The sequence below is a fragment of the Amycolatopsis sp. WAC 04197 genome, assembly GCF_003947475.1.
GTDB classification, from domain to species: Bacteria; Actinomycetota; Actinomycetes; order Mycobacteriales; family Pseudonocardiaceae; genus Amycolatopsis; species Amycolatopsis japonica.
The window spans coordinates 280,957-392,863 of record NZ_QHJK01000002.1 but is presented as its reverse complement, the minus strand read 5'-3'; the positions used below and the strand labels follow the sequence as shown (position 1 = coordinate 392,863).

Annotated in this window: 113 protein-coding genes, 1 tRNA gene and 1 other RNA gene (2 of these 115 running past the window's edge); 44 read left to right on the top strand and 71 right to left on the bottom strand. The window is 69.0% G+C overall.

From position 1 onward, the window contains the following. The 4 genes from DMC64_RS09045 to DMC64_RS09030 form a co-directional block, all read right to left on the bottom strand. Positions 1-668, bottom strand: partial view of an MFS transporter gene (locus tag DMC64_RS09045; protein WP_125733172.1) — the 5' portion only. The gene continues 649 nt to the left of window position 1, outside the view; the window shows 668 of its 1,317 coding nt (coding positions 1-668); it begins with the start codon at positions 666-668; its stop codon lies off the left edge, out of view. A gap of 26 nt (positions 669-694) precedes the next feature. After that, positions 695-1,453 (bottom strand): 3-hydroxybutyrate dehydrogenase, encoded by a 759-nt coding sequence (locus DMC64_RS09040; RefSeq protein ID WP_125733171.1) that lies wholly within the window; start codon positions 1,451-1,453, stop codon positions 695-697. Positions 1,454-1,614: 161 nt separating this feature from the next. Continuing rightward, the gene (locus DMC64_RS09035) at positions 1,615-2,346 is read right to left on the bottom strand and encodes a hypothetical protein (protein WP_037335083.1); all 732 of its coding nucleotides are present in this window, start codon (positions 2,344-2,346) and stop codon (positions 1,615-1,617) included. Next, a complete protein-coding gene (locus DMC64_RS09030) occupies positions 2,343-2,840 on the bottom strand; it encodes a phosphoribosyltransferase (protein WP_007028464.1) in 498 nt (165 codons plus the stop codon). Before DMC64_RS09030 ends, DMC64_RS09035 begins: the two co-directional genes overlap by 4 nt. A 115-nt stretch (positions 2,841-2,955) precedes the next feature. Between DMC64_RS09030 and DMC64_RS09025 the strand changes: the two genes are divergently transcribed. Then, complete coding sequence (locus DMC64_RS09025; RefSeq protein WP_125733170.1) at positions 2,956-3,534, top strand: GNAT family N-acetyltransferase; 579 nt, start codon at positions 2,956-2,958, stop codon at positions 3,532-3,534. 100 nt (positions 3,535-3,634) lie between these two features. Beyond that, the gene (gene acs / locus DMC64_RS09020) at positions 3,635-5,605 is read left to right on the top strand and encodes an acetate--CoA ligase (RefSeq protein ID WP_125733169.1); all 1,971 of its coding nucleotides are present in this window, start codon (positions 3,635-3,637) and stop codon (positions 5,603-5,605) included. 69 nt (positions 5,606-5,674) lie between these two features. Here acs and DMC64_RS09015 read toward each other — a convergent pair whose 3' ends face one another. After that, positions 5,675-6,529: an AraC family transcriptional regulator gene (locus tag DMC64_RS09015; RefSeq protein WP_125733168.1), complete on the bottom strand. Its 855-nt coding sequence runs from the start codon at positions 6,527-6,529 to the stop codon at positions 5,675-5,677. 173 nt (positions 6,530-6,702) lie between these two features. On the opposite strand from DMC64_RS09015, the gene DMC64_RS09010 reads away from it, so the two are divergent. After that, the gene (locus DMC64_RS09010; RefSeq protein WP_037335074.1) at positions 6,703-7,209 is read left to right on the top strand and encodes a DUF6319 family protein; all 507 of its coding nucleotides are present in this window, start codon (positions 6,703-6,705) and stop codon (positions 7,207-7,209) included. A 55-nt stretch (positions 7,210-7,264) separates the two neighbouring features. On the opposite strand, the gene DMC64_RS09005 is transcribed toward DMC64_RS09010, so the two are convergent. Beyond that, positions 7,265-7,603 carry a cupin domain-containing protein gene (locus tag DMC64_RS09005; protein ID WP_125733167.1) on the bottom strand — a complete coding sequence of 113 codons (339 nt, stop codon included), beginning with the start codon at positions 7,601-7,603 and terminating at the stop codon, positions 7,265-7,267. Continuing rightward, entirely contained in the window at positions 7,600-8,904 is a 1,305-nt protein-coding gene (locus tag DMC64_RS09000; RefSeq protein ID WP_125733166.1) for an MFS transporter, read from the bottom strand. Before DMC64_RS09000 ends, DMC64_RS09005 begins: the two co-directional genes overlap by 4 nt. Before the next feature lie 107 nt (positions 8,905-9,011). Between DMC64_RS09000 and DMC64_RS08995 the strand changes: the two genes are divergently transcribed. Beyond that, a complete protein-coding gene (locus DMC64_RS08995; protein WP_037335066.1) occupies positions 9,012-9,692 on the top strand; it encodes a DUF2848 domain-containing protein in 681 nt (226 codons plus the stop codon). Here DMC64_RS08995 and DMC64_RS08990 read toward each other — a convergent pair. Both DMC64_RS08990 and DMC64_RS08985 read right to left on the bottom strand, forming a co-directional pair. Beyond that, positions 9,656-10,432: a tRNA(His) guanylyltransferase Thg1 family protein gene (locus tag DMC64_RS08990; RefSeq protein WP_125733165.1), complete on the bottom strand. Its 777-nt coding sequence runs from the start codon at positions 10,430-10,432 to the stop codon at positions 9,656-9,658. The two genes, DMC64_RS08995 and DMC64_RS08990, sit on opposite strands and share 37 nt — an antisense overlap. 3 nt (positions 10,433-10,435) lie before the next feature. Further along, the gene (locus DMC64_RS08985) at positions 10,436-10,888 is read right to left on the bottom strand and encodes an ATP-binding protein (RefSeq protein WP_125733164.1); all 453 of its coding nucleotides are present in this window, start codon (positions 10,886-10,888) and stop codon (positions 10,436-10,438) included. A 112-nt stretch (positions 10,889-11,000) separates the two neighbouring features. On the opposite strand from DMC64_RS08985, the gene DMC64_RS08980 reads away from it, so the two are divergent. Then, positions 11,001-11,720, top strand: a complete 720-nt coding sequence (locus DMC64_RS08980; protein ID WP_037335059.1) for a VIT family protein — start codon at positions 11,001-11,003, stop codon at positions 11,718-11,720. Between the two features lie 159 nt (positions 11,721-11,879). Here DMC64_RS08980 and DMC64_RS08975 read toward each other — a convergent pair whose 3' ends face one another. Then, a complete protein-coding gene (locus DMC64_RS08975; protein ID WP_199754938.1) occupies positions 11,880-13,340 on the bottom strand; it encodes a peptide MFS transporter in 1,461 nt (486 codons plus the stop codon). Positions 13,341-13,547: 207 nt separating this feature from the next. On the opposite strand from DMC64_RS08975, the gene nhaA reads away from it, so the two are divergent. The 4 genes from nhaA to DMC64_RS08955 are packed head-to-tail and all read left to right on the top strand — an operon-like array spanning position 13,548 to position 16,644. Continuing rightward, positions 13,548-14,747 carry a Na+/H+ antiporter NhaA gene (nhaA, locus tag DMC64_RS08970; protein ID WP_073845676.1) on the top strand — a complete coding sequence of 400 codons (1,200 nt, stop codon included), beginning with the start codon at positions 13,548-13,550 and terminating at the stop codon, positions 14,745-14,747. Between the two features lie 51 nt (positions 14,748-14,798). Then, the gene (locus tag DMC64_RS08965; protein WP_125733162.1) at positions 14,799-15,293 is read left to right on the top strand and encodes a phage holin family protein; all 495 of its coding nucleotides are present in this window, start codon (positions 14,799-14,801) and stop codon (positions 15,291-15,293) included. A 14-nt stretch (positions 15,294-15,307) separates the two neighbouring features. Next, positions 15,308-16,231 carry an alpha/beta fold hydrolase gene (locus DMC64_RS08960; RefSeq protein WP_125733161.1) on the top strand — a complete coding sequence of 308 codons (924 nt, stop codon included), beginning with the start codon at positions 15,308-15,310 and terminating at the stop codon, positions 16,229-16,231. Then, positions 16,228-16,644 (top strand): DUF1992 domain-containing protein, encoded by a 417-nt coding sequence (locus tag DMC64_RS08955; protein ID WP_125733160.1) that lies wholly within the window; start codon positions 16,228-16,230, stop codon positions 16,642-16,644. Before DMC64_RS08960 ends, DMC64_RS08955 begins: the two co-directional genes overlap by 4 nt. An 87-nt stretch (positions 16,645-16,731) precedes the next feature. On the opposite strand, the gene DMC64_RS08950 is transcribed toward DMC64_RS08955, so the two are convergent. Genes DMC64_RS08950 through nth form a run of 4 tightly spaced genes read right to left on the bottom strand, consistent with a single transcriptional unit; the run spans position 16,732 to position 19,903 of the window. After that, a complete protein-coding gene (locus DMC64_RS08950; RefSeq protein WP_037335050.1) occupies positions 16,732-17,916 on the bottom strand; it encodes a MarP family serine protease in 1,185 nt (394 codons plus the stop codon). 6 nt (positions 17,917-17,922) lie between these two features. Next, positions 17,923-18,630 (bottom strand): CoA pyrophosphatase, encoded by a 708-nt coding sequence (locus DMC64_RS08945; RefSeq protein ID WP_016337878.1) that lies wholly within the window; start codon positions 18,628-18,630, stop codon positions 17,923-17,925. Continuing rightward, entirely contained in the window at positions 18,627-19,223 is a 597-nt protein-coding gene (locus DMC64_RS08940; protein WP_125733159.1) for a TlpA disulfide reductase family protein, read from the bottom strand. Before DMC64_RS08940 ends, DMC64_RS08945 begins: the two co-directional genes overlap by 4 nt. Continuing rightward, positions 19,220-19,903, bottom strand: coding sequence for an endonuclease III (nth, locus tag DMC64_RS08935; protein WP_125733667.1), 684 nt, complete (start codon positions 19,901-19,903; stop codon positions 19,220-19,222). Before nth ends, DMC64_RS08940 begins: the two co-directional genes overlap by 4 nt. A gap of 238 nt (positions 19,904-20,141) precedes the next feature. On the opposite strand from nth, the gene DMC64_RS08930 reads away from it, so the two are divergent. The 4 genes from DMC64_RS08930 to dnaN all read left to right on the top strand — a co-directional run bounded on the left by DMC64_RS08930 (position 20,142) and on the right by dnaN (position 24,037). Continuing rightward, the gene (locus DMC64_RS08930) at positions 20,142-20,393 is read left to right on the top strand and encodes a hypothetical protein (protein ID WP_005166943.1); all 252 of its coding nucleotides are present in this window, start codon (positions 20,142-20,144) and stop codon (positions 20,391-20,393) included. Between the two features lie 158 nt (positions 20,394-20,551). After that, positions 20,552-21,226, top strand: a complete 675-nt coding sequence (locus DMC64_RS08925; RefSeq protein WP_003081747.1) for a Crp/Fnr family transcriptional regulator — start codon at positions 20,552-20,554, stop codon at positions 21,224-21,226. Positions 21,227-21,700: 474 nt separating this feature from the next. Continuing rightward, positions 21,701-22,963, top strand: coding sequence for an MFS transporter (locus DMC64_RS08920; protein ID WP_125733666.1), 1,263 nt, complete (start codon positions 21,701-21,703; stop codon positions 22,961-22,963). A gap of 9 nt (positions 22,964-22,972) precedes the next feature. Further along, positions 22,973-24,037: a DNA polymerase III subunit beta gene (gene dnaN, locus DMC64_RS08915; RefSeq protein WP_125733158.1), complete on the top strand. Its 1,065-nt coding sequence runs from the start codon at positions 22,973-22,975 to the stop codon at positions 24,035-24,037. Between the two features lie 298 nt (positions 24,038-24,335). Here the strand turns inward: dnaN and DMC64_RS08910 are convergent, their stop codons facing one another. From DMC64_RS08910 to DMC64_RS08880, 7 genes are all read right to left on the bottom strand, one after another. After that, a complete protein-coding gene (locus tag DMC64_RS08910; RefSeq protein ID WP_034314716.1) occupies positions 24,336-24,587 on the bottom strand; it encodes a glutaredoxin domain-containing protein in 252 nt (83 codons plus the stop codon). Continuing rightward, a complete protein-coding gene (locus DMC64_RS08905; RefSeq protein ID WP_037335035.1) occupies positions 24,584-25,354 on the bottom strand; it encodes an MBL fold metallo-hydrolase in 771 nt (256 codons plus the stop codon). Before DMC64_RS08905 ends, DMC64_RS08910 begins: the two co-directional genes overlap by 4 nt. Then, positions 25,351-26,163, bottom strand: coding sequence for an NUDIX domain-containing protein (locus tag DMC64_RS08900; RefSeq protein WP_038521071.1), 813 nt, complete (start codon positions 26,161-26,163; stop codon positions 25,351-25,353). The genes DMC64_RS08905 and DMC64_RS08900 overlap by 4 nt, the downstream gene beginning before the upstream one ends. An 89-nt stretch (positions 26,164-26,252) precedes the next feature. After that, positions 26,253-27,404: a hypothetical protein gene (locus tag DMC64_RS08895; RefSeq protein ID WP_125733157.1), complete on the bottom strand. Its 1,152-nt coding sequence runs from the start codon at positions 27,402-27,404 to the stop codon at positions 26,253-26,255. A gap of 38 nt (positions 27,405-27,442) precedes the next feature. Continuing rightward, positions 27,443-28,072: a hypothetical protein gene (locus tag DMC64_RS08890; protein ID WP_125733156.1), complete on the bottom strand. Its 630-nt coding sequence runs from the start codon at positions 28,070-28,072 to the stop codon at positions 27,443-27,445. Then, on the bottom strand, positions 28,072-28,527 hold the full coding sequence (locus tag DMC64_RS08885) for a RidA family protein (protein WP_016337888.1): 456 nt from the start codon (positions 28,525-28,527) through the stop codon (positions 28,072-28,074). Before DMC64_RS08885 ends, DMC64_RS08890 begins: the two co-directional genes overlap by 1 nt. A 12-nt stretch (positions 28,528-28,539) precedes the next feature. After that, positions 28,540-28,701, bottom strand: a complete 162-nt coding sequence (locus DMC64_RS08880; RefSeq protein ID WP_005166970.1) for a DUF4177 domain-containing protein — start codon at positions 28,699-28,701, stop codon at positions 28,540-28,542. Between the two features lie 129 nt (positions 28,702-28,830). Between DMC64_RS08880 and DMC64_RS08875 the strand changes: the two genes are divergently transcribed. Genes DMC64_RS08875 through DMC64_RS08860 form a run of 4 tightly spaced genes read left to right on the top strand, consistent with a single transcriptional unit; the run spans position 28,831 to position 32,214 of the window. Then, the gene (locus tag DMC64_RS08875; RefSeq protein WP_125733155.1) at positions 28,831-29,775 is read left to right on the top strand and encodes a triacylglycerol lipase; all 945 of its coding nucleotides are present in this window, start codon (positions 28,831-28,833) and stop codon (positions 29,773-29,775) included. 33 nt (positions 29,776-29,808) lie between these two features. Next, the gene (locus DMC64_RS08870) at positions 29,809-30,057 is read left to right on the top strand and encodes a hypothetical protein (protein ID WP_037335026.1); all 249 of its coding nucleotides are present in this window, start codon (positions 29,809-29,811) and stop codon (positions 30,055-30,057) included. A gap of 22 nt (positions 30,058-30,079) precedes the next feature. Further along, complete coding sequence (locus DMC64_RS08865; RefSeq protein WP_016337892.1) at positions 30,080-31,084, top strand: ArsA-related P-loop ATPase; 1,005 nt, start codon at positions 30,080-30,082, stop codon at positions 31,082-31,084. Next, a complete protein-coding gene (locus tag DMC64_RS08860) occupies positions 31,084-32,214 on the top strand; it encodes an ArsA family ATPase (RefSeq protein ID WP_125733154.1) in 1,131 nt (376 codons plus the stop codon). The genes DMC64_RS08865 and DMC64_RS08860 overlap by 1 nt, the downstream gene beginning before the upstream one ends. 65 nt (positions 32,215-32,279) lie before the next feature. Here DMC64_RS08860 and DMC64_RS08855 read toward each other — a convergent pair whose 3' ends face one another. Then, a complete protein-coding gene (locus DMC64_RS08855) occupies positions 32,280-32,597 on the bottom strand; it encodes a WhiB family transcriptional regulator (RefSeq protein WP_005166974.1) in 318 nt (105 codons plus the stop codon). A 350-nt stretch (positions 32,598-32,947) separates the two neighbouring features. Between DMC64_RS08855 and DMC64_RS08850 the strand changes: the two genes are divergently transcribed. From DMC64_RS08850 to DMC64_RS08840, 3 genes are all read left to right on the top strand, one after another. Further along, positions 32,948-35,113: a transglycosylase domain-containing protein gene (locus DMC64_RS08850; protein ID WP_125733153.1), complete on the top strand. Its 2,166-nt coding sequence runs from the start codon at positions 32,948-32,950 to the stop codon at positions 35,111-35,113. A 285-nt stretch (positions 35,114-35,398) separates the two neighbouring features. After that, the gene (locus DMC64_RS08845) at positions 35,399-36,325 is read left to right on the top strand and encodes a metallophosphoesterase (RefSeq protein ID WP_198941694.1); all 927 of its coding nucleotides are present in this window, start codon (positions 35,399-35,401) and stop codon (positions 36,323-36,325) included. A gap of 28 nt (positions 36,326-36,353) precedes the next feature. Continuing rightward, positions 36,354-36,427, top strand: a tRNA-Pro gene (locus DMC64_RS08840). A gap of 397 nt (positions 36,428-36,824) precedes the next feature. Here the strand turns inward: DMC64_RS08840 and DMC64_RS08835 are convergent. Continuing rightward, positions 36,825-37,505: a methyltransferase domain-containing protein gene (locus tag DMC64_RS08835; protein WP_125733152.1), complete on the bottom strand. Its 681-nt coding sequence runs from the start codon at positions 37,503-37,505 to the stop codon at positions 36,825-36,827. Between the two features lie 39 nt (positions 37,506-37,544). Between DMC64_RS08835 and DMC64_RS08830 the strand changes: the two genes are divergently transcribed. After that, positions 37,545-39,389, top strand: coding sequence for a prolyl oligopeptidase family serine peptidase (locus tag DMC64_RS08830; protein ID WP_125733151.1), 1,845 nt, complete (start codon positions 37,545-37,547; stop codon positions 39,387-39,389). Between the two features lie 14 nt (positions 39,390-39,403). Here the strand turns inward: DMC64_RS08830 and DMC64_RS08825 are convergent, their stop codons facing one another. The 6 genes from DMC64_RS08825 to DMC64_RS08800 all read right to left on the bottom strand — a co-directional run bounded on the left by DMC64_RS08825 (position 39,404) and on the right by DMC64_RS08800 (position 43,460). Beyond that, positions 39,404-39,589, bottom strand: coding sequence for a 2-hydroxymuconate tautomerase (locus tag DMC64_RS08825; RefSeq protein WP_125733150.1), 186 nt, complete (start codon positions 39,587-39,589; stop codon positions 39,404-39,406). A 10-nt stretch (positions 39,590-39,599) separates the two neighbouring features. Next, entirely contained in the window at positions 39,600-40,226 is a 627-nt protein-coding gene (locus tag DMC64_RS08820; protein WP_037335009.1) for a TIGR03085 family metal-binding protein, read from the bottom strand. Positions 40,227-40,288: 62 nt separating this feature from the next. Next, complete coding sequence (locus DMC64_RS08815) at positions 40,289-41,662, bottom strand: glutamate decarboxylase (protein WP_125733149.1); 1,374 nt, start codon at positions 41,660-41,662, stop codon at positions 40,289-40,291. Between the two features lie 126 nt (positions 41,663-41,788). After that, entirely contained in the window at positions 41,789-42,265 is a 477-nt protein-coding gene (locus DMC64_RS08810; RefSeq protein WP_037335006.1) for a Dps family protein, read from the bottom strand. 58 nt (positions 42,266-42,323) lie between these two features. Continuing rightward, on the bottom strand, positions 42,324-42,746 hold the full coding sequence (locus DMC64_RS08805) for an organic hydroperoxide resistance protein (RefSeq protein WP_037335004.1): 423 nt from the start codon (positions 42,744-42,746) through the stop codon (positions 42,324-42,326). Between the two features lie 138 nt (positions 42,747-42,884). Then, positions 42,885-43,460, bottom strand: a complete 576-nt coding sequence (locus DMC64_RS08800; RefSeq protein WP_037335002.1) for an NADPH-dependent FMN reductase — start codon at positions 43,458-43,460, stop codon at positions 42,885-42,887. A gap of 147 nt (positions 43,461-43,607) precedes the next feature. Between DMC64_RS08800 and DMC64_RS08795 the strand changes: the two genes are divergently transcribed. Continuing rightward, entirely contained in the window at positions 43,608-44,654 is a 1,047-nt protein-coding gene (locus tag DMC64_RS08795) for an alpha/beta hydrolase (protein ID WP_037335000.1), read from the top strand. A gap of 102 nt (positions 44,655-44,756) precedes the next feature. Here the strand turns inward: DMC64_RS08795 and DMC64_RS08790 are convergent, their stop codons facing one another. Next, entirely contained in the window at positions 44,757-45,287 is a 531-nt protein-coding gene (locus DMC64_RS08790; RefSeq protein WP_037334998.1) for a hypothetical protein, read from the bottom strand. A 433-nt stretch (positions 45,288-45,720) separates the two neighbouring features. Beyond that, the gene (locus DMC64_RS08785; RefSeq protein ID WP_037334996.1) at positions 45,721-47,163 is read right to left on the bottom strand and encodes a catalase; all 1,443 of its coding nucleotides are present in this window, start codon (positions 47,161-47,163) and stop codon (positions 45,721-45,723) included. Between the two features lie 208 nt (positions 47,164-47,371). Here DMC64_RS08785 and DMC64_RS08780 point away from each other — a divergent pair, with 208 nt between their 5' ends. Continuing rightward, positions 47,372-48,514 (top strand): MFS transporter, encoded by a 1,143-nt coding sequence (locus DMC64_RS08780; protein ID WP_125733665.1) that lies wholly within the window; start codon positions 47,372-47,374, stop codon positions 48,512-48,514. 73 nt (positions 48,515-48,587) lie between these two features. On the opposite strand, the gene DMC64_RS08775 is transcribed toward DMC64_RS08780, so the two are convergent. Both DMC64_RS08775 and DMC64_RS08770 read right to left on the bottom strand, forming a co-directional pair. Beyond that, positions 48,588-48,959, bottom strand: coding sequence for a hypothetical protein (locus DMC64_RS08775; protein WP_037336230.1), 372 nt, complete (start codon positions 48,957-48,959; stop codon positions 48,588-48,590). A gap of 62 nt (positions 48,960-49,021) precedes the next feature. Beyond that, positions 49,022-50,212 (bottom strand): RtcB family protein, encoded by a 1,191-nt coding sequence (locus DMC64_RS08770; RefSeq protein WP_037334992.1) that lies wholly within the window; start codon positions 50,210-50,212, stop codon positions 49,022-49,024. A 238-nt stretch (positions 50,213-50,450) separates the two neighbouring features. Between DMC64_RS08770 and DMC64_RS08765 the strand changes: the two genes are divergently transcribed. Both DMC64_RS08765 and DMC64_RS08760 read left to right on the top strand, forming a co-directional pair. After that, positions 50,451-51,950: a M48 family metallopeptidase gene (locus DMC64_RS08765; RefSeq protein ID WP_125733148.1), complete on the top strand. Its 1,500-nt coding sequence runs from the start codon at positions 50,451-50,453 to the stop codon at positions 51,948-51,950. Between the two features lie 9 nt (positions 51,951-51,959). Then, complete coding sequence (locus DMC64_RS08760) at positions 51,960-53,060, top strand: DUF4034 domain-containing protein (protein WP_125733147.1); 1,101 nt, start codon at positions 51,960-51,962, stop codon at positions 53,058-53,060. 249 nt (positions 53,061-53,309) lie between these two features. Here the strand turns inward: DMC64_RS08760 and DMC64_RS08755 are convergent, their stop codons facing one another. Both DMC64_RS08755 and DMC64_RS08750 read right to left on the bottom strand, forming a co-directional pair. After that, positions 53,310-54,350, bottom strand: coding sequence for an aspartate-semialdehyde dehydrogenase (locus DMC64_RS08755; RefSeq protein WP_037334986.1), 1,041 nt, complete (start codon positions 54,348-54,350; stop codon positions 53,310-53,312). Continuing rightward, entirely contained in the window at positions 54,350-55,615 is a 1,266-nt protein-coding gene (locus DMC64_RS08750) for an aspartate kinase (protein WP_037334984.1), read from the bottom strand. The genes DMC64_RS08755 and DMC64_RS08750 overlap by 1 nt, the downstream gene beginning before the upstream one ends. 228 nt (positions 55,616-55,843) lie before the next feature. Between DMC64_RS08750 and DMC64_RS08745 the strand changes: the two genes are divergently transcribed. Further along, complete coding sequence (locus DMC64_RS08745; protein WP_125733146.1) at positions 55,844-56,440, top strand: nitroreductase family protein; 597 nt, start codon at positions 55,844-55,846, stop codon at positions 56,438-56,440. Here the strand turns inward: DMC64_RS08745 and DMC64_RS08740 are convergent. Beyond that, a complete protein-coding gene (locus DMC64_RS08740) occupies positions 56,401-57,861 on the bottom strand; it encodes an MFS transporter (protein ID WP_125733145.1) in 1,461 nt (486 codons plus the stop codon). The genes DMC64_RS08745 and DMC64_RS08740 overlap by 40 nt on opposite strands. A gap of 103 nt (positions 57,862-57,964) precedes the next feature. On the opposite strand from DMC64_RS08740, the gene DMC64_RS08735 reads away from it, so the two are divergent. Both DMC64_RS08735 and DMC64_RS08730 read left to right on the top strand, forming a co-directional pair. Then, the gene (locus DMC64_RS08735) at positions 57,965-58,804 is read left to right on the top strand and encodes a helix-turn-helix transcriptional regulator (protein WP_125733144.1); all 840 of its coding nucleotides are present in this window, start codon (positions 57,965-57,967) and stop codon (positions 58,802-58,804) included. Positions 58,805-58,813: 9 nt separating this feature from the next. Next, a complete protein-coding gene (locus DMC64_RS08730) occupies positions 58,814-59,407 on the top strand; it encodes a hypothetical protein (RefSeq protein ID WP_233629602.1) in 594 nt (197 codons plus the stop codon). Here DMC64_RS08730 and DMC64_RS08725 read toward each other — a convergent pair. Next, positions 59,400-60,272 carry an ANTAR domain-containing protein gene (locus DMC64_RS08725; RefSeq protein WP_125733143.1) on the bottom strand — a complete coding sequence of 291 codons (873 nt, stop codon included), beginning with the start codon at positions 60,270-60,272 and terminating at the stop codon, positions 59,400-59,402. The two genes, DMC64_RS08730 and DMC64_RS08725, sit on opposite strands and share 8 nt — an antisense overlap. A 118-nt stretch (positions 60,273-60,390) precedes the next feature. Between DMC64_RS08725 and DMC64_RS08720 the strand changes: the two genes are divergently transcribed. Continuing rightward, positions 60,391-61,182, top strand: coding sequence for an ANTAR domain-containing protein (locus tag DMC64_RS08720; protein ID WP_125733142.1), 792 nt, complete (start codon positions 60,391-60,393; stop codon positions 61,180-61,182). Here DMC64_RS08720 and DMC64_RS08715 read toward each other — a convergent pair. From DMC64_RS08715 to DMC64_RS08705, 3 genes are read right to left on the bottom strand one after another with little or no spacing between them, the layout of a single operon-like run. Then, positions 61,115-62,959: a CheR family methyltransferase gene (locus DMC64_RS08715; RefSeq protein ID WP_125733141.1), complete on the bottom strand. Its 1,845-nt coding sequence runs from the start codon at positions 62,957-62,959 to the stop codon at positions 61,115-61,117. The genes DMC64_RS08720 and DMC64_RS08715 overlap by 68 nt on opposite strands. Next, positions 62,956-63,561, bottom strand: a complete 606-nt coding sequence (locus tag DMC64_RS08710) for a chemotaxis protein CheB (RefSeq protein ID WP_125733140.1) — start codon at positions 63,559-63,561, stop codon at positions 62,956-62,958. Before DMC64_RS08710 ends, DMC64_RS08715 begins: the two co-directional genes overlap by 4 nt. Positions 63,562-63,584: 23 nt before the next feature. Further along, the gene (locus tag DMC64_RS08705; protein ID WP_038521146.1) at positions 63,585-63,950 is read right to left on the bottom strand and encodes a hypothetical protein; all 366 of its coding nucleotides are present in this window, start codon (positions 63,948-63,950) and stop codon (positions 63,585-63,587) included. Between the two features lie 244 nt (positions 63,951-64,194). Here DMC64_RS08705 and leuA point away from each other — a divergent pair, with 244 nt between their 5' ends. Then, complete coding sequence (gene leuA / locus DMC64_RS08700) at positions 64,195-65,952, top strand: 2-isopropylmalate synthase (RefSeq protein WP_199754937.1); 1,758 nt, start codon at positions 64,195-64,197, stop codon at positions 65,950-65,952. 64 nt (positions 65,953-66,016) lie between these two features. Here leuA and DMC64_RS08695 read toward each other — a convergent pair whose 3' ends face one another. After that, positions 66,017-66,646: a peroxiredoxin-like family protein gene (locus tag DMC64_RS08695; RefSeq protein ID WP_125733139.1), complete on the bottom strand. Its 630-nt coding sequence runs from the start codon at positions 66,644-66,646 to the stop codon at positions 66,017-66,019. A gap of 58 nt (positions 66,647-66,704) precedes the next feature. Between DMC64_RS08695 and DMC64_RS08690 the strand changes: the two genes are divergently transcribed. Next, positions 66,705-67,310, top strand: coding sequence for a TetR/AcrR family transcriptional regulator (locus DMC64_RS08690; RefSeq protein ID WP_370323673.1), 606 nt, complete (start codon positions 66,705-66,707; stop codon positions 67,308-67,310). Here the strand turns inward: DMC64_RS08690 and DMC64_RS08685 are convergent. Continuing rightward, complete coding sequence (locus DMC64_RS08685; protein ID WP_037334963.1) at positions 67,267-68,205, bottom strand: LysR family transcriptional regulator; 939 nt, start codon at positions 68,203-68,205, stop codon at positions 67,267-67,269. The two genes, DMC64_RS08690 and DMC64_RS08685, sit on opposite strands and share 44 nt — an antisense overlap. An 87-nt stretch (positions 68,206-68,292) precedes the next feature. Between DMC64_RS08685 and DMC64_RS08680 the strand changes: the two genes are divergently transcribed. Continuing rightward, positions 68,293-69,216: an EamA family transporter gene (locus DMC64_RS08680; RefSeq protein ID WP_037334961.1), complete on the top strand. Its 924-nt coding sequence runs from the start codon at positions 68,293-68,295 to the stop codon at positions 69,214-69,216. Here DMC64_RS08680 and erm read toward each other — a convergent pair. Both erm and DMC64_RS08670 read right to left on the bottom strand, forming a co-directional pair. Continuing rightward, positions 69,119-69,853, bottom strand: a complete 735-nt coding sequence (gene erm, locus DMC64_RS08675) for a 23S ribosomal RNA methyltransferase Erm (protein ID WP_125733138.1) — start codon at positions 69,851-69,853, stop codon at positions 69,119-69,121. The two genes, DMC64_RS08680 and erm, sit on opposite strands and share 98 nt — an antisense overlap. A 183-nt stretch (positions 69,854-70,036) precedes the next feature. Then, complete coding sequence (locus tag DMC64_RS08670) at positions 70,037-70,735, bottom strand: SDR family oxidoreductase (protein ID WP_125733137.1); 699 nt, start codon at positions 70,733-70,735, stop codon at positions 70,037-70,039. 87 nt (positions 70,736-70,822) lie between these two features. Between DMC64_RS08670 and DMC64_RS08665 the strand changes: the two genes are divergently transcribed. Next, a complete protein-coding gene (locus tag DMC64_RS08665) occupies positions 70,823-71,410 on the top strand; it encodes a CGNR zinc finger domain-containing protein (RefSeq protein ID WP_125733136.1) in 588 nt (195 codons plus the stop codon). On the opposite strand, the gene DMC64_RS08660 is transcribed toward DMC64_RS08665, so the two are convergent. The 12 genes from DMC64_RS08660 to DMC64_RS08605 all read right to left on the bottom strand — a co-directional run bounded on the left by DMC64_RS08660 (position 71,379) and on the right by DMC64_RS08605 (position 84,527). Next, the gene (locus tag DMC64_RS08660; protein WP_125733135.1) at positions 71,379-72,020 is read right to left on the bottom strand and encodes an SDR family oxidoreductase; all 642 of its coding nucleotides are present in this window, start codon (positions 72,018-72,020) and stop codon (positions 71,379-71,381) included. The genes DMC64_RS08665 and DMC64_RS08660 overlap by 32 nt on opposite strands. A 170-nt stretch (positions 72,021-72,190) precedes the next feature. Beyond that, positions 72,191-73,309, bottom strand: coding sequence for an ABC transporter ATP-binding protein (locus tag DMC64_RS08655; protein WP_037334948.1), 1,119 nt, complete (start codon positions 73,307-73,309; stop codon positions 72,191-72,193). Further along, a complete protein-coding gene (locus DMC64_RS08650; protein WP_125733134.1) occupies positions 73,306-74,301 on the bottom strand; it encodes an ABC transporter ATP-binding protein in 996 nt (331 codons plus the stop codon). Before DMC64_RS08650 ends, DMC64_RS08655 begins: the two co-directional genes overlap by 4 nt. A 6-nt stretch (positions 74,302-74,307) precedes the next feature. Beyond that, on the bottom strand, positions 74,308-75,243 hold the full coding sequence (locus DMC64_RS08645; RefSeq protein WP_037334943.1) for an ABC transporter permease: 936 nt from the start codon (positions 75,241-75,243) through the stop codon (positions 74,308-74,310). Next, positions 75,240-76,241, bottom strand: a complete 1,002-nt coding sequence (locus DMC64_RS08640; RefSeq protein ID WP_037334940.1) for an ABC transporter permease — start codon at positions 76,239-76,241, stop codon at positions 75,240-75,242. The genes DMC64_RS08645 and DMC64_RS08640 overlap by 4 nt, the downstream gene beginning before the upstream one ends. Positions 76,242-76,326: 85 nt before the next feature. After that, positions 76,327-77,868 carry an ABC transporter substrate-binding protein gene (locus DMC64_RS08635; RefSeq protein ID WP_081975726.1) on the bottom strand — a complete coding sequence of 514 codons (1,542 nt, stop codon included), beginning with the start codon at positions 77,866-77,868 and terminating at the stop codon, positions 76,327-76,329. A gap of 541 nt (positions 77,869-78,409) precedes the next feature. Next, positions 78,410-78,958, bottom strand: a complete 549-nt coding sequence (locus DMC64_RS08630; RefSeq protein WP_125733133.1) for a uridine kinase — start codon at positions 78,956-78,958, stop codon at positions 78,410-78,412. Further along, a complete protein-coding gene (locus DMC64_RS08625) occupies positions 78,955-79,392 on the bottom strand; it encodes a DUF2304 domain-containing protein (protein ID WP_016337936.1) in 438 nt (145 codons plus the stop codon). The genes DMC64_RS08630 and DMC64_RS08625 overlap by 4 nt, the downstream gene beginning before the upstream one ends. Positions 79,393-79,404: 12 nt before the next feature. Beyond that, positions 79,405-80,148, bottom strand: a complete 744-nt coding sequence (locus tag DMC64_RS08620; protein WP_016337937.1) for a glycosyltransferase family 2 protein — start codon at positions 80,146-80,148, stop codon at positions 79,405-79,407. Between the two features lie 17 nt (positions 80,149-80,165). Beyond that, positions 80,166-82,145, bottom strand: coding sequence for a DUF6541 family protein (locus DMC64_RS08615; RefSeq protein ID WP_125733132.1), 1,980 nt, complete (start codon positions 82,143-82,145; stop codon positions 80,166-80,168). A gap of 70 nt (positions 82,146-82,215) precedes the next feature. After that, complete coding sequence (locus DMC64_RS08610; protein ID WP_125733131.1) at positions 82,216-83,514, bottom strand: hypothetical protein; 1,299 nt, start codon at positions 83,512-83,514, stop codon at positions 82,216-82,218. Further along, entirely contained in the window at positions 83,511-84,527 is a 1,017-nt protein-coding gene (locus DMC64_RS08605) for a glycosyltransferase family 2 protein (RefSeq protein WP_037334926.1), read from the bottom strand. The genes DMC64_RS08610 and DMC64_RS08605 overlap by 4 nt, the downstream gene beginning before the upstream one ends. 61 nt (positions 84,528-84,588) lie before the next feature. Here DMC64_RS08605 and DMC64_RS08600 point away from each other — a divergent pair, with 61 nt between their 5' ends. Further along, complete coding sequence (locus DMC64_RS08600) at positions 84,589-85,701, top strand: UDP-N-acetylglucosamine 2-epimerase (protein WP_125733130.1); 1,113 nt, start codon at positions 84,589-84,591, stop codon at positions 85,699-85,701. Between the two features lie 90 nt (positions 85,702-85,791). Here DMC64_RS08600 and recR read toward each other — a convergent pair whose 3' ends face one another. Together recR and DMC64_RS08590 are read right to left on the bottom strand one after the other, a co-directional pair. Then, positions 85,792-86,388: a recombination mediator RecR gene (recR, locus tag DMC64_RS08595; protein WP_005166260.1), complete on the bottom strand. Its 597-nt coding sequence runs from the start codon at positions 86,386-86,388 to the stop codon at positions 85,792-85,794. Position 86,389: 1 nt separating this feature from the next. Next, entirely contained in the window at positions 86,390-86,746 is a 357-nt protein-coding gene (locus DMC64_RS08590) for a YbaB/EbfC family nucleoid-associated protein (protein ID WP_007035126.1), read from the bottom strand. A gap of 89 nt (positions 86,747-86,835) precedes the next feature. Here DMC64_RS08590 and DMC64_RS08585 point away from each other — a divergent pair, with 89 nt between their 5' ends. Then, a complete protein-coding gene (locus DMC64_RS08585) occupies positions 86,836-87,684 on the top strand; it encodes an N-acetylmuramoyl-L-alanine amidase (RefSeq protein WP_125733661.1) in 849 nt (282 codons plus the stop codon). A gap of 241 nt (positions 87,685-87,925) precedes the next feature. Here DMC64_RS08585 and DMC64_RS08580 read toward each other — a convergent pair whose 3' ends face one another. Further along, positions 87,926-89,485, bottom strand: coding sequence for a helix-turn-helix domain-containing protein (locus DMC64_RS08580; protein WP_125733129.1), 1,560 nt, complete (start codon positions 89,483-89,485; stop codon positions 87,926-87,928). 188 nt (positions 89,486-89,673) lie between these two features. Here DMC64_RS08580 and DMC64_RS08575 point away from each other — a divergent pair, with 188 nt between their 5' ends. Then, positions 89,674-90,648 carry a helix-turn-helix transcriptional regulator gene (locus DMC64_RS08575; RefSeq protein ID WP_125733128.1) on the top strand — a complete coding sequence of 325 codons (975 nt, stop codon included), beginning with the start codon at positions 89,674-89,676 and terminating at the stop codon, positions 90,646-90,648. A gap of 57 nt (positions 90,649-90,705) precedes the next feature. Here the strand turns inward: DMC64_RS08575 and DMC64_RS08570 are convergent, their stop codons facing one another. Beyond that, positions 90,706-92,721, bottom strand: coding sequence for a DNA polymerase III subunit gamma and tau (locus tag DMC64_RS08570; protein ID WP_125733127.1), 2,016 nt, complete (start codon positions 92,719-92,721; stop codon positions 90,706-90,708). A gap of 30 nt (positions 92,722-92,751) precedes the next feature. Between DMC64_RS08570 and DMC64_RS08565 the strand changes: the two genes are divergently transcribed. Further along, positions 92,752-93,585, top strand: coding sequence for a spermidine synthase (locus DMC64_RS08565; RefSeq protein ID WP_125733126.1), 834 nt, complete (start codon positions 92,752-92,754; stop codon positions 93,583-93,585). Between the two features lie 87 nt (positions 93,586-93,672). Here DMC64_RS08565 and ffs read toward each other — a convergent pair. After that, positions 93,673-93,769: signal recognition particle sRNA small type (ffs, locus tag DMC64_RS08560), an RNA gene on the bottom strand. Positions 93,770-93,814: 45 nt separating this feature from the next. Here ffs and DMC64_RS08555 point away from each other — a divergent pair. Further along, positions 93,815-94,705 carry a serine/threonine dehydratase gene (locus tag DMC64_RS08555; protein ID WP_125733125.1) on the top strand — a complete coding sequence of 297 codons (891 nt, stop codon included), beginning with the start codon at positions 93,815-93,817 and terminating at the stop codon, positions 94,703-94,705. On the opposite strand, the gene DMC64_RS08550 is transcribed toward DMC64_RS08555, so the two are convergent. Continuing rightward, positions 94,683-96,164, bottom strand: a complete 1,482-nt coding sequence (locus DMC64_RS08550) for a cell wall metabolism sensor histidine kinase WalK (RefSeq protein WP_125733124.1) — start codon at positions 96,162-96,164, stop codon at positions 94,683-94,685. The genes DMC64_RS08555 and DMC64_RS08550 overlap by 23 nt on opposite strands. After that, positions 96,142-96,891 carry a response regulator transcription factor gene (locus DMC64_RS08545; protein WP_037334910.1) on the bottom strand — a complete coding sequence of 250 codons (750 nt, stop codon included), beginning with the start codon at positions 96,889-96,891 and terminating at the stop codon, positions 96,142-96,144. The genes DMC64_RS08550 and DMC64_RS08545 overlap by 23 nt, the downstream gene beginning before the upstream one ends. Positions 96,892-97,060: 169 nt before the next feature. Between DMC64_RS08545 and DMC64_RS08540 the strand changes: the two genes are divergently transcribed. Beyond that, the gene (locus DMC64_RS08540; RefSeq protein ID WP_125733123.1) at positions 97,061-97,606 is read left to right on the top strand and encodes a hypothetical protein; all 546 of its coding nucleotides are present in this window, start codon (positions 97,061-97,063) and stop codon (positions 97,604-97,606) included. Here the strand turns inward: DMC64_RS08540 and DMC64_RS08535 are convergent. Continuing rightward, positions 97,600-98,658 (bottom strand): hypothetical protein, encoded by a 1,059-nt coding sequence (locus DMC64_RS08535; protein WP_125733122.1) that lies wholly within the window; start codon positions 98,656-98,658, stop codon positions 97,600-97,602. The two genes, DMC64_RS08540 and DMC64_RS08535, sit on opposite strands and share 7 nt — an antisense overlap. A gap of 52 nt (positions 98,659-98,710) precedes the next feature. Here DMC64_RS08535 and DMC64_RS08530 point away from each other — a divergent pair, with 52 nt between their 5' ends. The 3 genes from DMC64_RS08530 (at position 98,711) to DMC64_RS08520 (ending at position 100,828) form a co-directional block, all read left to right on the top strand. Continuing rightward, entirely contained in the window at positions 98,711-99,880 is a 1,170-nt protein-coding gene (locus DMC64_RS08530; protein WP_037334902.1) for a sensor histidine kinase, read from the top strand. Continuing rightward, positions 99,877-100,530 (top strand): response regulator transcription factor, encoded by a 654-nt coding sequence (locus DMC64_RS08525; RefSeq protein ID WP_037334899.1) that lies wholly within the window; start codon positions 99,877-99,879, stop codon positions 100,528-100,530. Before DMC64_RS08530 ends, DMC64_RS08525 begins: the two co-directional genes overlap by 4 nt. An 82-nt stretch (positions 100,531-100,612) precedes the next feature. Continuing rightward, the gene (locus DMC64_RS08520) at positions 100,613-100,828 is read left to right on the top strand and encodes a hypothetical protein (RefSeq protein ID WP_016337955.1); all 216 of its coding nucleotides are present in this window, start codon (positions 100,613-100,615) and stop codon (positions 100,826-100,828) included. 92 nt (positions 100,829-100,920) lie between these two features. Here the strand turns inward: DMC64_RS08520 and DMC64_RS08515 are convergent, their stop codons facing one another. Further along, the gene (locus DMC64_RS08515) at positions 100,921-101,397 is read right to left on the bottom strand and encodes a nitroreductase/quinone reductase family protein (protein WP_125733121.1); all 477 of its coding nucleotides are present in this window, start codon (positions 101,395-101,397) and stop codon (positions 100,921-100,923) included. A gap of 117 nt (positions 101,398-101,514) precedes the next feature. Between DMC64_RS08515 and DMC64_RS08510 the strand changes: the two genes are divergently transcribed. Beyond that, a complete protein-coding gene (locus DMC64_RS08510; protein WP_037334894.1) occupies positions 101,515-102,204 on the top strand; it encodes a TetR/AcrR family transcriptional regulator in 690 nt (229 codons plus the stop codon). On the opposite strand, the gene DMC64_RS08505 is transcribed toward DMC64_RS08510, so the two are convergent. Continuing rightward, positions 102,188-102,811, bottom strand: a complete 624-nt coding sequence (locus tag DMC64_RS08505; protein WP_016337958.1) for a TetR/AcrR family transcriptional regulator — start codon at positions 102,809-102,811, stop codon at positions 102,188-102,190. The two genes, DMC64_RS08510 and DMC64_RS08505, sit on opposite strands and share 17 nt — an antisense overlap. 9 nt (positions 102,812-102,820) lie before the next feature. Beyond that, positions 102,821-103,015, bottom strand: a complete 195-nt coding sequence (locus DMC64_RS08500) for a hypothetical protein (RefSeq protein ID WP_125733119.1) — start codon at positions 103,013-103,015, stop codon at positions 102,821-102,823. A gap of 169 nt (positions 103,016-103,184) precedes the next feature. On the opposite strand from DMC64_RS08500, the gene DMC64_RS08495 reads away from it, so the two are divergent. Continuing rightward, positions 103,185-104,708, top strand: coding sequence for a 3-hydroxyacyl-CoA dehydrogenase (locus DMC64_RS08495; protein WP_125733118.1), 1,524 nt, complete (start codon positions 103,185-103,187; stop codon positions 104,706-104,708). Between the two features lie 76 nt (positions 104,709-104,784). Here DMC64_RS08495 and DMC64_RS08490 read toward each other — a convergent pair whose 3' ends face one another. From DMC64_RS08490 to DMC64_RS08475, 4 genes are all read right to left on the bottom strand, one after another. Continuing rightward, a complete protein-coding gene (locus DMC64_RS08490; protein WP_125733117.1) occupies positions 104,785-107,607 on the bottom strand; it encodes a PQQ-dependent sugar dehydrogenase in 2,823 nt (940 codons plus the stop codon). A gap of 87 nt (positions 107,608-107,694) precedes the next feature. Beyond that, the gene (locus DMC64_RS08485) at positions 107,695-110,505 is read right to left on the bottom strand and encodes a PQQ-dependent sugar dehydrogenase (RefSeq protein WP_125733116.1); all 2,811 of its coding nucleotides are present in this window, start codon (positions 110,503-110,505) and stop codon (positions 107,695-107,697) included. A gap of 271 nt (positions 110,506-110,776) precedes the next feature. After that, positions 110,777-111,418 carry a L,D-transpeptidase gene (locus DMC64_RS08480; RefSeq protein WP_125733115.1) on the bottom strand — a complete coding sequence of 214 codons (642 nt, stop codon included), beginning with the start codon at positions 111,416-111,418 and terminating at the stop codon, positions 110,777-110,779. 94 nt (positions 111,419-111,512) lie between these two features. Continuing rightward, positions 111,513-111,907, bottom strand: the 3' end of a protein-coding gene (locus DMC64_RS08475; RefSeq protein ID WP_125733114.1) for a serine/threonine-protein kinase. Its footprint extends 490 nt past the window's final position; 395 of the gene's 885 nt are visible here — the last part of the coding sequence; its start codon lies beyond the right edge, outside the window; it ends in the stop codon at positions 111,513-111,515.

Here is a 111,907-nt window from a genome sequence, read left to right as displayed (position 1 = left end):
GTCGTGTCGTTCTTCTGCGCCGCGAGGAACACCGGCGATTCGCTGACCGCGAGCCGGATCCACAGCCCGATCACCACGAGCACCCCGGACAGCAGGAACGGGATCCGCCAGCCCCAGCTGAGGAACGCCTCGTCGGACTGCGTCGCGGCGAGGATCGCCAAGACCGCGGTCGCGAGCAGGTTGCCGCCGGGAGCACCGCATTGCGGCCACGACGCCCAGAACCCGCGGCGCTTGTCGTCGCCGTGTTCGGAGACGATCAGCACCGCGCCGCCCCATTCGCCGCCGAGCGCGAAACCCTGCACGAGCCGCAGCAGCGTCAGCAGGATCGGCGCCACCACACCGACGGTCGCGTAGGTCGGGAGGATGCCCATCGCGCAGGTCGACCCGCCCATCAGCAGCAGGCTCAGCACCAGCAGCTTCTTGCGGCCGACGCGGTCACCGAAATGCCCGAACACCAGCCCGCCGATCGGCCGGGCGAGGAAGCCGACGGCGTAGGTGAGGAACGCGAGCAGGGTCCCGGTGAGCGGATCGTTGGTGGGGAAGAACAATTTGCCGAACACCAGCGCCGCGGCGGAGGTGTAGAGGAAGAAGTCGTACCACTCGATCGTCGTGCCGATCAGGCTGGCGCTGACGACCTTCGCGATCGAGCCACGGTTCTGGGTGGTCACCGGGGACGTCCTTTCGGGAGAGGGGTTCACGCGGCGGTCCAGCCGCCGTCGAGGGGGATGGAGGTACCGGTGACGTGGGCGGCGTGGTCGCCGGACAGCCAGAGCACGCACGCGGCGACGTCCGCCGGTTCGATGAGCCGTTTGATCGCCGACCGCCGCAGCAGGACCTGCTCGATGACGGCGTCGCGTTCGAGCCCGTGTTCTTCGGCCTGTGCCTGGAGCTGGCCGGTGACCAGCGGCGTCCGGACGTAGCCCGGGTTGACGCAGTTGCTGGTCACGCCGTGTTCCGCGCCTTCGAGCGCGGTGACCTTGGAGAGGCCTTCGAGCGCGTGTTTGGCGGTGACGTACGCGGATTTGAACGGGCTCGCGCGGAGGCCGTGGACGCTCGACATGTTGACCACGCGCCCCCAGCCGCGTTCGTACATGCTCGGCAGCGCGCGGCGGATGAGCAGGAACGGCGCGGTGACCATCAGCGCCTGGATGCGGGTGAACGTCTCCGGCGGAAACTCGTGGATCGGCGCGATGTGCTGGAAACCGGCGTTGTTGACGAGGATGTCGATCTCGGTGGGGAGGGTCTCGACGGCCAGGGCGTCGGTGAGGTCGACGATGTGCGCGATGCCGTCGACGTCGGCCGCCGCCTTCTCGACGGCGTCGTCGATGTCGACGAGGTGGACCTTGGCCCCGGCCTGTGACAGCGCTTCGGCGCAGGCCAGGCCGATCCCCCCGGCCGCGCCCGTGACCAGCGCGGACTTACCCGCCAGATCGCTGTGATACGCACCACTCATGCCGGACGACGTTAGGTCTCCCGGCGCGCTTAGGCCATGTGGTCACGCACCACACCTGGGCAAGATCCCATGTGGGCTCACCCCACCCACGCATTTCGTCCTCTGAATGCGGTAGTTGGCATCGCGAACTACCGCATTCAGAGGACGAAATGCGGGAGGGGTCAGCCGGCGGCGTCGGAGATGGACTTCGCCTCGCGAGCGCCCGCCTCGAACGCTTCGCACGAGAAGAGCAGCCAAGCGCGGACGCCGTCGGGAGTCCCGCTGGAGAAGCCCGTAGCGGCTTCGAGGTACTTCGGCACCCGCCGGAAGTACGCGACCTCCGGCACCGTCAGCGCCTTCGGGTCGAGCCCGGTCGCCACCGCGGAAAGCCGCGCCGCCGCCCGCGCGACGACGCCGTCCGCCGAGCCGAAAGGCTTGAGCGCCAACAGTTCCCCGTGCACGACGGCGGTCAGCACCGGACCCGGCACCGACGTCGCGCCGGTGACCAGTTGCGCCAGCAGCTCCAGCCGCGGCCCGACGTCACCAGACGACCGCGGCCGCCCCAGCGCGTCGAGATCCGTCACGAGATCCGACGCGGCGAGAACGTGCAAACGCGCCAACGCCTGCAGCGGCGCGCGCCGCCAAGTCGGGAGCAGTCCTTCGAGCGCTTCCGCGACCCGCAGCGCGCCCGCCAGCACCGGATCGGTCACCTCACCGGATTCCGGCAGTTCGGGCGCGGCGCCCTCGATCCCGGCCGACGCCCGCGCCGACCGCACGGAGGCTTCGGCGGCCGTCGCCGCGCCGCCGCGCAGGTTGGCCGGCAGCCGGTGGACGGCGAACACCGCGTCCTGAGCCGATTTCGCGGCCGCCGCGACCCCTTCGAGGTCCAGCAGCGGCTTCAGCGGATCCGTCACGCGTCCAGCACCTGGCCCGCGCGCCGCACCACGGGCGCCTGCACCGACCACGGGAAGTTGATCCACCGGTCCGTGTGCTTCCAGACGTACTCGCATTTGACCTCGGAGCGCGGCTTCTCGTAGACCACCGCGCAGCGCACCTCGGCGACGTGGTCGGCGCAGAAGTCGCGGACCAGCTTCAGCGTCGCACCGGTGTCCGCGACGTCGTCGGCGACGAGCACCTTCTTCTTCGTCAGGTCCACGACGTTCGGCACCGGCGGCAGCATCACCGGCAGGTCGAGACGCTGGTCGACACCGGTGTAGAACTCGACGTTCATCACGTGCAGGTTCTTGACGTCCAGCGCGTAGCCGAGCGCACCCGCGACGAACAGCCCGCCGCGCGCGATCGACAGGATCAGGTCCGGCTCGAAGCCGTCGTCGGCGACGGCCTGTGCCAGATCCCTGCTGGCCGTCCCGAACAACTCCCAGGTGAGCTCTTCCCGCTCTTCGGCCATGGTGCCTCGCCTTCGTCGATCGTTCCCGCGAGCATAGGCAACGCCGTAGTGGCCTTCTCGAATGCTTCGAAACTGGCTATCCAGTGAGGCCATTACCGGTCGTACCGTCAAGATCGTGACCGACTGGAACGACCATGCGACCTTGACCGGCGAACGCGTCCGCCTCGAACCCCTCACCCGCGACCACACCAAGGGCCTCTTCGCGGCGGGCTCCGACCCGGCGATCTGGACCTGGCTCAGCCTCCGGCAGCCGACGGATCTCGCCGCGGCCGAAGCGATGGTCGAAGGCATCCTCGCCGACACCGACCGCCGTGCCTGGGCGCAGATCGACGCGCGCACCGGCGAGGTCGCGGGCACGACGTCGTTCTACGCGATGAACGCGCGCCACAAGATCGTTTCCGTTGGCTACACCTGGATCGGTTCCGAATGGCAGCGGACCGGGCTCAACCGCGAGTCGAAACTCCTGTTGCTGCGCCACGCTTTCGACGACCTCGGCGCGAACCGCGTCTCGTGGGAGACCGACATCCGCAACCTCAAGTCGCAGAAGGCGATCGAACGTCTCGGCGCGCAAAGGGAAGGGGTGCTGCGCGCGCATCGCGTGCGGCCGGACGGAACCATCCGCGACACCGTCGTCTACTCCCTGACCGGACCAGAATGGCCGGCGGTCCGTACCGCCTTGTCCTCAAGCGTGTGAATGCCGCGCGCAACCACGATGCAACCTTTTACTTCGCGTCGTAACGTCGATAGCGTGCCAACGGGCGTGAAGACACGCGAAACACAGGAGGCATCGCACCATGACCGAGCAGTCGCCGGCGCTGGACAATTTGCTCACGGAGAGCAGGACCTTCCCCCCGAGTGAGGCTTTCAGCGCGCAAGCGAATGCCACCGCCGACTTCTACGCCGAAGCCGACGCCGACCGGGAAGCGTTCTGGGCCAAGCAGGCCGAGCGCCTGCACTGGGAAACGAAGTGGTCGCAGGTACTGGACTGGACCAATGCGCCGGTCGCGAAGTGGTTCGTGGGCGGGAAGCTGAACGTCGCGTACAACTGCGTGGACCGCCACGTCGATTTCGGGCACGGCGACCAGGTCGCCATCCACTGGGTCGGCGAGCCCGGCGACAGCCGTGACATCACCTACGCGCAGTTGAAGGACGACGTCTCCCGCGCGGCGAACGCCCTCGAATCCCTCGGCCTCGAGGCGGGTGACCGCGTCGCCATCCAGATGCCGATGGTGCCCGAAGCGATCGTCGCGATGCTCGCGTGTGCCCGCATCGGCGTCCTGCACAGTGTCGTCTTCGGTGGTTTTTCGCCGACAGCGCTGCGTTCCCGCGTGGACGACCAGGCGGCGCGGATCGTCATCACCACCGACGGTCAGTACCGCCGCGGCAAGGCCGCCCCGATGAAGGTCAATGTCGACGAAGCGCTCGAAGGCGCCGAATCGGTCGAGAAGGTCATCGTCGTCCGCCGCACCGGCGAAGAGGTGCCGATCACCGAAGGCCGCGACATCTGGTGGCACGAACTGGTCGACGGCCAGTCCGCGGAGCACGCGCCGCAGGCGTTCGACTCCGAGCACCCGCTCTTCATCCTCTACACCTCCGGCACCACCGGGAAGCCGAAGGGCATCCTGCACACCTCCGGCGGCTACCTGACCCAGGCCGCGTACACGCACCACAACGTCTTCGACCACAAGGCGGGCGAAGACGTCTACTGGTGCACCGCCGACATCGGCTGGATCACCGGGCACACGTACATCGTGTATGGCCCGCTGGCGAACCGGACGACCCAGGTCGTCTACGAAGGCACGCCGAACACGCCGCACGAGGGCCGCCACTGGGAGATCGTGCAGCAGCACAAGGTCTCCATCTACTACACCGCGCCCACGTTGATCCGCACGTTCATGAAGTGGGGCAACGAGATCCCGCAGAAGTACGACCTCTCGTCGCTGCGCGTGCTCGGCAGCGTCGGCGAGCCGATCAACCCCGAGGCCTGGATCTGGTACCGCGAGAACATCGGCGCGAACTCGGCGCCGATCGTGGACACCTGGTGGCAGACCGAGACCGGCGCGATCATGATCTCGCCGCTGCCGGGCGTCACCGCGACGAAGCCGGGCTCCGCGCAGAAGGCGCTGCCGGGTATCTCGGCGAAGGTCGTCGACGACCAGGGCGTCGAGGTCGGCAAGGGCGGCGGCGGGTACCTGGTGCTCGACAAGCCGTGGCCGGGCATGCTGCGGGGCATCTGGGGCGACGAGCAGCGTTTCCGTGAGACGTACTGGTCCCGCTTCGCCGACCAGGGCTACTACTTCGCCGGAGACGGCGCGAAGTACGACGCCGACGGCGACGTCTGGCTGCTGGGCCGGGTCGACGACGTGATGAACGTGTCCGGGCACCGCATCTCGACCACCGAGGTCGAGTCGGCGCTGGTCTCGCACCCGACGGTCGCCGAGGCCGCCGTCGTCGGCGCGACCGACCCGACCACCGGCCAGGGCATCGTCGCGTTCGTCATCCTGCGCGGCAACGCCGTGGACGGTGGCGACGCCGCCGTTCAGGAGCTGCGCAACCACGTCGCCAAGGAGATCGGCCCGATCGCGAAGCCGCGGCAGATCCTGGTCGTGCAGGAGCTGCCGAAGACGCGGTCCGGCAAGATCATGCGCCGCCTGCTGCGCGACGTCGCGGAGAACCGCCAGGTCGGCGACGTGACGACGCTGGCCGACTCGTCGGTGATGGACCTGATCTCTTCGGGCCTGAAGTCCGGCAAGTCCGAGGAGTAACCGACCCAAACGTCATGAAAGGGCCGTTCAGGACGAAATATGTCCTGAACGGCCCTTTCATGACATAGGTCAGGCGGGTTCGACGGCCAGCCAAAGCTCACAGGTGGCGGTCCCGAAGTCTTCCGAGTGCTCAAGGATCGAGACGATCGACGGTCCCGGCCGCAGCCGCCACGGATTGGACGGGAACCACTCGGTCGCCGTCGCCGCCCACACCTTCTGCAACGCCTCCGGATGCGCGCCGTCGGTACGGAAGACCGCCCACCGCCCGGCAGGCACCTCGATGACGTCGAGATCTCCGGGGGCTTCACCGGCGACGGCCACTCCGTGCAGGTAGGTCAGCTCGGCGCCGTCCGGATCGAGCTCGTCGCTGACCTGCAACAGCCCCGGCGGCTCGGTGTCACTGAGCGCTTTCAGCCGCGCGTGCGCCTCCGGCGGCAGCGCGACGATGTGCCGCCGGATATCCGGGTTGACGCCCTCGCGGACGAACGGCACGCGCGTCGCGTGCCCGGCGAGCCGGAAGGCGGGGCGGTCGACGATACGGGTTTCCATGGGGATGCTCCCTTCGACGCTCAGGCGGAACCTGAGCAGCGGTTGTGTCCGAAGGGGGCCTCCGTCGCGGCGGACATCACCGGGCCCGGCGCCGTGGACCGCGCGGAACGCCCTGCCGAACGCCTCCGCCGACCCGTAGCCGTACCGGACGGCGATGCTCAGCAGATCGTCCTCGTCCCGGACGACGTCAGCGATGGCCGCGGTCATCCGACGACGGCGGAGATACTCCGACAGCGGCATCCCCGCCAAGGACGAGAACATCCGGCGCAGGTGGTACTCGGTCGTGCCGAACGCCTTGGCGTGCCCGGCGACGTCGAGTTCGCCGTCGAGCTTCTCTTCGACCAGGTCGACGAGCCGGTTCAGGGCCGAGATCACGCGGCCTCCCTTCGCCATCGACTCTGCTGGAACGCATCCTGCCCGCGCCCGATCGCCGCGAACCGATCCGATCATGCGACACGCCTAGCACACCCTGCCGCGCGACAGTCGAACGCCTGTTCTAGGATGTGCCGGGTACCACCCCATACCCGGGCAAGGAGACGACACCGACGATGACCGTGGATGCCTTGACACGCACTGACGCCGTGTCCGAAGAAGCGGCTACCGAAGCGCCCGTCGACTCGACGCCGCAGGCGGAGACCACCTCGGAGACCACCGAAGCCCCGGCCGAGGCCAAGGCCGAGACCCCCGAGGCTTCGAGCACCCCGGAGACCCCCGCCGAAGAAGCCACGGCGGAGTCCCCCAAGCCCAAGCGCGGCCGCCCGAAGGTCGCAACGACGGCGAAGAAGACCCGCACCGTCGAGCTGACCCTCACGGTCACCGGCACCGCCGACGGCGAGTGGCAGGCCGAGCTCAAGAACGGCGCCAAGTGGGTCGCGAAGGGCCTGGAGATCCCGGCCGCCGCCGTGTCCCGCGCCGCCAAGGAGCTGCACGCGGACCTGTCGGGCCCGATCGACGAGGTCATCAACGCCGCCCGCGAGCTGCAGGCCGCGAAGGTGGCTCAGCTCGAAGCCGAGCTGGAGAAGGCGAAGCTGGCGCTGGCCGAGCTGGACGCCTGAGACTTTCCTCCCGACCGGGGCGGACGCTGGATATCAGTGTCCGCCCCGGTTTCTTTCATTCCGCGATCGGTGGCCGCGAAGGCAGCGGGGTCTTGAACTCGACCCACTGACTGTCCACAATGGCCTCGACGCTGTGCGGGACGCCGCGTGGGTGGACGATCGTGCCGCCCGCTTCGAGCGTCACTTCCTCACCGTCGAGCGTGCCGCGCAGCGAACCCGAAATCAGGTACACGATGCTGTCGTGATCGTGGCTGTGCACGGGAGAAGCGACGCCCGCCGGATAGTGGATCTCATACGCCAGACCGCCTTCCGCCGTCGCGAGCGTCCGGAACCGGCCCTGTCCGCCGATCAGCGGCAGACCCTCCACTGTGGACATCGGCGTCCAAGCCGTCATCGCACGGGCTCCATGGCGGCGGCCTCCTCGCGGTCCGGGTCACGGGCGAGCACGACACCGATGATGGTCACCACCGCGGTCACGAGCAAGTAGGCCCCGATCGCGAGCCAGGTGTCGAAACCGGCCAGCAGCGCGGTGAACAGCAGCGGCGCGGGCGCCCCGCCGATCACGCCGGCGAGCGTGTACGCCAGCGAGCTGCCGGTGTAGCGCAGGCGCGGCGAGAACTGCTCGGTGACGAGCGCGGCCTGCGGGCCGTAGAGCGCGGCGTGGATGACCAGCGCGAGCACGATGCCGATCGCCAGCATCGCGAAGGATCCGCCGCTGACCATCGGGAAGAACACGAACGGCCAGATACCGGCGGCGATGGTCGCGAACAGGTACATCTTGCGCCGGGAGACCCGGTCCGAGAGCGCGCCGAACAGCGGCATCAGGATCAGCTGGAACGCGGAACCGATCATCACCGCGGCCAGCCCGGCACCGCGCGAGAGGTCGGTGTGCGTGGTGACGTAGGTGAGGACGAAGACAGTGAACAGCGCGTAGAGCACGTCCGGGCAGACGCGGATGAGCACGGCCGCGACGAGCGCACGGCGTTCGGTGCGGAAGACCTCGGAGATCGGCGCCGACGAGCGCTCGCCGCGCTCCTGGATCTGCTTGAAGACCGGCGTCTCCTCCAGTTTGAGCCGGATCCACAGCCCGAACCCGACGAGGGCGCCGGACAGCAGGAACGCGATCCGCCAGCCCCAGCTGTTGAACTGGTCCTCGGTGAGCAGCGCGGCCAGCACGGCGAGGACACCGTTGGCGAGCAGGTTGCCCGCGGGCGGGCCGATCTGCGCGGCCGACGCCCAGAAGCCCCGTTTGCCCGGATCGCCGAACTCACTCGACAGCAGGACGGCGCCACCCCATTCGCCGCCGATGCCGACGCCCTGCGCGAACCGCAGCGCCACGAGCAGCACCGCCGCGAAGCCGCCGATCGTCTCGTACGTGGGCAGGACACCGATGAGGAACGTCGCCACGCCGGTGAGCACGAGCGTCATGACCAGGATGCGTTTGCGGCCGAGTACGTCGCCGAGGCGGCCGAAGAGGAACCCGCCGAGCGGCCGGGCGAGGTAGCCGACGGCGTAGGTCGAGAACGCCGCCATCGTGCTCGCGAGCTGGTCTTCCGAGGGGAAGAAGAGATGCCCGAAGATCGTCGCGGCAGCCACCGAGTAGGCCGCGAAGTCGTACCACTCGAGCGCGGTTCCCGAGAGGCTGGCCGCGAAGGCCTTGTGCAACGAACGCCGGTCACCGGCTGGTGAGGTCATGTCCACATCCGTCCGTAGGAGGTCCGCAACCCCGCCGGGAGGGGTTGAATTGCGGATATACTCCTTGTATACAAGCTGTATGCGCAACCCCCAATCTCGGAGGACAGATGCCTGAGCTGCGTTTCACCCTTCCCGACGGCCAGGAGCGGCGGACCGAGGTCCACACGCTGCTGAACGCCGGATACGCCGGTCGCAGCCAGGAGGACGTCGCCGCCCACGTGGCCGAACTGGCCGAACTCGGCGTCCCCGCGCCTTCGGTGATCCCGGCGCTCTACCCGGTCGCGCCGTACCTGGCGAGCCAGACCGACGAGGTCCCGGTGCAGCACGAGCGGACCTCCGGCGAGGCCGAATGGGCCCTCGTCATCACCGGCCCCGAGCCCGAGGACGTCCTCCTGACCGCCGCCTGCGACCACACCGACCGCGCGCTCGAAGCGCACGGCGTCGCGTGGAGCAAGAACGCCGGCCCCGACGTCCTCGCCGCCAAGGCTTGGCGGCTCGTCGACGTGCAGGACCGGCTCGACGACCTGACGCTGTCCGCCTGGGCCGGGGAAACCCTGATCCAGCAAGGGAAACTCGCCGAACTGCTGCCGCCGTCGTACTGGCTGGACGTGTTGCGCGAACGCGATCTGTACGCCCCCGGCACCGTGCTGATCTCGGGGACGATCCCGATGGTGCACGGCGTCGACCAGTTCGCCGACTCCTGGCGCGTCGAACTGGGCGACCCCGCGACCGGCGAGACGATCGAACTCGCCTACTCCGTGCGGCGGCTGCCCGAACCGATCGGCTGAAGCAACTCGCCCAGGAAGACGCGGTATTCGCCCTTCATCGGCAACTCGCGGTCGACGCGGACGCGGCGGCGGGTCGCGGAGACCTCGACCTTTCGCACCGGGTCGAAACCGGTGCGCTGGTAGGACTCCCAGTACAGCCCGACGCCGCGGCGTTGCCAGGCGGGGACTTCGGCGAAATTGACGCCGTGCGCGAAGAGCAGTTCGTTCTTCTCGGAGACGCCGGTGCCTTCGAGAGCCGCTCCGGCCTCACTCGCCGATTTCCCCGCCTTGCGCAGGATCCAGTAACACCAGCCGTTGAGCGCGCAGCGGGCCGCGTCCGCCTGACGCCAGGAGAAGTAGTCGACGACGTCGTCCGTCGTCGTGCCGAGCCAGACCCTGCCGTCGAAGTGCGCGGGCACCCCGGCCGCGTGGGTGAACGCGGCTGACGCGACCCCGGCGGAGATCGACACGAGCTTCTCCACGCCCCGCCCGAACAGGTCGGCGACGGGCGGCAGGACGAGGGAGATCTCGTCGCTTTCCGTGTACACGTAAGGCGAAGCGAACTCCGCCATCAACGCGTTCGCCGCCTCGGCCATGCAGTCGGCGAACCGGGGATCGAACGGTTTCTCGAACCGCGCTTCGGTGAACTTGGAGAAGCCCCGGCCGTCGACGCGGAGCACCGTCCAGGCTCCCGGTGGCACGGTCAGCCCGTGGAACCACTCGCGTTCCCGTTGCCGTGCCTCGAAATCACCGGCGTCCATGGTTCACCCCCGCTCCACGACGAAACCGCCTTCACCGTCGAAACCGACGGTGTACAGCTCGTCGAAACCGTCTTCGGCGCTCGGGCGCCGCAGCCGCTTGAGAGTCGCATACAGACCGACGTCGGGCACCCGGGTTTTGCCGCTCCTCAGCGCGTTGCGCTCTTGGGAACCTTCGAGATCCGGCGGGAACCTGTACCCCGAGACGCGCGCGCCGTGCCGTCTCGCGACCTCGATCAGCGGCGTCCACTCCTCCGGCGACGGATTGGTGTTGTCCACGACCACCGAACGGCCTTCTTCGAGCGCCTCGGCGAGCATCCGCAGCTGGCGCGGCTGGCGTCGCTTGGCGTTCGGGAAGTGGTCCTTGCTGAGGTGGACGTGCGTGCCCGCGAACACCCGCCGGAAGAACGTCGACTTCCCGGACGCCTGCAACCCGATCAGGATCACCACCTCTGCCATGTCCGGCAATCTATCCGACGACTTAGGTAAGGCAATAATGAATAAGGATTGCCTCAATTGACCGAATCGGTTTCCACTCGCCTCGCGCCGTTTTCCGTGTTTCACTGAAACGGTGACCGAGACGGTATCGACCGAACATCCCCACGAACCGCACGCGGATCTGGGCGGCAAACTGAACTGGTTGCGCGCCGGGGTACTCGGCGCGAACGACGGGATCGTGTCGGTGGCGGGCATCGTGGTCGGCGTCGCGGGCGCGACCACCGACTCCACCACGATCGCCACCGCGGGAATCGCGGGGCTCGTCGCGGGCGCGCTTTCGATGGCGGGCGGCGAATACGTCTCCGTGAGCACGCAGCGCGACACCGAACGCGCACAGTTGCGGCTGGAAAAGCGTGAACTGAAAGAGATGCCGGAAGCCGAAGAACGGGAACTGGCGCAAATCTACGAAGGCAAGGGCCTTTCCCCGGAACTGGCCGCCGAGGTCGCCCGCGAACTGACCGAAAAGGACGCGCTGCAGGCGCACGCCGAGGCCGAACTCGGCATCGATCCGGACAATCTGACCAGTCCGTGGCAGGCGGCGTGGGCCTCGCTGGTCGCGTTCACCGTCGGCGCGCTGCTGCCGTTGCTGGCGATCGTGTGGACGTCGACCTCGGCCCGCGTCTGGGCGTGCGCGGCGGCCGTCGTGGTCGGGCTGGCGCTGACCGGGTTCATCAGCGCGAAACTCGGCGACGCCCGGGCAGGCCGCGCGATCGCGCGGAACGTCGGCGTGGGCGCGCTGACGATGCTGGTGACGTACTACGTCGGCGTGCTGTTCGGGACCACCGTCGGCTGACGGCGATCTCGCGTGATCAGACGGACGACACGCGTGATCGGACGGCGATCTCGCGTGATTGGAGCCGTAACACGCGAAAGGGCCCTTCACCGCTTCCTATGCGGTGAAGGGCCCTTTCAGCACCTCCGAGGGTCGCTCGTCAGCGCGGGAAGAAGCGCGTCAGTGAACGCCCTTCATGAGCTTGCGGATCATCGGCGTCGCCACCAGGAGCGCCACACCGACCACGATGGCCACACCGCCGACGATGCTGAAGTACGGCGCTTCGTCGTCGACCGTGTAGTACTCGGCGAGCTTCCCGGACATCGCCGTACCGAGCGAGATCGACAGGAAGTTCAGCGCCACCATCTGCGTCCGGAACGCCTCCGGCGCGAGTTTGGTCGACAGCGAGAGGCCGACCGGCGAAAGCATCAGTTCCGCCATGGTGAACACGAACAGGATGCCGGCCAGCGCGAGCAGCGGGCTCGCGTTCTTGCCGCTGCCGACCATCGGGAGGAACAGCAGGAACGCCACGCCCATGGTGACCGTGCCGAGCACGAACTTGATCGGCGAGGACGGCTGCCGCGAACCGAGTTTCGTCCAGATCGCCGCGATCACCGGCGCGAACAGGATGATGAACACGGGGTTGATCGAGTTGACCCACGCGACCGGCATCTCCCAGCCGAAGATCGTCCGGTTCAGCCGCTCGTCGGTGTAGGCCGCGACCACGGTGAACTGCTGCTGGTACAGCGAGAAGAACGCGGCGCTCGCGATGAACATCGGGATGAACGAGTACACCCGGCTGCGTTCGTCGGAGGTGATCTTCTTGCTGCTGATGATCACCACGAAGTAGATCACCGAGATGACCGCGACGGCCCAGACGACGACGTCGACGAGGTTGCCGGGGTTGATCACGCCGAACACCACGAGCAGCACGATCGCCGCGACACCCACCGCGGTGCCGCCGAAGACCAGCGGCCGCTGCGAGGCGGGCAGCGGGTTGGGGATCTCGCTCGCCTTCTCGCCGAGGTTCTTGCGGCCGATCGTGTACTGGGTCAGGCCGAGCGCCATCCCGAACGCGGCGAGCCCGAAGCCGACGTGGAAGCCGATCTCGCTCTGCGCGAGGCCGGTCAGCAGCGGCCCGACGAAACCGCCGATGTTCACGCCCATGTAGAAGATGGTGAAACCGCCGTCACGGCGCTCGTCGCCGTCGGCGTACAGCGTCCCGACGATGGCCGTGGCGTTGGACTTCAGCCCGCCACTGCCGACGGCCACGCACACGAGGCCGACGCCGATACCCGCCAGTCCCGGCAGCACGGCGAGGCTGATGTGCCCGATCATGATCAGGATCGCGCTGTAGAACAGCGTCCGTTCGGAGCCGAGCACGCGGTCCGCGACCCAGGCGCCGATCACCGCCGACAGGTAGACCATGCCGCCGTACGCGCCGACGATGCCGAGCGCGGAGGCCTTCGGCAGCGCGAGGCCACCCTGACTGACTTCGTAGTAGAGGTAGATGGGGAGGATGCCGAGCATCCCGTAGTACGAGAAACGCTCCCACATCTCGACGCCGAAGAGGTTCGCCAGCCCTCGTGGGTGCCCGAAGAACCTCGTGTCTTGCTGGACCTCGGTAGAGGTACTCACCATGCCGTCCTTATCGAAGACATCGTTGTCGGTTTTCAGTTGACATGCTAGAAGCCCAGCATGTGGACGGGACACCGACGTCCGCATGGATCTTGTGGTCGCCGTCATGAACGCGAGATTTCCGCAGCTCCAGGCGTTAAAATAAGGTCAAGGTGCGCCGGGAAGTCTGGTCGGCAACAGTATTCGTCGTTGCCGAAACCGGAGGTCGCCTTGTCCGGACCGAACCGTCCCGCGAAAGTCGTCGTCGCCGAGTTCGCCCGCTATCTCCGCACGGAGACCACCGGCGGAATGATCCTGCTCGGCGCCACCGCGATCGCCCTGTTGTGGGCGAATTCGCCCATTGACGACAGTTACCGCGCCATCCGCGATTTCCGGCTCGGTCCCGAATTCCTGCATCTGAATCTGACGATCGGCGACTGGGCGAAAGACGGCCTGCTCGCGTTGTTCTTCTTCGTCGCGGGGCTCGAACTCAAACGCGAACTCGTGGTCGGGGAACTCTCCCGGTTCAAACAGGCGATCCTGCCGGTGGTCGCCGCGGTCGGCGGCATGATCGTGCCTGCCCTGGTCGCGCTTTCCGTGGGCTGGGGAACCCCGGGTATCGAACGCGCGTGGGCCATCCCGGTCGCCACCGACATCGCGTTCGCCCTGGGCGTGCTCGCCCTGACCGCGTCGAACCTGCCGAGCAGCGCGAGGGTCTTCCTGCTCTCGCTCGCGGTGGTCGACGACCTCGGCGCGATCCTGCTCATCGCGATCCTGTTCACCGCGAAGTTCGACCTCGTCGCCGCGGGTGTCGCCGTCGTCGCCCTCGCGCTGTACGCGTACCTGCAGCACCGTCGCGTCCGCAGCGCCTGGATCTACGTACCGCTGGCCTTGATCACCTGGGTCGCGGTGCATTCGGCGGGTATCCACGCCACCATCGCCGGCGTCGCGCTCGGCCTGCTCACCCGCGTCCGCGCCGACGAGGGCGAGGAGCACGCGCCCGCGATCCGGCTCGAACACCGCTTGCAGCCGTGGTCGGCCGCGGTCGCGGTACCGCTGTTCGCGCTGTTCGCGGCCGGGATCACAGTGGACGGCGAATCGCTCAGCGCGGTGTTCACCACCGCGTTGCCGCTGGCCGTACTCGTGGGGCTCGTCGGCGGGAAGCTCATCGGGATCTTCGGCGCCAGCCTGCTCGCCGTGAAGTTCAAGCTCGCGGAGAAACCCAGGGGGATGGGCTGGCGGGACATCGGCGCGCTGTCGATGCTCGGCGGCGTCGGGTTCACCGTGAGCCTGCTGATCGCCGATCTCGCGCTCGACGGGGAGGCCGTCGAACTGGCGAAGGCGGCGGTGCTGATCGCCTCGGCCATCGCCTCGCTTTCGGCCGCCGCGATGCTGCTGCACCGCAGCCGCGTGCACGCGCGCGAAGATTGAGAATGCGACACTCGCCGGTCCGCCGCGCCCGTGATCGGGGCACGTGGCACGATGACCGGTGTGAGCAGCCCCAAGCACGAACGTACCGGCCCCGACGGCGTGGGGGCCGTGCCCTACCTCCCCCTGTCGAGCGATGACGACGTGGTAGCGAGCGAGCAGTCCCTCGGGAAACTCGTCGGCGATGCCACACAACACGTCTCGACGCTGATCCGCGCCGAGGTCGAGCTGGCCAAATCCGAGGTCGTCGCGGAGGCGAAGAAGGGCCTCAAGGGCGCCATCTTCTTCCTGGTCGCGCTGGTCGTCGGGCTGTACAGCTCGTTCTTCTTCTTTTTCTTCCTCGGCGAGCTGCTGTCGGAGTGGCTGATGCGCTGGGCGGCGTTCGCGATCGTGTTCGGGCTGATGCTCGCCACGACGGCGGTCGCGGGTTTCCTCGGCTACCGCAAGGTGAAGAAGATCAAGGCGCCCGAGCGCACGATCAACAGCTTCAAGGACACCGCCGCCGCGTTCAAGCCGCGTCATGACGACGCGCCCGCGGACCGCGGCTGACGATCTTCGAGTCGGTGCAGGCGACACCGGATCCGTCGATCGTCCGGATCGACGGCCCGTGGACCCATCGTGACGTCTCGGCGAACGGCATCCGGCTGCACGTCGCCGAACTCGGCGACGGGCCGCTGGTCGTGCTGCTGCACGGGTTCGCCGAGTTCTGGTGGACCTGGAACCACCAGCTGACCGCGCTCGCCGACGCCGGTTTCCGCGCGGTCGCGGTGGATCTGCGCGGCTACGGCGACTCCGACAAACCCCCGCGCGGCTACGACGCCTGGACCCTCGCGGGCGACGTCGGCGGGCTGATCAAGTCGCTCGGCGCGCGCAAGGCCCATCTCGTCGGACATGCCTGGGGCGGCATGCTCGCGTGGACGGTCGGCGCGCTGCACCCGCGGCTGGTCTCGTCGGTCAGCGTGCTGGGCGGCGCGCATCCGCTGGCGTTGCGCCGCGCCGTCCGGCGGCCGGGACAGCTGCGCGCTTCGGGACATCTGTTCCGCTTCCAGGTGCCGATGGCGCCGGAGAAATGGCTGGTCAAAGACGACGCGCTCGCCGTCGAAGAGCTGTTCCGTGCCTGGTCCGGTCCACAGTGGACGGACACGGCCGAGTTCGCCGAGGCCGTGCGGGCGTTCCGGCAGGCGATGCTCGTGCCGGGAGTGCCGCACAGCGCGCTGGAGTACTACCGATGGGCGTTCCGCGCGCAGTTCCGCGGTGAAGGACGCCGGTTCGGCGAGGCGCTGCGAGGCCGCTTCGCGCCCCGCGTGCTGCAGCTGCACGGCGAAGAGGACCGGTGCGTCCTGCCCGACACCGCGGCGGCGTCCCGTCGCTGGGCCCCGGACGCCCGTCTCGAGCGCTGGCCGGGCATCGGGCACTTCCCGCAGCTGGAGGCCCCGGACCGCACGTCGGCCGCTTTGCTGGGCTTTTTCCGTACCCTGGACGTATGACCGAGCGCAAACCGACGGGCGTGTCGTTCGAGTCCTGGGTGGACAGGCAGGTCAGCGCGGCCGCCGCGAAGGGCGATTTCGACGACCTTCCCGGCGCGGGGAAACCGCTGCCGAAGACCGGCGGCAAGGACACCGCGCTGGCGTGGGTGGTGAACAAGGTCCGCGCCGAGGGGCACGACGTTTCGGCGCTGCTGCCGCCTTCGCTGGCGATCGCGAAGGAGCTCGACGACCTGCCGGACACCTTGGCTCGTGTACGTCGTGAGGCGCGGGTGCGGGAGATCGTCGAGGACCTGAACGAACGGATCCGCGCCGAGCACCGGCGTCCGGCGGGCGGTCCGGTGCTGCGGGCACGGCCGCTGGACGTGGAGGAGACGGTCGCTTCGTGGCGCGAAGGCCTCTCTCCGTCCGCCTGACCCCCTCGCCGCAAATGTCATGAAAGGGTCGTTCAGGACACAAAATGTCCTGAACGACCCTTTCATGACATCCGAAGATCCGTAAGGCTAGTTAGCGCAAGGCCCGGTCGAGGTGTTCGCGCTCAGCGCCGGAGCCGTCTCGACCACCGGCCGCACCTGCTCCGAAGTCAGCGTGAAGCCGGTCTCCGGATCTTCGACGGCCGCACCGAACACGACCCCGATGACCTCGCCATCCGGGTTGATCATCGGCCCGCCCGAGTTCCCGCTGCGGACCTGCCCGCGCACGGTGAACACGTCACGCTGCACCGTGTTGGACTCGTAGATGTCCGGTCCGCGCAGGTTGATCCGGCCGCGCACTCTGGCCGGCGTCGCGGTGTACGGCCCGTCGAGCGGGTAGCCGAGCACGATCGCGTTGTCGCCCGCGCGCGCGACCCGCGGGGTGAACGGGAGCACCGGGGCCTGCAGCCTCGGCACCGCGAGCACGGCCACGTCGGCCTCGGGATCGAAGTAGACGACCCTGGCCGGGAACTTGCCCGAGGTCGACTCGATGGCGACCTCGTCGGTGCCCGCGACCACGTGCGCGTTCGTCATCACCCGCTGCGGCGCGACGACGAAACCGCTGCCCTCCAGCGCCCGCGAGCACGAGGTCGCGTTGCCGCGGATCTTCACCACACTGCGGTGCACCTGTTTGACGATCGCGCTCGCCTGCAGCGCGGTGTCCGGCGGGCTGGTGTCCTCGACGTTCGGCTTCTGGAACGGATCCACAATGGACGGGAAGCCGGAGGCGTCCAGCAGTTTGCGCAGTTCGCTCGGGAAGCCTTGCGCCGCTTCGGGCATGACGTCGTTGACGCCGCCGAGCACGACCGAGCTGTTGATCGACTTCGCCAGCCCCGGCACGCCCGAGACGGCGGTGAGCGGGGTCGCGATCAGCCAGGCGACCACGAACACGACGGCGGCCTGCACCACCGCGCCCAGCGTCTTGTCGACGCCGGAAAGCTTGTCCGGGTTGATCTTCTGCCGCAGCCTCCGGCCGGCCCAGACCCCGAGGGTCTCCCCGAGCGCGACCAGGAACACCACGGTCGCCACCGCGAAGGCGACCTTCGCCGCCGGATGCTGGAAGAGTTCCACGATCAGCGGCGCGATCTTGATCCCCGCGAGCGCGCCGAGCACCACCCCGACCAGCGAGGGGAGGGCGATGATCACCCCCTGGAACGCGCCGGACACGCCCGCCAGCAGTGCGAGCAGGATCACCAGTACGTCGACCCAGTTCACCGGCGCCTACTCCTTCTCCGGCACTTGCCGCCCGTCGACCCGCGCCTGATGTTCGGCCAACGCTACGTCAAGGTCCCGGACATCGCCGTGGTCCCAGTCCCGTTCCCAGCCGCCGAGCGCCAGCGTCATCGCCAGCAGACCGCCCGTGAAACCCCAGACGAACATCCCGCCGACGTCGAACGCCGGCCCCTTCCAGTCGTAACCCTTGCGCGTGACCTGGAACCGGTTGGCCGGGTCGGTGAGCTCGGCGACCGGCACCCTGGCCACGGCCGCCGTCTCGCCGGGGTCGACGGCGTGCACCGGCGACGGCGTCCGCCAGTAGGCGAGCACCGGCGTCACGGCGAAGCTGGACACCGGGACGAACAGCTCCGGGAAGACCGCCACCGGCAGCACACCCGCGGGCTCGACGCCGGTCTCCTCCTCCGCCTCGCGCAACGCGGTGCCGACCGGTCCGCCGTCCTCCGGCTCGGCGCCCCCGCCGGGGAAGCTGACCTGGCCCGCGTGCGAGCCGAGGGTGTCCGCACGGCGTTGGAGCAGGACGTCCGGCCCCTGCGGGCCTTCGCCGAAGAGCATCAGGACGGACGCGGACCGGTAGCTCGCGTCCGGCGGCACGCTGAACCGGCTGAAGGTGGCCGCGTCGACCTCACCGCTGATCTTGACCAGCGGCTGCAGCCAGGCGGGCACGGCCTCCGGGTCCACGAGGGGGCCGGTCATGGTGTCCCTTCCACAGCGGCGCGCACCTGGTCAGTGTTCAGGAAGACGCGTGGGTTCTCGATGAGCCGGACGTCGCCGCCCGCCGTGACCAGGTACGTCGCCGGCAGGGAGGAAGGGACCTTCAGTGCCGTCCGCACCGGCCCCGACTGTCCGTCACCGTCGAACACGGACGGCAGCCGGACACCCAGCTCGGCCAGCATCGCCAGCCCGTCCGCGCCGGAGCTCGCGACCTGGACGAGGAGCACCCGCGCGGCGCCGGGCTGCGCGGCGTACCGCTGGAGCAGCGGGAGCTCGGCCCGGCATGGCTCGCACCACGACGCCCACAGGTTGACGAGCACGGGACCACCGGAGACCACCTTGGCGAGGTCGACCCTGGAGCCGTCGCCGAGGCACTCGACGTCGACACCGCGCAGCTTCGCCACCTCACCGGGCCCAGGCGGCGGGCAAGGGGCGAGCGCGGCCTTCGCCCGCGCGGCCGTGAGATCCCCCGACGTCTTCGCGGGCGCCTGGCCGTCCCGCGTCGTGAGCAACGCGACGATCAGGGCCACCACCAGCAGGGCGGCACCGAGGGCCAGTTTGGTGACCCTGGTCACCGGCGGGCCGCCAGATCCAGGATGTGGTCGCGCTCTTCGCCCTTGACCAGCTTCGCGGATTCCTCGAATTCCGTCGGGCCGGTTCCGTACGAAGGGCACATCTTGGCCAGCGGGCAGGCGCCACAGGCCGGTTTGCGGGCGTGGCAGACGCGGCGGCCGTGGAAGATCGTCCGATGCGAGAGGAGCGTCCACTCCTTGCGCGGGATCAGCTCGCCGACGGCGTGCTCGACCTTGACCGGGTCCTCCTCCTCGGTCCAGCCCCAGCGGCGGACCAAGCGCCCGAAATGGGTGTCGACGGTGATCCCGGGGACCCCGAAGGCGTCGCCGAGCACGACGTTGGCCGTCTTGCGGCCGACCCCCGGCAGTGTGACGAGGTCCTTCAGCTTGCCGGGCACTTCGCCGTCGTAGCGCTCCACCAGCGCGGCGCCCAGCCCCATGACCGAGTTCGCCTTGGCGCGGAAGAAACCCGTCGGGCGGAGGTACTCCTCGAGTTCGGCGCGGTCGGCGCCGGCGTAGTCCGCGGCGGTCCGGTAGCGCGCGAAGAGCGCGGGCGTGACCTGATTCACGCGGACGTCGGTGGTCTGCGCCGAAAGCACGACCGCGACCAGCAGTTCGAGCGGAGTGGTGAAGTCGAGCTCACAGTGCGCGTCGGGGAACTCGTCGTCGAGGCAACGCTTCATCCGCCTGGCGCGTCTCACCAACGCGAGCCGGCTTTCACCCTTGCCCCCCGCGCGGGGGGCATTGGTGGGGGCAGGAGGCACCCCGATAGCCTACGGGCGCCATCGGACGAGCCAGTGGGAGCATCCCGCCGGTCGACGGCCGACACGCCAGAGCACCACCTCGGCGCTTCGATCGAGGACGCCATGAGCGAGGATCTGGAGTAATGCACAACTTTTCGGAATTCCCTGGGCAGGGCTCATGACCGTCTGGTTCGTCATCCTCGTGCCCCTGGTGATCATGTTCTTCGCGCTGTTCATGGAACGCGTGGAGACCAGGCTCAAGCACGTCGCGGTGCAGGAGAACGAGGTCGAGGAGTTCCTCGAGCAGGCTCAGCCCAACGAGGTCAGGGCCCTTTACGGGCACGGCATCGGGCGCGCCCTCGAGCTTTTCCGGCTGCGCAGGCTGGGCGGGAAGGCGGCCAGGCTTCGCGCGCGACGCGTGCGGAGTTAGGCTCCACGTTCGAGCGAGATCGTTCCCGGCCCGCGCGCGTTCGGCGTGCCGACGAGCGATCTCGCGCGCACGACCTAGACTGACGCGAAAAGTGATCGACGACACGGTCCTCGGCAGAATGAGGATCGACGTCGTATCTCGATGAGGAGGCACCCGAGGTGGACGAAACCCTGGCCCGAGCGGGCATTTTCCAGGGTGTTGAGCCGGCAGCCGCCGAGGCGCTGGCACAGACCTTGGAATCCGTGGAGTTCCCTCGCGGGCATGTCATCTTCAACGAGGGTGAACCCGGCGACAAGCTTTACATCATCCAGTCCGGCAAGGTGAAGATCGGCCGCAAGTCACCCGACGGCCGCGAGAACCTGCTTGGCATCTTCGGCCCGTCCGACATGTTCGGCGAGCTGTCCATTTTCGACCCCGGCCCCCGGACGTCCAGCGCGACGACGGTGACCGAGGTCCGCGCGGTGACGATGGACCGCCCGGCGCTGCGGCAGTGGATCTCCACCCGCCCGGAGATCGCCGAGCAGCTGCTCCGGGTGGTCGCCCGCAGGCTGCGCCGGACGAACAACATGGTCGCCGAGCTGATCTTCACCGACGTCCCGGGCCGCGTGGCGCGGGCGCTGCTGCAGCTCGCGCAGCGCTTCGGCAGCCAGGAGGCCGGTCTGCTGCGGGTCACCCACGACCTGACGCAGGAAGAGATCGCCCAGTACGTCGGCGCCTCGCGCGAGACCGTCAACAAGGCTCTCGCCGACTTCGCGCACCGCGGCTGGCTGCGGCTCGAAGGCAAGAGCGTGCTGATCCTGGACCCGGAGCGCCTGGCCCGCCGCGCCCGCTAGCCCCGCCCTTCAGAAGTGTCATGAAAGGGCCGTTCAGGACGTTTTTCGTCTTGAACGGCCCTTTCATGACATCTGGACCCGAACACAGCGCTGGACACAACGAAGAGCCGGGCGCCACCCCCGACGTGGCGCACCGGCTCTTCGCTGTGCGCGGACCATCCCCCGACGATCCGCGCTCCCCGCCCTCCGGAACAAGGCCCCGACCCGTACGCCGGAGGGAGCTGGAAGCTGTGTGTTTGTCGTACAACCATCCACGGCCATCGGCCGTGAACTCAAGTTCTTTCACTCTCAAGGACGCCATCTGCGTCGATTTGTTGCCCCGAATGACCCAGAATCGACCGACTGTTACCTGATCGTGACGAACCCGGAGGATTCGTGGTCCGCAGTACCCGGATCCGGTGGTGACCAAACTTACCGCCGCAGATCTGGTACTCGCGTACCAAAGTGTTCATACTGGTACGCGTGTCCCAGTCTGTGTCCGCTTCCGCCGAGAACCACCGCACCTCCCTCGCCGACTACCGCGCCGCGCTGACCGCGCCCGGATCCCGCGGGGCGGTGATCGCGTCGCTGCTCGCCCGCCTGCCGATCGCGATGATCGGTATCTCCGCGCTGCTCTACGTCCAGCGTGAGACGGGCTCCTTCGCCGCGGCCGGACTGGTGTCGGCCGGGTCGCTGGTGGGCGTCTCCGTGGGCGCGGTCGTGCAGGGACGGCTCATCGACCGGTTCGGGCCGACGCGGCCGCTGCTGACCACCACGATGCTCTTCGCGCTGGCGATGACCGGGCTGGTGTTCGCGATCGAGGCGCACGCCCCGACGCTCGTGCTGGTCCCGCTGGCCTTCGGCACCGGGATCACGGAACCGATGGTCGGTTCGGCCTCGCGGGCGCTGTGGACACGACTGCTGCCCGCCGGGCCGACGCGCAACGCCGCGTTCTCCTACGAGGCGATCAGCATGGAGGTCTTCTTCATCCTCGGCCCCGGGTTCGCGGGGCTGCTGATCGCCGCGCCGTGGGCGGGCACCGGCATCGTGACCGGCTCGCTGACCATGATCGCGGGCGCCGTCCTGTTCGCGCTGAGCCCGACCGTGCGCGCGTGGGGGCCGTCGCCGTCGACGGGCGGCAAACTGCTCGGCGCGCTGGCCAGCCCCGGGATGCGCACGCTGGCGATCGCCGCACTGGGCTTCGGCGCCGTGATCGGGTTCGTCGAGGTCGCCGTCCCGGCGGCCGCGACCGAGGCGGGGAACACCTCCATCGGCGGTCTGCTGCTTTCGGCGTGGTCAGTCAGCTCGGTCGCGTTCGGGGTGGCGTACAGCCTGCGCCCGTGGCCGCGTCAGATGGGCCTGCGGCTGCCGGTGCTGTTGGCCGGGTTCGGCGCGCTGGTGGCGCTGCTCGCGCTGCCGGGTTCGCTCTGGGGCCTCGCGCTCGCCATGCTCGCCGCGGGCGCGCTCATCACGCCGCAGTCGACGACGCACTCGGCGGCCATCGAGATCGCCGCGCCGAAGGGCACGGCGGCCGAGGCGTTCGGCTGGGTGCTCACCGCGGTGACCCTCGGCCTCGCGTTCGGGCAGTCGATCAGCGGCTACCTCGTCGAGCACGCCGGACACGAAGCGGCGTTCCTCGCCGCCGGCGGTGTCGGGTTCGCGCTCGCCGCGGTGGTGTGGCTGCTGCGCGGCACCTTCCGCCCGCAGCCCGCCGCGGCCGCCGCCGAAGCGCCCGAACTTGTCGGTGCCGCCCGCTAGCTTGCGGGCATGGACCTGACCGCCGCCACCCGCCCCCTCTCGTCAGCCGTCTCCGCCGCCGCCCGGCTGCTGTCGGCCCGTTCCGGCCTGCTGCTGCGCGCCGGAAAAGACGGGCTGACCGTCGGCGGCAACGACAGCGAACGAGCCGTCCGCCTGACCGCCGAGGCCATGGTCCACACCGATGGCGAGGTCCTCGTCCCCGCCGGGCCACTGGCGGAGACGCTGCGCATGCTCGACGACGACCTGGTGCGCCTGGTCGTCGAGGGTTCGCGGCTGGCCGTGCGGGTGGAGGGCGGGCGCTACGCGCTGCCGTTGCTGAGCCGTGAGCTGAACCTCCCGGACATGCCGCCGAAGGTGTCCGAAGTGGACGGTCACGCGCTCGTGACCGCGTTGCGCACCGTCGCGGGCACGGCGGCGAAGGACGACGCGCTGCCGATGTTCACCGGCGTCCGCGTGCAGAGCTTCAGCCGCGAGCTGCGGCTGACGGCGTCCGACCGCTACCGGATGGCCGTGGCCACCTTGCCGCTGCGCTCCGCGGGCGAGCCGATCGACGCACTGGTCCCGGCGGGCCTGCTCGCCGAGACGGCGAAGCAGGCGCGCGGCACCGTCGGCCTGCACGGCGACGGCACCCGATTCGGGCTGAGCTGGGCCGGGGTCGCCGTCACCACCGCCGTGCTCGACGCGGGTTTCCTGTCGGAGAAGCTGATCGAATCGTCCACTGTGGACACGACAGTCGAGGTTTCCGCCGACGCGCTGGCCGCCGCCGTGCGCCGCGTCGGCGTCTACGCGGACGATCGCCGAGTGCTGACGCTGGAAGTCGGCGACGCGCATCTGCGGCTGGCCAGTGCCAAGCAGAACACCGGTGAGGCGGAGGAAACACTGAAGGCGGAGGTGTCCGGCGGCCGGACGTCGCCCTCGTTCCAGGCGCGCTACCTGCTGGACGCGCTGCAGGGTTTCGCCGGGGAGCGGGTGCGGCTGGACATCCAGCCAGGGATGCGCGCCTGCGTCATCCGCGCGGTGGAGCCGGGCGAGGTGGAGCTGACGTACTACGTCATGCCGATGCTGCCGCGCTGACACCCGCCTTCGTACATGGCCGGGGCGACTCGGCGGCGTGTTGCGAAAGTGGCTTTCACAACGTTGAAGGTTGCGAAAGTGGCTTTCGCAACACAGTTGAGGCGGGTAGGCGTTCGGCCCGGATGGTACGCCAGCTCCTCCCGGGAGGTGTCGCGAAAGCCACTTTCGCGACGTCTGATGTCCCCAAAGTGGCTTTCGCGACACCGAAGCTCGACGCGTCGTCCGGTACTGAACGCCATGAAAGGTCCTTTCCTTGCAAATTTTGCAAGGAAAGGACCTTTCATAGCACGCTGCGGGGTCAGGCGGAGGCGGCCTTCACCGCGGCCTCGATCTCCCCGAACGAAGGGTTCACCATCGCCTTCGAGCCCACGAAGACCGTCGGCACGACCTCGTTCCCGTTCGCCACCGAACGCACGCGGGCGGCGGCGTCCGGGTCCTCCCAGATGTTGACCCGCTTCACCTTGAAGCCGCTCTTCGACAGCGGCCGCTCCAGCGCGGCGCAGAATCCGCATCCGGGGCGCCAGTAGAACTCGACCTCGACGTCACTCATTCGCCGTCCTCCGACCTCAGGTAGTCCAACTGCGCCCGCACACTCCATTCTGCGGGCGCCCACAAAGCCTTGTCGACGTCGGCGTAGACGACCTCGACCACCTGGCGCGGGGTGGCGTCCGCGCCGAGTGTCTCCAGTGCCGAACGCACCTGGTCGAGCCGTTCTTCCCGGTGTGCCAGGTATTCGCGCGCGGTCGCGGCCAGATCGGGCAGTTCCGGGCCGTGTCCCGGCAGGCCGACGGTGCCGTCGGGCAGCCCGATGAGCTTCCGCAGCGAGCGCAGGTAGTCGCCGAGGTCGTGCAGCACGGTGGTGCCGCGGCCGAGGATGGTGTCGCCGGTCAGGATCTGGCCGTCGGACACCAGGCAGATCGAGTCGCCGGTATGGCCCGGCGTGTGCAGCACCGACAGCCGGACACCGCCCGCCTCGATCACCTCACCGTCCACAAGGGACTTCCCGCCGATGCAGAGCTTCTCGTCGAAGGCCCGCACGGGGGCGCCGACGCGCTCGGCGAACCAGGGCGCGCCCTCGGCGTGGTCGGGGTGATGGTGGGTGAGCACGATCAGCTCGACGGCGCCGGTCTCCGCCAGCCGCGTCAGATGCTCGATGTCCTCGTGACCGGGGTCGACGACCACGGAACCTGAAGCTCCGGGGCCGCGCAGCACCCAGGAGTTGGTGCCCTCCAACGTCATCGACGAAGGATTGTTCTCCAGCAGCACGGAAGTCGTCGGCGTGATCCGGCGCAGCACGCCGTACGCGGGGGCACTCACGCCGGGTCCAGGATGACGCGGACCTTGTCGCCGTCGCGCACCAGCGTCGGCATGATTTTCGAGATTTCGCGCTCGGCGGCCTGAGCCGCGGCCGACGACTCGAACTCGCCGAGTTCCGCGAGCGTGAGCCAGGTCGGTGGCATGAGCATGCGGCGGCCTTCCTTGGCATCGGCGATGGCCTCTTCGGGCCGCTGCCAGCCGGAGCTGACGGCCTCGGAGGTGGCGCCGTCCGCCTGCTGGCCCTCGGGCAGCACGGCGACGAAGAAGCAGGTGTCGTAGCGGCGCGGTTCCTGCGGCGGGGTCACCCAGTTCGCCCACGGGCGCAAGAGATCCGCGCGCAGCGTCAGGCCGTTCGCTTCGAGGAAGGCGGCGAGCGACAGTTCGCGGGAGACCAGCTTTTCGCGGGCGTCGTGATACGGCGTCGTGTCGGTGACGACCGTGTCGCCGGTGCTCGCGAGCAGTACGCCCGACTCCTCGAACGTCTCCCGCACGGCCGCGCACACCAGGGCGCGGGCCAGCGACTCGTCGCAGCCGAAGCGTTCCGCCCACCAGGCGGGCTCGGGGCCGGCCCAGCTCACGGAGGTGTCGACATCGCGGGAATCCACGCCGCCGCCGGGGAAGACCGTCATGCCGCCCGCGAAGGGCATGCCCTTCACCCGGTGCTGCAGGAAGACCTCGACGCCTTCGGTGCCGTCGCGGAGGAGGATCACGGTCGCCGCGTCCTTGGGCGTCACAGGCTCGCCGTCGGCGTTGGCGCGGGTGCCCACCCCGGCCCCCACCGGGATGTCGAATGTCAGTTCTTCAGCCACACCCGCAACCTAACATCGCGTTTCGTCCTCTGGTTGCGATCGTTGCGCGTGCAACTACCGCATCCAGAGGACGAAACGCGTGGGACTCGTCAGGACCAGCTTGAGCCGCTGCTGCGCGAAGCGCCATTCAGCCGGATCTTCGCCGCTTCGGCGCGCTCCCGTTCGGCGAGCTCGGCGTGCAGCTCGCGCAGGAGCGCGCGGTCGCGCTCGCTCAGGCTGGGATCGTCGAGATCGAGAGCGGGCAGCTCGACGACCTCGTGCATGCTCGGCTTGCCCGTGGCGATCTCGCGGCCCTTTTCGGGGTCCTCCTTGAGCGCCTGGCGAAGCTGCGCCACCTCGGCCGGGGTCAGGTCGGCCGTGCGCTCGGCACGGGTCTCCGCCCGCGACTTGCGCGGCGGTGCCGACTCCGACGAAGACGAGGAAGACGTCGTCGCCGCGGGCGCCTGCTGCACGATCGGCACCACCGGCGCGATCGGCTCGGCCGGTTCGTGGCTCCCGCCGCTCACCGGACGCAGCCCGTGCCTGCTCGGCTGCTCCTTGACCGGCTCGGGAGCCGGGGCGGGAGCGGGCGGCGGAGTCACCGGTTCGGACCGAAAGTCACTGGAGTGGGTACTCCCGGTGACCCAGACAGGACTCGCGGCCGAAGACGCGGCCTGGTGGTACGCGGACCGCGCGACGCCCGGGCCCGCGACCTCGACGACCGAACGGATACCCGCGCGGCGAAGCGCGGTGTCCACGCGGAACGCGACCGCGGGCGGGTTGCCCTCGGGCCCGATCTCGACCAGGACCACCCGCTGCGGCAGCGCGCCGGGCACACTGCCCGCCGGCGTGTTCCGCCACACCGCGTGCACCGACCGGACGTCCGGCAGCACCTGCAGCGTGCGGTCGAGCGCCTCGGCGAGGCCGAACTCGGGCTGGTTCTCCCCGGTGAACCGGTGGGTGAGCACCGGCTCGTCCTCCTCGACGACCAGCAGGTCGTTCGCGAGGGTGGCGTCGGACCGGCTCATCTCGAGGACGAGCGCGAGTTCACGCTGTTCGGAGGAGCTCACCGGGATCTTCCCCGCGATCAGGGTGCCGGTGGTGAGCTCCACCGCTTCGTCGATGTGCGCACGCGCGATCAGCTCACGCGCTTCGGTCAAAGCACTGTCGTCGATACGACCCGCCAGGGCCAGTAACAGGTTGTGCAGGCGCAGGGGCACCGAGAACCCGTCCATGGGCGGGCCGTCGTGGACCTCCACCATTGCTCTGCTCCCTCCCGGCTCGCCTGGTGGAGCGAGCGTTAAGCGGCGACCAGCCGACTTCCGGTGTCCACCGCGCCCACGCAGATCAGCTCGGAGTTGGTGAGCGCGGTGCGGTGATAGCCGGTGAGGTCGATGCTCGGCGGGAGAACCTCGACGCCGGGCTCCTCGTCACCCAGCACGCGCAGGACGCGCTGCAGTTCACCGGTCAGCCTCGGCAACCCGTTCGTCGCCGTGACCAGGAGGACTCGTTTCGCCCCACCCTCGCCGACCACACCGAGGTGTCGCCAGCTTTGCCGCACTTCACCCACATCCGGCCGTCCTCGCAACGTCGCGTGGATCAATACGGACACAGAGTCGACGGAGTTCACCCATTCGGGCGCACTCTGCGTGAATGTGTACCTGGTCTCGGTGACGTCGTCTACCCCCAGGGTGGAACTCACCTGATGCCAGTCGGCTCCGTGAGGGATGAGCCCGGCGACTAGCAGGCGATACTCGGTTTGATCCAGGTCGATCCTGTGCTTAAGCAAAGACCTGGGCAGGGTCCGCGCGAGCGTGCCCATCGCACCTTCGCCCAGCCAGTCACGGAACCGCCACAAGAGCTGGTCCGGCAGCCGTCCGGCCAGCCGGAGCAGGAGCTCGTGCGAGGACCGTTCGATGTCCGGGTCCATCACTTCACCTCCACGATCAGTTCGATCTCGACCGGTGCCCCGATCGGCAGCTCGGCGACGCCGACGGCCGACCGGGCGTGGATGCCCGCCTCACCGAAGATCTCGCCCAGCAGCTCGGACGCCCCGTTGATCACCGCGGGCTGGCCGGTGAAGCCCTCCGCGGACGCCACGAACCCGACGACCTTGACCACCCGCACGACGTTGTCGATACCGGCGACCGAGTCGACCGCGGCGAGGGCGTTGAGGATCGACGTCCGCGCGTACTGCTTCGCCTCTTCGGGGCTGACCTCGGCGCCGACCTTGCCGGTCGCTTCGAGCTCACCCTTCACGAAGGGCAGCTGCCCGGCCGTGTAGACGTGCGAACCGGTGCGGACCGCGGGCACGTAGGCCGCCAGCGGGGCGGCGACGGCCGGCAGTTCGATGCCGAGCTCGGCGAGTCGATCGCTCCAGGTCATGGCTTCAATCCCTCAGTTCTTCGCTCGTTTGAGGTAGGCGACGTGCTGCTCGCCGGTCGGGTTCGGGAGCACGGTGACGAGCTCCCAGCCGTCCTCGCCCCACTGGTCGAGGATCTGCTTGGTGGCGTGGATCAACAGGGGGACGGTCGCGTACTCCCACTTGGTGGCGCTCATGCCCGGGAGCGTAGCCAAACCGGCAAGGGCGCCCGACACACATGCGGAAAACCCTCTCGCGGACGGTTCGCCGAATTCCCGTCGATGTGGTTCACTTCACACCTACTCGGGAGTAGATAGGACGCCGACATGCGGACGACGAAGTCCCTCGCCGCCACCTTCCTGGCCGCGGCCCTTGCCCTGATCTGCGCTTCCCCCGCGACCGCCGACGAGGAACTCCCCGTCCCGTGGACGCTGGCCGCGGCACTGCCCGCGCAAGCGGCGAACCCCGGCGGCCCGCCACCCGGCGCGAACGACTTCGACTGCCGCCCGAGCGCGGCCCATCCGAACCCGGTGGTGCTCACCCACGGGCTCGGCGCCAACCAGACGGTGAACTGGCAGACGTTCGGCCCGCTTCTCAAGAACCAGGGGTACTGCGTCTTCTCCCTCACCTACGGCGTCCCCGGTGAGCCACTGCCGATCTACCAGCCCGGCGGGCTGCTGCCGATGGAGCAGAGCGCGAAGGAGCTTTCCGCGTTCATCGACAAGGTGCGCGGCGCGACCGGCGCGTCCAAGGTGGACATCCTCGGGCATTCCGAGGGCACGCTGATGCCTTCTTACTATGTGAAGTTCCTCGGCGGAGCGTCCAAAGTGGACAAGTACGTCAGCCTGACCCCGCTCTGGAACGGCACGACGTTGTTCGGCGCCTCGCATCTGTACGCGCTCGCGGGCGCACTGGGGCTCGCGCCCGGCTTCAACGGCATCCTCGACCCGCTCTGCGGTTCGTGCCGCCAGTTCCTGCGCGGCTCGGAGTTCCTGACGAACCTGCGGTCGGGCAACGGCGTCTTCCAGCCGGGCGTGACCTACACGAACATCATGACCCGGTACGACGAGGCCGTCGTCCCGTACACGAGCGGGATGGGCACCGGCCCGAACGTGAAGAACATCGTGCTGCAGGACAGCTGTCTGCTGGACCTGGCCGAGCACGCCGGGGTCGCCGCCGACCGCAACGCCGCCGGGCACGTCCTCAACGCGCTGGACCCGGCGCACGCGAAGCCGGTCCCCTGCGTGCCCGCGACCCCCGTCGGGAGCTGACGGAAGCGCGTTCGGCACCGCTACGGTGGGCCCGTGGAGACCTGGCGTGTGGTCGCGACCGTCCTGCTCGCCGCGGCCGGGCTGCCGCTGGTGCTGGTCCTGATGGCCAAGGCGCGGGACCGCACGGGCCGTTCGGCGACGGTCGCGAGCACCGGCGCGGTGGCCCTAGTGGCGCTCCTGCTGCTCGGTGTGGTGATGCTCACGGTGCTGCCCGGCGTCCTGACCTGGTGCGTCGTGGGATTGGTCGTGGCCGCGCTCGGCGTCATGATGCTGGCGAGCTGATCGCTCAATTAGGGTGGGACCGGTGAGCACACCCCTTGCCGGCTGGACCGACGAACTCGCGAGAGCCAGGCTGCATTTCGTCACCGGTAAGGGCGGGACGGGCAAGACCACGCTCGCCGCCTCGCTGGGCCTCGCCCTCGCCAAGGGCGGGCGCCGAGTGCTGCTGATCGAGGTCGAAGGCCGCCAGGGCATCGCCCAGCTCTTCGACACCGAGCCGCTCCCGTACGCCGAGCAGCGCATCGCGGCCGTCCCCGGCGGCGGCGAACTGCGCGCCCTGCACATCGACGTCGAGGCCGCGCTGCTCGAATACTTCGAGATGTTCTACAACCTCGGCTTCGCGGGGCGGACGCTGCGGCGGATGGGCGCGATCGAGTTCGCGACCACGCTGGCGCCCGGACTTCGCGACGTCCTGCTCACCGGGAAGATCAAGGAATGCGTCGGCCGCACCGAATCGGACGGCCGCCACACCTACGACGCCGTCGTCGTCGACTCGCCGCCCACCGGCCGGGTCGTGAAGTTCCTCGACGTCACCAAGGCCCTGACCGACCTCGCCAAAACCGGCCCGATCCGCGGCCAGGCCGACGGCGTCGTGCGGCTGCTGCACTCCGGTGAGACCGCGGTCCACCTGGTCACGCTGCTGGAAGAGATGCCGGTGCGGGAGACCGTCGAAGCGGTCGCCGAACTCGACGGCGCCGACCTGCGTCCCGGCGCCGTGCTGGTGAACCGGGTGCGCCCGCCGCGGCTGCCCGCCCGCTCGGTGACCGCCGCGGCCGACGGCCGTGTCGACGCCTCGCGCGTCCGCGCCGGGCTCGCGTCGGCCGGTCTCGACCTGCCCGAAAGCACCCTCGACGCGCTCGTCGAGGAGACCGTCGAGCACGCCGTGCGGGTCGCGGCCGAGCAGCGCGCCCGCGAACAGCTGTCCGAGGCGGACTTGCCGGGCCTCGAACTGCCGGATCTGACCGACGGCGTCGACGTCGCGGCGCTCTACGACCTCGCCGAAGCGCTGACCGAGCAGGGGGTGCGCTGATGTCGGACATCCTGGAGGTCGACAAGCTGATCGACGATCCGGAGAGCCGGGTCATCGTGTGCTGCGGCTCCGGCGGGGTCGGCAAGACGACCACCGCGGCGGCGCTCGCGTTGCGCGCGGCCGAACGCGGGCGGCAGACGGTGGTGCTCACCATCGACCCGGCCCGGCGGCTGGCGCAGGCGCTCGGCCTGCGCGAACTGGGCAATCACCCGAAGCAGGTGCAGGTCGAAGGTTTCGAGCCCAAGGGCGAGCTGTGGGCGATGATGCTCGACATGCGCCGCACCTTCGACGACATGGTGCGCGTCCACGCCGGCCCCGAACGGGCCGAGCAGCTGCTGCAGAACCCCTTCTACCAGACCATTTCCACGTCGTTCTCCGGCACGCAGGAGTACATGGCGATGGAGAAGCTGGGGCAGCTCGCGGCCACCGACGAGTGGGATCTGATCATCGTCGACACGCCGCCGAGCCGGTCCGCGCTGGACTTCCTCGACGCGCCGACACGGCTTTCGAGCGCGCTCGACGGCCGCATGATCCGGCTGCTCACCGGTCCGGCCAAGGCGGGCGGCTGGGGCCTGCGCAAGGTCGTCAACGCCGGATTCTCGATGTTCGCGAAGGCCGTCTCGACGATCATCGGCGGCCAGCTGCTGACGGACGCTTCGGCGTTCATGCAGGCCTTCGACAGCATGTTCGGCGGCTTCCGCGAACGCGCGCGCAAAACCTCCGAGCTGCTGCGGTCCGGCGGCACTTCGTTCCTGGTGGTGGCCGCGCCGGAGCCGGACGCGCTGCGCGAGGCGTCCTATTTCGTGGAGCGGCTCTCGGAGGAGAGCATGCCGCTCGCGGGGCTGGTCGCGAACCGGACGCATCCGGTGCTCGCCCCGCTCTCCAGTGCCGAAGCCGTCGCGGCCGCCGAGCAGCTCGCGAAGGGCGAGACCAGCGCTCCGCTGGCCGAAGCCGTCCTTCGCCTGCACGCGGACCGGGTCGCGCTGGCCGATCGGGAGACGCGGCTGCTCGCCAGGTTCACGCGGGCGCATCCCGAGGTCCCGCTGGTGCGGGTGCCAGCGCTCCCCAGTGACGTGCACGATCTCGAAGGCCTGCGCGACATCGGCACCAGGCTCGCCACCCAGTCCTGAGTCTTTCGTGAAGGGCCCCTTCCCTACCTTGGACTCAGGGAAGGGGCCTTTTCACGGAACCACGATCACGAGACTCGGACGCGCACGTCTTCCTCTTCGTCGATCCCGGTGAAACTGCGCTTCGCCGCTTCAAGCAGGTCCGCCCAGCTGGAAACGTCCGGCCGCCGCCGCAGCAGCGCCCGCCGTTCCCGTTCGGTCATACCTCCCCAGATACCGAAGTTGATCCGGCCATCGAGCGCTTCGGCGAGGCATTCCGTCCTGACCGGGCAACCGAGGCAGACCGCCTTGGCCCGGTTCTGTTCCGCCCCCCGGACGAACAACCCGTCCGGATCGGTGTCGCGGCACGACGCATTGACTCGCCAGCTCGACTGGTTGGTTTCCATACCCCCAGCTCCCTACCCTGGTGTTCGACACACCACGGGGGGACGAAAAGCCTGCGCTCCTGCCCCCATGAGCGTGTCTCCCTGTGTGCTCACGTCGGTTGAGCCGACACCTCCCCGGTGCCGGTGCCTCCGTTCGGCCGAATGCGACTGCCGCTCGCACTCACCCGTCTGTCGGCTTTTTCATACGTGAGACGTTGACGGACTGTAAGGGCCCTCGGTTCCCTCCGCCAAGCCCTAGAATGCCTCCGACTACCGGCCGTCACCTCATGGGGTCGATTTCGTAACCGAATCCACACTTTCAGCTAGGTGACGTCACGGTGGGCTAACGGCATCCGCGTACCCTGGTCCGCGTGCGCAAAACGGACGGTCTGCTGAAGCTCATTGGCCTTTGTGTGCTCGCGGGGGTGCTGGTCGCGGGGATGTTGTTCCCGGTGGCGGGTGCCGCGGGGGTGCTGTCGAATCAGGCGAGCGAGACCGTCGACAAGACATCTTCGGACCTAGCGGACATCCCGCCGCCGTTGGTGACGACGATCACGGACAACACCGGCAAGCAGATCGCGACGCTGTACAAGCAGTACCGCATCCCGACCACCGAGACGCAGATCAACGACGCCATGAAGTGGGCGCTGATCTCCGTCGAGGACAAGCGCTTCTACGAGCACAACGGGGTGGACTGGAAGGGCACGCTGCGCGCGGCGGTCAGCAACAGCACCGGCGGGGACACGCAGGGCGCGTCGACGCTGACCCAGCAGTACGTCAAGAACTACTTGATCAACGTCGTCTACCGGGACGACAAGCCGGGCCAGAAGCGCGCACAGGAGCAGTCGGTCGCCCGGAAGCTGAAGGAAGCCCGCATCGCGATCCAGCTGGAAACCAAGCTGAACAAGATGCAGATCCTGACCGGCTACCTGAACGTCGTCGAGTTCTCGCGTGAGATCTACGGCGTCGGCGCGGCTGCGAACGCGTACTTCAACACGCCCGTCGAGAAGCTCACGGTGCCGCAGGCGGCCTTGCTGGCCGGTCTGGTGAACAACCCGGCCGTCAACGACCCGTGGAAGAGCCCGGCGAAGGCGACCGAACGGCGAAACCTGGTGCTGGACCGCATGGTCGACAACCAGAAGCTCGCGAAGGCGGACGCGGAACGGTTCAAGGCCGAGCCGCTCGGCGTGGTCGAAGGCGGCCCGCAGAAGCCCGCGTCGAACTGCGTCGGCGCCGGCACGGAGAACGGTTTCTTCTGCCAGTACGTCGAGGACTATCTCCTCAAATCCGGGATGACGAAGGACGATCTCTACACCGGCGGCTACCGGATCCAGACCACTTTGGACGAACGGGCGAACCACGAGGCCAAGATGTCGGCCGAGGCCCAGGTCAAGAAGACGCAGGACAACGTCGCGAACACGCTTTCCTTGGTGAAGCCGGGCAAACAGCGGCACGAGGTCGTCGCGCTGGCGGCGAACCGCGACTACGGATTGCACGAAGACCAGGGACAGACGACATTCGCGTTGCCCTCCGGCGTCTACAACACCGGTGGTGCGGGATCGGCGTACAAGGTCTTCACCGCCGCTGCGGCATTGGAAGCCGGTGTGGCCGGGATCAACAGTCCCCTTCCAGTGCCCGACTTCTACACCTCCCGCGTGTTCGCCGGTGGTGGACCCAAGTGCGCTCCGACCGGGCCTCCGTTGCGCTCCCGCTGGTACTGCCTCGGCAACGCGGGCGACTACAACCCGGCGGGCGGACAGATGTCGTTGCAGCAGGCGCTGGCGACTTCGCCGAACACCGCGTTCGTGGCCCTCGAGGAGAAGGTCGGGAGTACGGGGCCGATCGTGGAGATGGCGCGCAAACTCGGGATGCGCGACACCATGGCGAGCAACCTCGGCGGTGGCGCCGTGGATCCGAAGTCCGACAACCCCGGTGCCAACACCAGTCAGCTGCAGGCGTTCGGTCCGCGGCCCGGCTGGGCCGGAAACGCCTCGTTCACCCTCGGCCCGGCTCCGCTGAGCGGACTGGAGCTGGCGAACGTCGGCGCCACGATCATGAGCGGTGGCGTCTGGTGCCCGCCGACCCCGCTGTCCGGCGTCAGCGACCGGGACGGAAAGCCGGTGCCCGTCAAGGAAGCCGCCTGCGAGCAGGTGGTGCCCGAAGGACTCGCGAACACCCTCGCGGTCGGCATGAGCAGGGACAGCCAGCCCGGTGGGACGTCGTTCGTCGCCGCGAACGGTGTCGGCTGGAACCGGCCGGTGATGGGCAAGACCGGGACCACGCAGAGCAACGGCTCGGGAACCTACCTCGGGGCCACCCCGCAGCTCGCGGGCGCGGCGATGGTGTTCCGTCCGAAGGGTGGAAACGGCGGCCTCTGCTACCTCGGCCCGGGTAACGTCAACACCCGCTGCGAAAACATGTTCGGTGGCAAGACGCCGGCGCAGACGTGGTTCGGGGCGATGTCGAAGATCCTCGCCGGTCAGGAACCGCTGCCGTTGCCGGCTCCGGACCCCAAGTACATGGGCGGCGGACGCTGACCGGCAAGGGCGGCATTCACCAGCGCAAATCACGATGTGTCACGTCACTCTAACTTTGAGTGACCGCCTGGCGGCCTAACGGGGAACAGCGGTCGACGAGACCATGTCGGTTGATCGCGACACTCCGCGCCGACCACGGAAGGTGAAGAAAAGAGGCCATTCCAGCGATTTACCGAGATCGCCGGAATGGGGGCGGACGATCACCACCGGAGAGCACGTAAACTGGACATTGTGAGCACGCTCAGTAACAAAAGCACTTCGGGGGCGACGGTACGGCGCTTGGCCGTGGGAACCGTCGCCCTGGGAGCCGCGACCCTCGGTTACGCGGTCGGTATCGAAAGGCGCCGGTGGACGCTTCGCACCGCGGAGCTCCCGGTCCTCGCGGCAGGGGCGAAGCCCTTCACGATCCTCCACATCTCTGATCTGCACATGCTGCCCGGCCACGTGAGCAAACAACGCTGGGTAGCGGCGCTCGACGAACTCGAACCGGACCTCGTCGTCAACACCGGTGACAACCTGTCACATCACCAGGCCGTCCCGTCCGTGCTGCGCGCACTCGGCCCCTTGCTGGACCGGCCCGGGGTTTTCATCTTCGGCAGCAACGACTACTACGCGCCGAAACCGAAGAACCCCGCCCGCTACCTCATGCCGAAGGGCAAGAAGAAGCGGATCCACGGCGAGCACCTGCCGTGGCGCGACCTCCGCGCGGCGTTCGTCGAGCACGGGTGGAACGACCTCACCCACGTCCGGCGCACCATCGAGGTGGCCGACCAGTACGTGTTCACCGCGGGCGTCGACGACGCGCACCTTCACCGCGACCGCTACGCCGACATCGCGGGCCCCGTGGACACCGCGGCGGCCGTCCGCATCGGCGTCACGCACTCGCCGGAGCCCCGCGTGCTCGACGAGTTCGCCGGCGACGGTTACGACCTCGTCCTCGCGGGCCACACGCACGGCGGGCAGCTCCGCGTCCCCGGCTACGGCGCGCTCGTCACCAACTGCGAACTGGACCGCACCCGCGCCCGCGGCGCGTCCCGCTGGGGCGCCCAGATGTGGCTGCACGTCTCCGCCGGACTGGGCACCTCTCCGTACGCCCCGGCCCGCTTCGCGTGCCCGCCCGAGGCGAGCCTGCTGACCCTCGTCCCACGCGGCACGACCAGCGAGAACCACCGGAAAGCAGCCCCCCGCAAAGCCCGAAACACGGTCCGCTAAACTTCTCCTCGACCCGCTAAGAAGTATCCGGGGTGTGGCGCAGCTTGGTAGCGTGCCTCGTTCGGGTCGAGGAGGTCGTGGGTTCGAATCCCGCCACCCCGACGCAAGATCGAAAGAGCCTTGCTCGCTTCGGCGAGCAAGGCTCTTTCGCGTTGCGGGCTTCCGCAGGGCTGACGCCGGATGTCCCCGTGTGACATGGGAAACGTGTCCTGAAGGCCACCTTCAGGACACTCAACGTCCCAAAGGCCCCCTTCAGGACAGGCCCCCGCCCACGCGCTCCCCAACACAGGACCCCCGCGCAGCCCCCGCCACTCCCAGGGGGGCGACCCCGGCTCCAGCGTATCGCCGAGGGGCGTCGGGACTGGGCGAAAGGGCCGCCGGCGGCCTTGGTTGTCCACAACTATGAACGCCTGTGGACAACGAGCGTTGAGGCGCGCCCAATGTGGCATTGGGGACACTCAACGTCCCCAATGCCACATTGGGGACGCCGCAAGAGCGCTCAGCGGGTGGCGAGCAACTCGGTCCAGCACTGCGCGAAATCCCCGTCCCCCGAGCGCGCCCACGACCAGGCCGAGCGGGCGGCCGACGCGAGCTGGTCGCGGTCCGGGGTCGTCGCGGTTTCCAGCGCCGTCACCAGCCGCGCCTCCACGGACGTCGCGAGCGCGCGGTAAGTCGTGTCCGTGCGGTAGCGGGTTTTCGTTCGTACATCGGTGAAACCGGCGGCCGTGACCGCCGCGGGCAGCGAACGCCCGGCGAACGGGTCGCCGCCCGCGCGGCGCCACAGCAGATAGTGGCCACGAAGGGCGGCGTCGACATTCGCCGTCTTCGGCCGCAGACGCGCCCGGCTCCAGTCCGATGTGGACAGTGCGAGGGTGCCGCCCGGTTTGAGGACGCGACGGAACTCCGCGAGCGCGGCGCCCGGTTCCCTCAGGTATTCGAAGACGGCGTGCGCGAAGAGCACGTCCACCGAATCCTCGGCGAACGGCAACGCGCACGCCTCCGCCACCAAGAAGTCCACTGTGGACTTTCTGTGCCCGTTGCCGATACCGAGGGTGATCGAACCCGGCCCGCAGCCGACGTCGACGCACCCCATCCCCGGCCCGAACAGCGGTTGCGCGAACACGGCCCGTTCGACCGCCTGACGCGCGGACCGCGCGCGTGGCGCGTTTCCCTCCAGCACCCCGCACACAGTACGGCTCCCGAGTGGCAGGATCGAGGGGTGAGCACGCAGTCAGGCACTGAATATCCGTCCGCGGCGGTCCCGGACCGCCTGTTCGACGACGCCGAAGCCGAGACGAGGTGGCGGGCCCGCTTCCACGCGCCGCGCATCTCGGTCCCCGAGTGGGCCATCGACGCGCCGGACGCGAACGTCTACGTCTCCAACGCCAGCGGCGTCTGGGAGGTCTATTCCTGGGACCGGTCGACCGGCGAACACCGCCGCGTCACCGACCGGCCGAACGGCACCATGCACGCCACCCCGTCCCCCGACGGCCGCTGGATCTGGTGGTTCAACGACACCGACGGCGACGAATTCGGTTCCTGGGTCCGCGAACCGTTCGCACCGGGCGCCGCCGCCGAGCGCGCGGTGCCGGGCGTCCACGACGGCTACCCCGCCGGGCTCGAGATCGGCACGCGGGTGATCGCCGTCGGCGTCTCGACCGACGACGGCAGCGAACTCTTCGCCCATATCGACGGCGAGACCACCAGCTTCTACAAGCACGAAGACGACGCCGGGATCGCCTCCCTGTCCCGCGACGAGTCGCTGCTCGCGATCTCCCACTCCGAACACGGTGATTCACGCCACCCCGCGCTGCGGGTCCTGTCCACCGACGGCTTCACGACGATCGCCGACAAATGGGACGGCGAGGGCAAAGGCCTCGGCGCGCTCGAGTACTCGCCGGTCGCCGGCGATCAGCGGTTGCTGGTGCTGCACGAGCGGCGCGGCCGCGAAGAGCTCCTGATCTGGGACACCGCCGCGGACACCGAGCAGGAGATCGAGCTGGATCTGCCCGGCGAGGTGGTCGCGGGCTGGTACCCCGACGCACGGGCGCTGCTCGTCGTCCACTTCCACCAAGGCCGCAGTTCCCTGCACCGGTACGACCTCGCGAGCGGCGAACTGTCCTCTTTGGACACGCCGCCCGGCCGCATCGGCGGCGCGGGCGTGCGGCCCGACGGCACGGTCGAGTACTCGTGGTCCAGTGCCGCGCAGCCGACGGCGGTGCGCGCGCGGACGGCGGACGGCGAAGACTCCGTGCTCCTCGAGCCGCCGGGTGAGCGCGCCCCGGAGTCTTCCCCGGTCACCGACGCGTTCGTCGACGGGATCGGCGGGCAGATCCACGCGCTGGTTTCGCGTCCGGCCGACGCGCCCGAAGGTCCGCTGCCGACGGTCTTCTCCCTGCACGGCGGGCCGCATTCGGCCGACGAGGACCGCTTCTCCGCGTACCGCGCCGTCTGGCTCGACGCCGGATTCGCTGTCGTCGAGGTCAACTACCGCGGTTCGACCGGGTACGGCTCGGCCTGGCGCGACGCCATCGAAGGCCGTCCCGGCCTGACCGAACTCGAAGACGTCGCGGCCGTGCACGACTGGGCGGTCCAAAGTGGACTCTCAGATCCGGAGAAGTGCGTGGTGAACGGTGCTTCGTGGGGTGGCTATCTGAGCCTGCTGGCGCTGGGCACCCAGCCCGCGCGCTGGGCGGCGGGGATCGCCGGGGTGCCGGTGGCCGACTACGTCGCCGCGTACGAGGACGAGATGGAGCAGCTCCGGTCGTTCGACCGGGCGCTGTTCGGCGGTTCGCCGGAGACGGTGCCTGCGGTGTATCGGGAATGCTCGCCGATCACCTACGTCGAGGCCGTGACGGCGCCGGTGCTGGTGCTCGCCGGGGACAACGACCCGCGCTGCCCGATCCGGCAGGTCGAGAACTACCTCGACCGGCTCGCGAAACGGGAGATCCCGTTCGAGTTCTACCGGTTCGACGCGGGCCACGGTTCGCTGGTGATCGCCGAGACGATCAAGCAGACCGCGATCGAGGTGTTCTTCGCGCAGCGGGCGGTCGGGCTTCGCTGACCCCGGCCAACGGGTCAGCGCTCGGAGAAGAGAGTCCCGCCGGACGCCCAGTGTTCGGCGGGAATCTCGTTGATGGTCACCCAGACGCCTTCGGGGTTTCCGCCGCAGGTGCGGACGAAGGCGTCGGTCACCTCGCGCACGAGGGCCTGCTTCTGCTCGGCCGTGCGGCCGGGGAACATCGAAACATTGATCATCGGCATGGCCGGAACTCTAAAGCCCGCGGTCGTGCTTCCGCAGACGGTCGACGGCGTAGGCGTCGCCTTCGAAGGTGATCCGGGCCGCGTCACGGCCGAAGACGAACAGCAGTAGCTCGATCGGCGCACCGATCACGGTCACCGTGTCCGGGCCCTCCTTCACCCGCGCTTCGCGGCCTTCGGGGGTCTTCAGGATCACGCCGACCGGTGATTTCCGCAGGTTCAGCTTCGAGGCCTGTTTCGCCGACTTCCACGCCGCCGCGTCCCGTGCGGAGTCCGCCGGGCGCGGCTCCCAGCCGGGCTGCCCCCGGCGGACGTCCTCGTGGTGGATCAGGAACTCCGCGCTGTTCGCCAGCTCGTCGACCGCGCCGATCGACGTCGGCCAGTACCAGGCGGGGCCGGACCGGACCTTGCCGACGACCTCGGACCACGGCCGCGCGGCGTAGGAGTCCTGCACCCGCTGCGTGTACGAAGCGAGCGCGGGCACCAGGATGCCGGGCGCCGCGTCGGGCCGCCGCTCGCGGACCAGCAGATGGGCCGCGAGATCCCGCGTCTTCCAGCCCGTGCACAGGGTCGGCGCGTCCGGGCCGACCTCTTCGAAAAGCTCGCTCAACGCACGACGTTCGTCTCCGGCGACTCCCATACCCCCCGACGTTACGCGCCGGTAGGGCCGGGGGAAATCCGGCGTGACGCAGGGCACCCGGCTCAGTGATGGAACGCGGTCCGCCGTCGCGGGCCGTGATCGAGCTCGGGCAGCAGGCGGCGGAGATCCGCGAGCAGCAGATCGGCGAGGTCGTGGGTGAAACCGTTGCGCACCACGATCCTCAGCACCGCGAGATCGGTCCGGTTCTCCGGGAACGTGTACGCCGGGACGAGCCAGCCACGCTCGCGAAGCCGCCGTGACACGTCGAAGACGTCGAAGCCCTCGACGTCCGGCTTCGTCGTGAAGGCGAACACGGGCAGCTGATCGCCGCGGGTCAGCAGCCGGAACGGGCCCAGCTCGGCGATCCCGTCCGCCAGCTGGGTCGCGACGTCACGCGAAGCCTGTTGCACCGCACGGAAACCTTCGCGGCCGAGCCGGACGAACGTGTAGTACTGCGCGGCCACCTCGGCGCCGGGACGGGAGAAGTTCAGCGCGAAAGTCGGCATGTCGCCACCGAGGTAGTTGACGTTGAAGACGAGCTCCTCCGGCAACGCGTCCTTGTCACGCCACAGCACCCAGCCGACGCCGGGGTAGACGAGCCCGTACTTGTGCCCGGAGGTGTTGATCGACGCCACCCTCGGCAGGCGGAAGTCCCAGCTCAGATCCGGATCGAGGAAGGGCGCGATCATCGCGCCCGAAGCGCCGTCGACGTGCACGGGGATGTCCCAGCCGGAGCGTTCCGCCAGGCCGTCGAGCGCTGCGGCGATCTCGGCGACGGGCTCGTAGCTGCCGTCGAAAGTGGACCCGAGGATCGCGACGACGCCGATGGTGTTCTCGTCACAACGGGCGATCGCCTCGTCGGCGGTGAGGTGGAAGCGGTCGCCGTCCATCGGCACCAGCCGGGGCTCGACCTCCCAGTACTCGCAGAACTTCTCCCAGCAGACCTGGACGTTCGCGCCCATCACCAGATTCGGCTTGCCGGTGCGCCCCAGCTTCGACCAGCGGCGTTTCAACGCCATGCCGGCGAGCATGCAGGCTTCCGACGAACCGGTGGTGGAGCAGCCCATGATCGCGGTGGGATCGGGCGCGTGCCACAGATCGGCGAGGATGTTCACGCAGCGCCGCTCGAGTTCCGCGGTCTGCGGGTACTCGTCCTTGTCGATCATGTTCTTGTCGACGCATTCGGCCATCAGCTCGCGGGCCTGCGGTTCCATCCACGTGGTGACGAACGTGGCGAGATTGAGCCGGGCGTTCCCGTCGAGCATCAGCTCGTCGCGCACCAGTTGGAGCGCGGTGTCGGGCGGGAGCGGGTCTTCGGCGAGGCTGTCGTGCGGGAGACGGATGTTCGCGGCGAGCGCGGGATACGCGCCGGCGTACAGCGGGTTGGCCCCGGTCTTGCGGTCCGGATCGGACGCGGTTCCCTTGTGCAGCACCATGATCTGAACTTATCCCCGCTGGCGGGCGAGGGCACTTCGGTCAGCCCCCAAATGTCAGGAAAGGGTCGTTCAGGACGTTTTTCGTCCTGAACGACCCTTTCCTGACATCCGCGGGACCGGAGGGGGTCAGGCCTGCTGCGCCTGCCACATCCAGTGCGCCTTTTCGAGCTCCTGGGTGATCGCGATGAGCAGATCCTGAGTGACCAGGTCGCTCTTGTCGGTCTCGTCGATGCGCTTGCGCAGCCGCTCGATCAGCGCGGCGAGGATGCCGACGATCGCGGCGACCGTGGACTCGACGGACTGCCAGTTGTCGGGATAGGCCGGCAGGCCGGAGCTCTCCACGACGGCCTTCGCCTGGCCGTTCGGCGAGACACCGATGGCGTTGGCGCGCTCGGCGACCTCGTCGACGTACTGGCGCGCGGTGTCGACCAGCTCGTCGAGCTGGAGGTGCACGCTGCGGAAGTTCGCGCCGACGACGTTCCAGTGGGCCTGCTTCGCGATCAGCGACAGGTCCACCAGATCGACCAGCGTGGCCTGCAAGGCGTTACCGGTGATCTCCTTGTCGGCTTCGCTCAACGGACTCTGGATCGGAGACTTGCCCATTTTTCGGTCTTCCTTTCAGAAATCAGTCGGTTCGGGAATGGACCTGCCGTGGACGGGATCAGACCGTCGCGGACAGGGCGACCTCGATGTTGCCGCGGGTCGCGTTCGAGTAGGGGCACACCTGATGCGCCTGCTCGACGAGCTGATCGGCCTGCGCCTGCTCCAGGCCGGGCAGCGAAACCTTGAGCGCCACGCCGAGACCGAAGCCCACGTCCTGCTTGAGCACGCTGACCTCGGCGGTGACGGTGGAGCCGTCCAGCTTCACCTTCGCCTGGCGCGCGACCAGCTGCAACGCGGAGTGGAAACAGGCGGAATAGCCGGCGGCGAAGAGCTGCTCGGGGTTCGTCTTGTCCCCACCCGGCCCGCCCATCTCCTTCGGGATCGCCAGCGACTCGTCGATGACGCCGTCGGAGGAGGTGACCTCACCGTTGCGGCCGTCGCCGCGAGCGGTGGCCACAGCGGTGTACAGAGCCTCAGCCATTCTTCGCCTACCTTCTGGTCTCAAGACACGCCCCGTTGAGCGTCTCTTCGGTGTCAACGTCCCGCAACCGCGAAACCTTGCCACCCCATGGCAGGCATCACGTCCGGGAATTACCCGGACGACGATCGGAACAAACGACTAGTGACCTGCGCGACTCAGCGCGAACTCGGCGACCTGGCTTCCGATCAGGCGGAGCGTGCGGACGCTCTTCTCGTCCGAGGCGCCGCCGGCTTCGTCGAACTTGGTCTCCGCGGTGTTGATCGAACCACCCAAAGGGGTGGCCCAGCCACGCAGTGCGTGCGTGATCGTGCGCAGCTGCTCCAGCGTGGTGACCGCTGCCTGCCAGCCGTAGGCGACGGCGGCGAGACCGACCGCCCGGCCGTCGAGATACGGGCGGGTGTCGTCGCGCAGGTCTTCGACGTAGTCCAGGGCGTTCTTGACCAGGCCGGACAGCGCCCCGTGGTAACCGGGCGAGACCACGACGATCCCGTCGGCGCGGCGGACCGCTTCGACCAGCCGGGTGGCGCGCTCGTGCCGCTCGTCCAAGGCGGTGTCGTAGAACGGCAACACCAGTTCAGGCCCGGAGATCAGCTCCGTGGTGACCCCGGCCTCGGCCGCCGCGCCGAGGGCGATCCGCAGCGCGCGCTCGGATTGCGAGCCCTCCCGCAGAGAGCCGCCGATACCGAGGACATGCACCGAATTCGTCGAAGTCACGCTTTCGAGGCTAACCCCTCTACTTAAGTGGAGGACCAGGATCTGGAACGGAGGTCTGCGTCACACCCGTTCGCCGCAACGGGCCCGGTCCCGCTGGACGGCATACCTACTCGAAAGTAACCTGGCCGGAAGCCCCCAGGAGGAAGCATGGCGATACCGCTCCAGATCCGTGCCGAGGCCGCGTTTTCCCAGCTGGCGTTCTGGCTCCCGAAGCCGGTCAGACGGGCCATCGCCGGGCCGCCGCTCCGCCTGGACGGGCAGGAACTGGCGCTGGACGCCCAGCTCCTGCTCCGCCTGCAGAAGCTGGCGAAGGCGTCGCTGGTACGGGGAAGCGTCGAAGAGTCGCGCAGCATGCTCCTGGCGAGCAGGCATCTGGTGAGCGGGCCGACGATCGAGCCGGTCGCCACCAGGGAACTGCTCATCCCCACGGGCGACGGCGACGTGCCGGCCACGCTCTACACCCCGGCCGGGTTGCCGGATCCGTCCGGGCTGCTGGTGTTCTTCCACGGCGGAGGCTGGGTGGTCGGGAGCCGCGCTTCCCACGACAACAGCGTTCGCTACCTGGCGAAACAGGCGGGCGTGCGGGTTCTTTCGGTGGAATACCGGCTCGCGCCTGAGACGCGGTTCCCCGGTGCCACCGAAGACGCGATCGCGGCGTTCGAGTACGCCTACGCGAAGGCGAGGGACCTCGGGGCCGATCCGGCACGTATCGCCGTCGGCGGCGACAGCGCGGGCGGGAACCTGGCGGCGGTGACGGCGCAGCAGGCGGTGAAACGCGGTGGCGGGATCCCGGCGTTCCAGCTGCTGTTCTATCCGGCGACCGATTTCACCGTGCGCCGCCGCTCCCGGGAATTGTTCGCGGAGGACCTGTTCCTCACCGATTCGGATATGTCCTGGTTCGAAGGACATTACGTGCCGAAGGGCACCGATCTGTACAACCCGAAACTCTCCCCGTTGCACGGCGACGTTTCGGGATTACCGCCCGCGTATATCGCGACGGCCGGATTCGATCCGTTGCGCGACGAGGGCGAGGCGTACGCGGAGAAATTGCGGAAGGCCGGGGTGCCGGTGGCGCTCAGCCGCCAGCCGGACCTGATCCACGGGTACCTCAACTTCCTCGGCGTCGGACGGCGGTTCCGCGAGGCGACGGCCGAGGCGGCGGGAGCGTTGCGGGTGGGCCTCGCGCCCCGGTGACGGCCAGAGCCCGAGTGAGGAGAAATGTCCCCACTCGGGCCCCGGCCCCCATTTCGTGGCCCGCCGCCCTGCACGGCGGAACCTGACGACTCCCTCGGTCTCCTAGGGCGTGGGAAGTGGCACGGGCGGCACCGGAAGCGGCGGGACGGGGAGTCCGCCGAGCAGGCCGGCGAGGATGCCGGTCACGGCCGTGAGCAGTGCTTTCACCAGGTCGCTGACGATCTTCAGCGGTCCGGGAAGGTCCGGCAGCGACGGGATCGGCACCGGCAGCGGCGGCAGCTGACGTGCCTTGGCGGTCGGGTCGGCCAGCAGCCTGCTGGACTCGACGGAGCGGCCCTGGGCCAGGTCGCCGAGCTTCTGTGTTTCGGTCTGGATCTGGTAGCGCTTGCCCGCGGCGATGTCACCGAGGACGGGGCTCAGCTTGTCCAAGTCCGCCCGCGTCTTGGCGACGTCACCGGCGTAGGCCACCTTGGTGAGGCCGTCCCGCATCTGCAGCACCTGCGCGGCGAGCGCCTGCGTGTTCGACGAACCCTTTCCACCATCGGTACCAGCCGTCGCGGCGCCGGCCGAGGCCACCGCCAACAGACTGCCGGTGGCGACCACGGCAATCATCCGGGCAATGTTGCCTTTCATTCCTTACCTCCTGGCCTCTGGGACCTGACGAGGTAAATCGATACCCGCCGTATCGGCCGAACACCACCCGATCACCGGTTGGAACACTTTTCTAACCCTTACGTGCCGGATTCATTCCCGGGGAAGACCCCCGCAATTGATTAACGTCGAAATCTTGTGCTTCCCCCTGAAGATCATCCTTTTCCCGCCGATTTATGACCACCTGTGACCGATCTCCACCGTGGAGCGGCTCGTTCACCCACAGCGGTGTAAACGGTGATCGTTTGGCTTCATCACTCCGTCGGACAGGCGTGTCGCACTGCTCCACTCGGGGTGTCCCCCACGCACGCCACGCCACCTTCTGGCTTCACATGCGAGTGGGGACATGGGAACGCCCCCGGTGCGGGCACCGGGGGCGTTCCGTGGTGGGAGCAGCCTCTCGAAAGAGGTCCTTCTACTCGCGGAAGGCGTCCGCGACCTTGTCGCCGAGGTCCTTGTCGACGTTCCGCCAGTACTCGAAGACGCGTTCCAGCACCGGCCGGGAGACGTCGTTCGAGGCGTGGCCGATGATGTTGTTCGCGAGCCGCTCGCGCTGCGCGTCGTCCATCACTTCGCGGACGAGAGTGCCCGGCTGGCCGAAATCGTCGTCCTCGGCGTGGAGCTTGTACGCCGACCGGATGACCTCGTCCTCGACGCCGTAGCCCGAAGCGGTCTCGGAGGCGATCTCCGCGCTCGCGTGCGGGCCGCCGTAGGAGTTCGGCGCGTACACCGGGTCGCCCGGGTTGTTGTAGCGCATCGCACCGTCGCGCGAGTAGCTGTTCACCGGCGACTTCGGCGCGTTGACCGGCAGCTGCGTGTAGTTCGCGCCGATCCGGTAGCGGTGCGCGTCCGGGTACGCGAACAGGCGGCCCTGCAGCATCTTGTCGGGCGACGGGCCGATGCCCGGCACCAGGTTGGACGGCTCGAACGCGGCCTGCTCGATCTCCGCGAAGTAGTTCGCCGGATTGCGGTCGAGCACCCAGCGGCCGACCTTGATCAGCGGGTAGTCGCCCTTCGGCCACACCTTGGTCAGGTCGAACGGGTTGAAGCGGTAGTCCGCGGCCTCGGCGTACGGCATCACCTGGACGTACAGCGTCCAGCTGGGGTGGTTGCCCTGCTTGATGTTCTTGAACAGGTCGCGGATGTAGTAGTCGGAGTCCTCGCCCGCGATGCGGTCCGCGTCGGCCTGCGACAGGTAGCCGATGCCCTGGTCGGTCTTGAAGTGGTACTTGACCCAGAACTTCTCGCCGCCGGCGTTCTCCCACAGGTAGGTGTGCGAGCCGAAGCCGTCCATCTCCCGCCAGTTCGACGGGATGCCGCGATCGCCCATCAGCCAGGTGACCTGGTGCGCGGACTCGGGCCGCAGCGTCCAGAAGTCCCACTGGATGTCGTGGTCGCGCAGGTGGTTGTCGGCGCGGCGCTTCTGCGAGTGGATGAAGTCGGGGAACTTGATCGGGTCGCGGATGAAGAACACCGGGGTGTTGTTGCCGACGAGGTCGTAGTTGCCCTCGGAGGTGTAGAACTTCACCGCGAAGCCGCGCGGGTCGCGCCACGTGTCGGGCGAGCCGTTCTCGCCGGCGACCGACGAGAAGCGGGCCAGGCTCTCGGTGCGCACACCGGGCTGGAACAGCGCGGCCTTCGTGAACTGACTGACGTCCTCGGTGACCTCGAGGAAGCCGTGCGCACCGCCGCCCTTGGCGTGGACGACGCGCTCCGGCACGCGTTCACGGTTGAACTGGGCGTTCTTCTCGATCAGGTAGTGGTCCTGGAGCAGGATCGGGCCGTTGGCGCCTACCGTCAGGGAGTCGTTGTCGCTCGCGACGGGGATGCCCACGTTGTTCGTGGTCGGCAGGGTCACGCCGGTGCCTCCTGGTTCGTGGTGGTGAGCGGTCAGTCCTCACCACCCTCTCGCCTAATCTGGAATCAGTCAAGAAAACCCCCCGGACCGGGTGACCCGCACCTCCCGAAAAAAAACTTGCACGCGCGTACCAAGTTACGTTCTCATCGGTTCCATGGCCCTCGCTCCGTATCGTCGCGTGTTAGCCGTGCCCGGAGTTCCCAGCTCGATGCTGCTGATGTTCCTGGCCCGGCTCCCGATGACGGCCATGGGCGTGACGATGACGCTGTACGTGGTCAACGACCTCGGCCGCGGTTACGGCGCGGCCGGGCTGATCGGCGCCGCCACCACCCTCGGCAGCGCGATCGGGGCGCCGCTCGTCGGCCGGTACGTCGACCGCTACGGGTTGCGGCCGGTGGTCGCGATCTGCGGGGCGGCCTCGTCGACGTTCTGGATCAGCGCGCCGCATCTGCCGTATCAGGTGCTGCTCGCGGTGGCGCTTCCCGCCGGCGTGCTGTCGGTGCCCGCGGGAACGCTCGCGCGGCTGGTGCTCACCGCGCTCGTGCCGCTGGAGCAGCGGCGAGCGGCCTACTCGCTCGACACGATCCTGGTGGAGGCGTCGTTCATGATCGGGCCGTCGGCCGGGATCATGGCGATCACGCAGCTGCCCGCGGTCTACGCGCTCACCGGTATCGGGGTCTGCTTCGCGCTTTCGGCGACGTTGATCTACCGGCAGAACCCGCCGATCCGCGCCGAGGCCGACGCCGAGGTGTTCTCCGGGGAGCGGCCGCCCGTGCGGAGCTGGCTCACCGGACGGCTCGTGATGGCGATGTTCATCGCCGCGGGCGCGTTGTTCTGCCTGGTCGGCATGGAGCTCGCCGCCTTGGCGACCCTGCGCGCGAGCGGGGACATCGCCTGGTCGGGGCTGCTGATCACGCTGATGTGCGTCGCGTCCGTGCTCGGCGGGGCGATCCACGGCGCGGTCCGGCGGTCGCTTTCGCAAGGCACGCTGATGGTGCTGCTCGCGGTGCTGACGCTGCCGGTCGGGCTGATCGACCACCCGTGGTGGCTGCTGGCGATCGTGCTCTTCCCGAGCAACGTGCTGTGCGCGCCGACGCTCGCGGCGAGCACGGAGACGGTCAGCGCGGCGGCGCCGCCGCGGGTGCGCGGCGAGGCGATGGGCCTCCTGGACGCGGCCAGCCGGATCGGTTTGGCGATCGGGAGCCCGATCATCGGGTTCGTGATCGACCATTCGAGCCCCGGCTGGGGGTTCACGGCCTCGGCCTTGGGCGCGCTGGCGATCGCTTCGGTCGGCCTGTTCTGGCGCCGGTCCCCGACACCCGCCCGGGTGCCCGCGCTTACCTCCTCCTGATGCGTTTCGTCCTCTGAACGCGATCGTTGGCATCGCCAACTACCGCATTCAGAGGACGAAATGCGAGAGGGGGCTAGGCGCAGACCTTCCGGAGGGCGTCGAGCCGGTCGAGGTTGCGCTTGGTCCAGTCCGCGATCTTGCCCGCGTCCTGGATGTTCTCCTTCTGCACCTGCAGATACGAGTCGGCCATGCCGGTGAGCGCGCTCGCGACGTTCTGCTCGCCGACGCTGTTCGCCAGCTCACGCAGCCGCTTCTCCTTGTCCGCGGCGCGTTCCTTGATCGTCGCCGGGTCCGGATTGAGGTCGGCGAGGCTGAGCGCCTCGGCGCAGGCACCGACCTTCGTCGCGGCCTTGTTCGTCTGATCGACGGCGTTCGTGACCTCGCTGCAGCCCGCCAGCGCGAGTCCGGCGGCCGCCAGGAGCGCCGCGATTCCCAACCTCTTCATGAAAACCACATTAGCGAGAAACGTGGGTGGTATGTCGGGTTCCCCGGCACACCACCCACGTTTCAGCCCTTCACGCAGACGACCTGCTTGAGGTGCGCGACCACCTCGACGAGGTCCGTCTGCGCCTTGATCACCGTCTCGATGTCCTTGTACGCGGCCGGGATCTCGTCCACCACACCGGAGTCCTTGCGGCATTCCACGCCGGCGGTCTGCGCGGCGAGGTCCTCGGCGGTGTACAGCTTCTTGGCCTTGTTCCGCGACATCCGGCGGCCCGCGCCGTGCGACGCGGACTGGAAGGACGACGCGTTCCCGAGGCCGCGCACGATGTACGAACCGGTGCCCATGCTGCCCGGGATGATCCCGAGGTCGCCCGAACCCGCGCGGATCGCGCCCTTGCGGGTCACCAGGAGGTCGACGCCGTCGTAGGTCTCCTCGGCGACGTAGTTGTGGTGGCAGCTGATCGCGTCGTCGAACGTCGTCTGCGGCACGACGTCCTTCAGCGCCTGCTTCACGAGCGCGACCATGGTGGCGCGGTTGCGCGCCGCGTAGTCCTGCGCCCAGAACAGGTCGCGCCGGTACGCCTGCATCTCCGGCGTGCCCGCGACGAACACCGCGAGGTCCGGATCCGGCAGATCCGCGTTGTGCGGCAGCTTCCGCGCGACGGCCATGTGCCGTTCCGCGAGCTCCTTGCCGATGTTGCGCGAACCGGAGTGCAGCATGAGCCACACGCGGCCTTCGTCCTCGCCGCCCTGTTCGAGGCAGACCTCGATGAAGTGGTTGCCGCCGCCGAGGCTCCCGATCTGGCGCGACGCGCGGTCGTGCAGATCCTGGACGCCGGGATGCAGGTCGCCGAAGGACTTCCAGAAGGCGTCCCAGCCACCGACACCGTGCACCTTCGCCGGGTTCACCGGGGTCTTGTGCAGGCCGAACCCGACCGGGACGGCCGATTCGATCCGGCGGCGGAGCTTCAGCAGGTCGTCGGGCAGGTCGGCGGCGGTGAGCGAGGTCCGCACCGCGCTCATCCCGCAGCCGATGTCCACGCCGACGGCGGCCGGGGACACCGCGTCGCGCATCGCGATCACGCTGCCGACGGTCGCGCCCTTGCCGTAGTGGACGTCGGGCATGACCGCGACGCCGTGCACCCACGGCAGGTTGGCGACGTTGTGCAGCTGTCGCATGGCCTGGTCCTCGACCGATGCGGGGTCCGCCCACATCCGGATCGGAACCCGCGAGCCTTCGACCGCCGTGTACATGACTTTCCTTTCGTGGAAAACGTTTTGTCGTCGTCGAGAATGCACCGATCGGGCGAACCGGACAAGGCAATTATCCGCTCCACAATGGACAGTCCACATGCGACGACGTGCGCCGGGGTGATGTTCATCCCGAAGTCTTCGATCGTATTCGAAAAGTGATCGGCCGCGAGAGGCGCTTCGGGCACAATGAGCGCTCGGTGTCGGGGGTACACCAACTCTGGGGAAGGTCCGTTTCACAGTGAAGTCTTTTCGTGGGCTGCTCGCTGCCGTCCTGCTGGCGGGGTTTCCGCTGCTCGTACTCGCGTTCGTGGGCGGGATCGTGGCGCTCGAGGTGCTGGCGCTGGGGCACAACGTCATCGCGGCGGTGAAGCTCGGCATCATCACCGTGCCGGTCGGCTGGATCCTGCTGAAGACCCTGCTCACCGTCGAGCGGGCGACCGACGACGACGTACCCGGCGTCCAGGTGACGCCGGAGTCCCAGCCCGCCCTCTGGGCGCTGGTCCGGGAACTCGCGGCCGAGGCGGGCACCCGCCCGCCGGACGAGATCTACCTCGATCCGGACGTCAACGCCGCGGTCACCGAGCGCACCTCGTGGCTCGGGCTGCGGGTGCTGCGCCGCCGCATGATCATCGGGGTCCCGCTGATCATGGGCCTGCGCCAGGACCAGTTCCGCGCCGTGCTCGCGCACGAACTGGGGCACTACAGCAACAAGGACACCCGCTTCGCCGCGCTGACCTATCGCGGGCGCAAGTCGATCGCGCGGGTCGTCAACGGCCTCGACCGCGACGGCTACTTCGAACGCTTCGTCGGCTGGCTCTTCAAGCAGTACGCGAAGCTGTACTTCGTCGTCTCGATGAGTGTCTGCCGGGCTCAGGAACTCGCGGCCGACGCCGTCTCGGCGCGGCTCGCGGGTACCGACGCGGCGACTTCGGCCTTGCGCGAGATCGAAGCGCTGGCCGTCACCTGGCGGTTCTTCATGAACAACTACGCCGCGATCGGCTGGGAGGCGGGGTATCTCCCGGACCGGTTCGGCGAGGGCTACCGCGCGCTGCTCACCGACCCGACCAGGGCGGAGCAGATGGAGGAGATGCGCCGGAACCCGTCGGAGGACGAGACCTCGCGGTGGGACACGCATCCGGCCACCCGGGACCGGGTCGCGACGCTCGAAGCGGGCACCCGGTTCCCGGTCCGCCCTGGCGGCGAACATCCGGCGACCGAATTGCTGACCGGCGCCGAGAAGATGCTCGACGAGGCGCTGTTCACCGTCTTCTCCGACGAGGCGCGCACGAAACGGCGGACGGACTGGCAGTCGCTGGTCGCCATCGGCCGTCGTCACGCCGCCGCCGAAGCCGCCGCCGAGATCCTGGGCGAACGCACCCTCGACATGGCGCTGGACCTGCTCGACGCGGGCAGGCACGAAGAACTCGCCGATCCGGACGCGGCGCCGCCCGCCGGCGCCGGTCCGCGCGCCCGCCGGGAGTTCGCCGTCGTCTCGGTCCGCCGTCGGCTGGCGGTCGTCGTCCACGCGGCGCTCACCGACGTCGGCGCGGGGCGATGGTCGCTTTCGTGGTCAGGACCGGCGCCGTTCACCGTGGACGAGCCGCTGGAAGACGGGCTGGAGCCCGCGCTCGACCAGGCCACCGCCGCCGAATCCGACACCGCGCCGCTGCGTGCGCTGCTGACGGCCGCCGGGGTGCCCGCCGGCTACCGGCCGACTCTCACACTTGTTCGTTCTTAAGGAGTTTTCATGCTTTGGCTGCTCAAATCCCGTCAGCGCAAGGCCGTGTTCGCCGTGATGAAGGAGGCGAAGCGGCGCGGCGTCAGCATCGACGAACTCAACAACGTGCTGACGCCCGAAGAGTTCGCCGCGCTGCTGCCGCCGGAGAAGCCCAAGTTCAAGGGCAGGATCCCGGACGTCACGCGCTGGGGCCTCCCGGCCGACGGCGAGGTGTCGGCCAAGGAGTACTGGACCGACGGGGAGATCCTCGCCGTGCAGGAGTCGACCGCCCGCGGCGATTGGGAAGGCGCCGCGGCGCTGCTGGCGTCGACCTGGGAGAACTGGGCTCGCCGCGATCAGGTGACCGGCGCGCTCGGCGAGGCCGCCGCGAAGGACGACGAGTGGCTGCGCGCGTGGCGGAAGGCCCGCCCCGGCGACCCGGGCGCGGTGCTCGTCAACGCGGCGTCGCTGGTGGACGTGGCCTGGGAGGTGCGCAGCTCACTGCAGGCGAAGCACGTCACGCAGGAGCAGTTCGCCGCGTTCTTCCGGGTGCTGGAGCAGGCCGAGGAGGCCGTGCACGAGGCGGCCGGGCTCGCTCCCGAAGACCCGACGCCGTGGGTGACCGCGCTCACGATCGCGATGGGACGGCAGTACGAGAACGACGAGTACCGGAAGGTCTGGGCGGAACTCGTCGCCCGCGACCCGCGGCACCGCGGCGCGCACTCGCGGGCGTTGCAGTACTGGTGCGCGAAGTGGTTCGGCTCGAACGAGCTGATGTGGGAGTTCGCCGAGACCGCGGCCGCGGAGTCGCCGAACCTGGCGCCGCTGCTGCTGGTCGCGGCGCACGAAGCCGAGTTCCAGGACGTTCCCGCTTGGCGTTCGCCGCGGGTGTCCGGCGCGCTCGACGGGATCCTGGCGTTGCTCGACGGCGAGGATTATCCGGAGAAACGGGGAGACCGGGCGTACCTGGCGAAGGCGCTGGTGGAGAACGGGCGGTTCGACGAGGCCGTCGAGCAGTTCCGGCACTTGGGGACGCGGGCGGACGGCGGGGTGTGGTCCTACAGCGGGGATCCTCGGGGCGAGTTCCTCGCTACGCGGTATGCCGCCTGTGCTGGTGCTGCGCGCGTTTAGTCCTCTGAATGCGTCTCGGCGCGCGACCCCCGACCGTCCACAAGGGACACGAAGGCGGCCCGGGTGGTTCACCGGGGGGTCGTGAGTGGCAATGGTCGTTCTAACCCTCTTTAACACTCACGACCCCCGCGAGAACCCGTGCATATGGTGATCAATCGGTCATTTCACCACGCGAAGACGGACCGGCGGATGCAAGGAACGGTCCTTTCCTGGCAAATTTCGCAAGGAAAGGACCGTTCCTGGCACGGGTCAGGAGTTCGCGGCGACCAGTTCCGCGATCTGCACGGCGTTGAGCGCCGCGCCCTTCCGCAGGTTGTCGTTCGACAGGAACAGCACCAGGCCGCGACCACCGTCGACACCCGGGTCCGTCCGCAGTCGCCCGACGTACGACGGGTCCTGCCCGGCGGCCTGCAGCGGGGTCGGGATGTCCGACAGTTCGACGCCGGGCGCGCCGGTCAGCAGTTCGGTCGCGCGGGCGACGGAAAGCGGCTGCGCGAACTCGGCGTTGATCGAGATCGAGTGCCCCGAGAACACCGGCACCCGCACGCAGGTGCAGGAAACCCGCAGCTCCGGGATGCTCAGGATCTTGCGGCTCTCGTTGCGGAACTTCTTCTCCTCGTCCGTCTCGAACTCACCATCGTCCACAATGGACCCGGCCAGCGGGAGGACGTTGTGCGCGATGGGCCGCGCGTACTTCTTCGGCTCGGGGAAGGTCACCGCCGCGCCGTCGTGGGTCAGGGCGCCCGCGTTCGCCGCGGCCGCGGCGAGCTGGCCTTCCAGCTCCTCGACGCCGGCGAGTCCGCTGCCGGAGACCGCCTGGTAGGTGCTGGCGACCAGCCGCACCAGACCCGCTTCGGCGTGCAGCGGCTTGAGCACCGGCATCGCGGCCATGGTGGTGCAGTTGGGGTTCGCGATGATCCCCTTGCGCGCCTCCTTGACCGCTTCCGGGTTGACCTCGCTGACGATCAGCGGGACGTCCGGGTCCATCCGCCACGCCGACGAGTTGTCGATCACCGTGGCGCCGGCGGCGGCGAACCGTTCCGCCTGGGCCTTGGAGGTCGAGCCGCCCGCCGAGAACAGCGCGATGTCCAAACCGGACGGATCCGCGGTCGTCGCGTCCTCGATGACGATTTCCCCGTCACCCCAAGGAAGCTTCGAACCGGCGGACCGCGCCGAAGCGAAGTACCGCATTTCGGCGACCGGGAAACCCCGTTCGGCCAGCAGACGGCGCATGACGCCGCCGACCTGACCGGTCGCCCCGACCACGCCTACCCGCAAACCTTCCGGCATCAGCGACCACTCCCCGCGTAGACGACGGCTTCTTCGTCGCCGCCGAGTTCGAACGCCTCGTGGATCGCGCGCACCGCGTCGTCGAGCTGCGCGTCCCGGATGAGCACCGAGATCCGGATCTCCGAGGTGTTGATGATTTCGATGTTGACGCCCGACTGCGCGAGCGCCTCGCAGAACGTCGCCGTGACACCGGGGTGCGAACGCATCCCCGCGCCGACGAGCGACACCTTGCCGACGTGGTCGTCGTAGAGGACCGACTCGAAGCCGATCTCGTCCTTGATCTTCTCCAGCGACTGCACGGCCTTGGCGCCGTTGGCCTTCGACAGGGTGAAGGTGATGTCGGTGCGGCCGGACGAGGTGCTGGACACGTTCTGCAGCACCATGTCGATGTCGATCTCGTTGTCGGCGATCACGCGGAAGATCCGGGCGGCGGCACCGGTGGTGTCGGGTACGCCGGTCACCGTGATCTTGGCTTCGGAGCGGTCGTGCGCCACACCGGTGATCAACGCTTGTTCCACGGGGATCTCCTCGATAGAACCGGTCACCGTGGTGCCCGGCTTGTCACTGTAGGAAGAACGGACTCGGATCGGGACGCCGTAGCGGCGCGCGTACTCCACCGAGCGCAGGTGCAGGATCTTCGATCCGCTCGCGGCGAGCTCCAGCATCTCCTCGTAGGCGATGGTGTCGAGCTTGCGGGCATCGGACACGACCCGGGGATCGGCGGTGTACACACCGTCCACATCGGAATAGATCTCGCAGACGTCGGCGTTCAGCGCCGCGGCCAGCGCGACGGCGGTGGTGTCCGAACCGCCGCGGCCGAGGGTGGTGATGTCCTTGGTGTCCTGCGACACGCCCTGGAAACCGGCCACCAGCGCGATGTAGCCCTGGTCGAGGGCCTCCGTCACGCGGCTGGGGCTGACGTCGATGATCCGCGCGTTGCCGTGCACCGACGTCGTCACCACGCCCGCCTGCGAGCCGGTGAACGACCAGGCTTCCGCGCCGTGGGCCGAAATCGCCATCGCCACCAGCGAGTTGGAGATGCGCTCACCCGCGGTGAGCAGCATGTCCATCTCGCGCTCCGGCGGAGCCGGGTTGACCTGCTGAGCCAGGTCGAGCAGCTCGTCGGTGGTGTCGCCCATGGCGGAGCAGACGACGACCACGTCGTTGCCCGCCTTCTTGGTGGCGACGATGCGTTCCGCGACGCGTTTGATCCGGTCGGCACTTTCCAGCGACGAACCGCCGTACTTCTGGACCACGAGGGCCACGCCCGAACCTCCTCGACGGGCCGGGCGTGCTCCTCGTGGGCACCGAGGAGCCCCCGCGTCCCTTATTTGGGCGAAAGCCTACCGGGGTCGCGCACGCCCGCCACCCTCGTAAGTGGTCCTGACCACCACATAGAGGACTTCCCGAAGTAAATCTTCCTTAACACCAACGAAATAGTCGGAGGCCTTTCACTTTAGTGACGGAGAGCACCCTCTTGTTATGGTCCGGCGGTGCACAAACCCGCCGAGACAAGTACCCCGATCGCGTCGATCCTGGCCGACCGCTGGAGCCCGCGCGCCTACGACGAGGCCGCCACGGTGTCCGAAGACCAGCTCCGCGCGCTGCTCGAAGCGGCTCGCTGGGCGCCGTCGTTCGGCAACACCCAACCGGCCCGCTACCTGGTCGGCCTGCGCGGAACGCCGTCGTTCGACCGCATCCTCTCGACGCTCAACTCGGGCAACCGCGCGTGGGCGCAGCGCGCCGGGCTGCTGCTGATCGGCGTGATGGTGACCACGAACGAGAAGGGCGACGTCCCGTACGCCGAGTACGGGCTGGGCCTGGCGAGCGAGAACCTCGTGCTCCAGGCCGTCGACCTCGGCCTGATCGCGCACCAGATGGCGGGCTTCTCCGCCGAAGCGGCGAAGGACTTCTTCGGCCTCCCCGACGACGTCGTCCCCAAGGTCGCCATCGCGGTCGGCCACCCCGCGGACCCGTCGGTGCTCGAAGAGGACTGGCGGATCGAGCGCGAGAAAGCGCCGCGCGAGCGGATCCCCCTGGCCGAGTTCGCCTACGCCGACGCTTGGGGCACGAGCGCCTTCTCCGGGTGAGGGAGCCATCGCAGAGCGAGAACCCCTAGCCCGGCGTGCAGCAGGCTGAGCACCGCGACGGCGGTGTGCAGGCCGGCGACGAAGGCCTCCTTCGCGTCAAGAGCGGCCGAGGGCGCGATTTCGAGGGTTTCCCCGAGGGTGGGCGCGAGATCCGGCCCCGCCAGGCGGAACACCAGCGCGGCGAGCGAGCCCATGAGCGCGATGCCCAGCGCGTTGCCGATCTCGTTGCTGGTCTCGGCGATCGCGCCCGCGGCTCCCGCGCGTTCGGCGGGCACCGCGCCGACGGCCGTGTCGGCCACCACGCTGAACGAGATGCCGTAGCCGATCCCGGCGACCACCGTCGACGCGACGTACCAGCCCGCGCCGCCCGTGACCCCGGTCATGAGCAGCAGCGCGAGCCCGGCGGCGATGGAGAAATGGCAGGCGACCAGCGCGGTTCGCTTGCCGACGCGGTCGACCAGCGCGGGCGTGACGACGCACGTGACCGTGAGGACGGCCGCGCCGGGCAGCGCCAGCAACGCCGCCTGCAGGACGGGCAGGCCGAGCACGGACTGCAGGTGGATCCCCGACAGGTACGCGGCCGCCGACCACGCGGCCAACGGCACCAGCCCGGTGACGATCGCGATCGTGAAGACGCGGTCGCGGAACAGCGAGAACTCGATCAGCGGATGCTCCAGACCGCGCTGCCGCCGGACGAACCACGTCAGCAGCACGGCACCGGCGATCCCGGAGGCGACCGAGAAGACGGAGAGACCGTCGGCGGCCGCGTGCTTGATCCCGTAGATCGCGAGCAGGAGACCGGTGGCGGAGAGCAGAACGCTCGGCACGTCGACCCGGCCCGTCCCGGCGGCCCGCACCTCGCGCAACAGCACCGGCGCGAACGCCAGGAACACCGCGATCACCGGCAGGTTGACCAGGAAGACCGAGCCCCACGGGAAGCGTTCCAGCAGCACCCCGCCGACGACCGGGCCGATCGCGAACCCGGCGGCGAACGCGGCCGCGAAGATCCCGATGGCGCGTGCCCGTCGTCGCGGATCGGGGAAGAGTTCGCTCAGCACGGCCAGCGCGGACGGCAGCAGCGTCGCGCCCGCGAGCCCCATCAGCGCGCGGAAGGCGACGAGCGTTCCCGGATTCGGGGCGAAGGCCGCGCCCGCCGAACCGATGCCGAACACGGCGGCGCCGATCATCAGCAGTTTCAGCCGTCCGTACCGGTCGCCGATGGCGCCGAACGCGATCAGCAGCGAGCCGACCGCGAAACCGTAGACGTCGAGGATCCACAGCGCCTGATCGGCCGTGGGCGTGAGCGCCTGGCTGATCCTGGGCATCGCGAGGAAGAGGATCGAGCCGTCCATCGAGACCAGGAACACCGGGCAGAGGATCACCAGCAGGCCGAACCAGGCCCTGGTGTGCTGTCGTGTCATGCCTTCGACGCTGTACCGGCTTCGCGACCGCAGCCATCCCCGTGCCATGGGTACACCTCGCGGGTACCCCCACGCGGCGGGCGGAGTACTTAGGCTCGGAGTCATGGAAAGCCTCGGCATGTACCTCAAAAGCCGTCGTGACCGGGTGACCCCCGCCGAGATCGGCCTGCGCACCTACGGCACCTCTCGCCGCGTGCCCGGACTGCGCCGCGAGGAACTCGCCCAGCTCGCCGGGGTGAGCGCCGGGTACTACACGCGGCTGGAACAAGGACTGGCCGAGACCGCTTCACAGCAGGTGCTCGACGCGCTCGCCCGCGCGCTGCGGCTCGACGACGTCGAGACCGCGCACCTGCACAACCTCGCCCGGCGTTCCTCGCTCCCGAAGCTGTCCGATCCCGGCCCGGAAGAACCGCATCCCCGGGTGCTCGCGCTGCTGGAGAATCTCGGCGAGACCGTGCCCGCGCTCGTCTTCGGCCGTCGCGGCGACGTGCTCGCGTGGAACCACGGCGGGCACGCGCTCATGGCCGAACACGTCGGCTTCGACGCGCCGAAGGATCCGGACCGGCGGCCGTCGCTGCCCCGGATGTTCTTCCTCGACCCGCTCACCCGCGAGCTGCACCGGAACCGGGCCGAGCTCGCCCGCGTCCACGTCGCCTATCTGCGGTTGACCGCCGGTCGCTACCCCACCGACGCCCGGCTGGCGGCGCTCATCGGCGAGCTGACCATGCGCAGCGACGAGTTCGCGACGCTCTGGGCGACCGGCGACGTCGCCGACTGCACGGTCGGCGCCATGTGGTTGCGGCATCCGACGGTCGGCGCGCTCGGCGTCGACTATCAGGTGTGGCTCCAGCCCGACAGCCCCGACCACCGGCTGGAGATCTACACCCCGAAGGACCCGGCATCAGCCGACGCGGTGAAGATCTTGACCCGGTTCGATCGCTAACCTGGGGTTATGGGGGCAGTTCGCGCGTTGATCCGCAACGAGTCACGCACGATGGCCGGGCTCTGGCTGTATCTGACCGGTCGGAAGGACGGCATCGACGGGGACGCCGTCGCGGTGCCGTACGGCTCGGGCGGCAAGCCGATCTTCATCGTCCTGGCCGTGGTGAGCGCCTTCGAAGCCGGGCTTTTCTGGCTGATCGACTTCGGTCTCGTCGTCGACATCCTGCTGCTCGTCCTCGGCGTGTACTCGGCGCTGCTGGTGTTCGGGGTCTACGCCGGCACCGTCGTCCGGCCGCACGTGATCTCTTCGCGCGAGGTGCGAGTGCGCTACAGCTCGTTCTACGACGTGCGGATCCCGAGGGAGAACATCGTCGCGCTGCGGCACCTGAAGGAAAGCCACGATCCCGCCAAGGCGAAGGCGTTCCGCGACGAAACCTGGCTGCGTCACGACAACTTCTACGAGACGAACCTGGTCGCCGAATTGCGTGAGCCGATCACCGTGACCCGGCCACTCGGGGCGACCGAGACCGTCCGCGTCGTGAAATTCCAGGCGGACGACCCGAAAGCCGCCGTCGAGGCGTACGAAAGGCTCGGTGTCAGCTGAGCGTCGACGTCCGGTTCACGATCGTCCTGGCGACTTCGATGACGCTTTCGTCCTGGGCGTAGGCACGCGCGTGAATGAGGGCGAGCGCGTCCGGCGCGGTGCAGTCGTGGGTGGCCATGACCATCCCCGTGGCCTGATGCACCACGACCTCGAGGTCCAGGTCGCCGAACAACGGATGGACGGGGAGGCCGTCTTCGGCGTCGAGGCGGGTGCTCGGATGCAACGCGGTCGCGGTGAGCGCGTCGGCCACCAGTTCCGTCGAACGGGCGATTTCCGCGTCCGGTTCGGGTTCCGGCCGATACGCGGTGAGGGTGCCCAGCGGCGCTTCCCGCAGCCCCAGCCGGGCGGACACCACCGCCCGGACCCCGATTTCCCTCGCGGCGGGCCCGAACCGGGGCCAGCGGCTCGACAGTTCCCGCTCGGCGCACACGCCGGGCATTTCCCGGGAGGGCCCTTCACCGAAGACGCACTCCAGGTCGTTCGCCCTGGCGGCGACGGGATCGGAAACGACGACGGCCGCGGTCCCGGGGCTGCTGAACAAGGTCACCGCGAGGCTCCGGACGCCGGCGTTCTCGGCGACCGCGGCCAGGAACGCCGGCGGGACGTCCGCCCGCCCGGCGGCCCAGTTTTTCACCGCGTCGACGTAACCCGCGTGCAGATCGGCCGCCGCCCGGTGCCTGCCTTCGGTGGCGCGGTGGAGCCGCGCCATCCTCCGGTGGAACGGTCGCATGGTTTCGACGGCCGTTTCCATGAGGATTTCGTGCCGTCGGGCCACCCCCGCGGCGCGATCCGCACGCCCTCGTTCGGCCTCCACCAGTCTGCGCAGGGCCGACTGGTCGTAGCGGCCATCGGTGCCGTCCCACATGAAGCGAGCGTACGCCCGCGACCGCCCTGCCGATGTGACCCGGATGGCTGAGTGAGGCGACTTCCGTGACCACATCAAGAGGACTAGCGTTGGCTGCCCCAAGGAAGGCCGATTTTTGATGCGGAATCGCGAAAAATGGGTCGCCGACACGTTGGTGGAGCTGGCGGACACTCTCGTCCCCGCGTTGGATCCGGCGAATTACTGGCTCTGCGTGGCGGATCGGTACACCCAGCTGATCGCTTCGTCGTCGGTGCACCTGACCGCCTCCGGCGACCGCCAGGTCGTGGTGGACACCGACGAAAGACTTGAGGCGCCACCGCTCGGCGAACTGTTCGCCGAGGAAGGGCCCGGTATCGAGAGCGAGGCGAGCGGAAAGCCTGTCGTCAACGTGCTCCTCGACGAAGCGACGTCACGCTGGAGCGGATTCGCTCCCGCCGCGCTTTCCCTCGGCTACCGGTCAGTGCACGCGTTCCCGTTCAGCCGCCGCGAAGACGCGCTCGGCGCGGTGACGATCCTGACCACCGAGACGGCGCCGCTGCCACCGACCGAACTGAGCATCGCGAACGCGCTCGCCGACGTCGCGACGATCGCCATGCTCAACCACCGGACGATCGCCGGGCTGACCACGACCTCGCGGCAACTGCAGGGCGCGCTGTCGAGCCGGGTGATCATCGAACAGGCCAAGGGATTGCTGTCCGCCCGGCTGGAAGTCAGCGCGGAGGGCGCGTTCCGCGTGCTGCGGCGCTACGCCCGCAGTCACAACATGCGGATCGGCGACCTGTCCGAACGGCTGATGAGCCGCCGTTTGACGGTCGCCGACCTGATCCCCCAGGGCGAAGACCTCACCCCCGCCGCTTCTCCATCAGCAGCACGACGCCACTTCCCGGCCCGCCCAGCGGCGAACAACTGACGGAGGCGGCGAAGGATCTGCCCTTCCGGTCCACCGCGTCGGTCTCGAGCGGCAGCGCGCGGTGGCCGGTCTCGTTGCAGATCTCGACCATGTCGCGCAGCCCGTCCGTCGGCAGGCCGAAATCGAGCTTGAAGAAGTCCGTCCGGTAGACCTCGTCGGCGCGCATCCCCCACAGGTCCTCGGCGCCGCGGTTCCAGCTGCGCACCAGGAGATCGCTGTCGAGCACGACCACTCCGGCGGCGACGCTCGACAGCACCCCTTCGAGGAAGGTGCGCGCTTCGTCCAGCTCGGCGGTGCGGATCCGCAGCTCCTCGTTCATCGTTTCGAGTTCTTCGTTGCCCGACTGGAGTTCCTCGTTGGTGGTTTCGAGTTCCTCGTTCGTGGACTGGAGTTCCTCGTTCGTCGTCTCGAGTTCTTCGATGCTCGACTGGAGTTCCTCGTTGACGGTCTCCAGTTCCGCGTTCGTCGACTGGAGTTCCGCGTAGGCGGTGGCGAGGTCCTCTTGCACCCGTTTGACCTCCTGCTGGAGCCGGGTGGCCTCGGTGGTGTCGATGAGGGTGATCGCGACGCCGAGATCCTCGCCGTCGGTGGTGAGCAGCGGCTTGACGATGACGTCGAAGTACCGTGTCTCGCCGTCGTTCTTGTCCCACCGCACGGCGTTGACCCGGATGCTTTGGCGCTCGCTGTGGGCTCTCTCGACCAAGGCTCCGAGGTCGAGCGGCCGGGAGGAGATCTCCAGCTCACCGAACGGGGTGCCGACCTTGTCCGAGGACAGCCCGAACTGCAGCCGCGTCGCACCGTTGATCAACGCGACCTTGCCGTCACGGTCGATGACGAGCACCGAATCCGGCGAGGATGCCAAGGCCAGTTCGACCACCTGACGCCGATTGATCCGTCCCGCCTCGGAGGCGGACAAGAAGTCGAGCCGTCCGGGTTTCGCCGTTCCCGCCCCGCCTTGGATCCGGAACACCCGGTTGCGCATGTCGGTGACCTCGAACCGGGATCCGTCGGCGAGCAGCATCTCGGCCTTGCCGAGGAAAAGGTGGCCGCCTTCGTTGAGCGCGAAATGGAACCGTTCGATGATCTTCGTCTGCGCTTCGACGTTGAAATACATCAGGGTGTTGCGGCAGACGAGCAGATCGACCCGCGAGATCGGGGCGTCGCGGGTGATGTCGTGCCTGCCGAAGATCACCCGGCGGCGGAGGTCGCGGCGGAAGGCGAACAGGGCACCGTTCGGTTCGAAGTACTTCGCCTTCACCTCGTCAGGGAGCTTTTCCAGTGTCTTGAGGGGATACACGCCGGCCCTCGCCTCGCGCAGGGCTTCCTCGTCGACATCGGTGCCGTAGATCTTGACCCGTTTGGTGCAGGCTTCGATACCGAGGTGCTCGGCGAAGATGATCGCGAGGGTGTAGGCCTCCTCACCGCTCGAACAGCCGGCGCTCCAGATGCGGATGTCCTGGTCCGGGTCGGCGTTGGCGATCAGGCCGGGGACGACGGCCGTCCGCAGGTATTCCCACGCCGCCGGATCGCGGAAGAATCCGGTGACGTTGATCAGAATGGTGTTGAAGAGTTCTTGGAACTCGTCGGCGTTGCTTTCCAGGAAATCCCGGTAATCCGCGTACCTCTCGAAGTTCACGGTCTGCATCCGCTTGCGGATCCGGCGGCCGAGCGACGTCCGCTTGTACCCGGTGAAATCGAAGCCGCGGGAATCGTTGATGAACGCGAGCAGGGATTCGAGCTCTTGCTCGTCTTCGGCCTCGCCGTCATACGCGGTCACAGCGATCTCGTTCCTCCGGTCAGGGCCACCAGCGCGTCCGCGATCCCCTCCAGCGGCAGCGTCAGGTCGACCGCCACGGAGTTCGCCACGGCCTGTGGCATGCCTTTGAATTCCGCTGTATTCGGGTCCTCGGCGACCACGGTACCGCCATGCGACGAGACCGCCCTCGCGCCCGCCGAGCCGTCGAAACCGGTTCCGGTCAGCACACAGACCAGCGCCGCGGGACCGCAAACCTCCGCGACGGATTCGAAGAGCAGATCGACCGACGGCCGGACGAATCTCACCTTGTCCCGCTCCGACAGCCGGAGTTCACCACCGGGCCCGATCAGGAGGTGACGGTCCGGCGGGGCCACATAGGCCATACCGGACTCGACCACCTCGCCGTTCTCGGCCAGCTTGACCCGCAAGCGCGACCGCCGGTCGAGGAGCTCGGCGAGCACCGTGTCGTGGTGGGGATCGAGGTGCTGGACGATGACCAAGGGCACCGGGAAATCCGCGGGCAAGGCCTCGAGCACCGTGAGGAGTGCTTTGACTCCGCCCGCCGAAGCCCCGATCGCGACGATCTCGTAGGGCACCGCCCGGGAGCGGCTGGGGGCGGACATCTTCCGAGCGTAGTGCTCCGAGGCTAAGCGGAACCGCCGACGCGGCGGATGATCTTCGCGAGGATCCCGGTGACGACCATCCAGAAGATCGCGGCGATGCCGTAGTTGACCAGCACGCGCAGCTTGGCGTCCTCGGGCATGAAGAGATCCTTGAAGCCCAGCAGCAGCCCGTCGGCCCAGCCGCGGACGAAGGACACGATGCCGTTGTCCGGGTTCGCCTCGCCGATCACGAAGACGACGTGCAGCACCAGGATGGCCGCGAAGATCAGGCCGACCCAGCGGACGACGCTCGCCAGGATCCCGGCCGCGCGGCTGCCGCCCGCTCGCCAGTCGACCTTGCGCCTGGTCGCCTGATCAGCGGTTTCCTTCTCTTCTGCGTGCTCGCCCATGCCGGGCAGTGTGGCACGTCGCCTGGTCCGATTGCTACCCGCGAGTAACCCGAATGGGCGCCACTGTGGTCACGGTTCGATCGCGGCCCGGGTTTCCCTTCGGGAGATCGCGCGGTTAAGGTGGCGTCGTGGCTCGAGCTCTCCTGCTTCGCTGCCGCGACGGGGCCTGATCGGACCGGCTCCCCGTCGCGGGGCTTCGTGGTGCCGGTCGTCGCACCCGATTCTTCAGGAGAACCGTCCCCTCATGAGTATTCGCAAGCCCACCCGTCCTGCGCCTTCCGAGCAGGCTTCGTGGAACACCCAGCGCGGCACTTCGATGCCCGTACACCGCTATCGCCCCTGGTACGACCTGGTCGAGGACATCTCGCTGCCCGACCGCACCTGGCCGGACAAGCGGATCGAGCGCGCGCCGCTGTGGTGCGCCGTCGACCTGCGTGACGGCAACCAGGCCCTGATCGACCCGATGTCGCCCGCGCGGAAGCGCAAGTTCTTCGACCTGCTGGTCCGCATGGGCTACAAGGAGATCGAGGTCGGTTTCCCGGCGGCGTCGCAGACGGACTTCGACTTCGTCCGCGAGATCATCGACGAGGGCGCCATCCCGGACGACGTCAGCATCCAGGTGCTGACCCAGTGCCGCCCGGAGCTGATCGAGCGCACCTTCAAGGCGCTCGAAGGCGCGCCGCGCGCGATCGTCCACATCTACAACTCGACCTCGATCCTGCAGCGTCGCGTCGTGTTCCGCGAAGAGCGCATCGGCATCACGAAGATCGCTTCGCAGGCCGCCGAGCTGGTCGTCGACTACGCGGCGAAGCAGCCGGACACCGACTTCCGCTTCCAATACTCGCCGGAGTCCTACACCGGCACCGAGCTGTCGTACGCGCTCGAGGTCTGCAACACCATCACGGAGATCTGGCAGCCGACGCCGGAGAAACCGGTGATCCTGAACCTGCCCGCGACCGTCGAGATGGCGTCGCCGAACGTCTACGCCGACTCGATCGAGTGGATGCACCGCAACCTGGACCGCCGCGACTCGGTGATCCTGTCGCTGCACCCGCACAACGACCGGGGCACCGGTATCGCCGCCGCCGAACTGGGCTTCCAGGCCGGCGCGGACCGGATCGAAGGCTGCCTGTTCGGCAACGGCGAGCGCACCGGCAACGTCGACCTCGTCGCACTGGGCATGAACCTGTACAGCCAGGGCGTCGACCCGCAGATCGACTTCTCCGACATGGACGAGATCAAGCGGACCGTCGAATACTGCAACCAGCTGCCGGTGCACGAACGCAGCCCGTGGGCGGGCGACCTGGTGTTCACCGCGTTCTCCGGCAGCCACCAGGACGCGATCAACAAGGGCCTCGACGCGCTGAAGGCCGCCGCAGACAAGGCGGGGACGCCGGTCGACGAGCACCCGTGGGAGGTCCCGTACCTGCCGATCGACCCGAAGGACATCGGCCGCAACTACGAGGCCGTGATCCGGGTGAACTCGCAGTCCGGCAAGGGCGGCGTCGCCTACATCATGAAGGCCGAGCACCAGCTCGACCTGCCGCGGCGCCTGCAGATCGAGTTCTCGAAGGTCGTCCAGCGCCACACCGACACCGAGGGCGGCGAGGTCGACCCGGCCACGATGTGGAACGCGTTCTCGGCCGAGTACCTGGAGCTGAAGACGCCGCTGGAGCTGGTGCGCCAGCACGTCCGGGACAACGGGGACGGTGAGTACGACATCACCGCGACCGTGCGGGTCGAAGGCGACGAGCACGAGGTCACCGGGCGCGGGAACGGCCCGATCGCGGCGTTCTTCGACGCGCTGTCGACCGTCGGGTTCGACCTGCGGCTGCTGGACTACAGCGAGCACACGCTCTCGCCGGGCGACGACGCGCGGGCGGCGTCGTACATCGAGTGCGCGATCTCCGACCGGGTGTACTGGGGCATCGGGATCGACCCGTCGATCGTGACCGCTTCGCTGCGGGCCGTCGTGTCGGCCGTGAACCGCGCTAACCGGTAGTCCCTCAGTACATGAAGGCCCCCTTCCTTGCGCCTAGGTACAGGAAGGGGGCCTTCATGTACTTCTACAGGGCTGTTTTCACCGCGGCCAGGACGTCGGCCGGGTCGGTGCGCGTGGTGTAGTCCGGGTGCACGTCGATGTACCGGATGACGCCTTCGCCGTCCACGACCAGGACGGTCGGATACGGCAGCTCCCATTCCGCCGCCCCGTTGATCTTCTCGACGTCGCCGATGAGCGTGTCGAACGCCGGTTTCGTCTCCGGGGCCAGCCGGAACGTGATGCCGAGCGCGCGCCCGAGCTCGTTGTCCACATCGGACAGAACGGCGAATTCAAGATCCTTTGTGGACAGTGAGCCGTCCGGCAGCTGCGGGCTGACCGCGACCAGCTTCACGCCCAGTTTCTCCAGCTCCGGCAACAGCTCCTGTTGATACGTGCGCAGCGCCAGGTTGCAGTACGGACACCACGCGCCGCGATAGAACACCACGACCGCGGGCCCGTCCGCGACCCGCACCCGATCGCCGCCGGCGTCCGGCAGCGCGAGGTCCGGCATCGGCGTCCCCGGTTTCGCGGCCGCCTCGGCGACCACCCCGACGAACGTCGCGCGGTCGGCCTTGAGCACCTCGGCGACCTCCGCCGGAACGTGGCTCGCGACGGATTCCCGCAGCTCGGCGAGTTCGGTGTTGAGATCCCCCATGGTCGGCTCCTTCGGTTGTACTGATCGGTACAGTGGCGCCGACTGTACTATTCGGTACATGAGCGGTCAACCGGCGAAGACCCCGCAGGGGCGGATGACGAGGGGCGCCATCGTCGACGCGGCGGCGGAGCTGATGTACGTCCACGGCGTCGCCGGGACGAGCGTCGACAAGGTGCTCGCGGCCAGCGGGGCCGGGAAATCGCAGATGTACCACTACTTCAAGAACAAGGATCAGCTCGTCGAAGCGGTCATCACCCGCTTCCTCGAAAACATCCTCGGCAACCAGCCGACCATCTTCGAGCTGCACGACTGGGCCGATTTCGACCAGTGGGCCAGGGAGATCCTGGCCATCCAGACCACGCCCAAGGGGCCGATCGCCTGCCCGCTGGGCAATCTCACCGGCGAACTCGGGGACGACCCCAAGATGGCGCCGCTGCTGGACAAGGCCTACCGCGAATGGGAGTCACATCTCCAGCGCGGCCTGGAATCGTTGCGGGAACAGGGAAAACTGGTCGAGGGCGCAGACCCGGCGAGGCTCGCGCAGGCCGCGCTGACCTGTGTGCAGGGCGGCCTGCTGATGGCCCACCTGCGCCACGACGTCACGCCGATCGCCGACGCGCTCAAGATCGCCTTGGACCACCTGAAGAGTCACGCTCGCCCGTGAGCGCGCCGACCTCGTCGGCGAGCGCATCGAGCACCTTCGCCACCGCGGGCCGTGAAGACGCACCGAGCCGGTAAACCGCCTCCACGTGCCGTGCCGCCTTGATCCCGGCGAGCGGACGGCAGACCAGACCGCTGCCGCGCCGGGTGTCCATTGTGTACCGGGGCAGGAGCGCGATCCCGTGCCCGGCGGCGACGAGCCGTTCGGTGATGCGGAAGTCGTTGATGCGCTGGACCACCTGCGGCCGCACCCCGGTGCGGATGATCAGCGACTGGAGGATGTCGTCCACCGGGAAGCCGGCGTTGACGCTGATCCAGCGTTCGTCGGCCAGTTCGGCGAGTTCGATGCGGCGGCGCTTCGCGAGCCGGTGCCCCGCCGGGAGCGCGACGTCGAGCGGTTCCCGCAGCAGATGCCGGGTCTCCAGCCGGTCCGAGCCGAGTGACGGCGCGTGCTCGTCCCGGTGCGCCACCACGATGTCGTAATCCGCGACGAGCCCGGGGACCTCCGGCGGGGTCATGTCGACGTCGCGCACGATGACGTCCAGGCCGTCGAATTCCGCCGTCCGGTGCAGCAGGCCCGGCAGCAGCATCAGCCCGGCGGACTGGAAGATCGCCACCCGGACCCGGCCGCGCGGGGCGCTGCGGTAAGTGTCCAATTCGGACTCCGCCCGCTCCAGCGCGGCGAGTACGTCGTCCGCGCGGGCGACCAGCGCGCGACCCGCGTCGGTCAGCCGCAGGCCGCGTCCGGCCGGTTCCGTCAGCGCGAGACCGACGTCACTCTGCAAGGCGCGCAGCTGCTGAGAGACCGCGGACGGCGTGCAGTGCAACGCTTTCGCGGCCGCCGTCACGCTGCCGCGATCAGCGAACTCCCGCAGGGTCCGCAACCGGCCGATGTCCATACCGCCAGCATATGTGAAGCCGAACTGAACGATCGCTGCAAATATTCTCGCTGGTCCTAAAGGGTCGTTCCACGTAAGAGTGAAGACATGCCCGCCCGCGATCGTCTGCTCGCCCTGTTCGTCGCCGTCCTCTGGGGCTGCAACTTCCTCGCCATCCACGCCACCCTCGGCCAGTTCCCGCCCGTCTTCGCCGGCGGGCTGCGCTTCGCGGTCATCGCGATCCCGACGATCCTGTTCGTCCCGTGGCCGAAGGTGAAGATCCGCCACCTGCTCGGCTACGGGCTGGGCTTCGGCACCGGGCAGTTCGTGTTCCTCTTCATCGCGATGGACACCGGTATGCCGACCGGTCTCGCGTCGCTCGTGCTGCAGGCGTCGGCCCCGTTCACCGTGCTGCTCGGCGCCGTCTTCCTGCGCGAACGCGTGTCCGGACGGCAGCTCGCCGGGATCCTGCTCGCCGTCGCCGGGATGGCGACGATCGCCTGGCAGCAGGCCGGGAACGCCGCCCTGCTGCCGGTGATCCTGACCCTGCTCGGCGCGCTGAGCTGGGCGTTCGGCAACCTGAGCACCCGGCAGGCGGCACCGGACAACCCGCTGAATTTCGTCCTCTGGATGTCCGTGGTGCCGCCGCTGCCGATGTTCGCGCTGTCGTTGGTCATGGAGGGCCCCGCCGAGATCGGGCACTCACTGAGCACGCTCGGCACGACGACCGGGCTGATCGGGCTCGGCGGCCTCGCCTACGTCGTGCTGTTCGGCACGATCGTCGGCTCCGGGATCTGGACGTCGCTGATGCGCCGCAACCCGGCGGGCGTGGTCGCGCCGTTCTCCCTGCTGGTTCCGGTGGTCGGGCTGTCGATGGCGTTCCTGGTCCTCGACGAGCGGCCTTCGCCGGTGGAGATCGTCGCGGCGGCCGTCGTCATCGGCGGCGTCCTGTTCGGCTCGACGAAACGCCGCGTGCGCGAACCGGATTTCCTCGCCGAAGCCGAAACGCCTCAGCCCACTGGCGTGCGGTGAGCCGTTTGGGCACGACGTCCCGGCCGGGCCTGGTGAACACCTGCCGCACGAAGTCCTGGTAGCGCGCACGATCCGCGTCGTCGACGAGCGGCCGCTCACGCCGGGTCACGGTGAGCAGACCGCCGTCGACGCCCGGCCTGGGGCGGAACGCCTCCGCGGGCACCCGGCCCGCCAGCCGGAAGTCGAACCACGGCCACCACTGCGCGGTCATCATGGTCGCGCCACCGACCCCGGCGCGGCGGCGCGCCACCTCCCACTGCATGAGCAGTACGGCGTCCGTCCAGCCGGGAGCGGCGAGGACGTGGCGCAGGGTCGCGGTGGTCAGGTGGAACGGCAGGTTCCCGACCAGCACATGGGGTGTCTTCGGCAACGGGAACCGCAGGAAGTCCGCGGTGACGATCTTCGTCGGCGGCTGGACGCGGCCCGCCAGCCGGGCGGTGCGGCGGTCGTCGATCTCGACGCCGGTCAGCGACCTGCCGAGCCGTTCCAGCGGCAGGGTCAGGGCGCCGTCGCCCGTGCCGAATTCGATGATCGGCCCGGTCGTGCCGCCGACGAGCTTCACGACGGTTTCGACGATGTTCTGGTCGATAAGGAAGTTCTGGCCGAGTTCATGACGGCCAGGACGCTGTGTGCGCAAGGGATCTCCGCGGCTTCGAGGTGAGCCGGGCAGCACGAGGCCCGCCCGGCGATGACTCGCTCGGGCGGCGGTTCCTTGCCGAAAGCCGGGAATCCGCCGCTAGGCGCGGCGGATCCGGGTGAACGCGGGGGCACACATGGCGGCGAAGCTACCTCGGAGCGGCAGCCTCCCGCCAACGGTTTTCTACGCGCCGATCCGGCTGGTGCCGAGATGCTCGACCGGACCGGCCAGCGCGGCCTTGACCCGGCGGGTGAGATCGTCGGTGAGCACCTCGGTCTCGCCCTTTTCGAGGCCGTCGACGACCTGGCGGGCGACGTCGCGCGGGTCGTTCTTGGGGATGTCGAGGCCCTGGGTCATGTCGGTGTCGGTGTAGCCGAGGTGCACACCGACCACCTGGGTGCCCTGCTCGGCGAACTCGATGCGGAGCGAATTGGTGAGCGACCAGAACGCCGCCTTCGACGCGCCGTACGAGCCCGAGCCCGCCGCCCACGACAGGACCGAGTGCACGTTGACCAGCGCACCACCGTCCTTGAGCTGCGGCGCAAACGCTTGCGCGACGCGCAGCGCACCGAAGACGTTCGTCTCGAAGACCGGGCGGTGCGCTTCGACGCCGTCGTTCAACAGCGAGCCGAGCCCGAGGACGCCGGCGTTGTTGAAGACGATCGTCACGTCTCCCGCCTTCTCGGCCAGCGCGCGGACGGATTCCGGGTCGGTGACGTCGAGCGGGAGCGGGACGATCCGCGGATCGGTCTCCTCGCGCGGCGACCTGGCGGTCGCGTAGACCTTGGCGGCGCCGCGGTCGAGCAGTTCGGCGACGAACGCCTTGCCGAGCCCGCGCTGCCCGCCGGTGACCAGGACGACGGCGCCTTCGATGGAGGTCATGACTTGCTCCCTTGACAGAAGTATTCGGCTTTTGCCTCTGTCGTCAGCATGGCGACGCGACTCGACAGAGTCAAGTACGCTTGACCTATGTCATGGACCGCGACGGACCGGTACCGGTTACGCACCGCCCCCTCGGGGCTGGCGCTCGTTCAGGACTTCCTCAACACCAAGGCGATCAAGACCTACGGCCTCGACCTGCTGAGCGACGCCGACCTGGCACGGCCTTGGGCCGCCGAGGCGCTGGCGGAATGGTCGCGAGCCCGGGACTCCGAGGCACCCGACATCTCGCTGGGACCGGGTGACCTTCGCGCTCTTCGCGACCTTCGCGCATCGTTCGTTTCGCTCGTGGACGGCGGCGAAACGGACCTCGGCAAGCCGATCAAGGCGGACCTCGACCTGCGCGACGGCGTCGTCCGGCTGTTCCCCTCCGGCACCGGACGGCAGTGGCTCGCTTCGGCGCTGTGGACGGAGACGCTGCTCGCGCAGCAGGCCGGGATCTGGTCGCGGCTGAAACTGTGCCGGCTCGACGGCTGCCGTTCGGCCTTCTACGACGTCTCGCGCAACAACAGCGGCGTCTGGCACGACGTGCGCACCTGCGGGAACGTCGCGAACCTGCGGGCCGCGCGGGAGCGGAAGAAGGCGCTCAGCCCAACGACGCCAGCGCCGACGGAATAGGGATCTCCCCGCCGATGACGTCGAAACCCTGATTCTCGGCGAGCGGCTCTTCCAGCGTCGCGACCAGGACGGCGGCGACGTCCGCGCGGGAGACGCGGCCCGGTTCGAGGTGCCCGGCGATCTTGACGTGGCCGGTGGGCTGATCGTCGGTGAGCGTGCCGGGCCGGACGATCGTCCAGTTCAGGCTCGAACGGCGCAGGACGCTGTCGGAGATCTGCTTCGCCATCAGGATCGACCGCACCAGGCGATCACCCTGATCCGGCGAATCCGCGAACTGCGCGGAAAGCTGCACGAACCGCGCGACGCCCGCCTTCTCCGCCGCGCGGATCGCGGTGATCACGCCGTCGCGGTCGACGAGGTCGACCGAGGCATGGTCGGGATCGGGCGCGCCGATCGCGCTGATCACCACTTCGGATCCGGCGAGCGCCTCGACGAGGTCGTCCGCGTCGGCGGTGACGTCCGCGACGACGGTTTCGGCGCCGAGCCCGGCGACCTGCTCGGCGCGGCGGCGGCTGCGCAAGCCCGCCCGCACCTGATGTCCCCGCCCCCGCAGGATCCGGACCACGTGGATCCCCGTCCGCCCCGACGCTCCCAGCACTGTGACCCGCATAACAGAGAGTCTGCCTGATGGCCGTACTCCCCGCATTTAGTCCTCTGAATGCGGACGGGCTTCGCGCCCTCGCCGACTGCACGCATTCAGAGGACTAAATGCGGGGAGCGCGTGAAGGCCCCCTTTCCGCGGCTGAGCCGAGGGAAGGGGGCCTTCACGCGCGTTCGGGACTAGAGGATCTCCGCCGCCGAGCCGACGTCCGGCAGTCCGCCGACGTCCGGGTTCAGCTCCCCGGCCTCGACGAGTTCCGCCTTGACCTCGTGCGGTTTGATCCGCCCGTCGCGGATGTCCTCCGCGTAGTGGCACGCGACCCGGTGCCCGGTGCCGATCTCCCGCAGCTGCGGGCGGTCGGTGTCGCACAGGCTCTGCTGCTTCCACGGGCACCGCGTGTGGAACCGGCAGCCGGACGGCGGCCGCGCCGGCGAGGGCAGGTCACCGGCGAGCAGGATCTGCTCGCGGGTGTCCTCCACCGTCGGGTCCGGCACGGGGATCGCCGAGAGCAGCGCCCGCGTGTACGGGTGCAGCGGGTTCTCGTACAGCGTGTCCGCGTCGGCCTCTTCGACCAGCGAGCCGAGGTACATCACGCCGATGCGGTCGGAGATGTGGCGCACCACCGCGAGGTCGTGCGCGATCACCAGGTAGGTCAGCCCGAGCTTCTCCTGCAGATCCTCCAGGAGGTTGACCACCTGCGCCTGCACCGAGACGTCCAGCGCGGACACCGGTTCGTCGGCGACGATCAGGTCCGGCTCGACCGCCAGTGCCCGCGCGATACCGATGCGCTGACGCTGACCGCCCGAGAACTCGTGCGGGTACTTCCGCAGCGCGGACTCCGGAAGTCCCACGGCGGCAAGGAGTTCGCGCAGCCGCTTGGCCGTCGCCTCCTTGTCCTTGTCGAGGCCGTGCGCCTTCATCCCTTCGGTCAGGATGGATTCCACCGACTGCCGAGGGTCCAAAGAGGACATCGGGTCCTGGAACACCATCTGCATCCGGCGGCGGGCCTTGCGCAGTTCCTCGCCCTTGAGCCCGGCCACGTCGGTGCCGTCGAAGACGACCTTGCCGTCGGTCAGCTCGGTCAGCCGGAGGATCGCCCTGCCCAAAGTGGACTTCCCGCAGCCGGATTCCCCGACCAGGCCGTAGGTCTCACCCCGGCGGATGGCCAGATCGACGCCGTCGACGGCGAACACGTGCCCGACCGTGCGGTCGACCACGATGCCGCGTTTGATCGGGAAGTGCACCTTGAGATCGTCGACCTCCAGGAGCACGTCCTGCGGCGGTACCGTGTGGGTCATCGGGCCCCTCCTCGTGCGGCCACGGCCGGGATCACCGGGTTGTGGCAGCGCAGCAGCCCGTTGCGATCCGGGGTCAGCTGCGGTGAAACCTCCCGGCACACGCCGAGAGCGTTCGGGCAGCGGGGCGCGAACGCGCAGCCGCCGTCCCACGGGATGTTGTCGGCGACGGATCCCTTGATGGGGATCAGTTTCTCGCCGCGGCCCGCGTCGAGACGCGGGATCGAGGCGAGCAGGCCGTGCGTGTAGGGATGCCGCGGCTCGGCGAACAACGCGTGCCGCTCCGCGCGCTCGACGATCTTGCCGCCGTAGAGCACGTTGACCTGGTCACAGAGACCGGCGACCACACCGAGGTCGTGCGTGATCATGATCAGCGCGGTCCCGGTGTCCTGCACCAGTTCCCGCAGCAGCGCGAGGATCTGCGCCTGGATCGTCACGTCGAGCGCGGTGGTCGGCTCGTCGGCGATGAGCAGCCGCGGACGGCACGCCAGCGCGATCGCGATCAGCGCGCGCTGCCGCATCCCGCCGGAAAGCTGGTGCGGGTATTCGGAAAGCCGCCGGGTCGGGTCGGGGATGCCGACCTTGTCCAGCAGTTCCGCCGCCTCCACCGACGCCGCCTTGCGCGCCATCCCGCGGTGCCGCTCCAGCACCTCGGTGATCTGCAGCCCGATCGGGATGACCGGGTTCAGCGAGGACAGCGGGTCCTGGAACACCATGCCGAGGTCGCGCCCCCGGCGGTCCCGCATTTCCTTGTCCGACAGGCGAAGCAGATCCGTGCCTTCGAACGACACGGAACCGCTGACCTGGTTGCCGCGCTTCGCGAGCAGCCGCATGATCGCCAGCGAGGTCACGGACTTGCCGCAACCGGACTCGCCGACGAGACCGACCGTCTGGCCGGGTTCGACGTCGAAACTGACCTCGTCCACCGCGGTGAACGGCTTCTCGCCGCGTCGCTGGAAAACGACCTTGAGGTCACGTACTTCAAGGAGAGCCATGAAAGATCACCGCCTGTTCTTCGGATCGAGGGCTTCCCGCAAGGACTCGCCGAGCAGGGTGAACCCGAGCGCGACGATGATGATCGCGATGGCCGGGTAGTACGCCAGCTCGGGACGGATGTCGAGGAACTGCCGGGCGCTGCGGCTCAGCATGATGCCCCATTCCGCCCGGTTCGGGTCCGGGTCGCCGAGACCGAGGAACGACAGCGCCGCCGCCTCGAGGATCGCGGTGGCCAGCGTCAGCGTGGCCTGCACGATGACCGGGCCGAGCGAGTTCGGCAGCATGTGCCGCAACACGATCGCCCCGCGTTTGACGCCGAGCGACGTCGCCGCGAGCACATGGTCGCTGTTTCTCTGCGCGAGCATCGAACCGCGCAGCAACCGCGCGAAGATCGGCACGCCGACCATCGACACGGCCACGATCACGGTCCACTGGCTCGGCTTCTGGAACAGCGCGGCGACCGAGATCGCCAGCAGCAGCGACGGCACGGACAGCATGACGTCGACGAGGCGCATCAGCACCGTGTCGACCCAGCCGCCGAAGGCACCGGCGAGACCGCCGATGATCATGCCGACCACGACGCCGATGACCGTCGCGAGCACACCGACCAGCAGTGTGTTCTGCGCGCCGACCAGCAGCCGCGAAAGGTAGTCGCGACCGAAGTCGTCGACACCGAGCGGGAAACCGGCCTGTGCGCCGGGGATGATGCCCTGGCCGAGGATGACCTCGCTCTGCAGGTACCGCTCGTACGGGTCCTTCGGCGCGATGAACGGTGCCAGGATCGCCAGCAGCAGGAACAGCAGGGTGATCACGCCACCGGTGATCGCGACCGGGCTCCGCAGCATGCGGCGGACCGCCTCACCGCCGAGGCTGTGCCCCTTCGCCGACGTCGCGGCGAGCTTGTCGATCGGTTCCTTCTTCTTGTTCAGCAATGTGTTCATCGGACACGCACCCTCGGGTCGATGAGCCCGTACGAGATGTCGACCAGCGTGTTCACCAGCACGTAGACCAGCGCGCCGAACAGCAGCAGCGCCTGCAGACGCGGGTAGTCACGCCGTTCGATGCCCTCGGCGAGCAGGAAGCCCAGGCCGCGGAAGTTGAACACGCGCTCGGTCAGCACGGCGCCACCGAGCAGCGCGCCGGTCTGCAGGCCGATGACGGTGACCACCGGCAGGAGCCCGTTGCGGAGCACGTGACGGCGCCGGACGATCGGCTGGGTCAGGCCCTTCGAGTTGGCCGTGCGGATGAAGTCCTCGTTCAGCACGTCCAGCACCGACGCGCGGGTGATCCGGACGATCACCGCGAGCGGGATGGTGGCGAGCGCGAACGCGGGAAGGATCAGGTGGGTGATCGCGTCCCAGGCGGCGTCCCATTCCTGGGTGATGATGCCGTCGAAGACCGCGAAGCCGGTGACGGTGGTGGCGTCGAGACCCGCCATCTGACGGCCCTGCGACGGAAGTCCGAGCGGAGCGGCCAGCGCGTCCTGCATCATGTAGCCGAGGAAGAACACCGGCACCGCGACCCCGACCAGCGAGAGCACGATGATGATGTTGTCGACGGCACCGCCGCGGAAACGGGCGGACAGGTAGCCGAACGGGATGCCGAGCCCCACCGCGATGAGCATCGCGCAGAAGCCGAGCTCGAGGGTGGCGGGGAGGAAGTTCCCGATCTCCGACATGACCGGCTGGGCGGAGACCAGCGAGTTGCCGAAATCGCCGGTGATCGCCCGGCCGAGGAACTTGAAGTACTGGACGAAGATCGGATCGTCGAGGCCGAGAAGCTTGTTCAGGTCGGCGATCTTCTCCGGGGTCGCCTTGTCACCCAGGAGGGCGCCGGCGGGGCCACCGGGCAGGGACCGGAGCCAGGCGAAGATCAAAATGGACAGGATCAAGAGCGTCGGTATCGCTTGTAGCAGCCGACGCACGAGAAAACGGAGCACGTGCGTTCCTTTGTTGCCAGCCCGGGATGGACTTCAGGGGGTGGGCGCGGTAGCACCCACCCCCTGAGCCACTAGTGGTGGAGGATCAGTTGACCGTGACGGTGTAGAAGCGCTCGTCGGTCAGCGGGCTGGCCACCAGACCCTTCACCTTCGGGCCGACGACGATCGCCGGGGGGCCGTAGGAGATCGGGATGGCGGGCAGGTACTCCATGATCTTCTGGTTCACTTCCTGGTACGCCTTGGTGTGCGCCTCGCCGGCGGGCGCGGCGTCCGCGGCCGAGATGGCCGAGAAGAGCTCCGGGTTGTTGAAGCCGAACTCCGGCTTCTCGCGACCGAAGAAGGTGCCGACGAAGTTACCGGCGTCGTTGTAGTCACCGGTCCAGCCGAGCAGGTGCACGTCCTGCTTGCCCGCCTTCTGGACGTCGTCCTTGTAGCCACCGTTCCACGGCTTGGCGATCGGCTCGACCTTGATGCCCATGGCCTTCATGTCCTCGGACAGCGAGGTGAAGATGTCCGCCGGGTTCGGCATGTACGGCCGGGTGACCTCGGTCGGGTAGTAGAACTTCAGGGTCATGCCCTCGGCGCCGGCTTCCTTCAGCAGGTCTTTCGCCTTCTGAAGGTTGTAGTCGTACTTGGTGACGTTCTCGTTGTAGCCGTCGATCGCCTTCGGCACGAACTGGGTCGCGGTCTCGGCACCCTCGGGGAGCTTCGACTTCACGAACTGGGCGCGGTTGAGGCCGTAGGCCAGCGCCTGGCGGACCTTGAGGTCCTTCAGCTTCGGGTTGTTCTTCTGGTTGATGCCCAGGTACAGGATGTTGAACGACGGGCGGATGAGCACCTGCTCGCCGTCGTTGCGCAGCAGGCCGTAGTCCGCGGGCGACGGGTAGTCGTAGCCCTGGATGTCGCCGGCCTTGAGCGCCTGCTTGCGGGCGTTCTCGTCCGGGATGACCTTGAAGACCAGCTTGTCGAGCTTGGCCGTCTGGGTCGGCGAGTCGGTGGCCTTGGAGAGCGTGATCTCACCCTTGGCCTGGTCCCAGCTCTCGAACTTGAACGGGCCGGTGCCGGTCGGGTGCTTCAGCGCGTACTCGGGGTACTGGAACGAGTCACCGCTCTGGGTGACCTGGTCCGCGTTGTACTTCTTCAGCGCGTCCGGGCTCTGGATCGAGAACGACGGCAGCGTGAAGGCGGCCGGGAAGGCACCCTTGGCCTTGTTCAGGTTCAGGACGGCGGTGGACTCGTCCTTGACCTGGCAGTCCTTGAACACCGGGGCGCCGGAGGCGTCACCCTCGTTCTTGGCGAAGCCCTCGAAGACGTCGCCGTAGTAGATCATCTGGCTCTGGGCGGCGGCGCCCTTCATGTTGAACATGCGGTTGAAGTTGAAGCAGACCGCTTCGGCGTTGAACGGGGTGCCGTCGTGGAACTTCACGCCCTTCTTCAGGCTGAAGGTCCAGGTCTTGCCGTCGTTGCTGCCTTCCCACTTCTCCGCCAGGCCGGGCTCGAGGTCCGCGGTCCCCGGCTTGTTCATGATCAGGGTGTCCATCATCTGGCGGATGATGCGGAAGGTCTCACCGTCGTCGTTGAAGAGCGGGTCGAAAGTCTTCGGGTTACCGGCGGCGCCGAAGACCATGGTGCCTCCCGAGCCACCCCCTGCGCCTTCTTCACGCTTCGATTCGGCACAGGCGGAAATGGAGACCGCGAGTGCGCCGGCAAGCCCGATCAGGGCCACACGGCGTGCTCGGGTCACCCGCAGTTGCTGCATCTGGCACCCCTTGAGGAGATTTTCGGTGTTTAGGCACCGTCCGGTCGGTCGGTAACTCGAACTCCACGGACGATCGGTGTGCCCGCCGACACTAGCGGGAACTCAGCCCGCACTTAAGCACGCGAGGTTACGATCGCGCTACACGACGGCCAATACGACCGCAAAGTGTCCGCAATTCCGGACGGAGTGTAATCAATTCCCGACCACTAACGCGCAGAGTGCCGGGTCACTGACTCAAATGGGTGTCCACCACTACAACCAATGGGTGCCGGAGGAAACAGGACATCGGCAGGACATTGGGTCCCGGTTCTCGCGTGATTGAAGGCGGAACTCGCGTAACACGCGAGTGCGGCGTCCAAGCACGCGAGTCACGTCCCTGATCACGCCGCTCCTGTGTGCCGAACGGTCCTCACCACTCACGACAGGTGACCACGCGATCCGCCGCGGCCCTGGTCCCGTCGACGGCGAACCACCCCCGCTCGAACAGCTGCCAGCGCCGCAGTTCCGCCCTGGATCCTTCGCCGTCCCGCTCGGCGGCGCGGTCGAGACGTTCGGCCTCGCTGCCGCCATCGAGCCAGGTCAGCAGGGACAACGCAGGCCGCATCCGCGCACGGCCACTGGAAACGCCTTCCAGCACCAGGACCTCGGGGACCGGGATCTCGACCTCTTCACCCGGCAGTGGGACGCCAGTGGACCAGTCCACTCGCCGGTAGCGGCCGGGCCTGCCCGCGCGCAGCGGTTCCAGCACACCGGACTCCAGCCGCGGCCACCACGAAACGGGTTCGTCCCAGGTGGCGAACTCGTCGGTGCTCACCAGCGCGACCCGGACGCCCCGGCCGGCGAGTTCGGCCACGATCTTCCCGGCCAGCGTGGACTTCCCGGAGCCGGAAGGTCCGTCGACGGCGAGCACGCGGACGGCGCCCAACCTCGGCGGGGCGGCGAAAAGGGCGTCGATCAGCGTGCGCGCGCGGGGCTCACTTCGGGGAGCCCTTTGACGTTGTCGGGCGTGGCCGTCCGTGCTTCGAGCGCGGCGACGCGTTCTTCCAGGTCACGCTGGGCGTCGGCGAGCTCGCAGCGGAGCAGCGCGATCTCCTCGACGGAGGTCCGGACCTCTTCTTCGAGGTGACCGACCTCGGTCGACAGATGCAACGCGACCAGTGCCAGCACGACACCGGCCAAGAGGAATACGAAGTTCGACGGCGTCTGCACGCCGGTTATCCGCGCCATGAAGTCGGCGGCCTGCGGAACGAGGGCGAGCACGACCACGCCGACGGCGAGGACGAGCCAAACACCCGCGTACTTTTCCCGCAGTTTCCGCCGCCGCATCATCTCGAGGACGACGAACAGCACCAGACAGGCGACGACGATGCTGAGAATGCGCCAGCCAGCCATAATCAGCTCCTTTTACGCCGAATCCGACGAGTCGACGGCGGGGCGGCGGCGCACGAGCGCCAGCAGCAGGGCGAGTCCGGCGCGGCCGAGGTAGACGGCCGATTTCACCGGCGAATGGCTCGGTGTGCCACCGGCCCGTTCCCGCATGATCACCGGGATTTCCTTGATCTTCAGTTCGGCGCGGATCGCCATCACCAGCGATTCGACCGTGTCGCCGAGGTATTCGGCCGGGTAGTACGCGGCGAACAGTTTGATCGCACGCGGGCCCATCGCCTTGAACCCGGAGGTCACGTCGGTGAGCTTGGTCTTCCCGAGCCGGGAGAAAACGACCGAGAGCACGACCATCGCGTATTTCCGCGGGCCGCTGGCCTTGTACGAACCCTTGCCGGCGAACCGCGAACCGATCGCGATGTCGGCGTCGTCGAGCGCGTCCAGCAGGGCGGCGACCTCGTTCGGGTCATGCTGGCCGTCCGCGTCCACCTGCACGACGACGTCGTAGCCGCGGGCGGCCGCGTACCGGAAGCCGGTGCGCATCGCCCCGCCGACGCCGAGGTTCACCGACAGGCGGGCCACCTCCGCGCCCGCCGCGCGGGCGAGCTTGGCCGTGTCGTCGGACGAACCGTCGTCGACCACCAGCACGTCCATGCCCGGCAAGGACTGCTTGACCTGGGAAATGACCGCGCCGACACTGGCCTGCTCGTTCAAAGCAGGCATCACGATGAGTACGCGGCGGGTGGTCACGGACGTACTGGACACTGGATCACTCTATCTTCTTACTGGCCGTGAGCGGTGTCGGACCCGGCGGGGGCGCCGGCGGCGACCACACCTTGCTGACCTTCGATTTCGTAAACCGACGCGTCGAGGTTGTGGAAGACGCGCTTGAAACCCGGAGTGATGTCGAGCCGCTGGAGACCCACCGCGGACTGCGCGTTGGGGGCCACCTTGCCCTTGCCGACCAGCACGTAGCGCACCTTGAGGTCGGTGAGCGCCTCGCGCACGCGCGGGTCGCGGTTGATGTCGTTGAGGAACACGCTCAGCCAGCCCGGCTTGGTGGTGAACTCGGCGCCGTAGTTGGTCCACTCGACCGGCTGGACCCCGGCGAGCGCGTACATCCACACCGAGCCGTCGGCCTTGTCGTTCATCACGCGCTCGCCCGGCACGACGTGCTTCCCGAGCCAGGCGTAGGCCTCTTCCTCGCCCTTGCTGACCGAGGGACCTTCCGTGCCGTAGTTCATCGCGAGCCGCGCGGAGTTGCGGCCGATGTAGCCGCCCCGGCTCAGCACCGTGACGACGAGACCGACCACCAGCGCGCCCGCGATGGCCGCGGTGAACGGGTTCAGGTTCGGTTTGCGCTCGCCGATCTTCTCGGCGAACTTGCCCGACGCGGTGTGCACGAACTCGCCGAACGCGACGGCGCCGGCCAGCGGCACGAGCGCGCCGATCCGCCAGTGGTCGTTGTAGAACACGCCGGTCAGGGTGTGGATGAGCGGGGTCTCCAGCGAGATCGTCGCGGCGAACAGGCCGCCGAGCACCACGTACGCGCCGACCATCCAGAGCATCCGCCGGTGCTTGACCAGGAAGAACACGCCGATGATCGCCGGGATGCCGATCCACCACTGCGGGAACGACGCCATCGGCGAGAACGTGATCGTCTGCCCGAGCGCGCCGGACACACTGGTCTCGGAGGCCCAGAACGCGCTCGTCACGCCGCCGGCGTTGTAGAGCGCGGGAAGGACCTGTGGCACGCCGAGCACGACCGCCATCACGATCGTCGCGATCAGCGAGGCGGCGCTGCGGCGCCAGCTGATCTTCTCGAAGCGGAACAGCACCGCGAGCAGGATCAGCAGGAAGTAGACCATGATCACGAAGATCAGGCTGGTGTGCAGGCCGGCCAGCCCGGCGACGCCGACGCCGATCGCGAGCGGTCCGGCGACGCCGTTCGGCTTGAGCAGCAGGCGGGCGAGCGCGAGCATCGCGGGGACGAGCGCCACACCGGCGACGTACGGCCACAGCGGACCGCGCCACAGCGAGTCGTACGGGAACGCGGTGAACCAGGTGGACACGGCCGCCGCGGCCGCGGTCGCGAGAACCGGCATCCGCCAGGCACGGCACATCGCCGCGACACCGACCGGGACGGTCAGCACGACCATGAGCGCCGCCAGGTTCAGCGTCGGCATCATCGTCAGGCCGCCCTTGCCGAAGACCAAGGCGAGCAGCGCGTGGTAGGTGTCCGGGTAGAAGTAGTCGGTCTGGTTCGGCAGGTTCGCGATGGTGCCGACGGTCGACGCGCGCGCGTCACCGTGTTCGGCGATCCAGCGCACGAGGTTGCCGTGGAAGGGGGCGTCCCAGCCCTGCTGGACGTTCTCCAGGCTGCGCGAGCCGCGCAGGAAGGTCACCGTGCCGACGCCGAGACCGACCAGGACCCCGGCACCGATCAGCAGGTGGTCGCGCGGGGAACGCTTCGAATCGTCGTCGTCTTCGTCCTCGGCCCAGTCCGGGTGCCGCTTCGCGGTGAAGCGGAGCACGAGGAAAGAGAGCGCGAAACCGACGACGGACAGCAGGAGCACCCAAAGGCCGACGTTCAGCATCGTCCAGCGGATGCCGAAGCGGCCGAGGATCGGGATGCCGATGGCGACGAGGCCGAAGGTCAGCAGCGGGGCCGCGGCGGCGAGGGTCCAGCCGCGCAACCGGATCGCGGCACCGAAGACGAGCCCCGGCAGCCAGAACGCCAGCAAGACCAAAAGAACGTTCATCGAATTCGCTGTCCAACCCTATTCGGCGTCAAGACGCCACCCGCTCGCGGCGCGCGATGGCGCGGCCACACTATCGAGACGTTTCGGACGGTCGCGCGTTGCCCGGCCCGGGCGTGCCCCTCACCACGAACGCCATCACGACCAGCAGGCCGACGGTGGGTCCGGCGGCGAGCCCGACGACGGCGCGCACGACCGTGTCGCCGGGGAAGAACAGCAGGACCAGCGCGGTCGCGACGACGACGGCGGCCCAGGTGATCAGCACCTTCGTCGCCTTGGCCTGCGCGACGAGGACTGCGGCGAGCAGCTGCATCGCGGCCAGCAGCACCGAAGACCAGACCAGTCCGGCCATCCACCAGGCCTCGGGATCGTTCTTGGCGCCGTAGACCAGGCGCACCACCCACGGGCCGATAAGCCAGCCGATCAGCGCGCCGAGCGCCGCGAGCGCCAGCGCGCCCGCCGAACCGAGCGCGAGCAGCTTCCGCAGCCGGTGCTTGCCCTCCTCGGTGCTGGACAGGCGCACCACGGTCGGGACCGCGAGGGCCTGGACCGGCGCCATCAGCGTGAGCGGCGTCCTCGCCACGAACAGGGCGAGGAAGAGCACGCCGAGCGCGTCCTTGTCACCGCCGGGCGCGAGCAGGCTGACCAGCGCCGGGTAGCCGGTGATGACGCTCGCGGTGAGCCCCGCGCCCGCCAGCAGCATCAGCATGTTCGTGACGATCGGCCGCGCGGGCTCGTCGGCGTCCAGCTTCGGGTCGACCAGCTTGGCGGCGCCGCGGGCGAACAGCAGCCAGGCGAACGAGCCGGTCGCGGCGGCGATGGCGAACCAGTACAGCTGGGTGAGCCCGGCGACCACCAGCGCGGCGACCACGAGGATCCGCACGGCGGCCTCGACCAGGATCAGCCATGAGTAGGACCGGACGTGGTCCTGGCCGATCAGCAGACCGCGCGCGGCGAACTGGAAGGCGAACGACAGCCCGCCCGCGAGCACGATCACGGCGAGCGCGAACTGGCCGCCGTAGACCTTGTCGGTCACCGCCGGGATCAGCGTGAACAGGGCCGCGACGGCGACCGCGACCAGACTGGTGACGAAGGCGAGCACCGCCGGGCGGCCCGCCTTGCGGCCTTCGAGCGCGGCGTGCGCGGACTGGCGCGAGATCTCCTGTTCGAGCGGGGACAGGGCCGCGCCCAGCCCCATCAACATGCCCCAGAAGGAGAGCAGGACCGCGTTGTCCGCAGGCGACAGCGTCCGGCCCCAGACGACGGTGAGGACGTAGCCGAGCGCGATGGCGATCAGCAGGTAGACACCGATACGGCCGGCGGATTTCCCGGTGTCCTTGGCCAGTTTTTCGCTGCTCACCGCGCTGCTCATTTACGGAGCCGCGCCCGCAGCGCCATGAAGAGGCCTCGGAGTGCCCCGGCGCCGAAGCCGGCGGCGAAGACCGGGGTGAGCTGGGCGACGGCCTTGGCCTCGGCCTTGGTCGCGCCGAACTTCGTCACCGCGAACCCGGCGGCCGTCGACCCCGCGGCGGCCAGCGCGACGGCGGTCTTCGGGCGCTTCGCGGCGACACCGAGACCGAGCACGCCGACGGCCATCGCGGCGAACAGGCCGTTGCGCGCGGGCCCGGGCGACGCGAGATACGAATCGACGAACGTGGTGCCGCGGAAATACGACTGCCCGACGAACTTCTTGAACGAATCGCGGCCGTGATAGGTCGCGGAGAAGTCCGGGGCGAGGAAGATGCGGTGGCGTTCCGCGATCCAGCGCAGAACACCCGTGTCGTCACTGGCGAAACGGACGTCTTCGAAGAGCGACTCGAACGCGTTGGACGAATCCTCGAGAACGTCCTTCGGCGCGGAAAAGAATCCGGTGCCTTTCGGGAAGACGTCGAACTCCTCGATACCGAACGACATCAACCGCGGGTTCGCGCAATAACGGCGCCACGGGATCTTGACCAGCCCGGCCATGAATCCCGCGTACGGATTGTGTTCGGACGCGACGTTGATGTGACCGTTCCACACCGTGCGCTCGGGGTGGTCGACGAGCTGGTCGCGGAGGAAGGTGAGCGAACCCGGGTCGACGATCACGCGGCTGTCGAGCAGCAGGATCTGCCGCCCCGACGCCTTCGCGATACCCGCGCGGCGGGCTTCGAACCGGCCGCTGTTCGGCTGGGTGAGCACGGTGATGCCGTACAGCTCCTGCAGCTTGGCGAGCTTGCCGCCGGTGCCGTCGGTGCTGCCGTCGTCGACCACGACGACCTCGACCGGCCAGTTCGCCACCTGTGCCGACGCGATCAGCGCGCCGACACTGCGGTCGATCCAGTCCTGCTCGTTGTAGACCGGGATCACGACGGACAGGGCCGGGAGGAGCGAATTCGCACTCACCCCGGCGAGGCTACCTTGCGCGGCCCACCAGTATCCTTCGGGCACCGCAGACCCCGACAGAATGGCTCTTCCGGTGATTTCCTTCATTCTCGGCACCACGGCGGAACTGATCAAAATCGCGCCGGTCTACCACGGCATCCTCGAACGCGGGGTCCGGCCGAAGATCTGGTTCACCGCCCAGCACGTCGACGAGGTCTCGGACGTTCTCGCCGACCTGGACCTCCCCGAGCCCGACGTCTGGCTCGTGCCGAAGGAGAAGGCGCACAACCTGGAGTCGCCCGCGCAGGTGCCGGGCTGGGCCGCGCAGGTGCTGCGGACCGCGTGGGGCCGCCGGGCCGAGCTGAAGGCCGCGCTGGTCGAGGACGGGCGTCCGCCGCTGGTGCTGGTGCACGGCGACACCTTCACCACGCCGTACGGCTCGCTCATCGGGAAGCGGATCCTCAAGTCGCGAGTCGGGCACGTCGAGGCGGGTGCGCGGTCGGGCAGCATCATGTCGCCACTGCCGGAGGAGCTGAACCGGAAGATCGCAGCGAAGATCGTCGACATGCACTTCGCGCCCAGCGCGCGTGAGGTGAACAACCTCCGCAACGCCCGCGGCGTCGTCGTCGACACCGAGGCGAACACCGCGATCGACGCGATGCGGATGGCCATCAACGGGCCGCTCGACGTCGAGGGCCTGCCGGAGAAGTTCGGCCTCGCCACCCTGCACCGCTTCGAGCTGGTCTCGCGCGCGGACAAGTACCGCGAGGCGCTGGAGATCCTGCGCGAGCAGAGCAAGCAGATGCCGATCCTCTACATGGCGGGCGCGCCCGAGCGCGAGAAGATCCGCGCGCTCGGCCTGGCGAACCTGTTCGACGAGAAGAACTTCATCATCCAGCCGAAGATGCGGTACCTGAAGTTCCTGCCGCTGGTCGCGCGCGCCGAGTACGTCGTCACCGACTCGGGCGGCCTTTCGGCCGAGTGCTACTACCTCGGCCTGCCGTGCGCCGTGCACCGCGAGCGCACCGAGACGCCGCAGCACCTCGGCGAGACCGTCGTGCTGACCGAGATGCGCGGGGACAAGCTGCAGAACTTCCTCGACACCTACCAGAACCGGCGCGGCGAGTCGTGGGTCGACAAGTTCCACCCGTCGGAGATCATCGTCGACACTCTCGCGCGGCTGAGCTACTGCTGACGCTTCGCGCTCGCTCACGAATGTCATGAAAGGGCCGTTCAGGACGTTTTTCGTCCTGAACGGCCCTTTCATGACATCTGGAGCTAGAAGCTAAAGAGCCCGCCGTCCCGAGAGCGCCCGGCCCAGCGTCAGCTCGTCCGCGAACTCCAGGTCACCGCCCATCGGCAACCCCGACGCCAACCGCGTCACGGTCAGCCCGGGGAAGTCGCGAAGCATCCGCACGAGATACGTCGCGGTCGCCTCGCCTTCGGTGTTCGGGTCGGTCGCGATGATGATCTCGCTGATCTCCGCGCCACCGATCCGCGCGAGCAGCTCCCGCATGCGCAACTGCTCGGGTCCGATACCGGACAACGGGTCCAGCGCGCCGCCGAGCACGTGGTAGCGGCCCTTGAACTCGCGCGTCCGCTCGACCGCGAGGACGTCCTTCGGCTCCTCGACCACGCAGATGACCGTGAGGTCGCGGCGGGTGTCGCGGCAGATCCGGCAGGTCTCCTGCTCCGAGACGTTGCCGCAGACCTCGCAGAACTGCACGCCTTCCTTGACCTTGCCAAGCACTTCCTGCAAGCGCGCGATATCCGCGGGATCGGCGGCCAGCAGGTGGAAGGCGATCCGCTGCGCGCTCTTGGGACCGACGCCGGGCAGCCGCCCGAGCTCGTCGATCAGATCCTGGACGACACCCTCGTACAAGCTAGCCGCCGAGCCCGGGGAAGCCGCCGAGATCCGGCATCCCGCCGCCGAGGCCGCCGGCGAGCGGGCCGAGCTTCTGCTCGGTGAGCTTCTGCGCGTTGGCCGAAGCGTCGCGGACGGCCGCGACGACCAGGTCGGACAGGGTCTCGACGTCGTCGGGGTCGACCACCTTGGGGTCGATGGACAGCGACTTGAGCTGGCTGTCGCCGGACACGGTCGCGGTGACCAGGCCGCCGCCGGAAGTGCCGGTCACCTCCGTGTTGGCCAGCTCTTCCTGGGCCTCGACCAGCTTCTGCTGCATCTGCTGTGCCTGCTGCATGATCTGCGACAGGTCGAAGCCGCCACCGGGTTGCACCATGATCCGATCGGTCCTCTCCTGGAAAATCCCGTGCCGCCTACCAGCCTAGCCGCCACCCGTGTGGCACCGTGGGCGCCGTGCGACGACGGATGGGCCTGGTGCTGGCGATCGGATTGACGCTGTTCACGGCGTGCGGGGTGGACACCCCCGCGTCTTCGCCGTCGAGTCCGCCGCCACCCGGCACCACCACGGTGTTCACCACCCTGCCGCAGCCGAACCCCACGACGAGCGCTCCGCCATCGAGCGCGCCTCAGCCGCCTCCGAGCAGCCAGCAGCCGCCGAAAACCGGCAAGGTCGTCGTGCTGGATCCCGGGCACAACGGTGGCAACTCCGGCAGACCCGGCGAGATCAACAAGCAGGTCCCGGCGGGGCGCGGCAAGACGAAACCGTGCAACACCACCGGAACCTCGACGAATTCCGGCTACACCGAGCACGCGTTCACCTGGGACGTCTCGCAGCGGATCTCGCAGGCGTTGGTGGCCAAGGGAATCCGCGTCATCCTCACCCGGCAGAACGACACCGGCGTCGGACCGTGCGTCAACGAACGCGCCGCGATCGGGAACGACGCCGGGGCGGACGCGGTCGTGTCGATCCACGCGGACGGCTCGAATTCCGCCGGGGCGCACGGTTTCCACGTCGCCTACTCGGCGCCGCCGCTGAACGCCCAGCAGGGTGAGCCCTCGATGAGGCTCGCGACCGCGTTGCGGGACGGCCTCCGCACGGGCGGCTTTCCGACCTCGACGTACCTCGGTGCGAACGGGCTCGCCCCGCGCGCCGACCTCGGCGGGCTCAACCTCTCGACCCGACCCGCCGCGCTCGTCGAATGCGGGAACATGCGCAACGCCGCCGAGGCCGCCGCGATGGCGAGCGAAGAGGGACGGCAGCAGTACGCGGCCGTCATCGCGAAGGCGATCGAGGACTACCTCGCGGCGTCGTGAGTGGCGTTACGGGTTAGGGCCAAGGCTGCCTTCGGTACCTACTGAATGCGGGTGGCCGTTGGCCGCCGGTCCGTGAAGGCCTCCTTCCCTACCCTGAAGGTAGGCAAGGAGGCCTTCACGGACTTGCGGATCGCCACCCGCGGCTCTGCGACACCACCAGCCCCAGCAGCCACAGCAGATGCGCGTCTCGTGAGTGGTAAGGACGGTTAGAACCGTCCTTACCACTCACGACCAACGGGACCTAAGGCTTGAGCAACACCGGGCTGCCGGTGACCTCGACGGAGCCCGATTCGGTCACCGCCCGTGTCCCGTCGAGCCGTTCCGCGCTGCCCGGCGCCGACAGCCGCACGGTGCCCGAGGGCGCCCACGCGATCCGGAACTCCACGCCGTCGCGCGTGAACCGGCATCGCCACAGGTTCTCCGGCAGTCCGGCCCGCGTGCCCTCGCCGCAGGACCGGATCTTCGCGCCGTCGAGCCAGCGGCCGAGCCGTTCGACATGGGCGGCGGCGCGGGTCGGCGGCCCGCCCGCCGGCTGGAGCACGATCGGCACGCGGTCGCTTCCCCAGTTGTAGAAATACATCCGCTTGAAGCGGGCGTAGAGGCCGGTCAGGAAGATGCGCGCGGCGTAGTCCGCGGCGACGGCGGGATCGACCGGCGGCTGCAACGGGACGTCGAAATCGGGGCCGGTGCTCCACAGGTTCGCGTGCCCGCCGGCGCGGTGGAAACTCCGCTGGATCTCGTCCGCGACGGCGAGCATCGTCTCCGGCGGGTCCGCCATCCTGCCCGGATGCAGTTTGACCGCGGCGGCGTCGCAGCTTTCGTAGCCGCGGAGTTCGCCGAACCGCTCCATGACCCGCCGATACGCGGGGTCGGCGAGGTGCCCCATCGAGGGGCAGACCACGGTGGCGCCGGGATCACCCGCCTTGATGATCCGGTTCGCCCGCCGGACCATCTCCACCAGCCGTTCGACCGGACCGGTGAAGTACTTGGGGTGGTTGGCCATGTCCCACAGCTCGTAGGACTCGATCCGGCCGCGATACCGCTCGACCACCTTCCCGACGAACGCGTCCCAGTCCGCGAGGTCTTCGGGTGGTGCCGCCCGGGAACCGTCCGGGTAGGCCGACGGCGGTCCGCCCGGCGCCGCCCAGCCGGGGGTGCCGCCGAAGACGTACAGCACCGGGAGCCCTGCCCGGTCTGCCCCATCGACCAGCCTGTCCAAAGTGGACCAAGCCGGCCTGCCGCGTTCCGGTTCGAGGTTCTGCCAGCGGGTTTCCGAATCCCAGAGCCGGACCGCGCCGACGCCGAACGTCGGCATCAAGCCGGTCTCGCTGTTCGTCGTCACGCCGAAGAACGCACTGTCCACAGGGGACGGGAACTCGGTCCACATCGGGGCGTGGAGCGCCGGCGCGACCGGTTCCGCCGCGGGCACCGCGCTCGCCCCGACCGCGGTGACCATGACGAGCGACGCCAGCAGCGGCCACCACCCGATCCGGTTCCGCCCTCTCGGCTCAGGGACCGGATGCGGGGCGGGAGGCGCGGACACGATCTCTCCCCGTGCCGCGTCCGCGCGTTCCCACAGCCGGAAGAGCTTCGACAGCTCGTCACGCTCGGCCTCGCAGATCGTCGCGATCCGTTCCAGCGGGCCGAACGCGGCCGGCACGCTGACACCGCTGCAGTAGCGGTGGACGGTCGACCGGCTCAGATGCGCCTTGGCGCCGATCCGTTCGTAGCTGTGCCCGCTACGCCGTTTCAGCCCTTCGAGCAGTTCCGCCAAGGCCCGGCCGTGTTCTCCTCCTGCCATGGGTCCCTCCCCCGGATGGTGCCCACGAAGCGTCACCGATGCCCCGCGAACGGGACACACCTTTTCGTCCCAGCGCAAACATCACCGCGCCCCGGCCTCCCGGATTAGGCCGATCGGCTTGTCTCGGCGGATCTGGCACGTTTGAGTTGTCGCCGGGGAAGAAAATGCCGTCTTGAGGGGGACCAGGCATGACTCTGCGCATGATCTTCGATCGGAAGGATCTCCAGGGGATCCGCATAGCCGACGCACCGGACCCGCTGTGGGAGCTGGTTCTCGGTTCGCATCAGCTGCGAGAGGACCGCCCGTCGGCCTGGCGGCAGCGGGTCCAGCAGAACCTGCGTCAGAACGAGGAAGCGGCACGATCGCTGAAGACGCTGTTCACTCTCGTCCCACCGAAGGGGAACTTCCCCGATTTCCTGACCCCGCCCACGACGGCGGGCTCCTTCGAAGGCGGGCTCGAAGCGGTGGCGTGCACCCCTCGCGGACGACTGTGCGCCGATCTCCGGACCGTGTTCACCGGCAATGCCCCGACCTGGGTGAAACGGCTCGCCGACGGCGATCGCGACGAGGTCCACGGGGTCGTCGGCGCGCTGCGCGACGCGTACGACCTGGTGATCGCGCCGGTCTGGCACAGCATGCGCGAAACCGTCGCCGCCGACCGGGCCCGGCGGGTCCGCACGCTGGCCTCCGAGGGCACCGGAGCGATGATGCGCGGCATCCCCGGCGTCCGCGGTTGGGACGGCGAGGTGCTGGAAATCGCCTACCCCCGGCAGCGGACCGTCCATCTCGGCGGCCGGGGGCTGACCTTGATCCCGAGCCGGTTCTGCGCGAACACGCCGGTGACCTTCATCGATCCGGCGTTGCCGCCGGTGCTGCTGTACCCCGCCGGCCCGACGAGCGCCCGTCCGGGGGACGTGTCCCCCGAACTGGTGGCGCTTCTCGGCCGGACCCGCGCCGAAAGCCTCGGCGCGCTGCGTGTCCCGCGTACGACCAGCAAGCTGGCCTCAAGCCTCGGCACCTCGATCGGCACGGCCAGCAAACAGGCCACCGTGCTGCGCGAGGCCGGGCTCGTCGCCAGCGTCCGGCAGGGCAGCGCCATCCTGCACCACCTCACCCGGCTCGGCAGCGCGCTGCTCGCCGGGGAACTCGACGAGTCACCCTGACCCGCATTTCGTCCTCTGGATGCGGTCCTTGCGCGTGCAACTACCGCATCCAGAGGACTACTTGCGTTCGTCGAGGGGGCGGGCGTTGAGATGGTCGGCGAGCAGCTTTCGCGCGATCTCTTCCGGATCCTGCTCGGGCGGGAGCGGCGGAGGCGGCGGCGCGGGGCTCGCGTCCTCGTTGTAGAGGTCCTCGTCCTCCTCGACCGGCTCGGGCGGGAGTGGGATGTCCGGCTCGCTCGTCGTCACCTTCGGCCGCTGAGGCTCCGGCTTCGGGGTGGGAGGCGCCGGAGGCGCGCTGGGCGCTTCGGCGGACCGGCGGGTGAAGGATCGCTCGGGCGCGGGTGGCGGCGGCGCGGCCTTCGGCGCGGCGGCCTGCCGGGCCGGTGCGGCGCCGTGGACGCAGCGCACCTGCCAGTCGCCGCCGAAGACCTCCTTCAGCGCGGCCGCGACCCGCTCCGCGTTGTGCGGCTCGGAAAGCCGCCGGGCCAGCGGCTCCGCGCTGTGGGTGAGGGTGACGGCGCGCCCCTCGACGCTCACGACGCTCGCCTGCGTGAGCATCGCTTCGGTGCTGCGGCCGCCCGGCACCTTGCGGATCGCGGCGAGCACCTGCGGCCAGCGGCCGCGGATCCCGTCCGCGTCGGTCGCATCGCCCGAAGCCGCGGCCGGGGCTGGCGCGGGTGCGGCGGGCGGCGGGGTCGGCGCGGAAGGACGTTGCGGAGCGGGTCGCTCGGCGACCGGCTCGGGTCGCGCGGCGGGCTGAGGGGCCTGTTGCGCCGGAGCGGGCGTAGCGGCGCGTTGCGACGGCCGCTGGAACTCGCGGACGGGCTCCCCCGAGGGCGGAGCGGCCGGTGCGGGCGCGGACTGCGCCACCGGAGCGGCTTGAGCGGGAGCGGCGGCGACGGGTGCCGGGGCCGAAGCGGCGCGGCGCTCGAGCCGTTCGAGTCGGGCGAGCAACGCGTCGGTGCTCTCCGCGACCGACGGCAGCAGCATCCGCGCCGTCAGCAGCTCCAGCACGAGCCGCGGTGAGGTCGCGCCCCGCATCTCCAAGAGTCCATTGTGGACGATGTCGGCGTAGCGCGAGAGCGTGGCGGGCTCCAGTTTGCCCGCCTGCTCCTTCATCTTCTTGAGCTCGTCGTCCGGCGCGGAGACGAGGCCGCGCTCCCCCGCGTCCGGCACCGAACGCAGCAGCACCAGGTCGCGCAGGCGGTCGAGCAGGTCGGTGGCGAACCGGCGCGGATCGTGCCCGGCCTCGGCGAGCCGCTCGACGGTGCCGAACACGGCGGCCGCGTCGTCCGCGGCCAGCGCGTCGACCATGCCGTCGATGAGCGCGACGTCGGTGACGCCCAGCAGCGACACCGCGCGCGAGTAGTCGACGCCGTCCGGGCCGGCTCCCGCCAGCAGCTGGTCGAGCACCGACTGCGTGTCCCGCGCCGAACCCCCGCCCGCGCGGATGACCAGCGGATACACCGCGGGCTCGACCTTCGCGCCCTCGGCGGCGACGTTGCGTTCCAGCAGCTCGCGCATGGAGCTGGGCGGGATCAGCCGGAAGGGGTAGTGGTGCGTCCGCGACCGGATGGTGGGGAGCACCTTGTCCGGTTCGGTGGTCGCGAAGATGAAGATCAGGTGCTCCGGCGGCTCTTCCACGATCTTCAGCAGGGCGTTGAAGCCCTGCGTGGTGACCATGTGCGCCTCGTCGATGATGAAGACGCGGTAGCGCGAGTCGGCCGGGGCGTAGAACGCCCTGTCCCGCAGCTCGCGGGCGTCGTCGACACCACCGTGGCTGGCCGCGTCGAGCTCGGTGACGTCGACGCTGCCGGGGCCCTCGGGCGCGAGGTTGCGGCACGAGTTGCACTCGCCGCACGGATCCGGCGTCGGGCCCTTCGCGCAGTTCAACGACCGCGCCATGATGCGGGCGCTGGACGTCTTGCCGCAGCCGCGCGGGCCGGAGAAGAGGTAGGCGTGGTTGATGCGACCGGCGGCCAGCGCGGTGCGCAGCGGATCGGTCACATGCTCCTGCCCGACGACCTCGGCGAAGGTAGCCGGACGGTACTTTCGGTACAGCGCTAATGCCACGGCCGCGAGACTACCGGGAGGGCCCGACAGGTGAGACCGGCACCGACCCCCGGCAGGTATCCGGTGCGCTTCGGCACCGCCGAACTGCTCCAGGACGCCGACCGTCCCAACGCCTGGATGATCTCGGTCGACGGCGTCGCCCAGTCGCACGTCAACCTCGACGACCCCACCGATCTCGAGTTCGACTACATCCGCCGGATCGCCGACGTCGTCGACTGCCTCGGCGATGGCCCGCTCGACGTGCTGCACGTCGGCGGGGCGGCCTGCACGCTGCCCCGCTACCTCGCGGCGGCGCGGCCGCGATCACGGCAGCTGGTCTTCGACGCCGACGGTGAGCTCGTCGCGCTCGTCCGCGAGCAGCTGGGCCTGAAGGGGCTGAAGGTCCGTGTCGGCGACGGCCGCGAAGGCGTCTCGGGCAGGTACGACGCTTCGACCGACCTGGTCATCGTGGACGCTTTCGAACGCGGAATCCTGGCCGGCGGGCTCGCGACCGTCGAGTTCACGAACGAGATCGCGCGGGTCCTCCGCCCGGGCGGAACCTACGTCGCCAACGTGTCGGACGGGCCGAACCTGCCGTTCCTTCGCCGGTTCTTGGCGACGCTGGCAGATTCCTTCCCCCACCTGGCGATCTTGGCCGAGCCGGGGGTCCTGCGGGGGCGCCGGTTCGGGAACATCGTGGTCGCCGCTTCCCGCCTCGAGCTCCCGGTCGCGGACCTGACCCGCCGCGCCGCTTCGTCGGCGTATCCGGCGCGCTGCGTCGCGGGAGAGGACCTACGGCAGCTCCAGGGCAAGGCGAAACCCATCACGGACGCGGAAGCCCTGCCGTCGCCCGTGCCACCGAAGGATGTGTTCGGGATCTTCTAGAACCGCACCCTGGCCACCCCAGCGGCCGACTGTGGGGGTCCGGGGGGCGAAGCCCCGCCGGGCGGGCTTGGGGTCGCACCCCAAAAAATAAGGCGGATCCCGCGCACCCGTCAGAGCTTGCTTATCCTTGCTGCCTTCCGGCCCTGGGGAGGTTCACAAGATGGACGCCGCGCGGGATCCGGGGACCAGTGTAGTCACTCCCGTCCCGGCATGGAGGACAGTGGGGGGTATGAGTACTCCGACCTGGGAAGATGTCCTCAAGGCCGCCGAGGCCGTTCATCCGTTCGTGCGGCGCACGCCGGTGTTGCGCGCCGAGGTCGGCGGGCGACCGCTGGTCCTCAAACTGGAGCATCTGCAGCGGAGCGGATCGTTCAAACTGCGGGGCGCGGTGAACGCGCTGGTGAGCGGCCCGTTGCCGGAACGGGTGCTGACGGCGTCCGGCGGCAATCACGGGCTGGGCGTGGCGACGGCGGCTTCGCTGCTGAATCTGCCTGCGACGGTGTACGTGCCGGAGTCGGCTCCGCAGGCGAAGACGGACCGGATCGAAGCCACTGGCGCCAAGCTCATCCGTCACGGAGCGACGTACGCCGAGGCAGCCGCGAAGGCGCTCGAAGCCGCCGCTGAGCCGGGTACGCGATACCTGCACGCGTACGACGATCCCGCCGTCGTCGCCGGCCAGGGCACCGTCGCGGCCGAAGTGGTCCAGGACGCGCCGGACGTCGACGCGTTCCTGGTCGCGGTCGGCGGTGGCGGGCTGGTCGCGGGGACGTCGCTGGCCGGGTTGCCGACGTTCGCCGTCGAGCCGGAGCAGTGCCGCGCGCTCGGCGCCGCGTTGGCGGCGGGCGAGCCGGTGGACGTGGAGATCGACTCGGTGGCCGCGTCCGCGCTGGGCGCGACCAGGGTCGGGGGCGTCCCGTTCACCGTGGTCCGCGACCGGGTGACGTCCGTGCTGGTCAGCGACGAGGAACTGCTCGCCGCACGGGACCGGCTCTGGGACGAGTTCCGCCTCGCCGTCGAACCGGCCGCCGCGGTCCCGTTCGCCGCGTGGCTGGCCGGACGCACCGAAGGCGTGCTGCCCTGCGTCATCCTCTGCGGCGCTAACAGTGAGTGGCGGCCCTGAGCACCACCCGGAACTCCGTGTGTCCCGGGCGGCTGGCGACGCCGACCTGTCCGCCGTGCGCGGCGACGACGGCCGCGACGATGGCCAGCCCGAGCCCGGTGCTGCCCGCCGCCCGCGACCGTGAGTCGTCGCCGCGGGCGAAACGTTCGAAGACCTCCGGGAAGATCTCCGGCGGGATCCCCGGCCCACCGTCGACAATGGACAGCGTCACCGTCGAGTCCACTATGGACAGCGAGGTGGTGACCTCGGTGCCGTCCGGGGTGTGCGTGCGCGCGTTGCCGAGCAGGTTGATCACCACCTGATGCAGCTGATCCGCGTCACCGAGGACGGTGATCGGCTCCGGCGGGACCTCCAGCAGCCATTTGTGCTCCGGCCCGGCGACATGCGCGTCGGCGACGGCGTCCGCGACCAAGCGGGAAAGGTCCACCGGCTGGTGCACCACCGGACGGCCGGAGTCGAGCCGCGCGAGCAGCAGCAGATCCTCGACCAGGCCCGTCATCCGCGTCGATTCCGACTCCACGCGGCCCATCGCGAACGCGATGTCCGGCGGCACCTCGGAGCCGGAGCGCCGGGTGAGTTCCGCGTAGCCGCGGATGGCCGCGAGCGGCGTCCGCAGTTCGTGGCTGGCGTCCGCAACGAACCGGCGCACCCGGCTTTCGCTGGCCTGCCGGGCGGAAAGCGCGTTCGAGATATGGCCGAGCATGCGGTTGAGCGCGAACCCGACCTTCCCGACCTCGGTCCGCGGATCCGTGTCCACTTCGGACACTCGCTCGGACAACGCGACCTCACCGCGATCCAGCGGGAGTTCGGCGACCCTGGTCGCGGTGGCGGCCAGGCGGTCGAGGGGTTTCATGGTGCGCCGCACGGTCACCGCGCCGAGCGCGCCCGCCAGCAGGATGCCGCCGACGGCGACCCCGCCGAAGATGAAACCGAGGCTCCACAACGTATCCGTGACGTCCTTGGTGGGCAGCCCGGTGATCGCGACGCCGCCGCCCGCCGTCTTCTTCGCCACGACGCGGTATTCCCCGAGCGACCCGAGGTTCACGTCGGTCGGTTTGTCACCCGTCGCCGACCGCATCAGGGTGGCTATCTGGGTGGGGCTGATCTCGTCGTGCGGGAACGGATCAGTGACCTTCGCGTCGTAGCTGGACCGCAGCACCGCCGCGAGCACGCGTCCGTCCGGGAACACGTTGACGAACAACGAACCGGTGCTCTGCCCATACGCGCGAAGGCCCTCGGGAACCCTTTCCCCGCCGGGACGGCCCGGTGGCGGCGGACGGCTCGCGCGTTCGCTGGTCTCGGCGAGGCGGGCGTCGAGCTGGTCGATCAGGAAACTCCGCAACGCCAGTTCGGTGACCACGCCGACCACCAGGCAGACGAGCGCGAGCAGGCCCGCGACCTGCGCGATCAGCCGTCGCCGCAGGGACCACGGCCGCCTACCCCGCGGGTTTGAGGACATACCCGGCGCCGCGCATCGTGTGGATCATCGGTTCCCTGTCGGCGTCGATCTTCTTGCGGAGATAGGAGATGTAGAGCTCGACGATATTGGCCTGGCCGCCGAAGTCGTAGCTCCACACCCGGTCCAGGATCTGCGCCTTGGACAGCACCCGCTTCGGATTGCGCATGAGATAACGCAGCAGTTCGAACTCGGTCGCGGTCAACGGCACCAGATCGCCGCCGCGGTGCACCTCCCGGCTGTCCTCGTCCAGGGTCAGGTCGCCGACGACGAGCGTCGACCCGCTCGGCCCGGCGACCCCGCCCGCGCGGCGGAGCAGCGCGCGCAACCGCAGCGCGACCTCCTCCAGACTGAACGGTTTGGTGACGTAGTCGTCGCCACCCGCGGTGAGGCCGGCGATCCTGTCCTCCACCGCGTCCTTCGCGGTCAGGAACAGCACCGGCAGGTTCGGCACCTCGGAACGCAGGCGGCGCAGGACTTCCAGGCCGCTCATATCCGGCAGCATGACGTCCAGCACCACCGCGTCCGGCCGGAATTCCCGCGCGACGCGGACGGCCTCGGTGCCGTCGGCGGCGGTGCGGATGTCCCAGCCCTCCATGCGCAGCGCCATCGACACGAGTTCGGACAAGGTCGCCTCGTCGTCGACGACCAGCACCCGCACGGGGCTGCCGTCGGCACGGCGCAGGCCGGCCTTCGCGGAACCGGACGAAGGGACGTTCACACTGGTCATGGTGCCATCCTGGGCGGCGCCGATGAGGCTTCTCTGTGTGCCGCCTGTGCGTTTCCTGTGAACGATCACCCTGCCGGGTGCGAGTCACAGCGCGTGCCCACCGGTGGCACAGCTCCCGCACAGCGACGGCGCCGACCATGGCCGCAACCGAGTACAGGGAGGCGTCCAGATGACCGAACCGACCGAACCCGCCGAATGGGGCGCGCCCGCCCCGGAAGGCGAACCGAAGAAGACCTGGTCGGGGCGCAAGACCGCGATCGCGGCCGGGGCGGCGGTGGTGATCGCCGCCGGCGGTGGCGCCGCGATCTGGGCCGGGACCGCCGCGAACGGCGCCGAGCGGGGCACGATGATGGGCGGTCCTGGCGGCGGCCGGGTGCTCATGGGCCCCGGCGGGGGTATACCTCGCGACACGCTGCACGGCGACTTCGTCGTCTCCGACGGCAAAGGCGGCTACAGCACCGAGCGGACGCAGACCGGGGAGGTCACCGAGGTCAGCGCGACCTCCGTCAGCCTGACCAGCAAGGACGGCTACAAGCAGGTCTACACGATCGACGCGTCGACGATGAAGACCGGCGACCCCAAGGTCGGCGAGACGGTGATGGTGACCGCCAAGGTCACCGGGAACACCGCGACGGCGACGACCATCGGCAAACCTGGGCAGAACCAGCGCGGTGGGCCGCCCGGACAGGGCCAGGACGGCCAGCGGCGCTACTGAGCCACCACCGCGAGCAACGCGGCGGCCGTTTCGGCGGGTTCGTGACCGGACGTGTCGAGGACGACACGGTCGCCGCCGGATGCACGCATCCGGGCCGCTTCGGCGACCGCGCGGGCGGCCACCCGGTCACGCACACCGGGTGGCGCGCCGCGTAGTTCGTCGCCCGCCAGCAAGGCGGACTCGCCTTCGGCCCGGCGCCGGACTCGCTCGGTGAGCGTGGCGTCGTCCGCGTCGAGGTGCACGACGCTGACGGCGTCGAAGACCCGCCGATGCTCCGGGCGGAATTCCCGGGCCACGACGACCAGCCGCTTCGCCCCCGCGTCGCGATAGCCGCGCCAGAGGGCCGAAAGGAGCGCCGCTTCCCGTGCCGGATCCGGGCCGGGGTGCGCGAAGCCGAGTTGCGCGAGATCGACGTAGGCCACGGGGATCCCGCGCTCCCAGAGATCCCGGAGCGCGCCGAACGCGGCGGTCGACTTGCCGACCGCCGTCGGGCCGGTCACCACGGTCACCGGTCCAGGCTGCGGCTGTCCCGAGTCCGGCGGGTGAACGGTTCCAGAGTCCAAAGTGCAGCGGTGGAACAGCGCTTCGACGGTCTGCTCGGGCCGCTGGCCGGTCGTGTCCATCGCCTCGCCGAAACCGGCGCGGTCGTAGACGTCCGCCACCGCGAAGAGGTCGGGCAAAGCCGCGGCTGGTGAGCCACGGCCGAGGAAGCGGCTCCGGAGCTCGTCGCGATCGCACGTCAGCCGGATGAGCGTGAGGTCGAAGTCCGGGTCTTCGATGTACGGCTTCGCCGGGTCCACCACCCCGGACACGACGATCTGCGCGGTGCCTCGCAGGACTTCCAGTACGCGCAGCAGATTGGCCGCCTTGATCGCGTGCGCGGCGTCCCCGCCGCCGGGCGGCGGGCCGATCAGCCCGAGCTGATCGATGTCGACGTACGCGACGCTGCCGCCCGCTCGCGTCAGGCGGGTGTACAAACCCCAGGCGGTGGTCGATTTCCCGGTTCCCGGTGCCCCGGTCGTCCAGAGCACGGGTGTCTTCGCTGCCCCCATGGGTTTCGATCTTAGGAACCCCTGTCCAGCGAAATAGGGCAGAGTTGAGCCCGTGCGGGACATCAGCGGTTCGTTGGCGAGGCAGGCGTGCGCGGTCGCGGCCGTCTGCCTGATCGCCGACGCCGGGCTGTTCCTCATCGCCGGTCCGCCGCTCTCACTGGGCTGGCAGGCTTGGGTTCTCCTGATCGGCGGCATCCTCGCCAACGCCGCGCTCGCCGGACCTTCGCGGTACTCCGGCTGGGTTTCCGCCGCGCACGGCGCGTTGCTGGCCGCCGCGCCGCTCCTGCTGTTCCCGTACGACCATTACCTGCAGGCCACCAACGCCGGCGTGCTGATCGCGGGCTACCGCGCGGGCGCCTGGCTCGCGACCAAACCCGCGGTGGCCGCCCTGGTGACGATGCTCGCCGGGCTCGTCGCCTGCAATCTCATCCCGGTCGACCGCGGCGACCGGGACTGGCGCCTGCTGGTCATCGACGTCGGCGTGAGCGGGCTGCTGCCGTGGATGGTCGGCCGCTACACGACCGCGCGGCGCGCGTACATCGCCGATCTCCAGCGCGCGGAGGAACAACGGCAGCAGCACGAAGCCGAGGCCGTCCGCCGGGCCGTCGTCGAAGAACGCACGACGATCGCCCGCGATCTGCACGACGTGATCTCCCACCACGTCAGCGCGATCGGCGTGCACGCCGGTGCCGCGCGGCTCGGGCTGCCGGAGGGCGAACCCGCCGTCCGGCGTTCGCTCTCCGCCGTCGAATCGTCGAGCCGGGCCGCGATGGCCGATCTGCGGCGTCTGCTGGATTTGTTGCACGGCAAGGAGAACGGTGACGTGCAGCGGCAACCGGGGCTGGACAACCTCGACGAGCTGCTCGACAACCTCCGCACCGCCGGGCTGCCCGCGCGGCTGACCAGCCACGGCGGGCCGCGCGAACTCCCCGGTTCGGTGGACATCGCGTTGTACCGCATCGCGCAGGAGGCGCTGACGAACGCGCTCCGGCACGGGGCAGGCGGGATCGTCGAAATCGACCTCGCCTACCGGCAGACGGAAGTACTCCTCACGATCACCAACGAGATCGGCCGCCCGAACGCGTCGGCCGAGTCGACGAAACGCGGTCTCGCCGGGATCAGGCAGCGGGTCGCGTTGTTCGGCGGACAGGCCGAATGCGGACCGCTCGACGACGGGCGGCACTGGCGGGTTCGAGTCGGTTTTCCTTTGGAGGCACAGTGATCCGGGTTCTGCTGGCCGACGACCACGCGATGTTCCGGTCCGGGATGCGCGCGGTGCTCGACACCCAGGCGGACTTCGAATGCGTCGGCGAGGCGGCGGACGGACGCGAAGCGGTCGCGCAGGCGGCCTCTCTGCGCCCGGACGTCGCCGTCCTCGACGTCCGGATGCCCAAATTGGACGGTCTGGCCGCGACCGAGGCCATCATGTCCGCGCCCGGCAACGACACCCGGGTTCTCGTGCTGACGACGTATGACTCCGACGAGTACGTGTATCGCGCGCTTCGCGCCGGTGCGAGCGGGTTCCTGCTGAAAAGCCTCGCGCCCGAAGAACTCGTCTCGGCCATGCGGGTGGCCGCGCGCGGCGACGCGCTGATCGACCCGTCGGTGACCCGGCGGCTGGTGTCGACCTTCGCCACCAGCATCGAACCCGCTGCCGCCGAACCGGCCGAACTCGAACGGCTCACCTCACGCGAACGCGAAGTCCTCTTGCTCGTCGCCGACGCCTCCAGCAACGCGGAGATCGCCGCGCATCTGCACGTCGGCGAGGAGACGGTGAAGACCCATGTCTCCCGGATCCTGGCGAAGCTCGGGCTGCGGGACAGGGTGCACGCCGTCGTCTACGCCTACCGCAACGGATTGGTGGGGAACTGATCCCGCCGGGCTTGATCGGTTCGCCGGGCGGGGCGCCCGGTGCCAGAATCGCCACAGTGCACGTCGAGGCGGGGAGCTGTGGATGAAACGCTGGGTCACGCTCACGATCGGGCTGGTCTTCCTGCTGGTTGGCGGCGTCTGGGTGCTGCAGGGCGCCGGAGTGCTGACCGGCAGCTTCATGACCGGGCAGAAGCTGTGGTTCCTGATCGGGCTCGTCGCGTTCCTGGTCGGGGTGGTGCTGGTGGCGGCCACCGCCCGCCGCACACGGCAGACCTCCGGTGAGGACCGGGCCGACTAGCCATGGTCGTTATCGCCGAGCACGCGTGATCAGAGGCGTAACTCGCGTGATTGAGTGGCGAACACGCGTGATTGGACGGCGATCTCTCGGCATCAGGCGATCTTGAAGATCGGGTAGCCGGGCGCGATCTCCAGCAGCTTCTCGTCCGACGCCTTCGCGTCGACACCGTCGAAGAACACACCGACCTCGAACTTCCAGCGCTTGAGGTACGCGCGCAGGATCTCGGGCTTCTCGTGGTCGGCGAGTTCCGTGTAGGTGAACGTCTCGGTGCGGCGTCCGACGCTGAGCTGCCCCTCGCCGGCGACGCGCAGGTTCCGCACCCACTGCGTGACACCGCGCGGAGCGACCAGGTAGCGCTCGCCGCCCAGCTTCAGCAGGTTGACCGGGACGGAGCGCAGTTCGCCGCTTTTGCGACCCCGGACCGAGAGCACCCGGCTGCCCAGGACGCTGACGCCGAGCTTCGTCAGCTTGAGCACGAACTCGTTGAACGCGTTGGTCGCCTTGGCCGGTTTGACGTAGCGGATCGCGGCGTCGGTGGCAGTAGCGGTCGCGGCGGCGTTGGTGGTCATCTCGTCTCCTCGAAGTCTGCGAGAGCAGTGCTCTCTGTTAAGAGCAGTGAACACCAGAGCAGTGCGCCATGTCAAGAGCAGTGCTCTCGTTTTGGTGCGATGCTCTACAGTGAGAGCATGGCCGCCACTCAGACCGCGCGCGAACGTGCCCGCGCCGAGCTCACCCGTGAGATCAAGGACGAAGCCCGCCGCCAGCTCGCCGAAGTCGGCGCGCTCGGCCTCTCACTCCGCGCGGTCGCACGCGAGCTGGGCATGGTGTCGTCCGCGCTCTACCGGTACTTCTCCAGCCGCGAGGAGCTGCTGACCGCCCTGATCGTCGACGCCTACAACGCGGTCGGAGAAGCCGCGGAGGCCGCCGATGACCCGAAGAAGAGCCCGCTGGAACGGTGGGACTCGATCTGGCACGCGGTCCGCGCCTGGGCGAAGGCGCATCCGCACGAGTACGCGCTGATCTACGGTTCGCCGATCCCCGGCTACCAGGCCCCGCAGGACACGGTCGCCCCCGCAGGCCGGGTGGCCTTCGCGCTGGTCGCCGTCCTACGCGACGCGAACCTCCGCGTCGAGACCGAGGTCGGCGAGATGCCCGTCGAACTGCTTCACCAGCTCGACGCGCTCACCGAAATCCTCAAGGTCAACCTGGGCCCCGAAACCGCCTCCCGGCTGATCATGGCCTGGACCCAGCTGTTCGGGATGATCAACTTCGAGCTGTTCGGCCAGTACGTCGGCTCCGTCGACCCGTCGGACGCCTTCTTCGCGCACGGGGTCCGTCAGATGGCCGAGTTCACCGGGATCAAGATGACCGGCTGAGCGCGGTCCACGAGCGCATCAGCAGCTGGACGGCGTCCACGACGTCCTCGTCGCCGGTTCCCTCCGGGCTGAGGAAGCGCTGCAACAGGAGGCCGTCCTCGAGCGCGTGCACGATCAGCGCGAGGAAGGCCGGATCGGCGGGCGGTTCCGCGCCTCGCGCGGCGAGCTCGGTCCGGATCGACGTCTCCAGCAGTGCCCTTGTCGACTTCTCACCTTCGCCGACGAGCGGGCGGGCGTCGGGATTCCGCAGCGCGTACAGGGCCAGCTCGGTGCGCAGCGTCAGCCAGCCGGCGAGGTGTTCGGCGCGCTCGACGTTCCACGCGCGCAGCCGGTCCATCATCTCGGCGAAGGAGCCGACGCCGTCACGCAACGCGGCGACCTCCTCGGCCTCGCGCTGGGTGCGGCGGCGCAGCAGTTCGACGACCAGCTCGTGTTTGCCGTCGAAGTTGCCGTAGAAGGCGCCGCGCGTGAAACCCGCCCGCTCGGCGATCTGCTCGACGGACGTGCCGTTGACCCCGCGTTCGGAGAACAGCTCGGCGGCCGCCGCGAGCAGACGCTGCCTGGTCTGTTCGCGGCTTTCCTCCCGCGTCAAGCGTTTCGCCGTCACACGGCGATCTTAGAGTTCGGCCGCGGCCTTCCGCCCGGACAGCCACACCCCGCCCGTGAGGACGGCGGCGGCGACCACGACGGCCAGTGCGGTGAGCGACCACAACGCCTGGCTCGCCAGGAACGCGGCGACCGCGCCGAAGAGAACGGCGACGAGGAGCAACGGCGTGGTCCGGACGGCTGCGGCGGCGGGGACGGTGGCCATGGGAGGTTTCCCTTCGGGGGTGGTGCGCGGAACACTCGGTTTTCGCGGAGGAGACCTCGCCGGCTCGGTGGCCTTACGCCGAGTGGCGCACGGATCACCCGTCCGGGCGAGATACCGGCGTGGCGGCTAGCGTCAGGACGGGACTACATCGACGGAAAGGCGGCTCGCGGTGGAGAAGTGGGCGGAGCAGGTCGGCAGGATCCGGGTGATCGGAACCGGGGTGATGGGCCGGGGCATCGTCCAGCTCGCCGTGACGGCGGGGCTCGAGGTCGAGCTCGCCGACGCCCGGCCCGAGGCGGTCGGCGAGGCAATCGACCACGTCGGCGCGATGCTGGGCAAGCTCGCTTCGAAGGGCAAGATCACCGAGGAGGCGGCCGAGTCCGCGAAAGGCAGGCTGATCGCGGCCGAGGGTCCGCTGGCCCCCGCCGACGGCGTCGACCTCGTCGTCGAGGCGGTCCGCGAGGATCTGGAGATCAAACGCGCGCTGTTCGCCGAGCTGGAACGCGTCTGCGGTCCGGACACCGTGTTCGCCACCAACACCAGTTCGCTCTCGGTCACCGAGATCGGTGCCGCACTGACCGATCCCGGCCGGTTGCTCGGGCTCCACTTCTTCAACCCGGTCCCGCTGATGCGGCTGGTCGAGGTCGTGCCCGGCGCGCGGACCGCCGCGTGGCTGCCGCCCGCCATGACCGAACTCGTCCGCGGCTGGGGGCACGAACCGGTCCTCGCCCGTGACGCACCGGGTTTCCTGGTCAACCACGCCGGCCGCGGGCTCGGTACCGAGGCGCTGCAGATCCTCGCCGAGGGGATCGCGAGCCCGGCCGAAGTGGACCGCGTCGCCCGCGACGTGCTCGGCCTGAAACTCGGCCCGTTCGAACTGCTCGACCTCACCGGTCTCGACGTCTCGCACGCCGTGCTCGAAAGCATCTGGAGCGGCTTCCACGGCGAACCGCGGTTGCGGCCGTCGTGGCTGACGCGCCCCCGCGTCGCGGCCGGGCTCTTCGGCCGCAAGAACGGCGAAGGCTTCTACAGCTATGTCGACGGGCAGCAACAGGTCGAGCCGGAACCGGCCGCGCCGGAAGCCCCGAACACCCCGGTATGGGTCGACGACGAACGCCTCGGCACGCTGCTCTCGGCGGCGGATATCCAGGTCGTGCACTCCGCCTACCCGGACACGGTCCTGATCGTCAGCCCGATCGGTTCGTCCACTGTGGACACCGCACTCGCGGCGGGTCTGCCGCCGGAACGCGTCGTCGGCGTCGATCCCCTCGGCGGCTACGGGAAACGCCTGACGCTCTCGGTCCATCCCGCGCTCGACCCGGCCGCCGGCCGCACCGCCTGGGGCGCGCTCGCCGCGACCGGTCTGCCGGTGACCGTGGTCCGCGACGGTCCCGCTCCGATCGCGCAGCGGCTCCTCGCGTCGATCGTCAACACCGCCTGTTTCATCGCCGGGCAACGGCTCGCGACGCCGGAGGACATCGACACCGCCGTCCGGCTCGGCCTCGGCTACCCGCGCGGGCCGCTGACCTGGGGTGACGAGGCAGGCGCGGATCTCGTGCTGCGGGTGCTGCGTGGTCTCGTCGCGAGCACCGGCGACCAGCGCTACCGCCCGAGCGCCTGGCTCACCGAACGCGTCGCGCTCGGCCTGCCGCTGACGTCGGCGGGCACGTCACCGGCGGACCTCCTGCGCTGAAACAACCCCGAAGCGCGTGAAGGCCCCCTTCCCTCGGCTCAGCCGAGGGAAGGGGGCCTTCACGCGCGTTTACCGCTTACCAGCGGCCGTCGGTCACGGTGCCGTTGGAGGCGTTCCAGAACACGTAGCCGCCCTGGAAGTTGTTCTGCCGTCCGCCGGTGACCACCATCTCGTCAGTGGTCGGGTAGCGCAGGTACGAACGCTCCCAGCCGAGCGCCGCCCAGCGTTTGCGGATCTCGCCCCACACGCCGTGCGAGTCGGTCGCCATCGACCAGTAGATGGAACCACCCTTGGTGAAGTGGGTGTACCGGCCGACACCGTCCGGCGTCGCCGCCTCGTCCATGGTCGGGTAGCCCATGGGGCCGGCTTCCCAGCCGAGCGCCGCCCACCGGACACGGATCCGGCCGTAGATCGCCCGCGCGTCCGTCTGGACGGTGTAGTAGATCGACGCGTCCTTGCTGAAGTGGTTGTAGCGGCCGAGCCCGTCCGGAGTACCCGCCTCATCGGTGCTCGGGTAGCCCAGCGGTCCCCGCTCCCAGTCGAGCGAAGCCCACTTCTGCCGGATCCTGCCGTAGATCGGGTGCGCCCCGGTGTTCACGGTGTAGTAGATCGACGTCTGCAGGACGCCGGGCCAGACCGGGAAGTGGTTGTACCGGCCGACACCGTCCGGAGTGGACTGTTCATCGGTCGCGGGCGGCCCGAACTTCACGTGTCCGCCGGCGGCGAGGTACTTCTTGAGGATCTCGCCCTCGATCTGCTTCACACCCGTGTCCTTCGACCAGTACAGCCGCCCGCGCTCGTAGGTGCGGAAGCGGACCGTGCCGTCGACGGCCTCAGGCGCGGTCGGCGCGCCGAGTCGTTGCGCCAGCGCGGGTTCGTCGCGGTAGCGCTTGTCGATCGGGGTGATGTAGTTCGCCGTGAGCGTCAGGTCCGTGGTGCCCATGGTGATCTCGGTCAGCCGCCCGGTCGCGCCGTTCGACCAGCCGGTGAAGGTCGAAGCGCCGTCCGAAGCGACCTCGGCCGCCTGGATCTCCACCTTCGCGCCTTCGACCACCATCGCCGACGAGGCCCCGCCTTCCGGCGTGATGCCCAGTGCCGCGGCGACGTTGCTGGTCAGTGTGAGCCGGTGCTCGCGAGGCTTCGCGATGTAGGTCTTCGAGACCTTTACGCCCGCGCTGTCGGTCGCCGTCGCGGTGAACTCCAGGTTGGAGTCCGTGTGATCGGTGAACGGCATGGCGAACTCGGGTCCGGTGCCGCTGTGGTCCGGATGCGCGTGGCAGACCGCGTTCTCGGGGCAGTGCCGGACCAGGGTGGTCCAGGTGACCGGGAGCGCGCCGTCCTCGGTGTCGGTCACGGTCGCGCCGACCTTGACCTCCTCGCCGACGGCGAACAGCCGGTCGCCGGGGTCGGTCATGGTCAGCTTCGGCGAGTGGTTCCCGGGCGCCACGGCGATGTCCGTGCTCCCGGACGCCTGCAGGCCGTCCTTCACCGTCAGCTTGGCGGTGAACTTCTCGGTGCCCGCCGGGTAGGCGTGGCTGACCTTCGCGCCGGCGCCGGTGGTGCCGTCACCGAAGTCCCACTCGTAGGTCAGCTGGTCGCCGTCGAAGTCGTAGGAACCGCTGCCGTCGAAGGTGACCGTGCGGGTTTCGGGGTTCGTTTCGGAAGTGGCGACCGCGACCGGCGCCTTGTTCCCGGTGGTGTAGCTGAGCCGTCGCAGCAGACCGCTGTAGATGTCGGCGTAGACGATGTCGCCGTTGGCCGCGGCCAGGAACTTGACCGGGCCACCGATGCCGGTGAACTTCGGCGGCGTCTCCTGCGGGCGGACGACGCGGCCCTGCGTGTCGTACTTGGCCGTCCAGAGTTTCTGGGTGGCGTAGTCGCCGAAGAAGTACGCGCCCCGGTATTCCTCCGGGTACGACTCTCCATTGTAGACAATCCCGGCGGTGATGCTGTTGCCGTTGTCGACGCCCTGCCCGTGGCGGATCGCCAGCATCGGCGGCGTGTTCACGGCCGAAGCGCACTGCGGCATCGCGGAGAAACCGTCCGCGGGCTGGTTGCCCTCGAAGCAGGGCCAGCCGAGATTCGCGCCCTTCTGGACGAAGTTGATCTCTTCCCAGGTGCCCCAGCCGACGTCACCGACCACCGGCAGACCGGTGCTGGCGTCGAGGCTGAACCGGAACGGGCTGCGGAAGCCGCTCGCGAACACCTTGGAGCGCAAGGAGTTCGGGTTCGCCGCGGTGTAGTACGGGTTGTCGGGAACGCCCGCACCGTCCGCGGTGATGTGGAAGATCTTGCCGAAGATCTTGTCGAGGTCGTACACGTTGAGCGCGAACGGGTCGGCCGCGCCCTGGAACCGGGAGCTGTCGCCGGTCGAGACCCAGACCGTGCCGTCGGGGGCGGCCACGACGCCGGTGATGCCGTGGATGTCGGTGTTGGCGGCACCCTCGATGAGCACCTTCTCGGCGGTCAGCCCGGTCGGCTCGGCGGTACCGGTGACCGTCCAGCGCGAGGCGCGCAGGGCGATCCCGCCGCCGGCGACGTCGACCGCGCGGGCCGTGTAGATCGTGCGGGAGGTGGCGAAGTCGGGCGCGATCGCGATTCCGACCAGCCCCAGGTCACCACTGCTGCGCACCGGCAGGGTGGCGATGCTCTTGGTCTGCCCGGTGGTGGACACCCAGGCGACGTTGCCCTGCTTCCCGGTGGTCAGCATCGAGCCGTCGGGCAGGTAGGCGAAGTCGGTCAGGTCGTACGGAGCCTGCCCGCTCTGCTGGTCACGCAGGACGAAGCCGGGCGGAAGCACCGGCGCCGCGGACGCCGATGTGGACGTCAACGGCACCAGCAAGGTAACTATCAGCAACGTCACGAGGGCGTGACAGAGCGCACGGAATCTCGACGGCATGCAAGGGCCCCTTTCCCCAGTCGAACGTCTCATCGAAGGGGCCTACGTGGACATTTCACACTTCCGAGTGGCTTTATCGAACTGTGATCACCACCGCCGGTCGATCACCTGCCCCGTGCTCCGGTTCCAGGTGATGTAGCCGCTCTGGAAGCTGCTCTGCCGTCCGATGGGGATGCCGAACTCGTCCGTCGCCGGGTAGCGCAGGTACGACCGCTCCCAGCCGAGCGCGGCCCACCGCTGCCGGATCGCGCCGTAGATCGCGTGCGAATCGGTGGCCATCGTCCAGTAGATCGAGCCCGCCTTGGTGAAGTGGTTGTAGCGGCCGACGCCGTCCGGAGTGGAGGATTCGTCCGTCGTCGGGTAGCCGAGCGGGCCGGTCTCCCAGCCGAGCGCCTCCCACCGGACCCGGATGCGGCCCCAGATCGCGTGCGCGTCGGTCTGCACCGTGTAGTAGATGGACGCCTTCTTGCTGAAGTGGTTGAACCGGCCTGCCCCGTCGGGCGTCGGGAGCTCGTCGGTCGTGGGGTAGCCGAGCGGGCCCGCCTCCCAGCCCAGCGCCGCCCATTTGACCCGGATCCGCCCGTACACCGGATGCGCCCCGGTCGACGGCGTCCAGTAGATCGACGACTGCATCGTGCCGGGCCGGTTCGGGAAATGGTTGTAGCGGCCGACGCCGTCCGGGGTGGCGGTCTCGTCGGTCGCCGGTGGTCCGAACTTCCGGTGCCCGCCCAGCGCGAGGTACTTCTTGAGGATCTCGCCCTCGATCTGTTTGACGCCGGTCTCGGCGCTCCAGTAGAGCCTGCCGTTCGCGTACGGCCGGTAGCGCACGGTCCCGTCGGCGACCTCGGGCCCGGCGGGTGCGCCGAGACGTTGCCGCAGCGCGGGTTCCGCCTGGTAGCGCTTGTCGATCGGGGTGAGGTAGTTCGCGATAAGGGTCACGTCGCTCGCCGGGACGGTGACGGTCACCGTGCGCGAAGTCCGCCCGTCGGACCAGTTCGAGAACGTCGAGACGCCGTCCGCGGCGATCTCCTCCGCCACGACCTCGAATGTGGCGCCTTCGGTCACCATCGCGGTGCTGACGCCGCCTTCGGCCGGGATGCTCAATGCCGCCGCCACGTTGCCGGTCAGTGTCAGCCGGTGCTCGCGCGGCATGGCGACGTAGGTCCTGCTCGCCGTCACCCCCGCACTGTCGGTCACCGTCGCGGTGATCTCGACGCGGGAGTCCTGGTGGCCGGTGAAGGGCACGGTGAACGCAGGCCCGCCGCCCGGCGAACCGGGATGCGCGTGGCAGGTCGCTTCCTCCGGGCAGTGCCGGATGAGGGTGGTCCACGACACCGGCAGCACGCCGTCCTCCGCGTCGGTCGCCGTCACCTCGACGACGACCGGTTCCCCGACCGCGAACGTCCGGGCGCCGGGATCCGTCATCACCGGTTCCGGCGAGTGGTTTCCCGGCACCACGACGACGTCCGTACCGGCGGACGCGCCGAGACGGTCCGTGACGGTGAGGCGCGCTGTCGCTCTCGTGAGCCCGGTGCCGTAGGCGTGGGTCACACGGACGCCGGTCTGGCTCGTGCCGTCACCGAAATCCCAGTGGTAGGTCAGCGGATCGCCGTCGAAATCGTAGGAACCGCCGCCGTCGAAGGTGACCGTGCGGGTTTCGGGGTTCGTTTCGGAAGTGGCGACCGCGACCGGTTCCGCGTTCGTCCCCGGATAGCTGAGGCGCCGCAGATTGCCGGTGTGGATGTCGGCGTACACGATGTCGCCGTTGGCCGCGGCCGCGAACTTCACCGGCCCGCCGATGCCGACGAACTCCGGCGGCCGCTCCGGCGCGCGCACGAGCCTGCCTTGGCTGTCGTACGTCATCGTCCAGATCTTCTGCGTGACGTAGTCGCCGAAGAAGAAGGCGCCTTTGTATTCGTCCGGATAGGACGATCCACTGTAGACGATCCCGGCGGTGACGCTGTTGCCTTCGTCGACGCCGGAACCGTGGTGGTACGCGGTGATCGGCGGTGTGTTGACCACCCCGGCGCAGCCCGCCAGCCCGGAATACCCCGGCGTGGGCGCGTTTCCCTCCCAGCAGGGCCAGGCGTGGTTCTCCCCCGGCCGCACGACGTCCACCTCTTCCCAGGTGTTCCAGCCGACGTCGCCCACGACCGGCAGACCGAGCCGCGGGTCGAGGGAGAACCGGAAGGGACTGCGGTAGCCGCTGGAGAAGACCTTGGAGCGATTGGCGTCCGGGGCCGCGGCGGAGTAGTACGGATTGCCGGGAACACCGGCGCCGTCCGAGGTGACGTGCAGGATCTTGCCGTAGAGCTGATCGAGGTCGAGCGAGCGCAACGCGCCCGGATCCATCCTGGTGAAGTCGGCGGCGTCGCCGATGGAGATCCACAACGTGCCGTCGGGCGCCGTGACGAGGCCTGTGATGCCGTGGACGTCGTAGAACCCGGGAAGGTCGACGAGCACGCGTTCGTTCGCGAGACCGGTGGGGACGTCCGTGCCGGTCACCGTCCAGCGCGCCACCCGCATGGTGAACGCGCCGCCACCCGTGTCGAACGACCACGCGAGGTAGATCCGGTGTGACGTGGCGTAATCCGGTGCGATGGCGAGCCCGACGAGCCCGAGATCGCCGTCGTCGTGGACGGGGAGGTTCGCGATCGTCCTGGCCGGACCGGTGACCGGCACCCAGGCGACCTTGCCGCTCTTGCCGATGCTGAGCACGGAACCGTCCGGCAGATAAGCGAAATCGGTGAGGTCGAAGGCGGCCTGACCGCTCGGCTGGTCACGCAGGACGAAGCCGGACGGCAGAGTGGGCGCCCCGGTCGCTTCCGGAGCGCCCACCCATCCCGGGAGAAGCAGGATCGAAACCGACAGTGCGACGAGTAGGCGGCTCCAGATCATCGGCACTTCCCCATTTCCGGCGTGTCCTGGGCACGTCGCCGGGAGCGGGGAAGTCATTGCCACCGGGAGCTTTCATTTATCTCAAAGCAACCGAACCGCAATGATCGCCACGGATCGCGTTCGGTCACCTACCCAAGGCTGCGGTGAGGCATGGGTCGTTCCGGGTTTTCCTGCCCCCGCACTTTTACACAGAGTCGTGAGCGAGAATGAGCGTTAGAACCACCCAAATCACTCACGACCCGCCACTCACGCGCACCGGTACCGAAGCGGATCAGGCCACGACCTGCACCACATCGCCGTTCTGCAAGGTCGTGAAGTACTTCTGCGAAGCCGCCGCCGACAGGTGGATGCAGCCGTGCGAGTACACCGAGAGGCTGCCGGTGTGGAACGCGATACCCGGCAGGAAGAACACCGAGTTCGGCATCGGCGCGTCGAAGGCCTTCGAGTGGTAGTTCTTGACCTTGGCCGAAACGTGGAACACCCCGGTCGGCGTGGCATGGCCCTTCTTGCCGGGCAGTTGCTTGACCGGCCCGTAGATGACCTTGCCGTCCTGCAGCAGCCACGTCTTGAGCGCGGAGAGATCCACGCAAGCGCTCACACCCGGTGAGGCCAGCGCCGCCTTGCAGGGCACGTCGGCGGCGTTCGCGGCGGGCTTGGGCGCCGGTTTCGGCGTGGGCTTCGGCTTGGGCTTCGAAGACGTCGGCTTCGGCGCGGAACTGCTGCTGCTCGGCGTCGGCGTCTGGGACGACGTGGCCGGAGTCGAAGACGGCGCCGACGTGGTCGTGGGCCCGCCCGCCGGGTCGCCCTGCGCGACGGCTCCGCCACCGGGCGCGCTGCCGCCGGCGTTGCCCGAACACGCGGTCAGCACCAGCGCGGTGGCCAGTGCGGTCACCCCCACCAGGAACTTCTTCACGACCCTTACCCCCGTTTGTCCGTAGTCCGTCCGACATGGGTAAAGACGGAGCTCACCTATCCGGGGTTGTTGATCGGCAGGTCACGATCGCGTCTCAGGGCACGCGGCCGACGACCCTCGCGTACATCCTGCCCGGGTTGGCCCCCTCGTCCAGATAGCCGGGCAGCGGCGGCAGGTCCCGCGCGAACACGGCCAGCCGTCCGAACAGTTCGTCCGCGTCGCGGGGCCGCCGTTCCGGGTCCTTCTCCAGCAGCTCCGCGAGCAGCACGTTCAGTCCACCCGGGACACCGTCCACTTCGGCCGGGCTCTCCTTGACCTGCTTCTCGAACACCGCGTACGCCGTCGGGCCGGTGAACAGCTGCCTGCCGGTCAGCATTTCGTGCAGGACGCAGCCCAGCGCGTACAGATCGCTGCGCGGCCCGGCGATCCCGCGCTGGATCTGCTCGGGCGCCATGTACGCGGGGGTGCCGAGGATCTGTCCCGCGCGGG

Excerpts from the sequence above, each read along its gene's own strand:
- DMC64_RS08780 (WP_125733665.1), top strand. The coding sequence starts at position 47,372 with ATGCTGCTGATGTTCCTGGCCCGGCTCCCGATGACGGCCATGGGCGTG.
- DMC64_RS09030 (WP_007028464.1), bottom strand. The coding sequence starts at position 2,840 with ATGGCCGAAGAGCGGGAAGAGCTCACCTGGGAGTTGTTCGGGACGGCC.
- DMC64_RS08955 (WP_125733160.1), top strand. The coding sequence starts at position 16,228 with ATGACCGAGCGCAAACCGACGGGCGTGTCGTTCGAGTCCTGGGTGGAC.
- DMC64_RS08760 (WP_125733147.1), top strand. The coding sequence starts at position 51,960 with ATGCTTTGGCTGCTCAAATCCCGTCAGCGCAAGGCCGTGTTCGCCGTG.
- DMC64_RS08690 (WP_370323673.1), top strand. The coding sequence starts at position 66,705 with ATGAGCGGTCAACCGGCGAAGACCCCGCAGGGGCGGATGACGAGGGGC.
- DMC64_RS08625 (WP_016337936.1), bottom strand. The coding sequence starts at position 79,392 with ATGGCTGGCTGGCGCATTCTCAGCATCGTCGTCGCCTGTCTGGTGCTG.
- DMC64_RS08790 (WP_037334998.1), bottom strand. The coding sequence starts at position 45,287 with ATGAAAGGCAACATTGCCCGGATGATTGCCGTGGTCGCCACCGGCAGT.
- DMC64_RS08695 (WP_125733139.1), bottom strand. The coding sequence starts at position 66,646 with ATGGGGGATCTCAACACCGAACTCGCCGAGCTGCGGGAATCCGTCGCG.
- DMC64_RS08670 (WP_125733137.1), bottom strand. The coding sequence starts at position 70,735 with ATGACCTCCATCGAAGGCGCCGTCGTCCTGGTCACCGGCGGGCAGCGC.
- DMC64_RS08600 (WP_125733130.1), top strand. The coding sequence starts at position 84,589 with ATGGCTCTTCCGGTGATTTCCTTCATTCTCGGCACCACGGCGGAACTG.
- DMC64_RS08885 (WP_016337888.1), bottom strand. The coding sequence starts at position 28,527 with ATGACCTGGAGCGATCGACTCGCCGAGCTCGGCATCGAACTGCCGGCC.
- DMC64_RS08875 (WP_125733155.1), top strand. The coding sequence starts at position 28,831 with ATGCGGACGACGAAGTCCCTCGCCGCCACCTTCCTGGCCGCGGCCCTT.
- DMC64_RS09000 (WP_125733166.1), bottom strand. The coding sequence starts at position 8,904 with ATGACCTCACCAGCCGGTGACCGGCGTTCGTTGCACAAGGCCTTCGCG.
- DMC64_RS08510 (WP_037334894.1), top strand. The coding sequence starts at position 101,515 with ATGGCCGCCACTCAGACCGCGCGCGAACGTGCCCGCGCCGAGCTCACC.
- DMC64_RS08890 (WP_125733156.1), bottom strand. The coding sequence starts at position 28,072 with ATGGACCCGGACATCGAACGGTCCTCGCACGAGCTCCTGCTCCGGCTG.
- DMC64_RS09005 (WP_125733167.1), bottom strand. The coding sequence starts at position 7,603 with ATGACGGCTTGGACGCCGATGTCCACAGTGGAGGGTCTGCCGCTGATC.
- DMC64_RS08645 (WP_037334943.1), bottom strand. The coding sequence starts at position 75,243 with ATGAACACATTGCTGAACAAGAAGAAGGAACCGATCGACAAGCTCGCC.
- DMC64_RS08550 (WP_125733124.1), bottom strand. The coding sequence starts at position 96,164 with ATGTCCTCAAACCCGCGGGGTAGGCGGCCGTGGTCCCTGCGGCGACGG.
- DMC64_RS08585 (WP_125733661.1), top strand. The coding sequence starts at position 86,836 with ATGGGCCTGGTGCTGGCGATCGGATTGACGCTGTTCACGGCGTGCGGG.
- DMC64_RS08680 (WP_037334961.1), top strand. The coding sequence starts at position 68,293 with ATGCCCGCCCGCGATCGTCTGCTCGCCCTGTTCGTCGCCGTCCTCTGG.
- DMC64_RS08855 (WP_005166974.1), bottom strand. The coding sequence starts at position 32,597 with ATGGAAACCAACCAGTCGAGCTGGCGAGTCAATGCGTCGTGCCGCGAC.
- DMC64_RS08635 (WP_081975726.1), bottom strand. The coding sequence starts at position 77,868 with ATGGTCTTCGGCGCCGCCGGTAACCCGAAGACTTTCGACCCGCTCTTC.
- DMC64_RS08490 (WP_125733117.1), bottom strand. The coding sequence starts at position 107,607 with ATGCCGTCGAGATTCCGTGCGCTCTGTCACGCCCTCGTGACGTTGCTG.
- DMC64_RS08755 (WP_037334986.1), bottom strand. The coding sequence starts at position 54,350 with ATGCCGGAAGGTTTGCGGGTAGGCGTGGTCGGGGCGACCGGTCAGGTC.
- DMC64_RS08770 (WP_037334992.1), bottom strand. The coding sequence starts at position 50,212 with ATGTACACGGCGGTCGAAGGCTCGCGGGTTCCGATCCGGATGTGGGCG.
- DMC64_RS08540 (WP_125733123.1), top strand. The coding sequence starts at position 97,061 with ATGACCGAACCGACCGAACCCGCCGAATGGGGCGCGCCCGCCCCGGAA.
- acs (WP_125733169.1), top strand. The coding sequence starts at position 3,635 with ATGACCGAGCAGTCGCCGGCGCTGGACAATTTGCTCACGGAGAGCAGG.
- DMC64_RS08860 (WP_125733154.1), top strand. The coding sequence starts at position 31,084 with ATGTCGGACATCCTGGAGGTCGACAAGCTGATCGACGATCCGGAGAGC.
- DMC64_RS08545 (WP_037334910.1), bottom strand. The coding sequence starts at position 96,891 with ATGACCAGTGTGAACGTCCCTTCGTCCGGTTCCGCGAAGGCCGGCCTG.
- DMC64_RS08805 (WP_037335004.1), bottom strand. The coding sequence starts at position 42,746 with ATGGCTGAGGCTCTGTACACCGCTGTGGCCACCGCTCGCGGCGACGGC.
- DMC64_RS08930 (WP_005166943.1), top strand. The coding sequence starts at position 20,142 with ATGACCGTCTGGTTCGTCATCCTCGTGCCCCTGGTGATCATGTTCTTC.
- DMC64_RS08710 (WP_125733140.1), bottom strand. The coding sequence starts at position 63,561 with ATGTCCGCCCCCAGCCGCTCCCGGGCGGTGCCCTACGAGATCGTCGCG.
- DMC64_RS08575 (WP_125733128.1), top strand. The coding sequence starts at position 89,674 with ATGACTCTGCGCATGATCTTCGATCGGAAGGATCTCCAGGGGATCCGC.
- DMC64_RS09010 (WP_037335074.1), top strand. The coding sequence starts at position 6,703 with ATGACCGTGGATGCCTTGACACGCACTGACGCCGTGTCCGAAGAAGCG.
- DMC64_RS08555 (WP_125733125.1), top strand. The coding sequence starts at position 93,815 with ATGAGTACTCCGACCTGGGAAGATGTCCTCAAGGCCGCCGAGGCCGTT.
- DMC64_RS08615 (WP_125733132.1), bottom strand. The coding sequence starts at position 82,145 with ATGAACGTTCTTTTGGTCTTGCTGGCGTTCTGGCTGCCGGGGCTCGTC.
- DMC64_RS08995 (WP_037335066.1), top strand. The coding sequence starts at position 9,012 with ATGCCTGAGCTGCGTTTCACCCTTCCCGACGGCCAGGAGCGGCGGACC.
- DMC64_RS08990 (WP_125733165.1), bottom strand. The coding sequence starts at position 10,432 with ATGGACGCCGGTGATTTCGAGGCACGGCAACGGGAACGCGAGTGGTTC.
- leuA (WP_199754937.1), top strand. The coding sequence starts at position 64,195 with ATGAGTATTCGCAAGCCCACCCGTCCTGCGCCTTCCGAGCAGGCTTCG.
- DMC64_RS08650 (WP_125733134.1), bottom strand. The coding sequence starts at position 74,301 with ATGGCTCTCCTTGAAGTACGTGACCTCAAGGTCGTTTTCCAGCGACGC.
- DMC64_RS08815 (WP_125733149.1), bottom strand. The coding sequence starts at position 41,662 with ATGGTGCTGCACAAGGGAACCGCGTCCGATCCGGACCGCAAGACCGGG.
- DMC64_RS08965 (WP_125733162.1), top strand. The coding sequence starts at position 14,799 with ATGACCGGTGTGAGCAGCCCCAAGCACGAACGTACCGGCCCCGACGGC.
- DMC64_RS08740 (WP_125733145.1), bottom strand. The coding sequence starts at position 57,861 with ATGACACGACAGCACACCAGGGCCTGGTTCGGCCTGCTGGTGATCCTC.
- DMC64_RS08580 (WP_125733129.1), bottom strand. The coding sequence starts at position 89,485 with ATGGCAGGAGGAGAACACGGCCGGGCCTTGGCGGAACTGCTCGAAGGG.
- nth (WP_125733667.1), bottom strand. The coding sequence starts at position 19,903 with ATGAAGCGTTGCCTCGACGACGAGTTCCCCGACGCGCACTGTGAGCTC.
- DMC64_RS08500 (WP_125733119.1), bottom strand. The coding sequence starts at position 103,015 with ATGGCCACCGTCCCCGCCGCCGCAGCCGTCCGGACCACGCCGTTGCTC.
- DMC64_RS08725 (WP_125733143.1), bottom strand. The coding sequence starts at position 60,272 with ATGTGGGACGGCACCGATGGCCGCTACGACCAGTCGGCCCTGCGCAGA.
- DMC64_RS08735 (WP_125733144.1), top strand. The coding sequence starts at position 57,965 with ATGGAAAGCCTCGGCATGTACCTCAAAAGCCGTCGTGACCGGGTGACC.
- DMC64_RS08535 (WP_125733122.1), bottom strand. The coding sequence starts at position 98,658 with ATGGGGGCAGCGAAGACACCCGTGCTCTGGACGACCGGGGCACCGGGA.
- DMC64_RS08660 (WP_125733135.1), bottom strand. The coding sequence starts at position 72,020 with ATGCGGGTCACAGTGCTGGGAGCGTCGGGGCGGACGGGGATCCACGTG.
- DMC64_RS08610 (WP_125733131.1), bottom strand. The coding sequence starts at position 83,514 with ATGAGCAGCGCGGTGAGCAGCGAAAAACTGGCCAAGGACACCGGGAAA.
- DMC64_RS08985 (WP_125733164.1), bottom strand. The coding sequence starts at position 10,888 with ATGGCAGAGGTGGTGATCCTGATCGGGTTGCAGGCGTCCGGGAAGTCG.
- DMC64_RS08520 (WP_016337955.1), top strand. The coding sequence starts at position 100,613 with ATGAAACGCTGGGTCACGCTCACGATCGGGCTGGTCTTCCTGCTGGTT.
- DMC64_RS09040 (WP_125733171.1), bottom strand. The coding sequence starts at position 1,453 with ATGAGTGGTGCGTATCACAGCGATCTGGCGGGTAAGTCCGCGCTGGTC.
- DMC64_RS08775 (WP_037336230.1), bottom strand. The coding sequence starts at position 48,959 with ATGAAGAGGTTGGGAATCGCGGCGCTCCTGGCGGCCGCCGGACTCGCG.
- DMC64_RS08515 (WP_125733121.1), bottom strand. The coding sequence starts at position 101,397 with ATGACCACCAACGCCGCCGCGACCGCTACTGCCACCGACGCCGCGATC.
- DMC64_RS08825 (WP_125733150.1), bottom strand. The coding sequence starts at position 39,589 with ATGCCGATGATCAATGTTTCGATGTTCCCCGGCCGCACGGCCGAGCAG.
- DMC64_RS08485 (WP_125733116.1), bottom strand. The coding sequence starts at position 110,505 with ATGATCTGGAGCCGCCTACTCGTCGCACTGTCGGTTTCGATCCTGCTT.
- DMC64_RS08975 (WP_199754938.1), bottom strand. The coding sequence starts at position 13,340 with ATGGTGAGTACCTCTACCGAGGTCCAGCAAGACACGAGGTTCTTCGGG.
- DMC64_RS08730 (WP_233629602.1), top strand. The coding sequence starts at position 58,814 with ATGGGGGCAGTTCGCGCGTTGATCCGCAACGAGTCACGCACGATGGCC.
- DMC64_RS08810 (WP_037335006.1), bottom strand. The coding sequence starts at position 42,265 with ATGGGCAAGTCTCCGATCCAGAGTCCGTTGAGCGAAGCCGACAAGGAG.
- DMC64_RS08720 (WP_125733142.1), top strand. The coding sequence starts at position 60,391 with ATGCGGAATCGCGAAAAATGGGTCGCCGACACGTTGGTGGAGCTGGCG.
- DMC64_RS08665 (WP_125733136.1), top strand. The coding sequence starts at position 70,823 with ATGTCATGGACCGCGACGGACCGGTACCGGTTACGCACCGCCCCCTCG.
- DMC64_RS08685 (WP_037334963.1), bottom strand. The coding sequence starts at position 68,205 with ATGGACATCGGCCGGTTGCGGACCCTGCGGGAGTTCGCTGATCGCGGC.
- DMC64_RS08590 (WP_007035126.1), bottom strand. The coding sequence starts at position 86,746 with ATGGTGCAACCCGGTGGCGGCTTCGACCTGTCGCAGATCATGCAGCAG.
- DMC64_RS08795 (WP_037335000.1), top strand. The coding sequence starts at position 43,608 with ATGGCGATACCGCTCCAGATCCGTGCCGAGGCCGCGTTTTCCCAGCTG.
- DMC64_RS08880 (WP_005166970.1), bottom strand. The coding sequence starts at position 28,701 with ATGAGCGCCACCAAGTGGGAGTACGCGACCGTCCCCCTGTTGATCCAC.
- DMC64_RS08820 (WP_037335009.1), bottom strand. The coding sequence starts at position 40,226 with ATGGGAGTCGCCGGAGACGAACGTCGTGCGTTGAGCGAGCTTTTCGAA.
- DMC64_RS08895 (WP_125733157.1), bottom strand. The coding sequence starts at position 27,404 with ATGGTGGAGGTCCACGACGGCCCGCCCATGGACGGGTTCTCGGTGCCC.
- DMC64_RS08705 (WP_038521146.1), bottom strand. The coding sequence starts at position 63,950 with ATGGGCGAGCACGCAGAAGAGAAGGAAACCGCTGATCAGGCGACCAGG.
- dnaN (WP_125733158.1), top strand. The coding sequence starts at position 22,973 with ATGGACCTGACCGCCGCCACCCGCCCCCTCTCGTCAGCCGTCTCCGCC.
- DMC64_RS08945 (WP_016337878.1), bottom strand. The coding sequence starts at position 18,630 with ATGACCGGCCCCCTCGTGGACCCGGAGGCCGTGCCCGCCTGGCTGCAG.
- DMC64_RS08655 (WP_037334948.1), bottom strand. The coding sequence starts at position 73,309 with ATGACCCACACGGTACCGCCGCAGGACGTGCTCCTGGAGGTCGACGAT.
- DMC64_RS08910 (WP_034314716.1), bottom strand. The coding sequence starts at position 24,587 with ATGAGTGACGTCGAGGTCGAGTTCTACTGGCGCCCCGGATGCGGATTC.